This window comes from Bradyrhizobium sp. BR 1432 (assembly GCF_051547705.1).
Taxonomy (GTDB): Bacteria; Pseudomonadota; Alphaproteobacteria; order Rhizobiales; family Xanthobacteraceae; genus Bradyrhizobium; species Bradyrhizobium zhanjiangense.
Map to the genome: position 1 here is coordinate 4,302,572 of NZ_JBPUGF010000003.1, position 115,343 is coordinate 4,417,914.

87 protein-coding genes, 1 other RNA gene and 21 pseudogenes (2 of these 109 running past the window's edge) are annotated in these 115,343 nt (G+C 65.0%); 71 read left to right on the forward strand and 38 right to left on the reverse strand.

Translation table 11 applies throughout. The features are described from left to right. From ACSKB8_RS20685 to ACSKB8_RS20725, 9 genes and pseudogenes are all read right to left on the reverse strand, one after another. Positions 1-600: pseudogene (locus ACSKB8_RS20685) on the reverse strand (PQQ-dependent sugar dehydrogenase); it reaches 703 nt to the left of the window's first position. Positions 601-742: 142 nt separating this feature from the next. After that, positions 743-952 (reverse strand): hypothetical protein, encoded by a 210-nt coding sequence (locus tag ACSKB8_RS20690; protein WP_438106034.1) that lies wholly within the window; start codon positions 950-952, stop codon positions 743-745. 242 nt (positions 953-1,194) lie between these two features. Beyond that, a complete protein-coding gene (locus ACSKB8_RS20695; protein ID WP_438106036.1) occupies positions 1,195-1,821 on the reverse strand; it encodes a methyltransferase family protein in 627 nt (208 codons plus the stop codon). 27 nt (positions 1,822-1,848) lie between these two features. Further along, a complete protein-coding gene (locus ACSKB8_RS20700; RefSeq protein ID WP_438106038.1) occupies positions 1,849-2,880 on the reverse strand; it encodes an NAD-dependent epimerase/dehydratase family protein in 1,032 nt (343 codons plus the stop codon). Between the two features lie 30 nt (positions 2,881-2,910). Then, positions 2,911-3,429, reverse strand: a complete 519-nt coding sequence (locus ACSKB8_RS20705; RefSeq protein WP_438110600.1) for a DUF962 domain-containing protein — start codon at positions 3,427-3,429, stop codon at positions 2,911-2,913. Positions 3,430-3,603: 174 nt separating this feature from the next. After that, positions 3,604-4,272 carry an OmpA family protein gene (locus ACSKB8_RS20710; protein ID WP_438106040.1) on the reverse strand — a complete coding sequence of 223 codons (669 nt, stop codon included), beginning with the start codon at positions 4,270-4,272 and terminating at the stop codon, positions 3,604-3,606. After that, complete coding sequence (locus tag ACSKB8_RS20715) at positions 4,272-4,688, reverse strand: hypothetical protein (protein ID WP_091879108.1); 417 nt, start codon at positions 4,686-4,688, stop codon at positions 4,272-4,274. The genes ACSKB8_RS20710 and ACSKB8_RS20715 overlap by 1 nt, the downstream gene beginning before the upstream one ends. A gap of 89 nt (positions 4,689-4,777) precedes the next feature. Then, positions 4,778-5,068 (reverse strand): type II toxin-antitoxin system HicB family antitoxin, encoded by a 291-nt coding sequence (locus ACSKB8_RS20720; protein WP_370989356.1) that lies wholly within the window; start codon positions 5,066-5,068, stop codon positions 4,778-4,780. Positions 5,069-5,072: 4 nt separating this feature from the next. Further along, the gene (locus tag ACSKB8_RS20725) at positions 5,073-7,631 is read right to left on the reverse strand and encodes an ATP-dependent helicase (protein WP_438106042.1); all 2,559 of its coding nucleotides are present in this window, start codon (positions 7,629-7,631) and stop codon (positions 5,073-5,075) included. Positions 7,632-7,867: 236 nt separating this feature from the next. Here ACSKB8_RS20725 and ACSKB8_RS20730 point away from each other — a divergent pair, with 236 nt between their 5' ends. Continuing rightward, positions 7,868-8,041 carry a DUF1328 domain-containing protein gene (locus tag ACSKB8_RS20730; protein ID WP_438106044.1) on the forward strand — a complete coding sequence of 58 codons (174 nt, stop codon included), beginning with the start codon at positions 7,868-7,870 and terminating at the stop codon, positions 8,039-8,041. A gap of 159 nt (positions 8,042-8,200) precedes the next feature. Here the strand turns inward: ACSKB8_RS20730 and ACSKB8_RS20735 are convergent, their stop codons facing one another. Then, on the reverse strand, positions 8,201-8,707 hold the full coding sequence (locus ACSKB8_RS20735; RefSeq protein ID WP_438106046.1) for a thioesterase family protein: 507 nt from the start codon (positions 8,705-8,707) through the stop codon (positions 8,201-8,203). A gap of 86 nt (positions 8,708-8,793) precedes the next feature. On the opposite strand from ACSKB8_RS20735, the gene ACSKB8_RS20740 reads away from it, so the two are divergent. From ACSKB8_RS20740 to ACSKB8_RS20750, 3 genes are all read left to right on the forward strand, one after another. Further along, positions 8,794-10,218, forward strand: coding sequence for an FAD-binding oxidoreductase (locus ACSKB8_RS20740; RefSeq protein WP_438106048.1), 1,425 nt, complete (start codon positions 8,794-8,796; stop codon positions 10,216-10,218). Between the two features lie 102 nt (positions 10,219-10,320). Continuing rightward, positions 10,321-11,613 (forward strand): Spy/CpxP family protein refolding chaperone, encoded by a 1,293-nt coding sequence (locus tag ACSKB8_RS20745; protein ID WP_438106050.1) that lies wholly within the window; start codon positions 10,321-10,323, stop codon positions 11,611-11,613. 34 nt (positions 11,614-11,647) lie between these two features. Further along, positions 11,648-12,013, forward strand: a complete 366-nt coding sequence (locus ACSKB8_RS20750; protein WP_438106052.1) for a hypothetical protein — start codon at positions 11,648-11,650, stop codon at positions 12,011-12,013. Between the two features lie 50 nt (positions 12,014-12,063). Here the strand turns inward: ACSKB8_RS20750 and ACSKB8_RS20755 are convergent. After that, positions 12,064-13,487: pseudogene (locus tag ACSKB8_RS20755) on the reverse strand (caspase family protein). Between ACSKB8_RS20755 and ACSKB8_RS20760 the strand changes: the two are divergent. Then, positions 13,431-13,607, forward strand: coding sequence for a hypothetical protein (locus tag ACSKB8_RS20760; RefSeq protein ID WP_438110901.1), 177 nt, complete (start codon positions 13,431-13,433; stop codon positions 13,605-13,607). The pseudogene ACSKB8_RS20755 and the gene ACSKB8_RS20760 sit on opposite strands and share 57 nt — an antisense overlap. A gap of 84 nt (positions 13,608-13,691) precedes the next feature. Here ACSKB8_RS20760 and ACSKB8_RS20765 read toward each other — a convergent pair whose 3' ends face one another. Beyond that, complete coding sequence (locus ACSKB8_RS20765) at positions 13,692-14,612, reverse strand: LysR family transcriptional regulator (protein ID WP_438106053.1); 921 nt, start codon at positions 14,610-14,612, stop codon at positions 13,692-13,694. A 96-nt stretch (positions 14,613-14,708) separates the two neighbouring features. Here ACSKB8_RS20765 and ACSKB8_RS20770 point away from each other — a divergent pair. Together ACSKB8_RS20770 and ACSKB8_RS20775 are read left to right on the forward strand one after the other, a co-directional pair. Next, a pseudogene (locus tag ACSKB8_RS20770) lies at positions 14,709-15,151 on the forward strand (DoxX family protein). Between the two features lie 165 nt (positions 15,152-15,316). Continuing rightward, positions 15,317-16,295: pseudogene (locus ACSKB8_RS20775) on the forward strand (hydroxyacid dehydrogenase). Between the two features lie 6 nt (positions 16,296-16,301). Here the strand turns inward: ACSKB8_RS20775 and ACSKB8_RS20780 are convergent. Next, positions 16,302-17,468 (reverse strand): ABC transporter substrate-binding protein, encoded by a 1,167-nt coding sequence (locus tag ACSKB8_RS20780; RefSeq protein WP_438106055.1) that lies wholly within the window; start codon positions 17,466-17,468, stop codon positions 16,302-16,304. 330 nt (positions 17,469-17,798) lie between these two features. On the opposite strand from ACSKB8_RS20780, the pseudogene ACSKB8_RS20785 reads away from it, so the two are divergent. The 3 genes and pseudogenes from ACSKB8_RS20785 to ACSKB8_RS20795 all read left to right on the forward strand — a co-directional run bounded on the left by ACSKB8_RS20785 (position 17,799) and on the right by ACSKB8_RS20795 (position 24,372). Next, a pseudogene (locus ACSKB8_RS20785) lies at positions 17,799-20,190 on the forward strand (bifunctional diguanylate cyclase/phosphodiesterase). A gap of 138 nt (positions 20,191-20,328) precedes the next feature. Then, a complete protein-coding gene (locus tag ACSKB8_RS20790; protein ID WP_438106057.1) occupies positions 20,329-21,627 on the forward strand; it encodes an MFS transporter in 1,299 nt (432 codons plus the stop codon). Between the two features lie 159 nt (positions 21,628-21,786). Beyond that, complete coding sequence (locus ACSKB8_RS20795; protein WP_438106059.1) at positions 21,787-24,372, forward strand: EAL domain-containing protein; 2,586 nt, start codon at positions 21,787-21,789, stop codon at positions 24,370-24,372. Positions 24,373-24,402: 30 nt separating this feature from the next. On the opposite strand, the gene ACSKB8_RS20800 is transcribed toward ACSKB8_RS20795, so the two are convergent. After that, positions 24,403-25,206, reverse strand: coding sequence for an isocitrate lyase/PEP mutase family protein (locus ACSKB8_RS20800; protein WP_438106061.1), 804 nt, complete (start codon positions 25,204-25,206; stop codon positions 24,403-24,405). Between the two features lie 27 nt (positions 25,207-25,233). Continuing rightward, positions 25,234-26,130, reverse strand: a complete 897-nt coding sequence (locus ACSKB8_RS20805; protein ID WP_438106063.1) for an alpha/beta fold hydrolase — start codon at positions 26,128-26,130, stop codon at positions 25,234-25,236. A gap of 101 nt (positions 26,131-26,231) precedes the next feature. Here ACSKB8_RS20805 and ACSKB8_RS20810 point away from each other — a divergent pair, with 101 nt between their 5' ends. Beyond that, the gene (locus ACSKB8_RS20810; RefSeq protein ID WP_438106064.1) at positions 26,232-26,741 is read left to right on the forward strand and encodes a MarR family winged helix-turn-helix transcriptional regulator; all 510 of its coding nucleotides are present in this window, start codon (positions 26,232-26,234) and stop codon (positions 26,739-26,741) included. 239 nt (positions 26,742-26,980) lie between these two features. Continuing rightward, on the forward strand, positions 26,981-27,820 hold the full coding sequence (locus tag ACSKB8_RS20815) for a Crp/Fnr family transcriptional regulator (RefSeq protein WP_438110601.1): 840 nt from the start codon (positions 26,981-26,983) through the stop codon (positions 27,818-27,820). An 80-nt stretch (positions 27,821-27,900) separates the two neighbouring features. Here the strand turns inward: ACSKB8_RS20815 and ACSKB8_RS20820 are convergent. Then, a pseudogene (locus ACSKB8_RS20820) lies at positions 27,901-28,513 on the reverse strand (TetR/AcrR family transcriptional regulator). 128 nt (positions 28,514-28,641) lie between these two features. Here ACSKB8_RS20820 and ACSKB8_RS20825 point away from each other — a divergent pair. The 4 genes and pseudogenes from ACSKB8_RS20825 to ACSKB8_RS20840 all read left to right on the forward strand — a co-directional run bounded on the left by ACSKB8_RS20825 (position 28,642) and on the right by ACSKB8_RS20840 (position 35,408). Continuing rightward, positions 28,642-29,874 carry a cytochrome P450 gene (locus ACSKB8_RS20825; RefSeq protein ID WP_438106065.1) on the forward strand — a complete coding sequence of 411 codons (1,233 nt, stop codon included), beginning with the start codon at positions 28,642-28,644 and terminating at the stop codon, positions 29,872-29,874. Between the two features lie 142 nt (positions 29,875-30,016). Further along, positions 30,017-33,656 (forward strand): annotated as a pseudogene (locus ACSKB8_RS20830) (AsmA family protein). 362 nt (positions 33,657-34,018) lie between these two features. Beyond that, positions 34,019-35,137 carry a DUF2336 domain-containing protein gene (locus tag ACSKB8_RS20835; RefSeq protein ID WP_176945292.1) on the forward strand — a complete coding sequence of 373 codons (1,119 nt, stop codon included), beginning with the start codon at positions 34,019-34,021 and terminating at the stop codon, positions 35,135-35,137. A gap of 31 nt (positions 35,138-35,168) precedes the next feature. After that, a complete protein-coding gene (locus tag ACSKB8_RS20840) occupies positions 35,169-35,408 on the forward strand; it encodes a hypothetical protein (protein WP_130220842.1) in 240 nt (79 codons plus the stop codon). A 517-nt stretch (positions 35,409-35,925) separates the two neighbouring features. Here ACSKB8_RS20840 and cax read toward each other — a convergent pair. The 3 genes from cax to ACSKB8_RS20855 form a co-directional block, all read right to left on the reverse strand. Beyond that, positions 35,926-37,029 (reverse strand): calcium/proton exchanger, encoded by a 1,104-nt coding sequence (gene cax, locus ACSKB8_RS20845; RefSeq protein WP_438106068.1) that lies wholly within the window; start codon positions 37,027-37,029, stop codon positions 35,926-35,928. Between the two features lie 127 nt (positions 37,030-37,156). Next, on the reverse strand, positions 37,157-37,438 hold the full coding sequence (locus tag ACSKB8_RS20850) for a hypothetical protein (RefSeq protein ID WP_128937720.1): 282 nt from the start codon (positions 37,436-37,438) through the stop codon (positions 37,157-37,159). Between the two features lie 301 nt (positions 37,439-37,739). Then, entirely contained in the window at positions 37,740-38,129 is a 390-nt protein-coding gene (locus tag ACSKB8_RS20855) for a DoxX family protein (RefSeq protein WP_438106070.1), read from the reverse strand. A 153-nt stretch (positions 38,130-38,282) separates the two neighbouring features. Between ACSKB8_RS20855 and ACSKB8_RS20860 the strand changes: the two genes are divergently transcribed. Continuing rightward, positions 38,283-38,663 (forward strand): winged helix-turn-helix transcriptional regulator, encoded by a 381-nt coding sequence (locus ACSKB8_RS20860; RefSeq protein WP_438106071.1) that lies wholly within the window; start codon positions 38,283-38,285, stop codon positions 38,661-38,663. Positions 38,664-38,862: 199 nt separating this feature from the next. On the opposite strand, the pseudogene feoB reads toward ACSKB8_RS20860, so the two are convergent. The 7 genes and pseudogenes from feoB to ssrA form a co-directional block, all read right to left on the reverse strand. Next, a pseudogene (gene feoB, locus ACSKB8_RS20865) lies at positions 38,863-40,735 on the reverse strand (ferrous iron transporter B). Between the two features lie 26 nt (positions 40,736-40,761). After that, positions 40,762-41,034: pseudogene (locus tag ACSKB8_RS20870) on the reverse strand (FeoA family protein); the annotation flags it as partial. A gap of 115 nt (positions 41,035-41,149) precedes the next feature. After that, complete coding sequence (locus tag ACSKB8_RS20875; protein WP_084805126.1) at positions 41,150-41,401, reverse strand: ribbon-helix-helix domain-containing protein; 252 nt, start codon at positions 41,399-41,401, stop codon at positions 41,150-41,152. Next, positions 41,398-41,586, reverse strand: coding sequence for a DUF4169 family protein (locus tag ACSKB8_RS20880; protein ID WP_091879047.1), 189 nt, complete (start codon positions 41,584-41,586; stop codon positions 41,398-41,400). The genes ACSKB8_RS20875 and ACSKB8_RS20880 overlap by 4 nt, the downstream gene beginning before the upstream one ends. 277 nt (positions 41,587-41,863) lie before the next feature. After that, entirely contained in the window at positions 41,864-43,297 is a 1,434-nt protein-coding gene (fumC, locus tag ACSKB8_RS20885; protein WP_438106074.1) for a class II fumarate hydratase, read from the reverse strand. A 90-nt stretch (positions 43,298-43,387) separates the two neighbouring features. Beyond that, entirely contained in the window at positions 43,388-43,906 is a 519-nt protein-coding gene (locus ACSKB8_RS20890) for an SspB family protein (RefSeq protein WP_438106075.1), read from the reverse strand. A gap of 116 nt (positions 43,907-44,022) precedes the next feature. Beyond that, positions 44,023-44,388: a transfer-messenger RNA gene (gene ssrA, locus ACSKB8_RS20895) on the reverse strand. Positions 44,389-44,500: 112 nt separating this feature from the next. On the opposite strand from ssrA, the pseudogene ACSKB8_RS20900 reads away from it, so the two are divergent. The 11 genes and pseudogenes from ACSKB8_RS20900 to ACSKB8_RS20950 all read left to right on the forward strand — a co-directional run. Then, positions 44,501-44,787: pseudogene (locus tag ACSKB8_RS20900) on the forward strand (chromate transporter); the annotation flags it as partial. Positions 44,788-44,882: 95 nt separating this feature from the next. Next, on the forward strand, positions 44,883-45,644 hold the full coding sequence (locus ACSKB8_RS20905; RefSeq protein ID WP_438106077.1) for a tripartite tricarboxylate transporter TctB family protein: 762 nt from the start codon (positions 44,883-44,885) through the stop codon (positions 45,642-45,644). A gap of 7 nt (positions 45,645-45,651) precedes the next feature. Beyond that, positions 45,652-47,167, forward strand: a pseudogene (locus ACSKB8_RS20910) (tripartite tricarboxylate transporter permease). Between the two features lie 138 nt (positions 47,168-47,305). After that, the gene (locus tag ACSKB8_RS20915; protein WP_438106079.1) at positions 47,306-48,286 is read left to right on the forward strand and encodes a tripartite tricarboxylate transporter substrate binding protein BugD; all 981 of its coding nucleotides are present in this window, start codon (positions 47,306-47,308) and stop codon (positions 48,284-48,286) included. Positions 48,287-48,455: 169 nt separating this feature from the next. After that, positions 48,456-49,250, forward strand: coding sequence for a thymidylate synthase (locus ACSKB8_RS20920; RefSeq protein ID WP_438106081.1), 795 nt, complete (start codon positions 48,456-48,458; stop codon positions 49,248-49,250). Between the two features lie 6 nt (positions 49,251-49,256). Further along, on the forward strand, positions 49,257-49,742 hold the full coding sequence (locus ACSKB8_RS20925) for an N-acetyltransferase family protein (RefSeq protein WP_438106083.1): 486 nt from the start codon (positions 49,257-49,259) through the stop codon (positions 49,740-49,742). Then, a complete protein-coding gene (locus ACSKB8_RS20930; protein WP_370990877.1) occupies positions 49,742-50,251 on the forward strand; it encodes a dihydrofolate reductase in 510 nt (169 codons plus the stop codon). Before ACSKB8_RS20925 ends, ACSKB8_RS20930 begins: the two co-directional genes overlap by 1 nt. Positions 50,252-50,404: 153 nt before the next feature. Further along, positions 50,405-51,541, forward strand: coding sequence for an FtsH protease activity modulator HflK (hflK, locus tag ACSKB8_RS20935; RefSeq protein ID WP_438106085.1), 1,137 nt, complete (start codon positions 50,405-50,407; stop codon positions 51,539-51,541). Further along, positions 51,538-52,434 (forward strand): protease modulator HflC, encoded by an 897-nt coding sequence (gene hflC, locus ACSKB8_RS20940; RefSeq protein ID WP_438106086.1) that lies wholly within the window; start codon positions 51,538-51,540, stop codon positions 52,432-52,434. The genes hflK and hflC overlap by 4 nt, the downstream gene beginning before the upstream one ends. 71 nt (positions 52,435-52,505) lie before the next feature. Next, complete coding sequence (locus ACSKB8_RS20945; RefSeq protein WP_027560516.1) at positions 52,506-52,712, forward strand: DUF2065 domain-containing protein; 207 nt, start codon at positions 52,506-52,508, stop codon at positions 52,710-52,712. A 144-nt stretch (positions 52,713-52,856) separates the two neighbouring features. Further along, a complete protein-coding gene (locus ACSKB8_RS20950) occupies positions 52,857-54,362 on the forward strand; it encodes a Do family serine endopeptidase (protein WP_128935963.1) in 1,506 nt (501 codons plus the stop codon). A gap of 139 nt (positions 54,363-54,501) precedes the next feature. Here the strand turns inward: ACSKB8_RS20950 and serB are convergent. Continuing rightward, positions 54,502-55,407, reverse strand: a pseudogene (serB, locus tag ACSKB8_RS20955) (phosphoserine phosphatase SerB). Positions 55,408-55,418: 11 nt separating this feature from the next. Here serB and miaA point away from each other — a divergent pair. From miaA to ACSKB8_RS21000, 9 genes and pseudogenes are all read left to right on the forward strand, one after another. After that, positions 55,419-56,366, forward strand: a complete 948-nt coding sequence (gene miaA / locus ACSKB8_RS20960; RefSeq protein WP_438106088.1) for a tRNA (adenosine(37)-N6)-dimethylallyltransferase MiaA — start codon at positions 55,419-55,421, stop codon at positions 56,364-56,366. Between the two features lie 328 nt (positions 56,367-56,694). Then, on the forward strand, positions 56,695-58,470 hold the full coding sequence (locus tag ACSKB8_RS20965) for an acetolactate synthase 3 large subunit (RefSeq protein ID WP_438106090.1): 1,776 nt from the start codon (positions 56,695-56,697) through the stop codon (positions 58,468-58,470). Between the two features lie 143 nt (positions 58,471-58,613). Then, positions 58,614-59,156, forward strand: a complete 543-nt coding sequence (gene ilvN / locus ACSKB8_RS20970; RefSeq protein ID WP_091878999.1) for an acetolactate synthase small subunit — start codon at positions 58,614-58,616, stop codon at positions 59,154-59,156. 3 nt (positions 59,157-59,159) lie between these two features. Continuing rightward, positions 59,160-59,855 (forward strand): class I SAM-dependent methyltransferase, encoded by a 696-nt coding sequence (locus ACSKB8_RS20975; RefSeq protein WP_370990882.1) that lies wholly within the window; start codon positions 59,160-59,162, stop codon positions 59,853-59,855. Between the two features lie 48 nt (positions 59,856-59,903). Next, entirely contained in the window at positions 59,904-60,794 is an 891-nt protein-coding gene (locus ACSKB8_RS20980; RefSeq protein WP_438106093.1) for an EamA family transporter, read from the forward strand. A 7-nt stretch (positions 60,795-60,801) separates the two neighbouring features. Beyond that, positions 60,802-61,405, forward strand: a pseudogene (locus ACSKB8_RS20985) (LysE family translocator). Between the two features lie 133 nt (positions 61,406-61,538). Beyond that, positions 61,539-62,558 carry a ketol-acid reductoisomerase gene (ilvC, locus tag ACSKB8_RS20990; protein ID WP_035700280.1) on the forward strand — a complete coding sequence of 340 codons (1,020 nt, stop codon included), beginning with the start codon at positions 61,539-61,541 and terminating at the stop codon, positions 62,556-62,558. A gap of 503 nt (positions 62,559-63,061) precedes the next feature. Beyond that, positions 63,062-63,913 carry an SDR family oxidoreductase gene (locus tag ACSKB8_RS20995; RefSeq protein ID WP_438106095.1) on the forward strand — a complete coding sequence of 284 codons (852 nt, stop codon included), beginning with the start codon at positions 63,062-63,064 and terminating at the stop codon, positions 63,911-63,913. A 261-nt stretch (positions 63,914-64,174) separates the two neighbouring features. Then, positions 64,175-65,887 (forward strand): sulfatase-like hydrolase/transferase, encoded by a 1,713-nt coding sequence (locus ACSKB8_RS21000; protein WP_438106097.1) that lies wholly within the window; start codon positions 64,175-64,177, stop codon positions 65,885-65,887. A 109-nt stretch (positions 65,888-65,996) separates the two neighbouring features. Here the strand turns inward: ACSKB8_RS21000 and ACSKB8_RS21005 are convergent, their stop codons facing one another. Together ACSKB8_RS21005 and ACSKB8_RS21010 are read right to left on the reverse strand one after the other, a co-directional pair. Continuing rightward, a complete protein-coding gene (locus ACSKB8_RS21005; protein WP_438106099.1) occupies positions 65,997-67,556 on the reverse strand; it encodes a glycine betaine ABC transporter substrate-binding protein in 1,560 nt (519 codons plus the stop codon). Then, positions 67,553-68,335, reverse strand: coding sequence for an ATP-binding cassette domain-containing protein (locus ACSKB8_RS21010; protein ID WP_438110603.1), 783 nt, complete (start codon positions 68,333-68,335; stop codon positions 67,553-67,555). Before ACSKB8_RS21010 ends, ACSKB8_RS21005 begins: the two co-directional genes overlap by 4 nt. Before the next feature lie 279 nt (positions 68,336-68,614). Between ACSKB8_RS21010 and ACSKB8_RS21015 the strand changes: the two genes are divergently transcribed. Further along, a complete protein-coding gene (locus ACSKB8_RS21015; protein ID WP_091878976.1) occupies positions 68,615-69,433 on the forward strand; it encodes an ABC transporter ATP-binding protein in 819 nt (272 codons plus the stop codon). Continuing rightward, positions 69,433-70,220 (forward strand): annotated as a pseudogene (locus ACSKB8_RS21020) (ABC transporter permease). Before ACSKB8_RS21015 ends, ACSKB8_RS21020 begins: the two are co-directional and overlap by 1 nt. Before the next feature lie 174 nt (positions 70,221-70,394). On the opposite strand, the gene ACSKB8_RS21025 reads toward ACSKB8_RS21020, so the two are convergent. Continuing rightward, positions 70,395-70,844 (reverse strand): cupin domain-containing protein, encoded by a 450-nt coding sequence (locus ACSKB8_RS21025; protein ID WP_438106102.1) that lies wholly within the window; start codon positions 70,842-70,844, stop codon positions 70,395-70,397. Positions 70,845-70,982: 138 nt separating this feature from the next. Here ACSKB8_RS21025 and ACSKB8_RS21030 point away from each other — a divergent pair, with 138 nt between their 5' ends. From ACSKB8_RS21030 to ACSKB8_RS21120, 19 genes and pseudogenes are all read left to right on the forward strand, one after another. After that, positions 70,983-72,008: an ABC transporter substrate-binding protein gene (locus ACSKB8_RS21030; RefSeq protein ID WP_438106104.1), complete on the forward strand. Its 1,026-nt coding sequence runs from the start codon at positions 70,983-70,985 to the stop codon at positions 72,006-72,008. A gap of 29 nt (positions 72,009-72,037) precedes the next feature. Then, a complete protein-coding gene (locus ACSKB8_RS21035) occupies positions 72,038-72,742 on the forward strand; it encodes an NUDIX hydrolase (protein ID WP_438106106.1) in 705 nt (234 codons plus the stop codon). 95 nt (positions 72,743-72,837) lie between these two features. After that, positions 72,838-74,160: an ABC transporter substrate-binding protein gene (locus ACSKB8_RS21040; RefSeq protein WP_438106107.1), complete on the forward strand. Its 1,323-nt coding sequence runs from the start codon at positions 72,838-72,840 to the stop codon at positions 74,158-74,160. A 15-nt stretch (positions 74,161-74,175) separates the two neighbouring features. Next, complete coding sequence (locus ACSKB8_RS21045; protein ID WP_128935945.1) at positions 74,176-74,943, forward strand: ABC transporter ATP-binding protein; 768 nt, start codon at positions 74,176-74,178, stop codon at positions 74,941-74,943. Between the two features lie 3 nt (positions 74,944-74,946). Further along, positions 74,947-75,651: an ABC transporter ATP-binding protein gene (locus tag ACSKB8_RS21050; protein ID WP_438106109.1), complete on the forward strand. Its 705-nt coding sequence runs from the start codon at positions 74,947-74,949 to the stop codon at positions 75,649-75,651. A 6-nt stretch (positions 75,652-75,657) separates the two neighbouring features. Further along, positions 75,658-76,539, forward strand: a complete 882-nt coding sequence (locus ACSKB8_RS21055; protein ID WP_370987522.1) for a branched-chain amino acid ABC transporter permease — start codon at positions 75,658-75,660, stop codon at positions 76,537-76,539. Further along, positions 76,536-77,547: pseudogene (locus tag ACSKB8_RS21060) on the forward strand (branched-chain amino acid ABC transporter permease). Before ACSKB8_RS21055 ends, ACSKB8_RS21060 begins: the two are co-directional and overlap by 4 nt. Further along, positions 77,516-78,446: pseudogene (locus ACSKB8_RS21065) on the forward strand (polyphosphate kinase 2 family protein). The pseudogenes ACSKB8_RS21060 and ACSKB8_RS21065 overlap by 32 nt, the downstream one beginning before the upstream one ends. Continuing rightward, positions 78,443-79,480 carry a patatin-like phospholipase family protein gene (locus ACSKB8_RS21070; protein WP_438106111.1) on the forward strand — a complete coding sequence of 346 codons (1,038 nt, stop codon included), beginning with the start codon at positions 78,443-78,445 and terminating at the stop codon, positions 79,478-79,480. Before ACSKB8_RS21065 ends, ACSKB8_RS21070 begins: the two are co-directional and overlap by 4 nt. Positions 79,481-80,476: 996 nt before the next feature. Beyond that, complete coding sequence (locus ACSKB8_RS21075) at positions 80,477-82,810, forward strand: mechanosensitive ion channel domain-containing protein (RefSeq protein WP_438106113.1); 2,334 nt, start codon at positions 80,477-80,479, stop codon at positions 82,808-82,810. Positions 82,811-82,911: 101 nt separating this feature from the next. After that, a pseudogene (locus ACSKB8_RS21080) lies at positions 82,912-83,911 on the forward strand (tripartite tricarboxylate transporter substrate-binding protein). A gap of 226 nt (positions 83,912-84,137) precedes the next feature. Continuing rightward, complete coding sequence (locus tag ACSKB8_RS21085) at positions 84,138-85,712, forward strand: NAD-dependent malic enzyme (RefSeq protein ID WP_438110605.1); 1,575 nt, start codon at positions 84,138-84,140, stop codon at positions 85,710-85,712. A 350-nt stretch (positions 85,713-86,062) separates the two neighbouring features. Beyond that, a complete protein-coding gene (locus ACSKB8_RS21090) occupies positions 86,063-86,455 on the forward strand; it encodes a BlaI/MecI/CopY family transcriptional regulator (RefSeq protein ID WP_091878929.1) in 393 nt (130 codons plus the stop codon). Further along, the gene (locus tag ACSKB8_RS21095; protein ID WP_438106116.1) at positions 86,452-88,971 is read left to right on the forward strand and encodes a M56 family metallopeptidase; all 2,520 of its coding nucleotides are present in this window, start codon (positions 86,452-86,454) and stop codon (positions 88,969-88,971) included. The genes ACSKB8_RS21090 and ACSKB8_RS21095 overlap by 4 nt, the downstream gene beginning before the upstream one ends. A 170-nt stretch (positions 88,972-89,141) precedes the next feature. Then, positions 89,142-90,593: a DUF1800 domain-containing protein gene (locus tag ACSKB8_RS21100; RefSeq protein WP_438106118.1), complete on the forward strand. Its 1,452-nt coding sequence runs from the start codon at positions 89,142-89,144 to the stop codon at positions 90,591-90,593. Between the two features lie 2 nt (positions 90,594-90,595). Next, complete coding sequence (locus ACSKB8_RS21105) at positions 90,596-91,846, forward strand: DUF1501 domain-containing protein (RefSeq protein WP_438106119.1); 1,251 nt, start codon at positions 90,596-90,598, stop codon at positions 91,844-91,846. 353 nt (positions 91,847-92,199) lie between these two features. After that, positions 92,200-93,192, forward strand: coding sequence for a serine hydrolase domain-containing protein (locus ACSKB8_RS21110; RefSeq protein ID WP_438106121.1), 993 nt, complete (start codon positions 92,200-92,202; stop codon positions 93,190-93,192). A gap of 168 nt (positions 93,193-93,360) precedes the next feature. Beyond that, on the forward strand, positions 93,361-93,891 hold the full coding sequence (locus tag ACSKB8_RS21115) for a septal ring lytic transglycosylase RlpA family protein (protein WP_438106123.1): 531 nt from the start codon (positions 93,361-93,363) through the stop codon (positions 93,889-93,891). 90 nt (positions 93,892-93,981) lie between these two features. Next, positions 93,982-94,137, forward strand: coding sequence for a hypothetical protein (locus ACSKB8_RS21120; protein WP_164934324.1), 156 nt, complete (start codon positions 93,982-93,984; stop codon positions 94,135-94,137). A 69-nt stretch (positions 94,138-94,206) separates the two neighbouring features. Here ACSKB8_RS21120 and ACSKB8_RS21125 read toward each other — a convergent pair whose 3' ends face one another. The 3 genes from ACSKB8_RS21125 to ACSKB8_RS21135 all read right to left on the reverse strand — a co-directional run bounded on the left by ACSKB8_RS21125 (position 94,207) and on the right by ACSKB8_RS21135 (position 97,690). Then, complete coding sequence (locus ACSKB8_RS21125; RefSeq protein WP_091878914.1) at positions 94,207-94,512, reverse strand: hypothetical protein; 306 nt, start codon at positions 94,510-94,512, stop codon at positions 94,207-94,209. A gap of 85 nt (positions 94,513-94,597) precedes the next feature. Beyond that, positions 94,598-94,870, reverse strand: coding sequence for a hypothetical protein (locus tag ACSKB8_RS21130; protein WP_128937565.1), 273 nt, complete (start codon positions 94,868-94,870; stop codon positions 94,598-94,600). Positions 94,871-95,005: 135 nt separating this feature from the next. After that, on the reverse strand, positions 95,006-97,690 hold the full coding sequence (locus ACSKB8_RS21135) for a flavin-containing monooxygenase (protein WP_438106125.1): 2,685 nt from the start codon (positions 97,688-97,690) through the stop codon (positions 95,006-95,008). Positions 97,691-97,879: 189 nt separating this feature from the next. Between ACSKB8_RS21135 and ACSKB8_RS21140 the strand changes: the two genes are divergently transcribed. Both ACSKB8_RS21140 and ACSKB8_RS21145 read left to right on the forward strand, forming a co-directional pair. Next, the gene (locus tag ACSKB8_RS21140; RefSeq protein WP_370987533.1) at positions 97,880-98,128 is read left to right on the forward strand and encodes a hypothetical protein; all 249 of its coding nucleotides are present in this window, start codon (positions 97,880-97,882) and stop codon (positions 98,126-98,128) included. Positions 98,129-98,457: 329 nt separating this feature from the next. Beyond that, positions 98,458-99,930 (forward strand): carboxylesterase/lipase family protein, encoded by a 1,473-nt coding sequence (locus ACSKB8_RS21145; RefSeq protein ID WP_438106127.1) that lies wholly within the window; start codon positions 98,458-98,460, stop codon positions 99,928-99,930. 6 nt (positions 99,931-99,936) lie between these two features. Here ACSKB8_RS21145 and ACSKB8_RS21150 read toward each other — a convergent pair whose 3' ends face one another. Beyond that, complete coding sequence (locus tag ACSKB8_RS21150) at positions 99,937-100,116, reverse strand: hypothetical protein (protein ID WP_027572935.1); 180 nt, start codon at positions 100,114-100,116, stop codon at positions 99,937-99,939. A gap of 154 nt (positions 100,117-100,270) precedes the next feature. Here ACSKB8_RS21150 and ACSKB8_RS21155 point away from each other — a divergent pair, with 154 nt between their 5' ends. Further along, positions 100,271-101,068, forward strand: a complete 798-nt coding sequence (locus ACSKB8_RS21155; protein WP_370987535.1) for a DODA-type extradiol aromatic ring-opening family dioxygenase — start codon at positions 100,271-100,273, stop codon at positions 101,066-101,068. A 158-nt stretch (positions 101,069-101,226) separates the two neighbouring features. Here ACSKB8_RS21155 and ACSKB8_RS21160 read toward each other — a convergent pair whose 3' ends face one another. The 3 genes and pseudogenes from ACSKB8_RS21160 to glgC all read right to left on the reverse strand — a co-directional run bounded on the left by ACSKB8_RS21160 (position 101,227) and on the right by glgC (position 104,338). Continuing rightward, a complete protein-coding gene (locus tag ACSKB8_RS21160) occupies positions 101,227-101,475 on the reverse strand; it encodes a SemiSWEET transporter (RefSeq protein WP_438106130.1) in 249 nt (82 codons plus the stop codon). 145 nt (positions 101,476-101,620) lie between these two features. Further along, positions 101,621-103,079, reverse strand: a pseudogene (gene glgA, locus ACSKB8_RS21165) (glycogen synthase GlgA). After that, positions 103,076-104,338 carry a glucose-1-phosphate adenylyltransferase gene (gene glgC, locus ACSKB8_RS21170; RefSeq protein WP_438106132.1) on the reverse strand — a complete coding sequence of 421 codons (1,263 nt, stop codon included), beginning with the start codon at positions 104,336-104,338 and terminating at the stop codon, positions 103,076-103,078. Before glgC ends, glgA begins: the two are co-directional and overlap by 4 nt. A gap of 380 nt (positions 104,339-104,718) precedes the next feature. On the opposite strand from glgC, the gene ACSKB8_RS21175 reads away from it, so the two are divergent. Then, on the forward strand, positions 104,719-105,141 hold the full coding sequence (locus ACSKB8_RS21175; protein WP_091878885.1) for a hypothetical protein: 423 nt from the start codon (positions 104,719-104,721) through the stop codon (positions 105,139-105,141). A 123-nt stretch (positions 105,142-105,264) separates the two neighbouring features. Here ACSKB8_RS21175 and ACSKB8_RS21180 read toward each other — a convergent pair whose 3' ends face one another. Beyond that, complete coding sequence (locus tag ACSKB8_RS21180) at positions 105,265-106,245, reverse strand: ABC transporter substrate-binding protein (RefSeq protein ID WP_438106134.1); 981 nt, start codon at positions 106,243-106,245, stop codon at positions 105,265-105,267. 474 nt (positions 106,246-106,719) lie between these two features. Between ACSKB8_RS21180 and ACSKB8_RS21185 the strand changes: the two are divergent. The 9 genes and pseudogenes from ACSKB8_RS21185 to ACSKB8_RS21225 form a co-directional block, all read left to right on the forward strand. Continuing rightward, positions 106,720-107,822: pseudogene (locus tag ACSKB8_RS21185) on the forward strand (ABC transporter substrate-binding protein). Continuing rightward, positions 107,800-108,821, forward strand: a pseudogene (locus tag ACSKB8_RS21190) (ABC transporter permease). Before ACSKB8_RS21185 ends, ACSKB8_RS21190 begins: the two co-directional pseudogenes overlap by 23 nt. Continuing rightward, positions 108,815-109,607, forward strand: a pseudogene (locus ACSKB8_RS21195) (ABC transporter ATP-binding protein). The pseudogenes ACSKB8_RS21190 and ACSKB8_RS21195 overlap by 7 nt, the downstream one beginning before the upstream one ends. Further along, a complete protein-coding gene (locus tag ACSKB8_RS21200; RefSeq protein ID WP_438106136.1) occupies positions 109,601-110,773 on the forward strand; it encodes an acyl-CoA dehydrogenase family protein in 1,173 nt (390 codons plus the stop codon). Before ACSKB8_RS21195 ends, ACSKB8_RS21200 begins: the two are co-directional and overlap by 7 nt. 30 nt (positions 110,774-110,803) lie before the next feature. Beyond that, entirely contained in the window at positions 110,804-111,904 is a 1,101-nt protein-coding gene (locus ACSKB8_RS21205) for an LLM class flavin-dependent oxidoreductase (protein ID WP_438106138.1), read from the forward strand. Then, the gene (locus ACSKB8_RS21210; protein ID WP_438106140.1) at positions 111,901-112,839 is read left to right on the forward strand and encodes an ABC transporter substrate-binding protein; all 939 of its coding nucleotides are present in this window, start codon (positions 111,901-111,903) and stop codon (positions 112,837-112,839) included. The genes ACSKB8_RS21205 and ACSKB8_RS21210 overlap by 4 nt, the downstream gene beginning before the upstream one ends. A 379-nt stretch (positions 112,840-113,218) precedes the next feature. After that, positions 113,219-114,064 carry a CmcJ/NvfI family oxidoreductase gene (locus tag ACSKB8_RS21215; RefSeq protein WP_438106142.1) on the forward strand — a complete coding sequence of 282 codons (846 nt, stop codon included), beginning with the start codon at positions 113,219-113,221 and terminating at the stop codon, positions 114,062-114,064. A 102-nt stretch (positions 114,065-114,166) separates the two neighbouring features. Continuing rightward, positions 114,167-114,481 carry a septal ring lytic transglycosylase RlpA family protein gene (locus ACSKB8_RS21220; protein WP_438106144.1) on the forward strand — a complete coding sequence of 105 codons (315 nt, stop codon included), beginning with the start codon at positions 114,167-114,169 and terminating at the stop codon, positions 114,479-114,481. Positions 114,482-114,529: 48 nt separating this feature from the next. Beyond that, positions 114,530-115,343, forward strand: partial view of a Gfo/Idh/MocA family protein gene (locus tag ACSKB8_RS21225; RefSeq protein ID WP_438106146.1) — the 5' portion only. Its footprint extends 356 nt past the window's final position; the window shows 814 of its 1,170 coding nt (coding positions 1-814); the start codon lies at positions 114,530-114,532; its stop codon lies beyond the right edge, outside the window.

The window sequence follows — 115,343 nt, forward strand, 5'->3', positions numbered from 1 at the left end:
GCCGCCCGGCTTGAACGTCGTGAGCCGCTTGCCCGGCGCAGTGATGCGGTCGGCATTGGCGACGTAGGGGAAGGCCATCACGCCATCGGTGTTGCCGACATAGAAGGTGTCGCCGACCAGCGCCATGCCGAACGGCTGGCTGAGGTTTTCCATGAAGGCGCCGCGAACCTCCGCGACGCCGTCGCCGTCCTTGTCGCGCAGAAGCGTGATGCGGTTGGCGGAAACGCCGAGCGCCGCGGCGCGCCGCATCGTCGCCTGCATCGCATAGTGAAACACGGTGCGCGGGGGACCTGCGACCTGCGTCGCTTCCGCGATCAGCACGTCGCCATTGGGCAGCACCTCGATCCAGCGCGGATGATCGAGCCCGGTCGCGAACGCATTGACCTTGAGCCCGGGGGCGACGGTCGGCTTCTGGCCCTCGCTCCAGCCGCGCGCAGTCGGCATCTTCAGCGTCGGGATCGCGCCTTGCGGCTTCGCCTCGGGGATCGCAGGGGTCTCTCCCCAGGCGGGTGCCGGCTCGGTGCCCGACAGCTTGCGCCATTGCAGCGCGATGCCGCCGAGGAGCGCAACGAACTGCGCAAAGATGCTTGAAAACGTCATGAGAAGCCCCTGTGTGCGCGCGCATCCAACTGGTTGACGGGGCAGACGTCAACCTGTGCGGCATGCCGCCGGGGCCTATTCCCTTGGAATGGCAGCCGATCGAATTTGCATGGGACGAACGCCGACGGGCTGTGCGCGGAGATCAGCGGCCGATTTGCCGCTCGAGCCGCCGTGCCGCGCGAACATCACCGAAGTGATGGATGTTCGGTCTGAGCGCGGCCTCCTTGGACAGGAGGTGATAGACCCGCGCCACCGTGCGCTGCTTCCGCTTCGGCCATCCGGGTGGCAACGCCCGCGCCTTGCGGACGGCAGCAATCGCGTGCTCGCGAAAATAATCGTAGGCATCCGACATGGCTCGATGCTCTGCGGGTGGTGCAGGTTCGAGGCGTAACGGGGGGCAGGGAGCGGCGGTTCCCGGCGAGGCGTACTGCCTCCACAACGTCGTCCTGGCGAAAGCCAGGACCCATACCGCGGAATCGTATCGGTTGTGGCGCGGTGGGAGTACCGGACGACGACTCTCCGCCAAACTCCTCCCTGGGGTAATGGGTCCTGGCTTTCGCCAGGACGACGTCGGAGGGTGTGGCGGCCTCTTCGTCACCGCGGCGACAGGAACGGGATGATCATTGGCACGCGGCGGCAATAGGCGCCGTAGGCGTCTTCGCCGAGTTCCTTGGACAAGAACACTTCTTCCATCCGCCCCTTCTGCCACATGCCGAGCGAGATCAGGATGGCACCGAGGATCGCGGTCACGGTGCCGACCGCGATGCCGGTCGCGAGCATGCCCGCGATCAGGCCGGTGTAGATCGGGTGGCGCACGATGCCGTAGGGACCCGTATCGATGACGCGATGGTCTTCCTTGTGGGTGATGGTGTTGGACCAGAATTTGCCGAGATGCAGCCGTCCCCACCAGGTGAAGGAGATGCCGGCGAGCACGATCAGGGCCGTGATGTAGACGCCGGTGTTGCTGAACACCCAGAGCGGCTTCTCGTTCAGCACTTCGGCTGTCCACGGCGTGAACAGGATGCCACCGACCAGGATCGGGATGCGATAGCGGCCGGACTCCAGCGTCATCACCTGCTTCTGGGTGCGGCCCTGCCAGAACGAGGCTCCGACCCAACTGACGAGCCAGGCGAGCCAGATCAGGGCGAGCAGTTGCGTCGGCCAGGTCGTGGTCCAACCACCCCAGGCGACAGAGAGAAGCTTGCTGAAATCGAAGGACATGAAGGTTCTTTGCGTTGGGCGGAGCGCTCAGCTCGCGCGCGAGGAGAGCGCGTGATGCTCGATGGCGCCGGAGGCGGGCAGGCCGCCGCGGGCGAGAAGGTGGGTGATGGTTTCGCGCAGGACCGGCTCGATCGGACGCGGCGAATAGCCGAGCTCGGTGCGGGCCTTGCCGATCGAGAGATCGCTCGCGGCCAGCGCGATGCGCACGCCCTCGGCGGTGCCGTTCGGCGGCCGGCGCGTGACGTGATCAGCGATGTATTCAAGCATGATCGCGGAGAGCTCGGCGATCCTGCCGGGCACGACGACCGGAAACTGCCGGCGGCCGCTCATCGCCGACATCATGCGCAGGATGTTGCCGAGCGGGACGCAGTCGCCGCCGAGAATGTAGCGGTGGCCGATGCGGCCACGCTCCATGGTCAGCACGAGGCCCATGGCGACGTCGCGGACGTCGACGAGGTTGACCAGGAAGTTGAGATGCGGCTGCACCTTCTTCTGGAGGAAGTACCACAGCATCGCGGTCGGCGGCGTCAGATTGTGGTCGGCTGCGCCGATCGGCATGGTCGGCGTGCCGATCACGAGCGGATAGCCGCTAGCCGCGGCCTTCGCGGCGCAATGCTCGGCGAGCGACTTCGAGCGCGTATAGGCGCCGGGCATCGCAGCGGCCGGCTGCAGTGCCTCCTCGGCGGGAACACCGTTGAGCTCGGAATAGGGGAACAGGATCGATTCGGTTGAGCAGTGCAGGAAGCGCGACACGCCGCGCTTCATCGCGGCCGCGAGCACGATCTCGGTGCCGCGGCAATTGACCTCGTGAAAGTCCTGCTTGTTGGCGGCCCACATGCCGGGCAGGCCGGCGAGGTGATAGATCTGATCGACGCCGGCCAGCGCGGCATCGACCGCATCGCGGTCCAGCACCGAGCCATGGGCATATTCAACATCCGCGTTCGCCGCGGCCGGCGCACGAACATCGAGAACACGCACCCGCTGCCCACGGGCGCGGAGCGCTTCTACGAGATGATGTCCGATGAAGCCGCTGCCACCGGTAACCAGTACGAGAGCCATGAAGACGGTTTGCTGTTTCGCTTCTGGAAGTTATCGAGTCGAAAGGGAATTGGTCGGAAGAGGCCCCAGAATCGCGGCAAGGTCGCGACGGAAGCCCAGTGCAATGAATAATTTTGCCATCACGAACATCGGCCCAAGCAAAAGATGCGAAGGAAAAGTGAACAACGAGGCCTCGCGCCCCTCAAAAACCTTGTGGCCGATGGTCTGCGCGGCGAGGCCGAGCACGACCATCGTGGCGAAAATCGCCCACATCGCCACTATGCTGACTTGCGCCGCGATGGCGGTCGCAATCGAAAACAGCACAATGGAGACGGCCAGAATGCCGAGCCCGAGCCCCAGATCGAGCAGCAGCCAGTAAATCAGAACCGGCAGCGCCAGGATCACCGCGAGGCTGACATCGAATCCGAACAGCGGCAGCTTGACCAGTGTCAACGGCATGACAGCGCCGGTGAACAGCAGGAGGATGCCGACCACATGCATCGCCGTGTTCCGGGGATCGCGATGGTACTCGACGTAGACGGCAAGTTGGCGCTGAAAAAAGCCACCCATTTCGGTCTCATGCAGCACGGGGTCGGGGGAAGGGGCGAACAGAGGCTATAGCACCTGATAGGGCGGTGCACAAACTGGCGCTATTGTCGCGCGAGACCGCGCTGTTGCGCTGTGAGACAGATCACAAAATGGCTAGAACTTCAAAGGGTTCCGTCAGCGCGAAGCCGCGTTCGCTCAGCGTTTCTTGGCGGGCTTTTTCGCCGCAGGCGCAGGTGCCGCAGTCGGACGCGCAGGCTCCTCCGGCAGCTTGGCATAGGTCAGGATCTGCAACTGGCCGTTGACGGCCGAAGTCGGCTTGGCCCGGTCGAGAAACTGCTCCTCGCCGAGGCCGATCGGATGCAGCCGCTTGGTCGAGATCTTGAACGTGTTCACCAGCACGTCGCGGATCGCGTCCGCGCGGCGCTGGCTCAGGATCGCATTGGCCTCGCGCGTCTTCGAATTGGATTCGACATGGCCGACGATCAGGAAGGTGTAGGGCAGCAGCGAGGAATGCACCAGCGCATCCGCAATGCGGCCGACGGTCTGGTAGGATGCCGGCTGGATGATCGGCGTGTCTGCGTCGAACTGGATCTGTGCGTTGAAGGCGGGCAGCTTGGCGAGGTCAGGCGCGATCAGCGGCCGATTCACCGGACCGGGATCGTTCTTGATCCTGGCCTTGGCGCGCTCCATCACCTGCTGCTTCAGCGCGGGAAGGTCGACCTCGGCGGCTTCCTCGAAATGGTTGAGCTTGCCGACGATGTCGTCGCGGGTCGGCGCCGCCGTCTGCGCGCGGGCGGCGCCCGCGAGCAGGGCGAAGCCCAGCGCGATGCCTAGTCCGGCGGTGGAGCGCCCCTTCGCGCGCATCAGCGATACCCCGCGTCGTCGACGGCCTTCAGGCAGTTGTTGCTGATGCCCTTGGGCGTCGAGACCAGGCAGGGGATCGATTTGCTGGTCTCCTTGGTCGAGCCGCCGCAGACCTTGACGATTTCGCGCTGGCAGGCGTTCGCCACCGTGACGCGCGCGGCGACGCGCTTCTGGATGGCGTCGAAGACGCCGAGATAGTCGCTCTGGCATTGCGGGGACAGCACGTCGCGGTTGCGCGACAGGCACTCCTTCAGCCGGGTCGAATCCGGATTGACGCCGCGGCAATTGGCGACGATTTCCGCACCGCAGCTCGCCGCCAGCTTTCCGATCGAATCGCCAAAGCTCATGGTCTCCGCCGCCGCAAGCGACGGCATCCCCAATACAAGTACGATCAATGTGATGGAGCCCCGGACCATGGGTTGCATCTGATACGGGGAAGTTCGCGATGGTCAAGGCCTGTTCGGACCAGAACTGTCGAGAGTCCGGCCAGTGCGGCGAACAGTCCTCACTCCGTGGTATCCGCGCGGGCGGGAAATTCGATCCGGGCGACCATGTGGTTCCTGAGATCGTCGGCAAATTCCGGATCGGCCTCGAGCTCAGCCAGCGTTCGCGGCGGAGGAAGCTGCCGGCCGCCCTCGATCAGGTCCTGCGCATAGAGCGCGAGCGCCTCGGGCGCATTCTCCAGGGCCTCGTCGACGTCGTCGCCACCGGAAATACAGCCGGGCAGGTCCGGAAACCAGACGCCGACGGCATCGTCCGGGCCGGCATCCTCGATGATGGCGATGTAGTGAGGCATGGCCTCACGCCCGCTGCACAAAACTGTCCACGACCTTCTTCTCGCCGGCCTTGTCGAAGGCGATGGTGAGCTTGTTGCCGTCGATCTTGGTGACGCGGCCATAGCCGAATTTCTGGTGGAAGACGCGGTCTTCCAGCGAGAATTCCGAGGTCGTGCCGGTCGACTTGGCGACCAGCTCGCCCTCGATGGTGAGGGGACCGCGGCGGCGCGAGGAGAAGCTGCCGAAATCGGGCGAGGACGAAGAGGAGAACGAGGTGGCCTCTTCCTCGAAACCGCCGCGGTTGCGGTTGGCCTGCGCCCGCTGCCAGCCCGGCGTCGAATAGCTGGAGCCGAATGCCTCCATGTCGTCGAAGCGGGAGGCGCCGTAGCCGCCGGTGCCGCCCCAGGCCGAGCCGCCCTTGGATTCCGTGATCTCGACATTGGCCGTCGGCAATTCGTCGAGGAAGCGCGAGGGGATCGTGGTCGACCAGGTGCCATGGATCCGGCGGTTGGTCGCAAAATAGATTTTCGCGCGGCGTCGGGCGCGCGTGAGACCGACATGGCCGAGCCGGCGCTCTTCTTCCAGCCCGGCGCGGCCTTGCTCATCCAGCGTGCGCTGGCTCGGGAACAGGCCTTCCTCCCAGCCCGGCAAGAACACGTTGTCGAATTCGAGTCCCTTGGCCGAATGCAGCGTCATCAGCGACACCGCGTCGTCCTCAGCGCCGCCGTCGCGGTCCATCACCAGCGAGATGTGCTCGAGGAATCCCTGCAGGTTCTCGAACTCCTCCATCGAGCGCACGAGTTCTTTCAGGTTCTCCAGTCGGCCCGCGGCGTCGGCCGAACGGTCCTTCTGCCACATCTCGGTGTATCCGCTCTCGTCGAGCACGATCTGGGCGAGGTCGGTATGCGTGGTGACTTCGCGCTGGGCACGCCAGCGGTCGAACTGCGTGATGAGATCGCGAAGCGACCCGCGCGCCTTCGGCTTCAGCTCGTCGGTCTCGACCACCGCGCGTGCCGCTTCGAACAGCGGGATGCGGCGCTTGCGCGCGTGGTCGTGCAGCATCTGCACGGTGGCGTCGCCAAGGCCGCGCTTGGGCGTGTTGACGATGCGCTCGAAGGCGAGATCGTCGGCGGGTGAATTGATGACGCGCAGATAGGCGAGCGCGTCGCGGATTTCGGCGCGCTCATAGAAGCGCGGGCCGCCGATGACGCGATAGGGCAGGCCGAGCGTGACAAAGCGGTCTTCGAACTCGCGCATCTGGTAGGAGGCGCGCACCAGGATCGCGATCTCGTTGAGCTTCTCGCCCTGGCGCTGGAACTGCTCGATCTCCTCGCCGATGCCGCGCGCTTCCTCTTCGGAATCCCACGAGCCCGTCACCGTGACCTTCTCGCCGTCCTGGTCCTCGGTGCGCAGCGTCTTGCCGAGCCGGCCTTCATTATGCGCGATCAAATGCGAGGCGGCGGCGAGGATGTGGCCGGTCGAGCGGTAATTGCGCTCGAGGCGAATGACCTTGGCACCCGGGAAATCGTGCTCGAAGCGCAGGATGTTGTCGACCTCGGCGCCGCGCCAGCCATAGATCGACTGGTCGTCGTCGCCGACGCAGCAGATGTTTTTGGTTTTCTCCCTCTCCCCGTCCTTCACGGGGAGAGGGCTGGGGTGAGGGGCTCTCTCCGCGAGCGATATCTCTGGTTGGTCCTGTACCCCCTCACCCGGATCGCCTAAAGGTGATCCGACCTCTCCCCGCAAGCGGGGAGAGGTGAAGGAAGACGGCGCCTGCGACAGCAGTCGCAGCCACAGATACTGCGCGACGTTGGTGTCTTGGTACTCGTCGACCAGGATGAATTTGAAGCGCTGCTGGTACTGCCGCAGGATGTCCGGATGCTCGCGGAAGATGCGGATGTTCTCCAGCAGCAGATCGCCGAAATCGGCGGCGTTCAATATCTTCAGCCGCTCCTGGTAGCTCGCATAGAGCTTGCCGCCCTTGCCGTTGGCGAACATCGCGGCCTCGCCCGACGGCACCTGCGACGGCATCAGGCCGCGGTTCTTCCAACCGTCGATCAGCCCGGCCAGCATGCGTGCCGGCCAGCGCTTGTCGTCGATGTTCTCGGCCTGGAGCAACTGCTTGAGCAGCCGGACCTGATCGTCGACGTCGAGCACGGTGAAGTTCGACTTGAGCTGCGCCAGCTCGGCATGGACGCGCAGGATGCGGCCGCCGATGGAGTGGAAGGTGCCGAGCCACGGCATGCCCTCGACGGCATGGCCCAGCATCTGGCCGAGCCGGTGCTTCATCTCGCGCGCGGCCTTGTTGGTGAAGGTCACCGACAGGATCTCGGCGGGGCGGGCGCGGCCCTGGCTCAGGATGTGGGCGATGCGCGTGGTCAGGACGCGCGTCTTGCCGGTGCCGGCGCCGGCCAGCACCAGGACCGGACCGTCCAGCGTCTCCACCGCCTCGCGCTGCTCCGGATTGAGCCCGGAGAGATACTTCGGGCCCACCGAGGCGCGCGCACGCGCGGCGATGCCGCCGGCTGCGGGCTGGTGGTCGGGAACGCCTGTGATCTTGCTCGGCTCGGTCATGCGAATCATTGGCCCCACGATGGCACCGCGGGGTGACGGAAGGGAGCCTTCTTAACAGGGATTGGTCCATATATGGGGCGCCGGTACAGGGTTTTCCACGTGCGCGGCCGCTCGATTTGTTCCTGCGAAGGCAGCGAATTTCGCTCTTGCGTGGGCCGGAACCATCGTTCTCGCGTCGAGATTGTCTGGGCAGGTGGCGCGGCAGCCGCGCTGGACGCAGACAGACATCAAGACGAGGGTTGACCATGCTTGGCTGGGTTGTGACGTTTCTGATTATCGCACTGATCGCCGGTATCCTGGGCTTCGGCGGCATCGCCGGCGCCTCGATCGAGATCGCCAAGATCATCTTCTTCATCGCGGTCGTCCTGTTCCTGGTCTCGGCCGTGGTCGGCTTGGCGCGCGGCCGCAACAGGGTATAGCGGCGACGTTACCTCTCCCGTAGGGAGAGGTCGGATCGCATCGTGAGATGCGATCCGGGTGAGGGGTTGCGCTCTCAGCTATTGCTGCGGCCCCTCACCCGGATTGCTGCGCAATCCGACCTCTCCCCGCTGGGGAGAGGTGAACCACAGCACCTGAACTTATCGCTTCGAGGGCATCGCCACGCTCCTGCCGATGCCCTCGGGTCGGGCTACCGCGCTGTGGGCCTTTGTGACCGCAGCGATGCGCTCGCGGATATCAGGCGGAAACGGCGCAACGCGCCGCGCATTCATGTCCATGTGCAGCGACATGTTCTCGGACGTGGCCGACAGCCAGCCCTCGGTCGCGTGACGCATCTCCTCAAAGGTGTGCAGCCGCTTGTCGTCGGCCTCCAGCAGCCAGACGAAGATCTGCACGGGATCGCCGAGGTGGATCTCGCGCAAATAGCGCACATGGCATTCGGCGGTGAAGCTCGAGCCGCCTCGCTCCTTCATGTAGGCCGGCCCCATCCCGAGCTCGAGCCAGAGCTGGTCGATCGCCCGGTCGAACATCACGTTGTAATAGGCCATGTTGAGATGGCCGTTGTAGTCGATCCATTGCGGCTCGATCTGCATGATCGAGGCGCGGAATGGCTGCGCTTGGGGCGCTGAGGCGGTAGTCTCCGGCATATGTCCTTCCCTAGCCATGCGTCCGGTCCCTTGACTTGACCGGTTTTATGTCCTTTGCCACGGTTCTTCTCTCGGGAGGAATGTCCGTGGGCACGACCATCACCAATAATCCGCCGCGGCCGGAGCCGAAAGCCCTCGCAAGTGCGCTGGAACAGCTTGCCGCACGCTTCGGCAACCGCCTCATCACCTCGCAGGCCGTTCGCGAACAGCACGGCCATACCACGACATGGATCGTCAACCAGCCGCCCGACGGCGTGGTGATGGCGCAGGAGACCGCCGACATCCAGGACGTGGTGCGGATCTGCGCCAAGAATCGCGTGCCCGTCATTCCCTTCGGCACCGGCACCTCGCTCGAGGGCCAGGTCAACGCGCCCGCCGGCGGCATCTCGATCGACCTGCGCGACATGAACAAAGTGCTCGCCGTGCATGCCGAGGATCTCGACTGCGTGATCCAGCCCGGCGTCACCCGCAAGGCGCTCAACGAGCATCTGCGCGACCAGGGCCTGTTCTTCCCGATCGATCCCGGCGCGGACGCTTCGCTCGGCGGCATGGCTTCGACCCGCGCTTCCGGCACCAATGCGGTGCGCTACGGCACCATGCGCGAGAGCGTGCTGGCGCTGAAAGTCGTGCGCGGCGACGGCGAGATCATCACCACAGGCACGCGTGCCAAGAAATCATCCGCCGGCTACGACCTCACCCATCTGTTCGTCGGCGCCGAAGGCACGCTCGGCATCATCTCGGAATTGACCATTCGCCTGCGCGGCATCCCCGAGACCATCGCGGCCGGCGCGGTGTCATTCGAAACCGTGCACGGCGCCTGTCAGGCGGTGATCCTGGCGATCCAGACCGGCATTCCCGTGGCGCGCATCGAGCTGCTCAATGCTGCGCAGGTCAAGGCCTGCAATGCCTATTCCAAGCTGACGCTGCCGGAGACGCCGCTGCTGCTGATGGAATTCCACGGCAGCGAGATCGAGGTCGCCGAACAGTCCAAGGCCTTTGGCGAAATCGCGAAGGAGTGCGGCGGCGGCGATTTCTCCTGGACCACCAAGCCGGAGGACCGCACCAAACTATGGCAGGCTCGGCACGACGCCTATTGGTCGGTCAAGGCGCTACGTCCCGGCGACAGCATCGGCGTGGTCGCAACCGACGTCTGCGTGCCGATCTCGCGTCTCGCCGACTGCGTCAGCGAGACCGAGGAGGATCTCAAGCGCCTCAACCTGTTGTCGCCGATCGTCGGCCATGTCGGCGACGGCAATTTCCACTGCTCGCTGGTCTGCGACGTCAATGATCCCGGCGAGATGGCGCGCGGCGAGGAGTTCATGCATCGCCTGGTCGAGCGTGCGCAGGCGATGGACGGCACCTGCACCGGCGAGCACGGCATCGGCCAGGGCAAGCAGAAATATCTCAAGGCCGAGCTCGGCCCCGAAGCGCTGGATGCGATGCGGGCGCTGAAAAAGGCGCTCGATCCGCTCAATATCTTCAACCCCGGCAAGATCGTGCCGGAGGCCTAGGGCCTGCGCAGCCGGGGACCGGGAACTTTCGGCAGCGTTGCCGGTTCCAATTCCCGCCAAGTTCCGATGCCTCAATGGCAGGGCTTTGCGCGGGAGGGTGTGATGATGCGACCGGTCGTCGGAATTGCCGCGGTGGCGTTTGCCTGCATGCTGGCAGGCTCGGCTCTGGCCAAGGGCGGCGGCGGTCACGGCGGTGGCCATGGAGGCGGGCATGGCGGCGGCCACCACGGCGGCGGCCATTTCCGCGGCCATGGCGGTGGGCACGCGCACGGCGGCGGGCATCATCGCGGGATGCGGTTCACCACCGGCGCCCGGCATGGCGGCCCGAATTTCGGTCAGATTCGCAATGCGGCGCTACGGCCAGCGAACTTCCGCAATGCCCTGAACTCCAGCGCATTCCGGAGCGGCCGGCTGATCAGCAATCCGGCGGCGCGTGCGCAGCTCGCCGCCGCAGCCGCACTCGCGGGCTGGAGCGGCGCAAGCAGCGGATGGTGGCAACATGCGGGTGGCGGCTATGGCTGGGTCGGACCGCTGTTCTGGCCGTTCGCCTACAATGATCTCTACGACTACACGATCTGGGGCGACGGCCTCGGCTTCTGGGGCTACGGCTATCCGGACATCTATGCCGGCATTTTCGGTCCCTACGGTTATGATCGGTTGTCCGCCTATCTGCCGCAGCAACCACAGGGACGACGGCGGGCGCGTAGCGCGCCGCTCGATCAGCTCTGCGGCAGCGACCGCCGTGCAATCGTCGGTCTGCCCATCGATCAGATTGCAGCCGCGGTGCAGCCGAGCGATGCGCAAGGCGCCGATCTTGATGCGCTCGGCAATGCCTCGATTGACGCTGCGGCGCTGATCCGCACATCCTGTCCGACGCAGGCCGCAGCGACGGCGCCCGGCCGGCTCGCGGCGATGCAGCAGCGTGTCGAGGCCATGCAGAAGGCCGTCGATCTGGTCCAGCCTGCGCTCGACAAGTTCTATGGTTCGCTGACCGACGAGCAGAAGGCACGCTTCAACGCGCTGGCTGACGACCAGCGGCGCGCGACCGCATCGAACAATGCGAGCGGATCGTCGGTGCAGAGTTGCAGCGCGTCCGCCGCGTTCGATTGGCCCGGCGCCACGATCGAGGAGAGGATTCATCCGAACGATACCCAGCGTGCGGCGCTCCAGGTGCTCCAGGATACCAGCGCCAAGGTCAGTGCATCGCTCAAGGCGGCCTGCGAGCCCAATGAGGTGATGACACCGCCGGCACGCATGGCCACAATCCGCAAGCGCCTCGACGTGATGCTGGATGGCATCAAGTCGGTGCGTGCGGCGCTCGATGATTTCTACGCGACGCTGAATGACGAACAGAAGGCGCAGTTCGAGGCGATCGGCCCGCGCCGCATGTCGTGAACGCCGCAAGCAATCGAAGACCAGGGGTGGGGCAATGAAGTGGTTCGCAAGGCCGGCACCGGCTGACATCTGGGACGAGCCGATCCAGGGGCCGATCGGCGACATCGAAGCAGCCGACCGAATTCGCAATATCTGCCAGGCTGCGCGGGCGATCGCCGAAGCCGCCGGAGGTTCAGCGCAGACTAGCACGCGTGGGCGCTATGAACGCGCGGCCCGCGTCGCGATGGAAATCGCGATGAAGATCTCCGACGATTTGATGCGCGACGACGCTGTCCGTCGCATTGTCGATCTCTGCATGAAAGCCGACGATATCAAGACTGCGCAGATACTCTCGCGCGCGATCCAGGCTGGCTGGATCCGGGAGGCCGTCCAGCAGGATTATCCGGTGCTGTCGCAGTAGATCCGGCTCGTGCCATTGCCGAGCCGGATTTCTGTTTGTGCCGGACCGGCTTAATATCTGCGGTCGTCGCCGCGATAGTGATCTCCGCCGCGGCCGCCCATTCCCATGCCGATCCCGATTCCGATGCCGATGCCCTGCATCACCGCGCCGGGCGGCGGACCGGGGGGCGGCGCGCGCTCGTAGACCACTTCCTCGGGCGGAGGAGCAGGCCGGCGCTTCGGCGGCGTCTCGACCACCTTGCGCTTCGGCGGCGTGTCGTCGACGCGCTTCTTGATGATGGGCGCGACGCTCGGATTGACCGGCGTTGCCGGTGCCGATGGCGTCGAGCACGGGCAGGTCGGCGCCATCGCGACGGCGACCGGGGCAGGGGACGCTGCGGCGGCAACGGGCAGGCCATAGTTGCGGTTCTGGACGCGGAGCAGCAGCCTGCGCGCGGTCGCGGCGAGATCGCTGTTGTCCCAGTTCGTAAGATAAGCTTCGAACGAGGCGCGGGTGTTGATCGAGACCGCGCGCTCCCAGGCCAGCATCTGCCGCCGCCGCGCCAGCACGGTGCGCAGGCGCGGCGTGCGGGCGTCCTGTGCGTAGAGCTCGATATAGGCCTGATCAGGCCGGCACCGTGTCCTCAGTGATCACGAGCTCATAGGCGACCTTGGCAGGCTTGCCCTGCAAATCCTTGTGCCAATCCTCGACGCTGCGCGTGGCACTGGCGAGCGCCATCGAATCTGCGCCTGGAAGGGAGGACGGCTGGCCGCTGCTCTCGCCGAAGAACTTGAAGTCGGTGGTCAGCGACGAGCTTTCCCAGGGGATCTGCCGCCCGTCGGTCGATTGCGCCACCGCGACGCGGATGCGCTTGAACACCTCCTCGATCGGCAGATTGGGCTGCTTGGCGATGGTCAGCGCGGCCGTGGTGTAGGGGCTGTCGATGCCGTTGCCGTCCTCGGCTTCGGCGCCGGGTGAGGTCGAATAGGAGATGAAGGACCCGGGCGCGCCGGCCTTGGTATCGACGATCGCAAGCCCATGGCCGGCGCCGCTGAGCGCGGGGAACGGATTGTTGCGGCAGGCATCGAGCATGAAGATGCGCGCCCGCGTCGGCAGCGCGCCGAGCGTGTTGAGCAGGTCGTTCAGCCGCACGCCCTGGAGCGGAATGTCGGCCTCGCGCTTGGGGTCGAGATCGATGGGCACCAGATAGTTCTCGCCGTCGATCTGCAGGCCATGGCCGGCATAGAACACCAAAGCGACGGTATCGGCACCGCTGGCGCCAACCTTGCCGGCGAAATCCGAGATCGCCGCGCGCATCTCGTTCTGCGCCAGATTGGCCGCCGTGGTGACGGTGAAGCCGGCATTGCCGAGCAGCTCCGTCATGCCCTTGGCGTCGTTGGCGGCGTTGGGCAGTTCCGGCACCGTACCGATAGGCGGATTGGCCGATCACGAGCGCGAGCCGCGCTTCGGCGGCGGCGTCGCTCGGCGTCATCACCTGTGCGAGCGCAAGAAAACCGGATGCAAGCAGCAAATTGGAAAAGGCTGGACGGCGCATGGTGTCACCTCCATCGGCAATGCGCACGATGATGGCACCTTTTCTAAGTCCCTGCCATGACACTGTATGTGCGCTGGCTCACGTTGGGCGTGCGACAAATCGGGCAGTGGGTCTGCCGGAGCTGGCGCGTCCGGCCGTGCGCCGTCATGGCAGTCCGCGATCCCAGGGTGTCACAGGCGCAAAGCGCGCGGCGAGAAAGTCGATGAAGGCGCGCACCTTGGCCGGCGGGCGGCGGTCGGGCAGGTAGACCGCATGCACTGCGGAAGTCTGGATCTCCGGCTGGTCGAGCGCGAGTGCGACGAGCGCGCCTGAGCGCAGATCGTCGGCGATGATGAAGGTGGGTTGTCGCGCGAGACCAAGGCCGGCCAGCGTCGCCGCGCGCAGCGCATCGCCGTTGTTGGCACGCAAGGTGCCGCTGACCTGGACGCGAATCTCGCCCTCGACGCCGAACAGCCATTCCGCCGCGCTCGCCTGCTGCGAGAGCGTGTAGCCGAGGCAATTATGTCCGGCGAGGTCGGCGACGGTGCGCGGCGTGCCGTGCTTGGCAAGATAGGAAGGTGCGGCACAGACCACGAGGCGGTTCGGCGCGAGCTTTCGGGCCACCATGCTGGAGTCGCGCAAGCTGCCGATGCGGATCGCGAGGTCCCAACCTTCCTCGGCGAGGTCGACGATGCGGTCGTTGAGACCGAGCTCGACGGTGACCTCGGTATGGGCTGCCGAAAACTCCGCGATCAGCGGCGCAATCTGCCTTGTGCCGAACACGACGGGGACGTTGACGCGCGGCAGCCCGCGCGGCTCGACGCGTTCGCGTGCAATCGCGGCGTCGGCGGCCTCCATGTCGGCGAGAATGCGCTCGGCAAATTCAAGATAGCTCCGTCCGGCCTCGGTGATGGAGAGCCGCCGCGTGGTGCGGTGGAACAGTTTTGTGCCGAGCCGCGCCTCCAGCGAGGCGACATGCTTGGTCGCCATGGTCTGCGACAGGCCCATGGCCCGGGCCGCGCCGGAGAGGCTGCCGACTGCAGCGACCTTGGCGAAGACCTCCAGGCTGGTCAGGCGGTCGAGCAAACCTATCTCACTCTGTTGGTGTGAGGTATATTTCGAAAATAGCAGATTATCATCGATATGAGAATAGATCATGTTGCGCCGCAAAGGAGACCTGCCATGATCAATTCCCGTACCGCCCCTTACGCCGCGCTGGTGCTGCGCGTGACCCTGGGCGCGCTGTTCCTCGCCCATGCCAGCCTGAAGCTTTTTGTGTTCACCCCGGCTGGCACCGCAAAGTTCTTCGGCAGCCTCGGCTTCCCGCCCGAGCTCGCCTATCTCATCATGACCGTGGAAGTCCTCAGCGGCGTCGCGCTGATCCTCGGCGTCTGGACCCGCTATGCGGCGCTGGCCGGAATCCCGATCCTGCTCGGCGCGATCTTCTCGGTGCACGGCGCGGCTGGCTTCTTCTTCACCAATCCGAAGGGCGGCTGGGAATTCCCGCCTTCTGGGCGATCGCGCTCGCGGCGCAGGCCCTGCTCGGCGACGGCGCCTACGCGCTGCGTCCCTCGCGTGACGTCGAAGCGGCGGGCGGCCAACTCAGCGGCGCGCATTCGCGCTGACATCGGCCATCGTTGAAACGCGGGAGCTGCGGGATCACGATCCCGCAGCTCTTTTTGTTGCGCGGGTTATCTGGGCCGGTTGATGCTATGTCTGCTCGTCATCGCCTTCGTGCCGTGGCTCTCGACCGCGCTGCCGCGCGTTCGGCTATTGAAGGAGTCTTGCCCTTGAAAGTCCTGCTGGCCCACACGCCGGAGATGCGGCGGAACTATTACGGCGATCGCAGCCTGAACGGCCTGCGCGCGGCCGCCGAGGTGATCCTGCACGAGGGCGAGGAGCCGCTGGACGCAGCCGGCCTCGTGCGTGCGGCCAAGGATGCCGACATCATCGTCGCCGACCGCATGACCGAGGGGCGCGGCGAAATCTTTGCGCAGCTGCCGGGCCTGCGGGCCTTCGTCCGCTGCGCCGTCGACATCCGCAACGTGAATGTCGAGGCGGCCTCAGAGGCCGGCGTGCTGCGTGACTCGTGCCGGCCCCGGCTTCGTGCAGGCGGTGGCCGAGCTCGCGCTCGGCTTCATGGTCGATCTCTCCCGCGGCGTCTCGCGGACCACGGCCGACTACCAGGCCGGCCGCAAGCCGGAGGCGCGGATGGGCCGCCAGCTCGCCGGCAGCCGGATCGGCATCATCGGCTATGGCAGCATCGGGCGCTACCTCGCCGAGTTGGCGAAGGTGCTGCGCATGGAGGTGCTGGTCGCCGATCCCTTCGCGACCGTCAGCGACGGCGCGATCCGGCAGGTCTCTCTCGACGAACTCCTCGCCGCGTCGGATTATGTCGTCTGCCTTGCGGTCGCCAACGAGCAGACCGAGAACTTGATTGGGGAAGCAGCACTGGCGCGGATGCAGAAGCACGCCGTCTTCATCAATCTCTCGCGCGGCAATCTCGTCGACGAGGCAGCACTCGCTCGGGCATTGCTTGAGCATCGCATCGCCGGCGCGGCCATGGATGTCGGTCGCGCGCCCGACCAAATGCCGACACCGGAGCTCGCAAAGCTGCCGAACGTGATCGCCACGCCGCATGTCGGCGGCTTGACCCCGCAGGCGATCGAATATCAGTCGCTGGAAACGGTGCGTCAGGTCGAGGCGATCGTGAAGGGGGAGATCCCGCAAGGCGCCGTCAACGCCGACCGCTGGACGCGGCGGCCTTGATCCGCGCTAAAGCCGATCCACGGCCTTGAACGACCCGTCCTTCTGAATCACCGTCAGATATACCTTCGGCGGCGCGTCGATCATGCGCGTGCCGACGGTGACGATGCTGCCGCTGATCTCGAAGCGGCCGACGTCGTTGATGGCGCGCAAGAGGCTCGCGCGCGTCGGGTTCGGTCCGGCCGCTTCCAGCGCGGCGGCCGCGAGGCGGCCGGAGAGATAGCCTTCGAGCGACACGAAATCGGGCGTCAGCGCCGGGTCGAATGCTGTCTGGGCCGCCTGGTAGTCGGCGACGAGCCGCAAGGAGCGATCCCAGGGAGATGGCACGACCTGCGAGACGATGACGCCTTCGCCCTCGGGGCCGAGCTCCTTCGCGAGCGCATTGGCGCCGACGAAGGAGATGTTGACGAAGGTCGGACGAGCGCCGCTGCGGTGAGCGAGCTTGATGAACTCGGCACAGGGACCATAGGTCCCGACCATGACAATGGCTTCGGGGTCCGCGCGCTTGATCATGCGCCAGGCCTGAGCAACCGCGCGGGTGTTGCGCTCGAAGGTGCCTTCGGCGGCGAGCTCGAGGCCGCGTCTGGCGAGCGCGCGCTTCACGCCGGTCAGACCGTCACGGCCGAAGGAATCATCCTGATAGAAGATGCCAATGCGGGTGAACTTGCGATCCTCGGTGAGGTGCTTGATCCAGGCTTCGGCTTCCGCGCCGTAGCTCGCGCGGATGTTGACGACGTTTGCAAGTTCGAGATCGCGCAGGAATTCGGCGCCGGTGAACGGGCCGATGAAGGGCACGTTCCTGGCGCTGGTGATGGGAATCGTCGCCATCGCAGTCGGCGTGCCCACCGCGCCGATCAGCGCGAACACCTTGTCGTCCTCGATCAGCCGCAGCGTCTGCGCCACCGAGCGGTCGGGGTCGTAGCCGTCGTCGCGGCTGATCAATTGCAGCTTGCGGCCGTGCACGCCGCCTTTGGCGTTGATCTCGGTGAACGCCGCGACGATGCCTTGCCGCATGCGCTGTCCGAGCGCGGAAGAGGGACCCTCGAGCGCGGCGGCCTGGCCGAACAGGATCGCATCCGCGCTGACGCCGGCCTCGTCGGCTTTGGCCGCGAGCATGGTTGCGGCCAAAAGCGCGATGGTCAGGACGACGCATGGCGCCGATCGAAATCGATACATCGGGGAGGTCTTGCCGGATGAACGGAGAAGCTCCGCGAAGCATTATCCCGGCAGCCTGAATAGCTCGCTAATTGGGCGATGTACCGGCGGACCGTAGTACTCCGGGTAAAACCGGCAAGTTACTTCCACAATGCCGCGCCATTGGCGCACTTCATTAACTAAGCCACGCAATGCACAACGGCTCGGTTCCGAAATTGTGCAGTTCTTAACCGCGTCCTTGTTCCGATAGTGGTTCCGGACCCTCAACCAGAGGTTCGGTGCGTCGCGAAGAGGGGACGGGGCGGTTTCAGGATGGGCGACCGCGATCAGAACGATCAGGATCGGAAACGCATGACCGGACGGTGGCGTGCCGCGCCGCTGCTCGGGCTGTATCGTCCGGCGCTCGTCGCGGTCGGCGTCGGTGTCTTGTTCTCGCTGGTCGGCGCGGCCGCCGTGGCGCGATGGGAGGACCGCGTTAACAAGATCGAGTTCGAGAACGCGGCCGAAACCGAAGCGATCGTCATGCAGAACGGCATGAACGAGTATATCTCCAGGCTCGTCGCGCTGCGCACGCTGTTCGAATCGACCAACGAGGAAATCACCCGCAGCGAATTCGAGACCTTCAGCGCCCGGCTGTTCGAGCGCCATCCCGGCATGCTTCGCATCGCCTGGCTGCCGCGCGTCAACCGCAAGGAGCGCACCGACTACGAGGCTGCGGCGATCACCGACGGCGTGTCCGGCTATCGCATCAAGGCGCTCCAGGACAAAGGCTTTGTGACCGCACCGCAGAGCGACGAGTATTTTCCGGTGTTCTACTCGACCCAGCCGAAGACGTCTTCGGTCTACGGCATGGACTATTCGACGGTGCCGGAGCGCCGCGCAGTCCTGGAACGCGCGCGCGACAACGATCGGTTGGCTGCCATTCGCACCCGCCTCTACGAGCCGAAGGAGGGCGGCCAGCTGCCCGACGTCCTCGTCGCCATTCCCGTCTACGCCAAGGGAACCTCGCGCGAGACCGTCGCGGACCGCCGCCGCAATCTCGCCGGCTTCGTCGTCGGCATCTTCGACCTGCCGCTGCTGATCCAGACCATTCGCGTGACGACCGGAGCAAGCCCCGCCGTCAGCGTGAATGTCTATCCGCCCTTCACGGGGCAGATCGTCAGCCTGGAGCAAACGCAGCCGGATTATTCGTCGGCTGCAAAGGCGCCACGGTCGATTCGCGATGTCGAACGCACCCTGCACTGGTCGGGCACTCTCAAGATCGGCGATACCGATTGGCAGGTGCGCGCCATGCCGTCAGCGGGCGGTTCACTGGAGACGTCCTACGATCGCGCCGCCGCAGTCCTCATCGTCGGCATGCTGTTGACGCTGTCGCTGTCGACCTATCTCATGCTCGCCAGCCGCAATTCACGCCGGCTGTCGCTTGCGAACCGGCGGGTGCTCGAGCTCGCCCAGACCGACATCCTGACCGGCCTGCCGAACCGCGCCTTCTTCCTCGCCCGGCTCGACGAGCTCGATGGCCGGTTGAAGAACGATGGCCCCAACTTCTCCATTCTGATGCTCGACCTCGACCGCTTCAAGAACGTCAACGATTCCCTCGGCCATGGTGCCGGCGATGCGCTGCTGCGCCAGGTGGCGCAGCGGCTGAAATCCGCAGTGCGCGCCAATGACGTGCTGGCGCGGCTCGGCGGCGACGAATTCGCCATCATCCAGGAGCGGTGTCAGGATCAGCGCGCCTGCTCGACCGAATTGGCGGGACGGATCGCCAAGCTGGTGGCCGAACCCTTCCTGCTGCCAGGGCATCGCGTCGAGATCGGCACCAGCATCGGCATCGCGATCGCGCCCGATCACGGCAGCGATCAGGAACAGCTGTTGAAGAAAGCGGACCTCGCGCTCTACCGCTCGAAATCGGCGGGCCGCAACTGCTTTACCATCTATGACGAGGCGATGTCGGCCGAGCTCGAGGCGCGCAACACGCTGGAAGGCGACTTGCGCGACGCCATCGCGCAGTGTCAGCTCGAGGTGCACTACCAGCCGTTCGTCGATGCCCTCAGCGGCGTGCGGCGCGGCTTCGAGGCGCTGGTGCGCTGGCGGCATCCGACGCGCGGACTGATCCCGCCGGACCAGTTCATTTCGCTCGCCGAGGAGACCGGACTGATCGTGCCGCTCGGCGAATTCGTGCTGCGCCGCGCCTGCGCTGACGCCGCCAACTGGCCGCCCGATCTGATGGTTGCCGTCAACCTGTCGCCGATCCAGTTCAAGGAGGCGGAGCTGTTCGAGATGATCTCGGCGGCGCTCGCAGAATTCCGGTCTGCCGCCGCAGCGGCTGGAAATCGAGATCACGGAATCCGTGCTGCTGGAGCGCGGCACCGAGAACCACGCCTTCATGGAGCGGCTGAAGCATCTCGGCATCGAGCTCGCGCTCGACGATTTCGGCACCGGCTATTCCTCGCTCAGCTATCTGACTGCGTTCCCGTTCGACAAGATCAAGATCGACAAGTCGTTCATTCGCAACCTCACGAATCAGCCGCGCAGCTCCGCCATCATCTCCTCGATCGTGACGCTGGCGCGCGGGCTGGACATGTCGGTCACCGCGGAAGGCGTCGAGACCCGCGAGGAGTTCGAGCGGCTGAAGGCGCTCGGCGTCAATTTTGCGCAAGGCTATCTGTTCGGCCGTCCGCAGCCGATCGAGCGGATCCTGTTCGACGCGCCCGCCAAGCGCTCACGGCGCGACGCCGCCTGAGCGCGCGCCTCGAAGGATGGACGCAGGGCCGCTCTCAAATGCGACCGCGCTGTCGCTCAGCGGGCATGCATGAAAAGCGCTTGACCCGGATTTCACGAGATGGTCCGAAGGACCGTCCAGGGATGAAATAAAAATAACATGCGGCTTCCATTCTTCTACGGCTGGGTCGTGGTCGCCGTGACCTTCGTCACCATGGCCATTGGCGTCAACGCGCGCACCGCCTTTTCATTGTTCTTTCCGCCCATCATCTCCGAATTCGGCTGGGAGCGCGGCATCACCGCGGGCGCCTTCTCCTTCGGCTTCGTGGCCTCGGGCGTGGTCAGCCCGCTGATCGGCCGCCTGATGGACCGCGCCGGCCCGCGCGCGGTGATGGAGCTCGGTGTGGTGCTGATGGGTGGAGGCCTGCTGCTCGCACCGCTCACGAGCTCGCCCTGGCATCTCTATGTCACCATCGGCGTCATGGTCGGCGCCGGCTCAGTGTGTCTCGGTTATTCCGGCCAGTCGCTGTTCCTGCCGAACTGGTTCATCCGCAAACGCGGCTTCGCCATCGGCATCGCGTTTGCCGGCGTCGGCATCGGCTCGGTGACGTTGCTGCCATGGGTGCAGCACATGATCGAGCAGACCGGCTGGCGCACCGCCTGCACCGCGATGGGACTGCTCGTCGTGATCGTGCTGGCGCCGATCAATCTGCTGCTGCGCAAGCGTCCGCAGGACATCGGCCTTCAGCCGGATGGCGATGCTGCTCCGGCCGCGGGAGCGGCAAAGCCCGTCTCCAACGTCGTCGATCCCGTCTGGGCCCACACCGAATGGACGCTGAAGCGCGCCGTCGCAACTGCACGATTCTGGTGGATCGCGCTCGGCTATTTCTGCGGCCTGTACATCTGGTACGCGGTGCAGGTGCACCAGACCAAGTTCCTGCTCGACATCGGTTTCAGCCCTGGCGTCGCGGTGTGGGCGCTCGGCATCGTCAGCCTGCTCGGTATTCCCGGCCAGATTCTGCTCGGCCATGTCTCCGACCGGATCGGGCGGGAATGGGTGTGGGCGATCAGCTGTGCGGGTTTTGCAATCTGCTTCGCGGCGCTGATGGCGCTGAAGTTCCAGCCGTCATTGTGGCTGGTCTACATCATGGTGTTCACGCAAGGCGCGCTCGGCTACGGCCTCACTTCGATCATGGGCGCGGTGGTGTTCGAAATTTTTCAGGGCAGGCACCAGGGCAGCATTTTTGGCACGATCATGCTGGCCGCGCTGGCGGGCGGTGCCGCCGGTCCGTGGGTGACCGGCTTTCTCTACGATCGCGCCGGCGACTACACGCTCGCCTTCGGAATCGCTATGATCGTGAGCGGATTGTCGGCGCTTTCGATCTGGCAGGCCGCGCCGCGCAAGGTGCGGGCCGTGGCCGGCCGGCTGCACGAGCTTCAGAGCGAAACAGGTGCATGACAGGTTCCTCATGCACCGCATTGCCGTCGTCTCCTTGGCGGAACGTTAAGCACGTCGCGTCTTGGTGGGACGCGACCGGATGCAAAAAAGATATTGCACACTATCGGAGCGCTAGCGTCGGTTGATTGCCGCACCTTGCGATGCCCTCCGGTTCCAACGATGTCTGCCTCCGATTGCCTAGTGACCGAAATGCCGGACGTACTATTGGCTGCGCTCGAACGCGCCGACGATGCCATCATCATCGTCGACAGCGCGCGTCGCATCACGCATTTCAACGCCGGTGCGGAGCGGATCTGGAAGCTTGCGCGCGCTGAGGTGCTCGGCCGCGACGCCGAACTGCTCACTCTCAAATGCCTGCACGCCGACCCGATCGCGGAGTTCCGCGACGAGATCAGCCTCACGCGGCATGACGGCAGCCGGATCAGGACCGCCATCTCGCTTTCGTCCGTTGCAAACGGCGGCGTGACTCATCACGTCGTGTTCGCGCGCGACGTCACCACTGAAGCGGAACGCCGCGCGCGCATCGCGCTGCTCGACACCGTCTCGGATCAGACCAACCGCGCCGTGCTCATTACCGACACCGAGCTCGACATCCGCTACACCAATGCGGCGTTCACGTCGTTGTTCGGCTATTCCGCCGCGGAAGCTGAGGGGCGGCGCGCAACCGACCTGCTGGCCGGCCGTCACACCAACCGCAAGGCGCTGACGAGGATCGGACGGCGCCTCATCAGGGGCGGTCCGGGCGGTGAAGTCGAGGTCCTGATCTACACCAAGGACGGCGAGGAGATCTGGGTGGGCGCCCGGATTGACGCCTTTCGCGACAGGAAGGGCCGGGTCAAGCACATCTTCGCGCTGCTTGAGGACATCACCGAGACCAAGCAGCTGCGCTCGCTCCAGCAACTCATCATGGGCGCGCTCGCCGACGAGGTGCCGATCGGCGAGATCGCCGACCGGCTCTGCCGCCGCGTCGAGCAGATTGCGCCCGACGTCGTCTGTTCGCTGCTTCACGTCGATGCCGCCGGCCTGATCCATCCGCTCGGCGGCCGAAGCCTGCCCGACGATTATTCCCGCGCGCTGGACGGCGTGGCCATCGGCCCCGACGTCGGCTCCTGCGGCACCGCCGCCTTCTATGGCGAACCGGTGCTGGCGACCGATCTCGAGACCGATCCGCGCTGGCAGCCCTACAAGGCGATGCCGCTCGCGATCGGCCTGCGGGCCTGCTGGTCGACCCCGGTGAAGGCCAAGGACGGCCGCGTCATAGCGACCTTCGCCTTCTATTATCGGGAGCCCCGCGCGCCGAGCAACTGGCACCGGCGCATCGTCGAGGCCTGCGTCAATCTCGGCGCCTTCGCGATCGAGCGCAAGGAGGCGCGCGCCGAGATCGCGCGGCTCGCCTATCACGACATCCTCACCGGGCTGCCGAACCGCGCGCAGCTGCGGCACCTGATCACCACCGCGATCGACGCCTGCCCGACCGGCAGCCACGTCGCGCTCGCCTTCCTCGACGTCGATCACTTCAAGGACGTCAACGACACGCTCGGTCATGCCGCCGGCGACGAGCTGCTGGTCCAGCTCGCGCAGCGGCTGCGCGAGCTGATCGGGCCCGAAGACATGCTGGGACGGCTCGGCGGCGACGAATTCGTCATCCTGCTGCCGCAACGCAATGCCGAGAGCGCCGAGCGCGTCGCGGCCGGCATCACCGAAGCGCTCGCCGCGCCCTTAAAGCTTGGATCGAAGCTGATGCCGATGTCGGCCAGCATCGGCATCAGCCTCTATCCCGATCTTGCCACCGACATCGATACTTTGATGCAGCAGGCTGATGCCGCCATGTACATGGCCAAGCAGGCCGGGCGCTCGACCCATCGCATCTTCAGCGCCGAGATGAACCTACTTGCCGAGCAGCGGCTGGCGCTGATCGCAGCGCTGCGCCGCGCCATCGCCGAAGGCGCGCTGAGCCTCAGCTATCAGCCGCAGATCCGCAGCTCCGACGGCTCCATCCACGGCGTCGAGGCGCTGGCGCGCTGGCACGATGCCGTGCTCGGCGACATCTCGCCGGCAAAGTTCATTCCGCTTGCCGAGGAGTGCGGCCTGATCGAGCAGATCGGCCTGTGGTCGGTGCGCGAGGCCTGCCGGCAGCTGGCGAGCTGGCGCCGCGCCGGGCTCAACATTCCCAGTGTGTCGGTGAACCTGTCGCCGATCAATTTCCGCCACGTCACGCTGGCTGCGCGGCTCAAGGACATCCTCGCCGAATACGAGCTGCCGCCAGATGCCTTGATGCTCGAGATCACCGAAGGTGCGTTCATGCAGGACGGCGCTGCCGCGCTGGAGACGATGAATGCGATCCGCGAGCTCGGCGTCGGGCTCGCGGTCGATGATTTCGGCACCGGCTATTCCAGCCTCAGCCGGCTCGTGCATCTGCCGATCCGCGAATTGAAGATCGACCGCAGTTTCATGCGCGACATCGAGAACGACGCTGGCGCGCTCGCCATCGCCACCGCGGTGGTGCGCGTAGGCCAAGGCCTCGGCATGACCGTCGTCGCCGAGGGCGTCGAGACCGAGGGCCAGCGCAGGACGCTGGCCGAACTCGGCTGCGACGTCGTGCAAGGCTTCCTCTACGCCCCCGCGCTCCCCCCCGTCGCCTTCGAGCGCTGGGTTATCGAGCACTGCGCCGAGCAGGCGAGGGCGATGCTCGGCCGATTCGACAGCGCGTCGGCGGACCGCGGCGCGGCGAAGCGGTCGGCGTAGGGCGCTGCTTTGGGCCGGTAATGTCCGGGCTCAGGCATTCGGTTGCAGGAACGTGCCGTATTGCTTGCTCGCGGCGACCGAGGCCGCGGCCTGTCCAATGATGCGCATCGCCGCCATCATGGGCCACGGCCCAAGACTCACCCGCCGAACGCCGACTCGAGCAAGATCCCGGATTTCGGGAACACCTTGCGTCACCATGATATTGACCGGCAAGGGTGTGAGTTGGACGAGCTTCTCGATGTAGGCGAGGTCGGTGAGGCCGGGTACGAAAATCCCGTCAGCGCCGGCCTCGGCATAGACCTTCGCGCGCTTGGCCGCTTCATTCAGGCATTCATCCGGCGATCCTGATTTCAGCAGGAACGGGTCGGTTCTCGCGTTGATGAAGAGATGAATTCCCAATTCTTGCGCCACATCCCGCACCGCCTTGATCTTCGCTGCATGCCGTTCGGGACTGACGAGTTGCCGCTTTCCGCCCGATAGTCCGTCTTCGATGTTGATGCCGACGGCGCCGGCTTTCACCACCTCGCTCGCCGACTTCGCGGCGGCCTCCGGGCTGTCGCCATATCCTGCCTCCAGATCGATCGAGACCGGGACCGACACGGACGCGGTGATCCGCGACACCAGACCGGTGACCACATCGAGCGGGACATTTTCTCCGTCCGCATACCCGAGCGCAGACGCGACCGCCCCGCTGCTGGTCGCTATGGCCGGAGAGGTCTTTGCGATCGCTTTGGCGGTGGCGGCATCCCAGGCGTTGAACAGGACGAGCGGATCGCCCTTCCTGTGAAGCTCGCGAAACGTCTCGGCGTATTGCTGCTGTGTCTTGGCGTCCATCGTGCTCACTCCAATGAAAATGTGCATTCAGTCGGGTGCGTGCGTCCTGAACCAGTCCATGATCAGGCCGGTGACTTCGGCCTCTCGCTCGAGGTGTGGGAAGTGGCCAACATCGGGCAGGACAATCCGCTGGTGCGGCCCCTTGAAGAGCGGCTCCTCCTTCAGCGAGTACCTCGCTGTCGGATCGTTGCTGCCATAGATCGTCAGCGTCGGCGTATGCATCTCGTTGATCGGCAGCCGGCCGGCACGTCCTGCATCGGTCAGGCCCCCGTAATATTTGAGCGCCGCCGCCATGGTGCCGGGAGAGCTGAGCGTCTGCTTGATCGAACGGAGATGCTCGACATCATTGAATGTCGGTGACCACAGCTTCCAGAGGTAATCGACGAAGGGGAGTCCCTCGATGTTCACCGCCGACTCGGCGCCGGGCATCTGGAAGAAATAGACATGAAAGACGGATCGGACGAGGTCCGGATCCCTCCTGATGCTTGAAAATGTGATCGGGTGTGCGGTGTTCATGACCACGGCGGCTTTGATCGCCGACGGCGCCGTGGCCAGTGCCTGAAAGGTCGAAGTGCCGCCCCAATCCATGCCGACGACCCGTGCTTGTCCGTCGTCGCTCAGCGCCGCGATGAGCGCTTCGAGATCCTGACCGAGCGCGATGGGATCGAACACTCCGTCGGCGGGGATCTCGGTCGGCGCATAGCCCCGCAAGAACGGCGAGACGGCCCGATAGCCCGCATCCGCGAAGACCTGCAATTGCTTCCGATAGGACCAGGCGTTGTCGGGAAAGCCATGCATGAACATGACGAGCGGTCCGCTCCCCTGTTCGAGATAGGCGAACCGCAGGCCATTGGCGTGCACGTGTTTCAGGACGGGGTCACTGCCGGTGTTCGGCTTTGCAGCTTCGGTGGCTCGGGCATTCATCGCCATCCTCCATGTCATCGTCTGCGCTTGACCAAATATGTGCGTAGCGCACATGTTTGGTCAAGTTGTTTTTTGTGCGCAGCGCACATATTGTTCGGTTCATGGAAACCGGAATCGCGAATTTACTGGGAGCGCTTTCGCTCGCCGTCATGGATCGTATCGAGCAGGGCGCGCGCGAGGTCATAGGCCGCGGCGGCGAGACGCCCGCGGCACTCGTCGTCATCGGCTACGGCCAGGGCATGACCAACGACAAGCTCCGGCGGATCCTTGGCCTGTCGCATTCCGGAACCGTACGCTTGGTGGACCGTCTGGTTTCGGATCGGCTGGTCGAACGCAGGCCGGGAAAGGACGGCCGCGAGATCGCCCTGTACCTGACGGCCACGGGCGCGGCGGCCCGGAATGATCTGATGGCGTCCCGGATTTCGGCCGTTGCGTCACTCCTAGACGTGTTGTCGCCGGCTGAAACCAAACGGCTGGGAACGCTGATCCATGACCTGCTGGCAAGGCAGGACACCTCCGAGCTGGACCGCTTTACGATCTGCCGCAGGTGCGACGACAGGGTGTGCACCAATTGCCCGTTGCCGACGAACAAGAGCAAGCGCGACCGCTAGCGCAAGGCGCTGCACCTGGCGGCCGCGAGCTGAAGCCTACTTCGCGGGCACCTCGCTGGTGGCAACGATCGTAAATAGTATGATGTATGCAAGATGCTATTTCGCGGCGAGGAATGCAGTCAGCTCTCCGCAATTATCCGCGCTTGATCTCGCCTGATGGCTCTGTTTGGATGAGTTTGGTCGGGGCAGTCGCATTTCGGATAATCATGGTGGATGAAATCAACGGATACCGTCGGTCATTGAATGCTCGTTCGCGGGAAAGCATCGCGACCGTCCACCGCACTGGCACCGGGAATCGGCTGCTGGCGGCGTTGCCGCCTGCGGATCTCGCTCTGCTGACGCCCTACTTCCAGAAGGTCTCGTTCGAAGCCGATGCCGTCCTGGTGCGGTCGGGCGATGAACTCGACCCGGTTTATTTTCCCCATAGCGGCGCAATCGCCTTCATGCTCGACATGCCGGACGGGCAATCGGTCGCAACCACCTTGATGGGACGGGAAGGGGCTTTGGCCTCGTTTTCCGTGCTCGGCCCGGCGCTTTCATCCGTGACCGCGATTGCTCGCATGGCCGGCACGGCGTCGCTGATCTCCGCCGCCAAATTCAGGGCTGCCTATGCACAAAGCGCGGCCATCAGGAATGTCGTGCAGGTCCACGCCCGCGCGCTGTTATTGCAGCTCCAGCACGTCGCCGCTTGCAACGCGCTGCACCGGGTGGATGGCCGCTTGGCACGGTGGCTCCTGCAACTTCACGACCGCGTTCCCGACGACCCTCTTCCGGTGACCCAGGAGGCGCTCGCGCAATTGCTCGGGGTGCGGCGCACGACCGTGACTCTGACGATGAACAAGCTACGCGAGGCCGGCGCCGTCCCATCCGACCGGCGCGGGCTGATCAAAATCGATCGTGCTCGGCTCGAGAAGGTCGCATGCGATTGTTATGCGCTCATGCAGCACAACATCGATCGAATGTATTGCCAGGAATTGTCGGTGCCGCAGCCTGCCCATCCGCCGTTCCGGCAAAGCGCCTTCGTCGCCTCCGACGGAGCGGGTGGTGAATCCAGAGCCGTTTCGCGGGCGGGAAAATAGAGAGCAGGGCCTGGAATCGCGCTTGGCAGTGCTCGACTGCACGCCAGCGACGAATTGGCATTGCAACTCTCCAGCCGCTTTCAGCCCGCCGCCAACCCCGTTCTCCGTCGCAAATCCGTGATCGCGCGCAGAAAGCTGTCGGCCGGCGTCGTCTCGGGATCGATCAGCCGGTGCAGGCGAAAACCGTCTTCGAGCGCGAGCACGACGGAGGCCATCCAGGGCGGGTTCAGAGCTGTCATTCCGCCCGTTGCTCTTCAACGTCGCCTCGACGATGTCGGCGATCAGCTTGCGCCGCGCGCGGAGGCGTTCTGCAAGTTCCGGGCGGCGCTTCTCGGCGCGGGCGACGAACAGGATCATCTCCATGTGCAGCAGCGGCGAGCGGCCGAGCGGATCCTGTCTGCTGCGGTCCATCGTCTTCAGTGCCGCGATGAAATCGTCGAGATTGTCGTGCTGCGCGAGGATGTCGAGGTTGCGGCGGATCGACTGCTCGACATGGTCCTCGAGCATGGCGATGATCAATTCGTCCTTGCTCCTGAAGTTGGAATAGAACGCGCCGCGGGTGAAGCCCGCCGCGGCCGCGATCGCCTCGATGCTGGCGCCGCCGATGCCGTCTTCCTCGAACACGCGCGCGGCCGCCTCGAACAGCCTGTCGCGCGTATCGTCCCTGGTCGGCCTGGTTCTCACCCTTGACATCCCGGCAGCTTAGGGCAGATGCAACTCGATACAACAATGTATCGAGTTGAAAATTCCAAGGGATGGTTACGCCGGGCTGTCGGGCAGCCTTGCGTATTCGTGTCATGCGGCAACCGATTGAGGTCACCATGAACGAGCAAGTGCAAGGCGCGAACGGCGATCCGTTGTTCAACCCGCTGTCGCCGGACTTCATCCGCGATCCCTATCCGCATTACGACCGGCTGCGCACGATGGATCCGATCCATGTGACGCCGTTCGGCCAGTTCGTCACCAGCCGCCACGCCGATGTCAGCCTCGTGCTGCGCGACAGGCGTTTCGGCAAGGATTTCGTCGAGCGCTCCAAGCGCCGCTATAGCGAAAAGATCATGGACGAGCCGGTGTTCCGCAGCATGAGCCACTGGATGCTGCAGGCCGATCCGCCCGACCACACCCGCCTGCGCGGCCTGGTCGTGAAAGCCTTCACCGCCCGCCGCGTCGAGGACATGCGGCCGCGCATCCAGGAGATCGTCGACCAGACCATCGACGCCGTGATCGATCGCGGCCACATGGACCTGATCGAGGATTTCGCCTTCCGCCTGCCCGTCACCATCATCTGCGACATGCTCGGCATCCCCGAGGAGCACCGCGAGACCTTCTACAAGAGCTCGCGCGACGGCGGGCGGCTGCTCGACCCGGTGCCGCTCTCGCCCGAGGAGATCAGCCAGGGCAACGCCGGCAACCTGATGGCGCAGATGTATTTCCAGCAGCTGTTCGAGCTGCGCCGCCGCAGTCCCGGCGACGATCTCATCACCCAGCTCGTGCAGGCCGAGGAGGACGGCAACAAGCTCACCAATGAGGAGCTGACCGCCAACATCATCCTCTTGTTCGGCGCCGGCCACGAGACCACCGTCAATCTGATCGGCAACGGCCTCCTGGCGCTCCACCGCAATCCGGACCAGCTTGCGCTGCTGAAGGCGCGGCCCGAGCTGATGGTGGGCGCGATCGAGGAATTTTTGCGCTACGATTCCTCGGTGCAGATGACCGGGCGCGTCGCGCTGGAGGACATCGACGATCTCGGCGGCTTGAAGATCCCCAAGGGCGAGACCGTGCTCTGCCTGCTCGGCTCGGCCAACCGCGATCCGGCGGTCTATCCTGACCGGCCCGACCGGCTGGATGTCACCCGCCAGAATGTGAAGCCGCTGTCGTTCGGCGGCGGCATCCATTTCTGCCTGGGGGCCCAATTGGCGCGCATCGAGGCCGAGATCGCCATCGCGACGCTGCTCCGCCGGCTGCCGGATTTGCGCATCGACGACGTCGTAAACCCGCAGTGGCGGCCGACCTTCGTGCTGCGCGGCCTGACGCGGCTGCCGGCGAGCTGGTGAGGGCGCTCAGCGTTAACCTCCGTGCGCAACAGTCGCTGTGACTTCGCCACACTTCCCCCTATATAAGGGGCTGTTCCGGCCCGCCTGAAGCCTTCCCAGGGCAAGGTCTGGTCCGGGCGCCGTTTTGGCCGAGGGGAGACCCGTGCAGACGACGCTGCTCGGATTGGCGATTGCCTTCATCATTGCGCTTTTGGCCGCGCTGATCGGGCCTTACTTCATCGACTGGAACCAGTTCAGGCCCCAGTTCGAGGCGGAGGCCAGCCGGATCATCGGCGTGCCGGTGCGGGTGGCGGGCGCGCTCGACGCGCGGCTGTTGCCGGCGCCGACGCTGCGGCTGCGTTCGGTCACCTTCGGTGGCAACAACGATCTCGGCCGGCTGCGCGCCGACAAGCTCGACGTCGAGTTCAGCCTGGGCCCCCTCATGCGCGGTGAATGGCGTGCCACCGAGCTTTCGGTCGGCGGCATGGCGGTCGATCTCGGCCTGGACGCGCGCGGGCGGGTCGATTTGCCGTCCACTGCGAGCGGCGCCTTCAATCTCGCATCGCTCGCCATCGAGCGGCTCAATCTCACCGGCCGCATCGCCCTGCACGATGCCGCCAGCCGCTCGACGCTGGAGCTGAGCGACATCGCCTTTTCCGGCGACGTGCGCTCGCTCGCGGGCTCGGTGCGCGGCGACGGCCGTTTCACCGCAAATGGGGTGCGCTACCCATTCCGCATCTCCTCCGGCCTGACCGCCGACGGCAACGCCACGCGTCTCCACCTCAACGTCGATCCCGGCGAGCGTGCCATCCTCGCGGATCTCGAAGGCGTGCTCGCCTTCGACAACCGCTTGCCGAAATTCGACGGCGCGCTGACGTTCGCGGTGCCCGCGACAAAGAAAGCGGGCGAGGCGGGGCCGATGCCCTGGAAGCTCACGACCAAGCTCAAGGCAGATCCGGCCGGCGCCAAATTCGACCAGATCGAGGCCAGCTACGGCACGGACGACGCCGCGCTGAAGCTCGGCGGCGTCGGCGACCTCAAGTTCGGTGCCTCGCCGCTGGCTGCGCGCGGTGCTCTCGGCGCGGCAGGTCGATGCCGACAAGCTGACGGCCAAGGATGCTGCCAAGGATGCTGCCAAGGACGATGCCGATCCGCAGCGCGTCCTGCCGGCGCTGCGCGCAGGGCTGGCCGCGATCCCGCAGGCGCCGATCCCGGCGCAGATCGAATTCAACTCCGACCAGATCATGCTCGGCGGCCGTCCGCTCCAGAACATCAGCGCCGAGCTTCAGACCGACGGACGGTCCTGGACCTTCCAGCGGCTCGAGCTGCGTGCGCCGGGCATGACGCAGCTCTCGCTCAACGGCGCAGCTCCCGGCGCCGACAGCTTTAGCGGCCGCCTCAGTGTCGAGTTGTCCGATCCTGACACGCTGGTGGCCTGGCTTCAGGGCCGCAGCGAGGTCAACCGCCGCAGCACGCGGCCGCTGCGCCTTGCGGGCGACGTGACGATTGCCGCCAACCATCTCGCCATCGACAGGCTGAAGGCCGAGATCGAGGGCGGCGCGGTGGAGGGCCGCATTGCCTTCGTCCAGACCGGCGCCAGCAAGGGCTCGCGGATCGACGCCGAGCTCAAGGCCGACCGTCTCGACCTCGACGCCGCCGCAAGTTTTGTGCGCGCGCTTGCCGGGCCGCAGGGCGAATGGCCGGAGGAGGCGAAGCTCTCGCTCGATATCGGCCGCGCCACCTCCGCCGGCCAGGAGCTGCGGCCGTTCGCGGCAAAGCTCGGCTACGGCCCGGCGTCGCTGTCGCTGGAGCAGTTGCGGTTCGGCCAGGCCAGCGGCGTGACCACGGAGGCGAACGGCAGTTTTGATCGCAAGAATGCCACCGGCAAGCTCGCCCTGAAGTCATCAGCGAATTCGCTGCGCGAGCTGACCGCGCTGATCGAGCCATTTGCGCCCGCGGTGCGTGCGCGCTTCGATGCCATCCCGGCATTGCCCGGCGCGACGCGCCTGAAGCTCGACCTCAGCCTCGACAAGAACGCCGAGCATGCCGATCGCAGCAATGCCCGCGTTGTGTTCGATCTCGATGCGCCGCAGCTCAAGGCGACCGCGACGCTGGCCGCGCAGACGCCGGTGGCCGCCGTCAGCGGCATCGACATCGACCGCCTGCGCAACAGCGACTTCACGCTCGATTCGAAAGTATCGACGCCGCAGGCCGGCGCGCTGTTGGCCCTGCTCGGTCTCGATCGCATCGTGGCCGCAGGTGAGGGCGCTTCGCAGTTCGAAGGCAAGCTGACTGGCACCTGGCAGAAGCCGCTGCAATTGAGTGCAAAGCTCAGCGGCGGCGGGCTGGACGCGGATGCGCAAGGCAATTTTGACTGGTCGGCATCCAAGGGCAGTGCGAACCTGCGCGCGCGCAATGCCAATCTGGCGCCGCTGTTCGGAACCAGCTCCGCCGGCAAATCAGCGCAGAGCGTCAGCCTGTCCGCGCGCGTCGGCCTGTCCGGCAATCGGCTGATCTTCGACGATCTCGACAGCACCGTTTCAGGCTCGCATCTGCGCGGTCATCTTGCGGTGACGCTGGATCAGGAAAGGAGTGTCGATGGCGAGGTGGGCCTCGATTTGCTCGATCTTGCGCCGACGCTCGCGATGGCGATCGGAGCGGCCGGACATGATGCCGGCGAGCCGCTGAATGCGGGGCTCATCGGTGGCTGGCGCGGCCGCATCGCCTTCCAGGCGCTGCGCGGAACGCTGCCTGGCGGCATCGAGCTGCGCCCCTTCGCGGGCACGATCCGCGGCGACGGCCAGTCGCTCGCGCTCGATGCGCTCAAGGGCGGCATCGGCGGCGGCGAGATGTCGGCAAGTCTCGATGCGCGCGATGGCGCCAATGGCCTGGCGTTGAATGCGCGCATCGATCTCAGCAATGTCGATGCGGCGACGCTGCGCTACCGCGACCTCGCGCTGCCCAAGGGACGCGCCTCGGTGCAGATGGCGCTGACCAGCCAGGGCCGCAGCGTCTCGGCGCTGACCGGCGCGCTCGCCGGCAACGGCACCGTGACGCTCGACTCCGCCGAGATTGCCGGTCTCAATCCCCGCGCGTTCGAGATCGCCATCCGCGCCAGCGACGGCGGCCAGGTTAGCGACGACAACAGGCTACGGCAGCTGGTCGAGCCCGCGCTGTCGGCAGGCCCGATCGCGGTGGCCTCGGCGCAGATCCCGTTCACGATCCGCGATGGGCGCCTGCGCGTCGGCGCGACGCCGCTGGAAGCGAAGAACGCCCGCGCCATCGTCTCCGGCGGCTACGACATTCCCGCCGACCAGGCCGACATTCGCGCCAGCCTGACGCCGATCATGAACGGGCTCTCCGGTGCCCCGCCTGAGATCCAGCTGTTCGCGGCAGGCCCGCCCGACAAGCTGAGCCGCACCGTCGATCTCGCGCCGCTGTCCTCGTGGCTCGCGGTGCGCACGATCGACCGCGAGACCCGCCGGCTCGACGCGATCGAGCGTGGAGAGCCGCCGCCCGCCACCGCCGCACTGCCGACGCTGGTCTCTCCCGATGCCGCGCCGGAGCAGGCGCCGGCCAATGTGCCGCTGCCGGGGCCGGATCCGCGCCGCGCGCCGGCAAGGTCAAAGGGACCACCGATGCCGAAAGCCCCGCACGCCGCCCCCGCCGCGCCGAGCCCGCCGCTCGCAAGCCAGCAGCTTGCCCCGTTGCCGCCGCCGATCGACGTGAAGCCCGCCCCGGGCCCGCCGCCCGCCAAGCCCAAGCCGAAACCGCCGCTGGTGCTGACGCCGCAGAATCCGTGAGACGATGCTCGCCGCAGGCTCGGTCTTCACCTCTCCCCAGCGGGGAGAGGTCGGATTGCGCCTGGCGATGCGAAGCATCGTCCAGTGCAATCCGGGTGAGGGGCCGCAGCATTCGGTGAGACTATAACCCCTCACCCGGATCGCATCTTTCGATGCGATCCGACCTCTCCCTCCGGGAGAGGTGAAGCGAGACCTTCCGCGCCGGTAAACCGATTCCCGCGCATTTGAATGAATTTTGGTCGGCAAAACTGATTTGCCGATTTTACTGAATTCTCGCGTTTGATCTCTAGCGTCGGTCCTGAGGAATTCGCCGTCCTGCCAGCACTGACAGGACGGATCCGCCAAGAACTGGGGTTATCGAGATGAACGGGGCGAAGACGCTTCTACAGGATCTGGACGACGCGATCGCGCGCGGCACCGACGAAAGCCGGGCGAAGGCATTGTGGCATGCGACCGACATCCTGATCACCGGCCGCTACAGCGATGACGAGATCAGCACGTTCGGCGAGGTCATCGGGCGGCTCGCCGACGAAATCGAGGTCGCCGCGCGGGTGCAGCTCTCGGAGGTGATGTCGGCGTGCGACCACGCCCCGTTCAACGTCATCGCAAAGCTCGCGCTCGACGACGAGATCGAGGTCGCCGGTCCCATTCTGCGCGATTCCACGCGTATCGACGAGAAGATGCTGGTCGAGAGCGCCATGACCAAGGGCCAGGCGCATCTGCTCGCGATCGCCCAGCGCCAGTCGATCGGCGAGGCCGTGACCGACGTGCTGGTCAAGCGCGGCAACCAGGAGGTCGTGACCTCAGTTGCGAAAAACGAGGGCGCGCGCTTCTCCGGCTCAGGCCTGTTGCACATGGTGCGCCGCGCCGAGGGCGACTCGATCCTCGCCGAGCAGCTCGGCCTGCGCAAGGACGTGCCGCGCCACATCTTCCAGCAGCTGATCGCGAAGGCCTCGGAGGACGTTCGCCGCCGCCTCGAGACCGAGCGGCCCGAGATGATGGCGCAGATCCAGAGCTCGGTGACCGAGGTCACCGGCGACCTTCAGTCCAAGTTCGGTCCGTCCTCGCGCAGCTATTTCGTCGCCAAGCGCGTGGTGACGACGCAGTACCGCCAGGGCAACCTCAACCAGGATTCGATCTCGAACTATGCGCGCCAGCACCGCTTCGACGAGGTGCAGATCGGCCTGTCGCTGCTGTCGGCGCTGCCGGTCGACGTGATCGAGCGCGCGCTAATGGACCGCAACCGCGAGATGATCCTGGTGCTGTGCAAGGCGCTCGATTTCTCCTGGGACACGACCATGTCGCTGCTGTTCCTCGGCGCCAAGGATCATCTGATCACGGCGCGCGAGCTCCAGGACAATGAGCGCGAGTACGGCCGCCTCAAGATCGAGACCTCGCGCAGCATCTTGAAGTTCTACCAGTCGCGCAAGAACAGCGCGGGTGCCGATGCGGGCCGTCAGCCCGAGCTCCAAGTTCACTGACAGGTACACTGAGGACAAGGGAGTATCTGCAATGTTGCCTCAATTCGGCACCGCGGTCCGCAAGAAGATCAACAAGGCGCCGGCCGCCGATCTTGGCGGCGGTGCGCCGGACAAGGCGTCGGTCGACGTCGCCTGGCTCGTGCTGGAAGCCGCCAACGACCTCGGCGACCACGCCGCGATCGAAGCCTGCCGCCGCGTCATCGACGCCGAGCTGAACGGCACGGTGGCCGGCAGCGCGGATGTCGATCTCGTGCTGGGCTATTTCAGGTAAGGCTCGACCGTCGCGTCCGTAGCGGCTGCTTCCACGCCGTCATTGCGAGCGCAGCGAAGCAATCCAGAATCTTCCCGCAGCGGCAGTCTGGATTGCTTCGCGGAGCCCGTCATCGGGCCGCGCTGCGCGCGGACCCGTTGGCTCGCAATGCTTGATCCTGGACATGGTCGATCATAGCGGAGCGTAGCAGCCGCTGGATTGCGCCGGGGCCGTCGACCCAATCAAACGCGGCGTTCTGTCGAGTGAGGTGACGGCATCATGTATGTTTCCCGATAGGGAAACGAGACCGGAGGCCGCTTCGTGCCGCCTCCCTTTGATTGTCCTGGCAATCTCTCGACGATGCCATCATGCCGGTGTTTTGCCCCGACGGGTCAACCGGCTCGCAGCCGGTCGCGCGTTAGTCGCCAGGGGGCGACGACGGCGTCCTACACTCCGTTGCCAGGCTGTTTCCGCGGAGATGGTCTTCATTGCTTCGTTGCAAGGACTCCTCGCAATGATGGGTGGAAGCGGCCGTAGCCTAGACCGGGCCGTGCGAGCCGGGTGGGACCATGTAGAGCGTCATCGCGAAGATCGCGTAGATGCAGAGCAGGAGCGCACCGACGAACCAGGCCGATTGTCCGCCGTTGGTGATGAAGCTCGTCACCACGGCGGCGATCATGACCATGGTCACGGCTCCCGGCCAGAATTGAAGGTCCATGGGCTGCGGGCCGACGAAATAGCTCAGCAGCACGAGAACGGGTGCGACGAACAAGGCGATCTGGGATGCGCTTCCGAGCGCGATGCTCACGCTCATGTCGAGCCGGTTCCGGCGTGCCGCGGAAAACGCCACGGCCATTTCGGCCGCAGCGCCGACCAGGGCAACCACGATGAATCCGACGAATGCGGGGGTCATGCCGAGCGTTTCCGCAGCCTTCTGCACCGACTCGACGAAAATCTCGCTCACGAGCGCAACCAGCACCGTGACAATCCCCAGTGTCGGAACGGCGACCGCAACCGGTAGCGCCGGGCCGCCGCTCTCGCCATGGTCGCTGCTCGCAAACAGCTCCTTGTGCGTCTTCAGCGAGAACAGCAGGCTGAGACCGTAGGCCGCAATCAGCAGGACCGCCAAGGCGACGCTCAAGCGCCGCACCGTCGCCTCGTGTCCGGGAAAGTTGAGGTCGGCGACGGCCGAAGGGGATAGCAGGGCGATCGTGGCCATCAGCAGCAGCGCGGAATGAAGCCTGCCGCCCGCCCGGTTGTACTCCTGCACGCGATGCCTCAGTCCGCCCAGAAACAGCGATGCGCCCAGCATGAAGAGCGAGTTGGTCACGATCGCACCCGCGATCGAGGCTTTGACCAGCATGTATTGCCCGGCCTGCAACGCCGTGACGGCGATGATGAGCTCCGTGAGATTGCCAAGCGTGGCATTCAACAACCCGCCGACTGCATCACCGGTCTTCTCGGCCACGGCCTCCGTTGCGTGGCTGAGCAGGCTCGCGAGCGGCACGATGGCAATCACGGCCAGCACGAACAGCAGCGTATGCGCGTCCGGCATGACGTGCTCGAGCGCGATCACCACCGGCACGACGACCAGCATCCACAGAAGCGGGCTGTGCCGGATTTCCTTGAGCAGCGAATGCATGGTCCGTCCTTCGCGGTCAGGCCTCGACGCTGCCGCCGCAGATGGGTCCGGTATTGATCTGGCTCAACGACCTGCGGGCCCTCGAACCAGCGCGAGGTTCGTCGATCCGACGAGCCTCGCACGCGTCTCAATAGCAGGGCGGATAGGGGTAATATCCACAAGCCCGGCGATAGCCATAGGCACCATAGGCTGCAGCTCCGGCCGCTGCTGCACCATAGTAGGCGCGCCGATGGACCCTGCGATTGACGCCAGCAACGCTTCCGGGCGTGAGCGGGCGTCCGACGCGGGCCTCGGCGGTGTCAACGGACACGGCGAGCGCATCCACCGGCGAGGTGCGGAACGACAGAGGCGCTGCCGTGAACAGCGCGGCGGTGACGAACAGTCCGATCAGCTTGGCATGTCCAGTCATGTGCTCTCTCCCTTTGCAGGACGAGGAGAAAGCGTGACAGGCCGATGAGGTGGACCATTGACCGAGATCAATGCGGTCGTAGTTCCGAGGGGATCGCAAGCATCGCGCCGAGGCCGCATCTTGCCTTTCTTTCCACGATGCCATCATGCCGGTGTTTTGCCCGACGGGTCAATCGGCCCGCGCTCGCAGCTGGGATGGAGCGCAAGCGTAATCCGGGAATCCATCCGCGTTGAAGATCCCGGATTGCGCCATTGGGGGCGGCGCGTCGCACCGACCCGTTGGCGCCATTCGGGCTACAATGTCAGAACATCGTCGCCTGCACGTAAGGCGAGGGAACGTCACGCGCGGCGTTCTGCATGACGAACGAGGTGGTCAACAGGACACGGCCCACCACGGCGGGCACTGCACCGCTCGGCTTTCGGGCTCCGACATAAGCGAGGCCGGCCAGCAGCAGGTGATAGAAGATGCCGGCATAGGCGAGATCGCTGAGTGCGACGCTCACGCGCAGCAGGATCGCAGCCGGAGCCAACACTTTCACGACGATCATGAATGGCACGAGATAGGCCGGATAGCCGAGCTCCCCGAGGACCTGCCGGACCCGGACTCCTTTGGTGAGGTACGTGTAGGCAGAAATCAGATACAGCACGCACAGTAGCGCCGTGCTGATCCAGTAGGTGTAAATTGCAGCCATAAGGTCTCGTTGATCGCCGTTGCCGCGGCAATCTCTCCATCGTCTCGTTGGTTTCGCGTGGATGCGCAACCTTCATCGGCGCGCCTGCATCACGTATCGAAAATGCTGAGCAAGACTGAATTTCGCAAGTAGGATGAATAATCCGCAGCAAGTATGGAAAACCAGACCATGGCCGATGAAGCGCTCAACATGCACGAGGAGATGCGGCGCGCATTCGCATTGCTCTCGGGCAAGTGGAAGCTGGAAATCATGTGGCTGCTCAACCGGCGGATTTATCGCTTTGGGGAGCTGCGCAAGGCGATCCCCGGCATCACGCAGCACATGCTGACGGCGCAGCTCCGCGAGCTCGAAGCGGACGGCCTGGTGTCGCGCACCGTGTTCGCGGAAGTGCCGCTCCGGGTCGAATACGAGATCACCGAAAAGGCGCGCGGGCTCGGTCCGACGATGGAGGCGCTGACGGCGTGGTGGACCAAGTATGGAAAGAGCGTGCCGGCAAAGCCGGGCGGGCGCGGGCGCAAAGCCAGGCGCGGTTGAACTGTGCGCGGAGGCGCCGACGCGGGCCGACGATGCCATCATGCCGGTGTTTTGCCCGACGGGTCAACTGATTTTCCGAATTTCGACCAGTTGCCCCATCTACGGTCGGATGATTTTTGCCCGCGCGTAAGCCATTGATTTCACGACCCCCTCTACTGTGCATGGGGTTGTTTTCGCAGTTTTTGTTTTGGGAGGGGCTTTAGCCCGCCCCTAGCGCGACCGAGACATTGTAGGTCACGAGGCTCGCCGCATAGGCCAGCACCAGCATGTAGGTGAAGGTCACGGCCATCCAGGCCCAGCTTCCGGTCTCGCGCCGGATCACCGCCAGCGTCGAGGCGCATTGCGGGGCGAAGATGTACCAGGCCAGCATCGACAGGGCGGTCGCGAGCGACCATTTCGTCGCCAGCACCTGGCCGATCTGCTCGGCCGCCTCCTTGCCGCCCTCGATCGCATAGACGGTGCCGAGCGCTGCGACCGCGACCTCGCGCGCCGCCATGCCGGGGATCAGCGCGACCGCGATCTGCCAGTTGAAGCCGACGGGCGCGAGCAGCGGCGCGAGCGCCTTGCCGATCATCGCCGCCAGGCTGAAGTCGATCGCAGGCTCGGTGGCGCCCACCGGCGGCTGCGGAAACGAGGCCAGGAACCAGATCAGCACCATCATCGAGAAGATCGTGGTGCCGGCGCGCTGCAAGAACATCTTGGCGCGGGTGTAGATGCCGATCGCGATCGATTTCAGCCGCGGCATCTTGTAGTCCGGCAGCTCCAGCATGAACGGCGCCGGCGCATAGTCGCGCAGCATGAAGAATTTGATCAGGAACGAGACCACAAGCGCGCTGGTGATGCCGGCCGCATAGAGGCCGAACATCACGAGGCCTTGCAGGTTGATGAAGCCCCAGACGTCCCTGGCCGGAATGAAGGCGGAGATGATCAGCGTGTAGACCGGAATACGCGCCGAGCAGGTCATCAGCGGCGCGATCAGGATCGTGGTCAGTCGGTCGCGCTTGTCGTCGATGACGCGCGTTGCCATGATGCCGGGAATGGCGCAGGCAAAGCTCGACAACAGCGGAATGAAGGCGCGGCCGTGCAGGCCGGCGCCGCCCATGATGCGGTCCATCAGGAACGCGGCGCGCGCCATGTAACCGAAATCTTCCAAGAGCAGGATGAACAGGAAGATGATGATGATCTGCGGCAGGAACACGATGACGCTGCCGACGCCCGAGATGACGCCGTTCTGAAGGAAGCTCTGGAGCAGGCCGGCGGGGAGGGTGTTGTGCACGAGCTCGCCCAGCGCGTTCGAAGCCGGAGTTGAGCAGCTCCATCAGCGGCTGCGCCCAGGCGAACACCGCCTGGAACATCACGAACAGGATCAGCGCGAGCACGATGAGGCCGCCGACGGGATGCAGCACGATCGCGTCGATCCGGGCGGTCCAGGTGTCGGGGCTAGCAGGCAGGCTGACGCAATCGGTAATGATGCGGTCGGCCTCGCGCTGGGTGGCGCGCAACTCGGAGACGCTGAGCGCGCGCCAGTTGTTCTCCTGCGGTTCGGCGGCGAGTTTTGCCGCAATCTCGTCGGTCAGAGCCAGCAGATCGGCCGTGCCGCCCTTGCGCACCGCGATCGAGGTGACCACGGGCACGCCGAGCTCCTTGGCGAGCCGCTCCACGTCCACATCGATGCCGCGACGCGTCGCGATGTCGAACATGTTGAGCACGAGGATCATCGGCCGTCCCGTGCGCTTGAGTTCGAGCAGCAGGCGGATGGTCAGGCGCAGATTGGTCGAGTCGGCCACGCACAGCACGAGATCGGGCACCGTCTCGCCGGAGGCCTTGCCGAGCACGAAGTCGCGGGTGATCTCCTCGTCCGGGCTGCGGCCGCGCAGCGAATAGGTGCCGGGAAGGTCGACCACGGAGACCTGGCGGCCGAGCGGGGTGACGAAGAAGCCTTCCTTGCGCTCGACGGTGACGCCCGGATAGTTCGCGACCTTCTGCCGGCTGCCGGTCAGGGCATTGAACAGCGAGGTCTTGCCGCTGTTTGGCGTGCCCACCAAGGCGAGATGCAGCAGGGGCAATTCCATGGGAGAAAATATCCGGCCGCTATCCAAGCGACGATGATGGCCATGGCTTCGCGACGACGGACCGCGATGGTGATGTTGTCGACCCGCACGGCGATCGGGTCGCGTCCGACAAGCCCCTCATGCAGGACCTCCACCTGGGCGCCCTCGACGAAGCCGAGCTCGATCAGCCGGCTCTCGAGCTCGATGTCCGAGAGCGCCGAGCCGGCCTCGCGGGCGGACAGATGCTGGATGACGCCGGTATAGCCACGCTGGGCCAGACCCAGCGGCATGTGCGGGCGCATGTCATTGGTGTCGGTCATGCCCTGTATTTTCAATGCAGGGCATTGAGGTCAAGCGCGCTCGCCCGCCGAAGCTGCACCTTAGAGTGATTTTAAAGTGCAGATCGCGGGGCGCTCCGGGAAAGCGCTCCGGCGGCTACTGGGCCGGGACCTTTTCCGGCTGGACGGCCATGGCGCGGCTCTTGAAGTAGTCCAGGACGAACAGGCGGATCGCCGAGGACAAATTGCCCTGCTGGCGGGCGCCGTCGATCTCGCCGACGAGCTCGGACAGCGTCATGTTGCGCAGGCCCGAGATCTCCTTCATGCCGTTCCAGAACGCCTCTTCCAGGCTGACGCTGGTCTTGTGGCCGGCGACGACGATCGATCGTTTCACGACGGGCGACTTCATGGCTGCTCCTCGCGATCGATCCGGTGCTGGTCCAGATGCTCCTTCGCCTGGTCCGCCCGCTTCTCCGCCGCCGACCGCTCCGCCTTCGTGCGACCGAACTTCGCCCGGTTGGCGTCCGCCTGCTTCGCCGAGGCTTCCCGCTCGGCGCGCTTCCTGAAACGATTCAGGTTGATGACGTTCCCCATGCCGTGTCTCCATCACCCGATCCTCTCTGCGCCGGATGAAACATTCAGAAACAGGGCGCCGCATTGCGCCCCAAAAGACTTGATCGCCATTAGCTCGTCCTCGTCAATCGGCCCCTCGGGCCATCAAACGATGAATTAGCCCCGTCAAGGGCAGAGGGGCTGCGTAACACGCCGCCCCGCCGCAACATTGACGGTAATCAAATCCCGCGATCAAAGCCCTATATTTCTGCGGGTCCGGCGTCCGTATCACTACGGATGGCTATCGGAATTCGGAATTTTATCCCGGACTGGTCATCTTCTCGGGGCGTACCAGGCGGTCGAATTCATCCGCCGAGACGAAGCCGAGTCGCAGCGCCTCTTCCTTCAGCGTGGTTCCGTTGGCATGCGCCGTCTTGGCCACCTTGGCCGCATTGTCATAGCCGATTTTGGGCGCGAGCGCCGTCACCAGCATCAGCGAGCGCTGCATCAGCTCCTTGATGCGCTTCTCGTCGGCGCGGATGCCGCTGACGCAATGTTCGGTGAAGGAGCGCGCAGCGTCCGCCATCAGGCGGATCGAGTGCAGCATGTTGTAGGCCAGCACGGGCTTGAAGACGTTGAGCTCGAAATGGCCCTGGCTGCCGGCGACCGTGATCGCAGTGTGATTGCCGAACACCTGGCAGCACACCATGGTCATCGCCTCGCATTGGGTCGGATTGACCTTGCCCGGCATGATCGAGGAGCCCGGCTCGTTCTCCGGCAGGATCAGTTCGCCTAGCCCTGAGCGCGGGCCGGATCCGAGCAGGCGGATGTCGTTGGCGATCTTGAACAGGCCCGTCGCGACCGAATTGATGGCGCCGTGCGCCAGCACATAGGCATCGTTCGAGGCCAGCGCCTCGAATTTGTTGGCGGCGCTGGTGAAGGGAAGCTTCGTGATCCCGGCAACGTGCTTAGCGAACAGTTTTGCAAAGCGCGGCTTCGAGTTGAGGCCGGTGCCGACGGCGGTGCCGCCCTGCGCCAGCGGATAAAGCTCCTTCACCGCGCCCTTGAGGCGGGTGATGCCGCTCTCGACCTGCGCGGCATAGCCGGAAAACTCCTGGCCGAGCGTCAGCGGCGTCGCGTCCTGGGTGTGGGTGCGGCCGATCTTCACGATTTTGGCGAACTCCTTCTCCTTCTTACGCAGCGCGCGGAGCAGCTCACCGAGTGCAGGAACGAGATCGGCAGTGATGCGGCTCGCCGCCGCGACATGCATCGCCGTGGGAAAAGAGTCGTTCGACGACTGGCTCATGTTGACGTGATCGTTGGGATGCACCGGCTTCTTGGCGCCGAGCTCGCCGCCGAGCAGCTCGTTGGCGCGGTTGGCGATGACCTCGTTGAGGTTCATGTTGGTCTGGGTGCCCGAGCCGGTCTGCCACACCACCAGCGGGAAATGATCGTCGAGGCTGCCGTCGATCACCTCGCGCGCGGCGCGGATGATGGCATTGGCGCGGCGCTGGTCAAGCAGGCCGAGCTCGCGGTTGGACTGTGCCGCGGCGAGCTTGATGATGCCGAGGGCATGCACGAGCGAGATCGGCATGCGATCCGTCCCGATGCGGAAATTCTGCCGCGAGCGCTCGGTCTGCGCCCCCCAATAGCGGTCGGCTGCGACCTCGATCGGACCAAAACTGTCGGTCTCGGTGCGGGTGGCGGGGCGGTCGGTCTTCGAGCGAGCAGTTTCGGCCATGAGCACATCCATTCCGCCGCGCGAAATGCCGCGCGGGCCTCTTGATATGCTCTTCTATATAGGGAGTCTGGCCGTGAGCGACGGGGGCGGGCCCAACCTAGATCATTTCTTGCGGAAACGATCGAGCCGCACGACTTCGGCGCCGCCCTGGTTCGGGGCCGCCGGCTCCTCCGCGCTTTCCGCCGGCTCAGCGGCAGACGCGGGGACCGCGACGGCCGACGGTGCGGGTGCTGCCGGCAAACTCTCGGGCGCCACCTCGGCGACGTCGGAGGTGTCGAACTGGAGACCGAATTTCACGGACGGATCGAGGAAGCTCTTGATGGCGCTGAAGGGCACCACCAGCCGCTCCGGAATGCCGCCGAAGGACAGGCCGACCTCGAAACGGTCCTCGAGCACGGTCAGATCCCAGAACTGGTGCTGGAGGATGATCGTCATCTCTTCCGGATATTGCGCGAGCAATCGCGACGACAGCTTCACGCCCTCGGCCCTCGACACGAAGGTGATGAAGAAATGGTGCTCACCCGGCAGGCCATGGGCTGCGGCATCGGTCAGCACCTTGCGCAGCACGCCGCGCAGCGCGTCGCGGGCCAGCACATCGTATCGGATATGATCGGTCGCCATGGTGGTCCTGTTGCATCCCCGAAGCCGGACCCTGCCGGTCCGACTCGCCAAGCCGCAATAGTACCGCGCCTGACGGATCAGCAGGAGTCCCCGCCGTGGAAGAAATCAAAAAGCAAAGTGGAGGCTTCTGTTGCCAGGTGCCTCCGAACCCCGCCTAGCGGAGCTTAACCCGCTAGGACTTTAGAGTGGTCTTTCAAACTGCGTTACGCAGCCTGAGCAACCGGAGCAAAGTTGTCGTTGGCAACTATTGCAGTAGCCCGATAACGGCGGAACAATACCGGGAAAAAGTACGCCCTTTACGCCCTCGTCGATCCTATTTCGCCCCCGCCAAAGCCCGCTTCTAGGCCTGCCCGTGGGTGGGCTTTGGTGGAGGCGCCGGGTACCGCCCCGGGTCCGAATGGTTTATTGCGACGACCGTTTATTTCCATAGCCGGCGAACCGGCATCCCCAATATAGGGCGCAAAGCTTTCGAAAAACAGGGGTTTCGAGCGGATTGGCTGCGGTTCCCTTTGGATAGGTTCCGGCCCGTCTTGGCCGTGCCGCGACCCTCGTTCCAAGCGCCTGACATGTCCCCGGATTCAGCACCCGAGCCGCGGCGCCGCGGCGGCGGTGCCCGAGATGCACCGCATGGCGGTCGAGTTGCATCACTGGATGAGCGACAAGCCGTTCACTGACGCCTATGCGATCGCGCAGCTCTCGCCCGCTCCGAACGTGCTTATCGTGACGTTAATCGGCTACGGCGGCGAGTGCCCTGCGACCGATGGCACAATTGCTGCACTGCTCCTGACTGTGATGGTTACGGTGATCGCATCGGTTTCGCGCATAATCCACTCTGGTTCCTGCAGGCTGGGGGTTTGTTGGGTTTTGCTGGCATTGTGTGATGAAAATCGCTAGGCAGTGATCCGGGCGGGGTATCCAGTTCCAGCCGATTTAGAACAACAGTGCTCGTGACTTACGGGTCGCGGAGGAGACAGGCATGGCCGACACGATGGGCCACTCAGCGACAGCCACTCGAAACACAAAGCTGGCGCTCGGTTTTTGTCTGCTGGCGATTGCGCCGCAGATTTTCGAATTGATCTGGTCGATCGGGACGATCTTCGGCTGGGGCACCGGCCGCGGCCCGGCGACGGTCGTCACCGGCCACGCGACGGCGCTGCTCGCCGGAGCGCCCAGCGCGATCTTCGGGTCGCTCGGTGGCGGTGCCAAGAAGGTGTCGTCCGAGGTGCTGCTGGCACTGATCTATTCCTATCCGCTGTTTGTGGTGGCGCTCCTCACGCTGTTCATGACGATCCGGTCGGCGCAGGACTATGTCGGCGGCATCGTCCTGATGGCGGTCGCCCTGTTCGCGCTGTGGGCGTCGAGTGATTTGCAGGGCATGCGGGGCTTCTCCTTCGGCGCGGGGACCGCGCCGCGCATGTTCGGCGGCCTGCTGGTCGCCTTGTCCGCCGGCATCGCCCTGACGGGCCTCCTGACGGAGGGAGCCCCGCTTTCCCATTACTCCTGGCGGGGACCGCTGTTTGTGGTGGCGGCGATCCTCTTCTTTGCGCTGGCGATCCGGCCCCTCGGCCTCGTGGTCACGGCCTTCCTAAGCTTCATGATCGCGGCGACCGGATCGAACGAGACGCGCTGGCTTGAAGCGGCGATCGTCGGCGCCTGCCTGACAGTTGGTTGCGCGATCCTGTTTCCATACGTGCTCGGGCTACCGATGCCGATGTTTCCGCGTTTCCTGATTCAGTGAGGGCGTGATGGATATCTTTGCCAACCTCGCTCACGGCTTCGCCGTCGCGTTCTCTCCGATCAACCTCCTGATGTGCCTGATCGGCGCCCTGGTCGGGACGCTGGTCGGCGTGCTCCCGGGCATCGGCACCATCGCAACGGTCGCGATGCTGCTGCCGATCACCTTTGGATTGCCGCCAGTCGGCGCGCTGATCATGCTCGCCGGCATCTATTACGGCGCCCAGTACGGCGGCTCGACCACGTCGATCCTGGTCAACATACCCGGTGAGGCGACATCGGTCGTCACCGCCATCGACGGCCACCAGATGGCGAGGCAAGGCCGCGCCGGCCCGGCGCTGGCGATCGCCGCGATCGGCTCGTTCTTCGCCGGCTGCGTCGCGACCGTCTTGATTGCCGTCCTCGGCGCGCCGCTCACGAAACTCGCGCTGGCGTTCGGCCCGGCCGAATATTTCTCGCTGATGGTACTCGGCCTGATCTTCGCGGTGGTGCTGGCCAAGGGCTCGGTGCTGAAGGCGATCGCAATGATCGTATTCGGTCTGTTGCTCTCGATGGTCGGCTCGGACATCGAGACCGGCGCCTCGCGCATGGCCTTCAACATTCCGGAACTCGCCGACGGCCTCGGCTTTGCGACGGTGGCGATGGGCGTATTCGGCTTTGCCGAGATCATCCGCAATCTCGACGCCGGCGCCGAGATGAGCCGCGATCTCGTGCAGCAGAAGATTACAGGTCTGATGCCGACCAGGAAGGATCTGGTCGAACTCGACGCCCGCGATCCTGCGCGGCACCGTGCTCGGCTCGATCCTCGGCATCCTGCCCGGCGGCGGTGCGACCATCGCATCATTCGGGGCCTATACGCTCGAGAAGAAGCTCGCCAAGAATCCGTCGCGGTTCGGTCGCGGCGCGATCGAAGGCGTGGCCGGGCCGGAGAGTGCCAACAACGCCGCCGCGCAGACCTCCTTCATCCCGCTGCTCACCCTCGGCATCCCGCCGAACGCGGTGATGGCGCTGATGGTGGGCGCGATGACCATCCACGGCATCGTGCCGGGTCCGCAGGTGATGCAGAAGCAGCCGGATCTCGTCTGGGGCATGATCGCCTCGATGTGGATCGGCAATCTGATGCTGATCATCATCAACCTGCCGCTGGTCGGAATCTGGGTCCGGCTGCTGCGCGTGCCGTACCGGCTGATGTTCCCCTCGATCGTGATCTTCTGCGCGATCGGCATCTATTCGGTGAACAACGCGCCGGTCGACGTCATCCTCGCGGGTGTGTTCGGCCTCGTCGGTTACTGGCTGATCAAGCACGATTTCGAGCCGGCGCCGCTGCTGCTCGGCATGGTGCTGGGACCGCTGATGGAAGAGAATCTGCGCCGTGCGCTGCTGATCTCACGCGGCGACTGGAGCGTGTTCCTGACGCGTCCGTTGTCGGCAGTGCTGCTCGCGGTCGCGGCGACACTCCTTGTCCTTACGGTGCTGCCGGTCTTGCGCGCCAAGCGCGATGAGGTGTTCACCGAGTCCGAGAACTGAGGCGTTGCGCCCTGCGTCGGCGCCGCGCCCTGCGTCGGCGCGCCGCATTCGGAAGTCGAATCGACTTGTGTGACGGCTTCGTGAAATGAAAATGCCGGCCTTGTGGCCGGCATTTTGTTTGTTTCCCGGGAGATCGAGATGACTGTCATTCGCGCGCTTGCGGGCGCATGTGCCGCGGCGTTTGCATCGTTGTGCGTCCTTGCCGCACCGGCTGAGGCGCAGACCTTTCCGACGCGCAGCATCACCATGATCGTGCCGTTTGCGGCCGGCGGACCGACCGACGTCGTCGCCCGCATCGTCACCGCGCACATGGCGCAGACGCTGGGGCAGAGCATCATCATCGAGAACGTGGTCGGCGCCGGCGGCACCACCGCCACAACGCGCGCCGCGCGTGCGGCCAATGACGGCTATACGCTCATCACCGGACATATGGGCACGCATGCCGCCTCCGTGCCGCTCTATCCGAAACTCGCCTATCATCCCGAGAAGGACTTCGAGCCGGTCGCGCTGCTCGCGGGCACGCCGATCCTGATCCTGGCGCGCAAGGATTTTCCGCCGAAGGACCTCAAGGAGTTCGTCACCTATGTGAAGGCGAATGTGGAGAAGGTGAATGCCGCGCATGCCGGCGTCGGCTCGGTCTCGCACGCCTCATGCGAGCTTCTGCACTCCATCCTCGACATCAAACCGGTCGGTGTGCCCTTCAATGGCACGGGTCCCGCGATGAACGCGCTGGTGGCGGGACAGGTCGACTACATGTGCGACCAGATCGTCAACGCCGTCCCGCAGATCAATGCCGGCACCATCAAGGCCTATGCGATCGCAACAGCGGAGCGCAATCCGTCGCTGCCGAACGTGCCGACGACGGCGGAAGCCGGCCTGCCGGCATTCCAGGCCCAGGCCTGGAATGCGATGTTCGCACCGAAGGGAACCTCGCCGGCGGTCGTGGCGAGCCTGAACGCCGCCGCCATCAAGGCGCTCGACGACGAGACCGTGCGCAAGCGCCTGCTCGAGCTCGGCAGCGTCATTCCGGGCCCTAAGGACCGTACGCCGGAGGCGCTGGCGGCCCTCGTCAAGAACGAGATCGCGAAGTGGAGCCCGGTGCTCAAGCCGGCAACTTAGCCAGCAGTATCAAGCTGATAGGTGAGGGGCGGAATGCCGAGTTCCGCACCTTGTCGTTTGCGCCGGGAACGCTCACTTTTCCGGGTATAATCGACGCGGCAGCGAATCGCCGCTGTCGCAGCGCAGAGGCGGCCGTTAAGTTTCCCGCCTCCCCAAAGGCTCACGACACATGCACCAGTATCAGGACCTGCTCGAGCGGATTCTTTCAGACGGCGCCGAGAAGACCGATCGGACCGGCACCGGCACGCTGTCGGTGTTCGGCCACCAGATGCGCTTCAATCTGTCCGCCGGCTTTCCGATGCTGACCACCAAGCGGCTGCCGCTGAAGGCGATCGTGCATGAGCTGCTCTGGTTCCTGAAGGGCGACACCAATATCAAATATCTGCGCGACAACGGCGTCACCATCTGGGACGAATGGGCCGATGCCAATGGCGATCTCGGCCCGGTCTACGGCCATCAGTGGCGCTCCTGGCCCGCGCCTGATGGCCGCAGCATCGACCAGATCGCGAACGTCGTCGACATGATCAAGCGCAATCCGGACTCGCGCCGCCTGATCGTCTCGGCCTGGAATCCGGCCGAGGTCGACAAGATGGCGCTGCCGCCGTGCCACTGCCTGTTCCAGTTCTACGTCGCCAATGGCAGGCTGTCGTGCCAGCTCTATCAGCGCTCGGCCGACGTGTTCCTCGGCGTGCCCTTCAATATCGCCTCCTATTCACTGCTGACCATGATGGTCGCGCAAGTCACTGGGCTGAAGCCGGGCGACTTCGTGCATTCGTTCGGCGATACCCATCTCTATTCCAACCATCTGGAGCAAGCCAAGCTCCAGCTCACCCGCGCGCCGCGCGCGCTGCCGGTGGTGCGGATCAATCCCGAGGTGAAGGACATCTTCTCCTTCCGCTTCGAGGATTTCGAGCTCGTCGGCTATGATCCGCATCCGCACATCAAGGCGGAAGTTGCGGTCTAGCGTCCTATGTCGCTCAACATCCGCCGCGTGCGACCGGGAGAAGCCGGGCTCGTTCTTTCCTTCATCCGCGAGCTCGCCGAATACGAGAAGCTTTCGCACGAGGTCGAGGCGACCGAGGCTGACATCGCGGACGCGCTGTTCGGCGACAGGCCGCAACTCTATTGCGCGATCGCCGAGTGGAACGGCGAGTCGGTCGGTTTTGCGGTGTGGTTTGCGAACTTCTCCACTTTCAGCGGCCGGCACGGCATCTATCTCGAAGACCTCTATGTGCGACCGTCGCATCGGGGCAGGGGCCTCGGCAAGGCGCTGCTGGTCTATCTCGCGAAGGAATGCGTCGATAACGGCTGGTCGCGCCTGCAATGGGCGGTGCTCGACTGGAACGCGCCGTCGATCGCGTTCTACAAATCGCTCGGTGCCGTCATGATGGACGACTGGACGCTGTGTCGCGTCACCGGGCCGGCGCTGACACGGCTTGCCGGGAGCGCGTCCTGATGGAGATCGTCTTCGTTGTCGCAATCGCCGAGAACGGAATCATCGGCGCAGGCAACGCGATCCCGTGGCGCTTGAAATCCGACATGGCGCGCTTCAAGGCGCTCACGATCGGCAAGCCTGTGATCATGGGTCGCAAGACCTTCGAATCCCTGCGCCGTCCGCTGCCGGGCCGCACCAACATCGTGATCACGCGCGATGCGGGTTATCGCGCTATCGGGGCCATCGTCACGACATCGGCGGCGGATGCAAACGAGGTTGCGCGGGGCGACGCCCTGCGGCGTTCGGTCGCCGAGATCGCGGTGATCGGCGGCGCCGAGATCTATCGGCAGTTGCTCGATCGCGCCGATCGGCTCGAAATCACTGAAGTGCATGCGCGGCCTGAAGGCGACACGCATTTCGACATCGACAAGGCGGAGTGGGATGAGGTGGCACGCATCCGTCATCCTGCCGGCCCCGACGACAGCGCCGACTTCTCCTATGTGACATATCGTCGGCGGGCGGGCCATTAACCGCATTCGCCAATGTTTACATTGACTTTTTCGTGCCCGAGCATAGCTCGGAAGACAGTCAGGGCTGCGTTGTAAGGGACCTGCCTGTCCCCTATAAAGCCGGACCGGACAAGCGGGCGGGGGTCATTTCCACCCTGCCGAGGAGAGCGTCGTATGCCGTGGAAGAATCAGGGCGGTGGCCCGTGGGGCTCGGGTCCAAAGGGACCATGGGGCTCAGGCCCGCAACCGGTCGGGCCGAGGCCGCCGGATCTGGAAGACCTTCTGCGACGCGGCCAGGACCGCCTCCAGCAGATCATGCCCGGCGGCTATTTCTCCGGCCTCGGCATCACGCTGATCATCCTGCTCATCGTCGCGTTCTGGCTGCTATCGGGCTTTTTCCGCGTGCAGTCCGAAGAGCTCGGCGTCGTGCTCCGCTTCGGCAAGCACGTCCGCACGGTGCAGCCGGGCCTGAATTACCATCTGCCCTATCCGATCGAGACAGTACTGCTGCCCAAGGCGCTACGCGTCAACACTATCTCCATCGGCATGACGCTGATCGACGATCCGGCGCGGCGCGGCCGCTCCATACGTGACGTCCCGGAAGAGAGCCTGATGCTGACCGGCGACGAAAACATCGTTGACGTCGACTTCACCGTGCTCTGGCGCATCAAGCCGGATGGCGTCGGCGACTTCCTCTTCAACATCCAGAATCCCGAAGGCACCGTGAAGGCAGTCGCCGAGAGCGCGATGCGCGAGGTGATTGGCCGCTCGCAGATCCAGCCGATCCTGACCGGCGCGCGCAATGTCACCGAACAGGGCGTGCAGGAGCTGATCCAGAAGACCCTCGACAGCTATGGCGCGGGCATTCTCATCACCCAGGTCCAGATGCAGAAGGTCGATCCGCCGGCGCAGGTGATCGACGCCTTCCGCGACGTGCAGGCTGCGCGCGCCAATCTCGAGCAGCTGCAAAACGAGGCGCAGACCTACGCCAACCAGGTGGTCCCGCAGGCGCGCGGACGGGCGGCCAAGATCCTCCAGGACGCCGAAGGCTACAAGGAGCAGGCGGTCGCCGAGGCCAAGGGCCAGAGCGCGCGCTTCCTGAAAGTGTACGACGAATACAAGAAGGCGCCCGACGTGACGCGAGAACGGATTTATCTGGAGACGATGGAGCGCGTGCTCGGCGGCGCCGATAAGCTCGTCTATGACGGTGGCCCCTCGGGCCAAGGCGTCGTGCCCTATCTGCCGCTTCCCGAACTGGCGCCCAAGCGGGCACCTATGACCGGTCCGCAGTCGAGCGGAGGCAGCCGATGAGGTCTCCGGTTACAGGTTTCGTCTCGCTGCTCGGGCTGCTTCTGATCCTGATCGTGGCCTACATGTCGCTGTTCACGGTGCAGCAGACCGAGCAGACCATCGTGCTCCAGTTCGGCAAGCCTGTCGACGTCGTCACCGTGCCCGGCCTGCATTTCAAGGCGCCGTGGAATTCGGTGATCAACATCGACAAGCGGATCCTCGACCTGGAGAACCCGTCGCAGGAAGCGATCGCCTCCGACCAGAAGCGGCTGGTGGTCGATGCCTTCGCGCGCTACCGCATCAAGGACGCGCTGCGCTTCTATCAGAGTGTCGGCTCGATCCAGGCTGCCAACATTCAGCTGACCACGCTCCTGAACGCGGCGCTGCGCCGCGTGCTCGGCGAGGTTAGCTTCATCAACGTGGTGCGCGACGACCGCGAAAAGCTGATGCTGCGTATCCGCGATCAGCTCGACCGCGAGGCCGATGGCTACGGCATTCAGGTCGTCGATGTCCGGATCCGCCGCGCCGACCTGCCCGAGCAGAACAGCCAGGCGGTCTACCAGCGCATGAAAACCGAGCGTGAGCGCGAGGCCGCCGAGTTCCGTGCACAGGGTGGCCAGAAGGCTCAGGAGATCAAGTCCAAGGCAGACCGCGAGGCGACCGTCATCGTCGCAGAAGCCAATTCGCAGGCTGAGCAGACCCGCGGTGCGGGCGATGCAGAGCGCAACCGCCTGTTTGCGGAAGCCTACAGCAAGGACGCCGACTTCTTCGCCTTCTACCGGTCGATGACGGCCTATGAGAACGGGTTGCGTTCGAACGACACCCGCTTCCTGTTGCGGCCGGACTCGGATTTCTTCCGGTACTTCGGTAGCCCGTCCGGCAAGACGGCGACCGAGACGCCGGCAAAGCCGTAAGCTAGACAAGGGCGGCCGGTCTGGCCGCCCTTTGTCCAGACAAGAACAGCATAACGGGAGGTTCCATTCCGATGAGGTCCATTGCGTTCGCCGACTTCCTCATCGGCCTAGGCATCCTGTTCGTGCTCGAAGGCTTGATGTTCGCGGCAAGTCCCAACTGGATGCGCAAGGCCATGAAGAGCGCCATCGCCACGCCGGACAACATCCTGCGGGCGGTCGGGATCGGTTCGGCCGTGGCCGGCCTGATCCTGATCTGGGTAATGCGGCGCCCGGTTTAGGCGTCATGCCAACGTCAAAGTGAAGGCGAACGACTGGTTTTCGCCGTATTATCGGGGTGTTGAGACCCGTTAAGCTCTGCGCTTGCGCCGTCCCCCCGTTCGAGCGCAGTCTGGCGCCGAACCCCCTATTCTCTGGAGATCACAATGACCGCTGCCACCATTGCCCCGTCCCGCTTGCGCCATTGGGTGCGAACTGGGCTGGCCGCGCTCGCCATCGGTGCCTTCGGCGCATTCGGCACGCCGGCTCATGCGCGTGGACCGGACGGCATCGCCGACGTCGCCGAGAAGGTGATCGACGCGGTCGTCAACATCTCCACGTCGCAGACCGTCGATGCCAAGGGCGGCGGCAGCAACACCATGCCGCAACTGCCGCCCGGCTCGCCATTCGAGGAGTTCTTCGACGACTTCTTCAAGAACCGCAGGGGTCCCGGCGGTGGCAGCAAAGGCGGTGACAACAACCCGCCGCGCAAGACCAATTCGCTCGGCTCCGGTTTCATCATCGACACATCAGGCGTGGTCGTCACCAACAACCACGTCATTGCCGATGCCGACGAGATCCACGTCATTCTCAACGATGGAACCAAGATCAAGGCCGAACTGGTCGGCGTCGACAAGAAGACCGACCTCGCCGTGCTCAAGATCAAGCCGCCGAAGCCGTTGGTCGCGGTGAAGTTCGGCGACTCCGACAAGCTGCGCCTCGGCGACTGGGTGGTCGCGATCGGCAACCCCTTCAGTCTCGGTGGCACGGTGACGGCCGGTATCGTCTCGGCCAAGAACCGCGACATCTCCTCAGGGCCATATGACAGCTACATCCAGACCGACGCCTCCATCAACCGCGGCAATTCCGGCGGCCCGCTGTTCAACCTCGACGGTGACGTCATCGGCGTCAACACGCTGATCATCTCGCCCTCCGGCGGCTCCATCGGCATCGGCTTCGCCGTGCCGTCGAAGACCGTCGTGGGCGTCGTCGACCAGCTCCGGCAGTTCGGCGAGCTGCGCCGCGGCTGGTTAGGGGTGCGCATCCAGAGCGTCACCGACGAGATCGCCGAGAGCCTCAGCATCAAGCCCGCGCGTGGCGCGCTGATCGCCGGCGTCGACGACAAGGGCCCGGCCAAGCCCGCCGGCATCGAGCCCGGCGACGTCGTCGTCAAGTTCGACGGCAAGGACGTCAAGGACCCGAAGGACCTGTCCCGCGTCGTCGCCGACACGGCGGTCGGCAAGGAGGTCGACGTGATCATCATCCGCAAGGGTCAGGAGCAGACCAAGAAGGTCACGCTCGGCCGCCTCCAGGATCCCGAGAAGGTTCAGGCCGCGGTGAAGACCGACGAACCCGCGCCCGAGAAGCCGGTAACGCAGAAGGCGCTCGGTCTCGATCTGGCGACGCTGAGCAAGGATCTGCGCACGCGCTACAAGATCAAGGACACCGTCAAGGGCGTGGTCGTCACCAGTGTCGACGCCAATTCCGACGCCGCCGAGAAGCGGCTGTCCGCCGGTGACGTCATCGTCGAGGTGGCGCAGGAGGCGGTGTCGAGCGGCGCCGAGATCCAGAAGCGGGTCGACCAGCTCAAGAAGGACGGCAAGAAGTCAGTGCTGCTGCTCGTCTCCAATGCCGACGGCGAGCTGCGCTTCGTGGCGCTGAGCGTGCAGTAGGAGATGCTTAGTCCCACGCTCACTGTCATGCCCCGCGAAGGCGGGGCATCCCGTACGCCGCGGCCTCTCCGTATCCTCGCATGGTCTCTGGAATACTGGATCACCCGTTTTCGCGGGTGATGACAGCTGAGAGGAGGCTCTAAGCCTCCACGAACTCCTCGCGCCGATATCCCTGCGCATAGAGCAGCGCGGTGAGATCGCCGTGATCGATCCGCGCCGCCGCAGCAGCCAGCCACCGCCGGCTTGGCATGATACGCCACGCCCAGCCCGGCCGCCTGGATCATCCCGAGGTCATTGGCGCCGTCGCCGACCACGACCGACTCGAGGTCGTCGAGATCGAACGATTCCATCAGATCCACCAGCGTCGCGAGTTTCGCGGCGCGGCCCAAGATCGGTTGCTTCACCTCGCCGGTGAACTTGCCGTCGCGCACCACGAGCTCGTTGGCGCGGTTTTCCTGGAAGCCGAGCTTGGCGGCGACCGCGGTCGTGAACAGCGTGAACCCGCCCGAGACGAGGCAGGTGTAGGCGCCGTGCGCGCGCATGGTCGCGACCAGCTCACGGCCGCCTGGGGTCAGCGTGATGCGCTTGGCCAGCACCTCGTCGACCGCGCTGGCGGGCAGATCCTTGAGCAGCGCAACGCGCTCGCGCAGCGCCGGCTCGAACTCGATCTCGCCGCGCATCGCGCGTTCGGTGATGGCGGCCACATGCGCCTTCACCCCGACGAAGTCGGCGAGCTCGTCGATGCATTCCTGGCCGATCATGGTGGAATCCATGTCGGCGAGAAAAGCTTCTTGCGCCGGAAGCCGACTGGCTGCACGACGATGTCGATGGGCAGGTCGCCGCGAAGCTCGCGGAGCCGCTGCTCGATGGCGTGGCGGTCGCCTTCGAGGTTACTGTCGGCGCCGAAGGGAATGTCGACCGCAACCCCGTCGAACAGCCAGTGCGCGGGAGCTGCCTTTGGCAGCACGGCGCGGGCGCCGTCGACGATGGTAGAGTCGAGCGCAGGATTGTCGGGATTGCAGATCAGCGTGGCGACGAGAGACATTTGAGGTTTTCGTGAGCGAGGGGCAAGTCAGCGGAGGGCATGTTGGCAAGGCCGTGCTTATCGCAGGCCCGACCGCCAGCGGCAAGTCGGCGCTGGCGCTCGAGCTTGCGCTCGCCACCGGCGGTGTCGTCATCAACGCCGATTCCATGCAGGTCTACCGCGACCTGCGCATCATCACGGCACGGCCGACAGGGGCGGATGAGGCGCTCGTGCCGCATCGTCTCTACGGCCACGTCGATGCGGCCGTGAATTTCTCGGCTGGTGCCTGGGTGAGCGACGCGGCGAAGGTGCTGGAAGCGGCGACGGCCGATGGCCGCCTGCCGATCTTCATCGGCGGCACCGGGCTCTATTTCAAGGCACTGACGGCGGGCCTTTCCGTGGTGCCGCCAATTCCCGCTGAGGTGCGCGAGGACGTGCGCGCGCGGCTGGAACGGAACGGCGTCGAGGCGCTGCACGCGGAACTCGCACACCGCGATCCGCGCGCGGCCGAACGATCGAATCTGCGCGACCGCACCCGGATCGCGCGCGCGCTCGAAGTGGTCGAGGCGACCGGCCGTTCGCTGCTCGACTGGCACGGCGAGGGCCAGCCGCCGTTGCTGCCGAAGGATAGTTTTCGCGCGGTGTTTCTCGCCCCCGAGCGCGACGAGCTCTATGCCCGCATCGATGCCCGCTTCGATGCCATGCTAGGCGCCGGCGCGCTGAGGGAGGTCGAGCGGCTCGCCGCCAGACACCTCGATCCGCTGCTGCCGGCCATGAAGGCCCATGGCGTGCCGGCGCTGATCCGGCATCTGCGCGGCGAGCTCAGCCTGGACGAAGCAGCCACAATCGGCCGTGCCGACACCCGCCATTACGCCAAGCGCCAGTTCACCTGGTTCCGGCACCAATTGCCCGAGTTCGAATGGGTCAAGCCGGAGGAGGCGAGGGGATGGCTCGCGGCGGCGACTGCGGACGCCGACTGACGTGCTTTTGTGCCCGGTTCCCGAATTTACCTCTCGCCGAACCCCGGGAACCCCGCTACACTGCCAAAATCGCGCGGGAACGGCCGCATTGCCTTGACATCCAGGCTTTGGCCGCTATGTTTCGCGCAACCTTTGGGAAGCCGGGCGCCTGCCATGCGTAACATTATTACCAAACTCCTTATCGCCGTCGTACCCAGGCACACCGCCGGGGGTGGCGAGCTGCCATCCACAAGACAGGCGGTGTGCGTGGGCCCTCTTCGGGGCCTTTTTTATTTCCCGAACCCGACACGAACGAAGCCGCTGACAACAGCGCATCCGGAGCAAGCCAATGAGCGACAAGAGCCACGATCCGAACCAGATGACCGGCGCCGCGATGATCGTCCGCGCGCTCATCGATCACGGCGTGACCGACATTTTCGGCTATCCCGGCGGCGCGGTGCTTCCGATCTATGACGAGATCTTCCAGCAGAGCGAGGTCCAGCACATCCTGGTCCGCCATGAGCAGGGCGCGGGCCACGCCGCCGAGGGTTATGCGCGCTCGACCGGTAAGCCGGGCGTCGCCCTGGTGACTTCCGGCCCCGGCGCCACCAACATGGTGACGCCGCTGACCGACGCATTGATGGACTCGATCCCGCTGGTCTGCATCTCCGGCCAGGTGCCGACGCATCTGATCGGCAACGATGCCTTCCAGGAATGCGACACCGTCGGCATCACGCGCCCCTGCACCAAGCACAATTGGCTGGTGCGCGACGTCAACGATCTCGCCAAGGTGCTGCACGAGGCGTTCTACGTCGCGACCTCCGGCCGGCCGGGCCCGGTGCTGGTCGACGTTCCCAAGGACGTGCAGTTCGCGACCGGCACCTATCATCCGCCGCGCAAGTCCGACGTGCATCGTTCCTATGCGCCGCGCGTGAAGGGCGATGCGACGCAGATCCGCAAGGCGGTGGCGCTGCTCGCGAACGCCAAGCGCCCGGTGATCTACAGCGGCGGCGGCGTCATCAATTCCGGCCCCGAGGCGACCAAGCTCTTGCGCGAGCTGGTCGAGGTCACCGGCTTCCCGATCACCTCCACGCTGATGGGCTTGGGTGCATATCCGGCTTCGGGCAAGAACTGGCTCGGCATGCTCGGCATGCACGGCACTTACGAAGCCAACATGACCATGCATGATTGCGACGTCATGCTGTGCGTCGGCGCGCGCTTCGACGACCGCATCACCGGCCGCGTCGACGCGTTCTCGCCAGGCTCGAAGAAGATCCACATCGATATCGACCCGTCCTCGATCAACAAGAACATCCGCGTCGACGTGCCGATCATCGGCGATTGCGGCAACATCCTCGGCGACATCCTCCAGGTGTTCAAGGCGGAGGCGAGGAAGCCCGACATCAAGTCGTGGTGGCAGCAGATCGCGCAGTGGCGTGCCCGCAACTCGCTCTACTACAAGAAGAGCAACGACGTCATCCTGCCGCAGCACGCGATCCAGAGCCTGTTCGAGCTGACGCGTGGCAAGGATACCTACATCACGACCGAGGTCGGCCAGCATCAGATGTGGGCGGCGCAGTTCTACGGCTTCGAGGAGCCGCATCGCTGGATGACGTCGGGCGGTCTCGGCACCATGGGCTACGGCCTGCCGGCGGCGATCGGTGTGCAGGTGGCCCATCCCGACAGCCTCGTCATCGACATCGCGGGTGATGCCTCGGTGCAGATGACGATGCAGGAGATGTCGACGGCAGTGCAGTACGAGCTGCCGATCAAGATCTTCATCCTGAACAACCAGTATATGGGCATGGTGCGGCAGTGGCAGCAGCTGCTGCATGGCAACCGCCTGTCGCATTCCTATTCGGAGGCGCTGCCGGATTTCGTCAAGCTCGCCGAAGCCTATGGCGGCGTCGGCCTCCAGGTGCACAAGCCCGCCGATCTCGAGGGTGCCATCAAGGAGATGATCGCGGTCAAGCGCCCGGTGCTGTTCGACTGCCGCGTCGCCGCGCTGGAAAACTGCTTCCCGATGATCCCCTCCGGCAAGGCGCATAACGAGATGCTGTTGCCTGAGCAGGCCAACGACGAGGCTACCGCGAAGGCATTCGCCGCCGGCAAGGCGCTGGTGTGAGCGCGATGATCACAAGCTCCGCTGTCATCGCCCGGCTCGACCGGGCGATCCAGTACGCCGCGGCCTGCGTGAAAAATCCCGGCCGGTGAACGCTGAATGCCCGCCTTCGCAGGGCGTGACGAGAGACATTTGAGGGGACGACAATGAACCAGCCGGCATCTGCCTACTTCATCGAGGACCGCCACGATCCCAACGAGACGCACACGCTCGCGGTGCTCGTGCAGAACGAGCCGGGCGTGCTCGCGCGCGTCATCGGCCTGTTCTCGGGCCGCGGCTACAACATCGAAAGTCTCACGGTCTCGGAGACCGAGGCCCAGAAGCATCTGTCGCGCATCACCATCGTCACCACCGGCACGCCGATGGTGATCGAGCAGATCAAGCACCAGCTCGATCGCATGATCCCGGTCTACCGCGTCGTCGACATGACCCAGACCAAGCGCTCGATCGAGCGCGAGCTTGCCATGGTGAAGGTGCGCGGGCAGGGCGAGCACCGCGTCGAGGCGCTCAGGCTGGCGGATGCGTTCCGCGCCCGTGTGATCGATGCAACCACCGAGAGCTTTGTGTTCGAGATCACAGGCAACACTGAAAAGATCAACCAATATATCGACCTTATGCGTCCGCTCGGCCTCGTCGAGGTGTCGCGCACCGGCGTTGCCGCGATTGGTCGCGGGCCTGAAGGGATGTGAACCATGCTGGCGCGCGACTGGTACTATAACGAGCGGAACCGGATGGGGATCGAGCCCGCGGTGGCGTCGATCTATGACAACCATGACGATGCCGATCTGCGGGCGCGCGCCGCGCTGAAAATGCTCGGGGTCCAGCGCGGCTGGCGCATCGCCGACATCGGCTGCGGCAACGGCGTGCTCGCGACCGAAGGGGCGCTGATAGGTGCAGAGGTCGATGCCATCGATATCTCGCCCGCGATGCTGGCGCTCGCCGAAATCTATGCACGTGACCGCAAGGCGCCGGTCCGCACCCAGTCGGCCGGCCTGCTGAGCTTCTCCTACCGGCCGGAATCCTACGATTTGATCGTCAGCGAGTTCACGCTGCATCATCTGCCGGACTTCTGGAAGGCAGTGGCGATATCGCGGATCTATCGCGCGCTGAAGCCGGGCGCGAGCTTCTACCTGCGCGACATCGTCTACGCTTCGATGCCGGATGCGATCGAGCGCGATGTCGAGCAATGGGCGGACTTCCAGATCAAGAACCACGACTTTTCGCGCGAAGGCGTGGTCACGCACATGCGCGACGAATATTCCACCTTCGGCTGGGTGATGGAGCGGATGCTGACCGACGTCGGCTTCACGCTGATCTCGGCCGATTATCACGCCCCCATGCACGGCACTTATCTGCTGAGGAAACCGAAAGCCGGCGAGCAAGGCTAGACAGAAAAAGCAACAGGGCTGCACGATAGTGCAGAACCGGGAACAACAATGAAGCCGGCTGACATCCTCATCGCCATCCTGGTGGCGATCATCTGGGGGCTTGCCTTCGTGGCGAGCCGGATCACGCTCGACGAACTGTCACCGGAGTTGATGACGGCGCTACGCTTCACCATCGCTGCGGTCCCATGCCTGTTCATTCGCAAGCCGAAGATTGCCTGGTCGCTCCTGATCGCGATCAGCTTCACGCTGTTTCTCGGCCAGTTCCTGTCCCAGGCCTATGGTATCGCCCATGGCGTGCCGGTGGGGCTGACCAGTGTCGTCGTGCAGAGCCAGGCGCTCTTCACCATCGGCTTTGCCGCGCTCGCATTCGGCGAGCGGCCGACGCCGATGCAGGCACTCGGCACCGGCATTGCTGCGATCGGTCTTCTGATGATCTGCGGCACTGTCGGCTATGATTTCAGCGCTGCTGCGTTTGCGGTGCTGATGATCTCGCCAGTCAGCTTTGCCGTCGGCAATCTCTTGCTGCGTGGCGCCCGCGGCGTGCCCATGTTCGACCTGTTCGCGTGGTTATGTCTCGCCTCGGCGATACCGCTGTTCGCGCTGGCGCTTATCGCCAACCGCCCGGCGTCGACCTGGACATCGCTGACCCACATCTCGCTGACGTCGGCGCTCTGCATGCTGGCGCTTGGCGGCGTCTCGACAAGCATCGCCTATTGGCTGTGGGGTCGGCTACTGCGCGACTATCCAGCCGCCCAAGTGGTGCCGTTCGCGCTGCTGGTGCCGTTCGTGGGATCGGCGGCCTCCAGCGTCGTGTTCGGCGAGCGGTTCGGACCCCTAAGGCTCGCCGGCATGCTGACCGTGATCGGCGGTATCGCGGTGATGGTGCTGGCGAAGCGGCCCAAGGCGTTGCCTGAAGAGCCGCTGCCCAAAGTCGCGTGAGGTGAGCATGTCCCAATCACTGTTCTATGCCTTTCTCATCTTCATGGTCGTGATGTACTTCACGCCCGGGCCGAACAACATCATGCTGCTGTCCTCGGGCCTGACCTACGGCTTCCGGCGCACCATCCCCCACATCGTCGGGATCGTCATCGGCTTTGCCTTCATGGTGGCCGCGGTCGGCCTCGGGCTCGGCACCGTGTTTCTGGCCTATCCGATCCTCCAGACCATCCTGAAATATGCCGGTGCGGCCTACCTGATCTATCTCGCCGCCGCGATCGCCATGTCCGGCCCGACCAAGCCGGACAAGGGGGGCGGCCGCGGCCCGATGACCTTCTGGGGCGCGGCGATGTTCCAATGGATCAACGCCAAAGGCTGGGTGATTGTGATCGGCACCATTACCGCCTACGCGGCGATCGCCCAATTCCCGCTCAACATCGCAATCCAGACCGTGATCAGCCTGCTCGTCGGCGCGGTTTCGACCGTGGTCTGGGCTCTGTTCGGCTCCGCATTGCGGCCGGTCCTGACCTCAGAGCGGCTGGTCCGCGCCTTCAATATCCTGATGGCGGTGCTGGCTGCTCGCTTCCCTCTACCCCGTCTTCATGGATGCATGATGCCGCAGATTTCCATGCAGAAACGGGTTTCCCAGGGGCCCTAAAATGCTCTAGACAGCCCCCGAAATCCGTCAATTCACCTTCGAAAGACCTGACCATCGGCCGATTCCGGCCCCGAACGAGGAAACGAACTATGCGTGTTTATTACGATCGCGACGCCGACCTGAACCTGATCAAGGGCAAGAAGGTCGCCATCGTCGGCTATGGCAGCCAGGGCCACGCCCATGCGCTCAACCTGAAGGACTCCGGCGTCAAGGAGGTGGCGATTGCGCTGCGCAAGGGTTCGGCATCGGCCAAGAAGGCGGAGAACGCCGGCTTCAAGGTGATGGAAGTCGCCGAAGCCGCCAAATGGGCCGACCTCGTCATGATGCTGACCCCGGACGAGCTCCAGGGCGACATCTACCGCGAGCACCTGCACGACAACATGAAGAAGGGCGCCGCCCTCGTGTTCGCGCATGGCCTCAACGTCCACTTCAACCTGCTCGACCCGCGCGCCGACCTCGACGTGCTGATGATCGCGCCGAAGGGCCCCGGCCACACCGTGCGCTCGGAGTATCAGCGCGGCGGCGGTGTGCCCTGCCTGATCGCGATCGCCAAGGATGTCTCGGGCAACGCCCATGACCTCGGCCTGTCCTATGCGTCCGCCATCGGCGGCGGCCGCGCCGGCATCATCGAAACCACCTTCAAGGAAGAGTGCGAGACCGACCTGTTCGGCGAGCAGGTGGTGCTCTGCGGCGGCCTGGTCGAGCTGATCAAGGGCGGCTACGAGACCCTGGTCGAAGCCGGCTACGCCCCGGAGATGGCCTATTTCGAGTGCCTGCACGAAGTGAAGCTGATCGTCGACCTGATCTATGAAGGCGGCATCGCCAACATGAACTACTCCATCTCCAACACCGCCGAGTACGGCGAGTATGTCACCGGTCCGCGCATCATCACCGACGAGACCAAGAAGGAGATGCGGAAGGTTCTCGCCGACATCCAGGGCGGCAAGTTCGCCCGCGACTGGATGCTCGAGAACAAGGTCAACCAGACCTCGTTCAAGGCGACCCGCGCCAAGCTCGCCGCGCACCCGATCGAAGAAGTCGGCGCGAAACTCCGCGACATGATGCCCTGGATCAAGAAGGGCGCGCTGGTCGATAAGAGCAAGAACTAAGCCGATTATACCCCGGACGCAGCGCAGCACTCTGGTGATGCGCTGCTGATCCGGGTCCAATGCGGCCTCTGGGTCCCGGCTCTGGGCTTCGCTTCGCTGCGCTTGTCCGGGACACGAGCGAACACAACTTTCGCTCGCCAAACCAAATCTTAAGCCCTTCGCGATTAGGGTCGAGCGAGATCGCGGACAGCGGTCTCGCTCTTTCCTCCTCGCGCGAAGCATTGCTGCTTCATTCAAATTCTTCGCGAGCTGACGCGCTGCTTGAGCGACAAGAACTGACGCTTAAACCACATTCTTGGTCTCGCGTCGTTTTTCAAGGCTTCTTAGAACTTCCTGATCGTCAAAATCGCTGCATCGTCAGAGCCAAGGATTTGGCTCTTCATCCCTCTTTTTAACGCGCCTTCGACTCATGGCGCACCTGCTGCGCGGACTTCCGAGCTGGGCGGCATTGCGCCCCGGCACCTTCCTCCTACATGATTGCGGGAACTCGAGGGGAGGGGACCATGCGATCTGTCGTCGTCACCGGCGCATCCACCGGCATTGGCTGGGCAGTTGCGAAATTTCTGATCGGGCGTGGCTATCGCGTGTTCGGCAGTGTCCGCAAGCAGGCCGACGCCGACCGGCTCAAGAGTGAGTTCGGCACCAATTTCACGCCATTGCTGTTCGACGTCACCGACGAGGCAGCAGTCCTCGCTGCTGCGCGAAAAGTTCGCGAGGCGCTGGGCGGCGAGACGCTGGCGGGGCTCGTCAACAATGCAGGCATCGCGGTCGCCGGCCCCGTGCTCGAATTGTCGCTCGACGATTTCCGCCGCCAGATGGACGTCAACGTCATCGGTCCGGTCATCGCAACGCAGGCGTTCGGGCCGCTGCTCGGCGCAGACGCCGCGCTGAAGGGGCCGAAGGGCCGGATCGTGATGATCAGCTCGGTCGCCGGCAAGAACGGCAATCCGCTGGCGGCACCTTACAGCACCTCCAAGCATGCCATCGAAGGCCTGTCGGAGAGTTTGCGCCGCGAACTGATGCTGTTCGGCATCGACGTCATCATCGTCGCGCCCGGCGCGGTGAAGACGCCGATCTGGAGCAAGGCCGAAGAGATCGACCTCTCCGTCTACCAGAACTCGCCCTATCTGCCGGCACTTAACAAGGCGATGGCGTTCATGATGGACATCGGCGCCAAGGGCCTGCCCGCCGAGCGTATCGCCGAAGTGGTGTTCGAGGCGCTGACGGCGGCAAGCCCAAAGGTGCGTTACCAGATCACGCCGGATCCGCTCCGCCATCTGATCGGCGCCATGCTGCCGAAACGGACGCTGGACCGCATCATCGCCAAGCGCCTCGGGCTGCTGCCGCAGGGGTGACCGACGTTCAGCTCGCCTCGGCCGTCCATCCTACGCCAAGCCCTGACGTTGCGAGGAGCGGCCTGCCGGGCCTGCGGCCCACGTCTCCCGCTAACAATAAGCGAAAGTCGGATCGCCGGACGCGTTGCCTGTCATTGACTGTTCCATTACAGTTTTATGACACGGCGCAGGCTTCCGGCTGCGCCGGGCGCCGCTAGCCGTCTTGAGGCCGGCCAGACCGCTTTGGCATCACCGCGCCGGACCAGAAGTTGCGTGTCGTCGATGGCGTCCGCGCCCAATCCAGGTCCTTCTGCCACGACCGCCGTGCTGGCGAGCGTCGCCGCGCTCGGCATCTGGCGGCTGCTCGCGGTCACAGCGCCCCATTTCGCAGCGATCGCGCTGATGTACGAGACCGAGACCGATTTCGGCTCGCGCCTCTCCTTCGCGCTGGCCTGGGGCATCCTCAATTTCTTCTGGATCACGCTGCTGCGGCGGCCGGCCCTATCGGGCGCGCTGTCGCTGACCATGGTCGTCGTGCTGGTGCTGCTGTCCCGGCTCAAGCACGACGTCGTGCAGATGACGGTCAACTTCATCGACCTGATGATGATCGACCGCGACACCGTCGCATTCCTGTTCACGATCTTCCCGAATTTGCGCTGGTCGGTGATCCTGGCCGGCCTCGTCACGCTGCCGCTGATGTATGCGCTGTGGTGGCTCGATCCGTTCCGCATCCGCCGTCTGCCGGCGTTCACCTGCAAGCTCGCCTGCCTTGCCGCGCTGGTCGGCTATTCGCTCTATCATCCTGATGAAGCCTGGCGCGGCTATTACGACGACGGCTATCTCTCGAAATTCTTCCGCTCCGGCGTCACCGCGGTCGCCGATTTCGTGCAGTACGGTTTCATGGAATCCGCCGCCGCGACCAACGAGCGGCTCAACGTGCCGCTGGTCGATGAGTGCCACCCTGCGGGTCGCCGGCCCAACATCATCATGATCCACGATGAATTGAGCTTCGACATCCGCGCCGCGCAGGGCATCAAGGTGCCGCCGCGCTACGGTGACCACTTCAAGTCCTGGGACGGCAAGCAGCGCACGTTCCTGGCCGAGAGCAATGGCGGGCCGAGCTGGTTCACCGAATACAACGTGCTTGCGGGGCTCTCCTCGCGTTCGTTCGGCCGCTTCGCCTATTTCGTGACGCGCATCGCCTCGAACCGCGTCGAGCGCGGCCTGCCGTTGGCGCTGCGCCGTTGCGGCTACGACACGATGTCGCTGTATCCCGCCCATGGCGGCTTCATGGGCGCGCGCAGCTTCCAGATCACGACCGGCATCGAACGCTTCCTCGACTCGAAGGATCTCGGCGCCAAGGACGTCGAGCCGGACTCCTTCTTCTACGACAAGGCGCTTCAGCTGATGGGGCAACAGCCGCCGAACAAGCCGCTGTTCACCTTCATCTATCTCGGTGCCAATCATTTCCCCTGGGAGACGCGCTTCCGCCCCGATCTGATGCCGAACTGGCGCGCGCCCGGCAACGTGCCGTCGATTGACGAATATCTGCGCCGCCAGGCGATGAGCGCCGAGCAGTACAGGACTTTCGTCGCCGGCCTGAAGAAGAATTTTCCCGGCGAGCCTTTCCTGATCGTGCGCTACGGAGATCACCAGCCGGAATTTGCGCCGAACCTGCTCGAGCCCGGGCTCGACGAGGGCGCTCTCGGCAAGAAGCTCGACGCTTACGATCCGCGTCTCTACGCAACCTATTACGCGATCGACGCCGTCAATTTCGAGCCGGTGAAGAGCGACGCCGTGATGGACACGATCGACGGCCCGTATCTGCCGCTGGTGATCCAGGAGGCCGCCGGCATCCCGCTCGATCCGTCCTTCGCCGAGCAGAAGGCGATCATGCTCCGCTGCAAGGGCATCTTCTACGGCTGCAAGGACGGCGCCGAGGCGCGGCGGCTGAACCGGCTGCTGATCAACGCGGGGATAATCCGGGGCCTGTAGCGCTGATCGCTGGTGGGCAAAGCGAAGCGTGCCCACCATCTTGTCGCGCGTGTCCAAAGACGGTGGGCACGGCGCTTACGCGCCTTTGCCCACCCTACGAAATCCCGTCCTACCGCCCGCCCACCTTCTCCCACAGCCACTTCGCCACCGCATCGGGCGATGAATTCGCATCGTTGCCGCTGGCGCGCAAATTGGCTTCGCGCATGGTCGCGATGTCGATCCTGCCGAGAAGCGGTTTGAGCGCCGCCTGTAGCCGCTCATCGCTGGCGCGCTTCGGCGCGAGCAACAGGATCGCGTCGTAGGGCGGGATCGCGTGCCTGGGATCATCGAGCGCGACGAGATCGTATTTCGCGATCAGGCCGTCGCTGGTGTAGCCGGCGATCACGTCGACCTCGCCGCTGGCGACCGCGGCATACATGAAGTCCGGCTGCATCTGACGTTGGGCGCGGAAGGTAAGGCCGTAGGCCTTTTGCAGCGCGGCCCATTCGGGGCGCGAGAAGAACTCGTAGTCGCCGGCAATCGACATCGTCGATGTGTGCGCGGCGAGATCGGCGATGCTGCGGATGCCAAGCACCTCGGCGCGCCTTCTCGGCATCACCAACGCATAGGCATTCTCGAATCCGAGCTCGCCGAGCAAGGTGATGTTCTCTTTTGCGAGGGCTGTCTTCAGCTCTGCGAGCAGCTCCGCGCGCGGCTTGATGTCGGTGCGATGCAACTGGTTGGCCCAGAGCGTACCGGAATAGTCGACATAGAGATCGATGTCCCCGGCCTTCAGTGCCTCGAAGATCACGCTGGAGCCGAGGCCGGATCGCGCGGTGGCGGAAAGTCCGGCCGCCTGGAGGCGGTCCCTGAGCAGCGCCGACAGCACATATTGCTCGGCGAAGGTCTTGGCGCCGACCACATAGCTCTGCGACGAGCGTCCCAGCGTCGGCACCAGCGTGGCAGCGACAAGTGCGGCGAGCCCGATCGCGCCGAGCCCGGCGCGCATGCGCCTGCGTTGGCGCAGACCGGTCTCGATCAGGCCGAGCAGCTGATCGACGGCAAGCGCGAGCAGGGCCGAGGCCAGGCAGCCGAACAGCACGAACACCCAGTTCTGGGTCTGAAGCCCGGCGAAGATGTAATTGCCGAGGCTGGTCTGCCCGATCGGCGTCGACAGCGTCGCCGTGCCGATCACCCACACCGCGGCGGTGCGGATGCCCGCCATCATCACCGGCAGCGCCAGCGGCAGTTCGACCATGACCAGCGACTGCCGTGCGGTCATTCCGACACCCTTGGCGGCTTCGAGCAGCGCCGGATCGATGCCGTTGAGACCGGTGATGCCATTGCGCAGCACCGGCAACATCGAATAGAGCGCGAGCGCCAGCATCGCCGGGAGGAAGCCGAAAGCGGAGAAGGAGACGCCGAACCAGGCGAGCGTGACGGAAGCCGCCAGCAGCAGCAGCGGATAGAACAGCGCAAGCAGCGCCAGCCCAGGCACGGTCTGCACGATGCTGGCGAACGCGAGCAGCATGCCGCGCGGCGCCGGGCGATTGCGTGTCAGGATGGCCAGTGGCAGGCTGACGGCGAGACCGAGCGCGAGCGCGGCAAGGCTTACCCGCACATGGTTGCCGAGATAGTCGGGCAAATGCGACAGCGCCTCGCCCCAGCGCGGGTCGGTGAAGAAGCTCATGCCCCACCGCCCTGCGGCAACAGCGCATTCAATCGCTCGACCTGGCGCCGGGGCGTGCGCAACAGCTCCAGCACATAGGCGTCGCCACTCTTTGACAGCTCTGCCGGCGTGCCCTGGGCCAGCAGCGTTCCAGCGCGCATCACCGCAATGCGGTCGGCCAGCAAAATCGCCTCTGTCATGTCATGCGTGATCATCACGGTGGTCAGGCCGAGCTTGCGGTGCAGGTCGCGAAAATCCTCGCCGAGCGCATCGCGGGTGAGGGGATCGAGCGCGCCGAACGGCTCATCCATCAGCATGATGTGGGGCTTTGCCGCGAGCGCCCGCGCCACGCCGACGCGCTGGCGCTGGCCACCCGAGAGCTCTTCCGGCAGCCGGTCGCGATGTCCGGCACGGTCGAGCTGCACGAGCTCCAGCAGTTCGTCGACACGCGCGGCGATGTCCGTCGCCGACGCGCCCAGCAGTCTTGGCGTGATCCCGATATTGTCGGCAACGCTCAGATGCGGAAACAGCCCACCGGCCTGGAACACGTAGCCGATCCGCCGCCGCAGCGCGACCGGATCGACATTTCGCACGTCCTCGCCCTCGATCGTGATCGTGCCGCCATCCGCCTCGATCAGCCGGTTGGCGAGCCGCAGCAGGGTGGTCTTGCCGGAGCCCGAGCCGCCGACGATGGCCACAAATTCGCCTTCGGCGATGTCGAGCGATACATCGTCGACGGCCTTGAGCGGGCCGAAGCTCTTGGTGACATGCGCATAGCTGATCATCGGCCTGGAGGGCATCACGGGTGGGCTCGCTCTTCTCTCACCCTCCCCTGGAGGGGGAGGGTCGATCGCGCGCAGCGCGAGCGGGGTGGGGTGATCTCTCCACTCGGGCACTGTTCTTCGCAGAGAGACATTCACCCCACCCCGTCTCACATTTCGCTGCGCTTATGTGAGCCGACCCTCCCCCTCCAGGGAGGGTAAGAGCACGGCAAGACCCCATGCGTAGCACGCTTGGCGCCTTGATTGAACTTGGCCGCGCGAGCGGCTAAGGCATCGGTCCAGGTTTGGAGGAAGCACATGACGACGCCCACGGCGGTGGCGCTGGAAGATGCCAAGGTCGCGTTCCGCCTCGGGGACGGCCGGGTCTATACGGCGGTTGAGAAAGCCCATCTCGCGGTGGCGCAGGGCGAGTTCGTCGCCATTGTCGGCCCGACCGGCTGCGGGAAATCCACGCTGCTCAACGTTGCCGCCGGGCTGCTCAAGCCCGCAGCCGGCAGCGTCAGGATATTCGACCAGCCGCTCGCGGGGCTGAACCGGGATGCCGGCTACCTGTTCCAGGCCGACGCGCTGTTCCCGTGGAAGACCGCCCTCGACAACGTCGCCATCGGGCTCGAGATCAAGGGCACGCCGCGCTCCGAAGCGCTGCCGCGGGCGCAGCAATGGCTGACCTCCGTCGGCCTCGGCGCCTTCGCGAACCGCTATCCGCACATGCTCTCGGGCGGCCAGCGCAAGCGCGTGGCGCTGGCGCAGGTGCTGATCCGCGATCCAAAAATCCTGCTGATGGACGAGCCGTTCGGGCCGCTCGATGCGCAGACGCGCCAGGTCATGGGCAACCTGCTGCTCGACCTCTGGAACGCCGACCGCAAGGCGGTTCTGTTCGTCACCCACGACCTCGAAGAGGCGATCGCACTCGCCGACCGCGTCGTGATCATGTCGGCGGGGCCGTCCTCGCGCATCATCGGCGACTGGCGCGTCAGCTTGCCGCGCCCGCGCGATATTTTCGAGGTGCGGCTCGACAAGGAGTTTCACTCACTGCATCGCGAGATCTGGAGCGTGCTGAAGGACGAGGTGATGAAGGGTTACGAGCAGTCCACGCACGCGAAGGAAGCGGTCTGATGTCGCGCCCGACGCTGCTTGCGCTGCAAGTTCTGGTCGCGGTCGTCTGCATTGTGCTGTGGCAAGTGCTGTCGACCGTCCCCGTGTTCGGCAAGACCTGCTGCCGCCGTTTTTCTTCTCCAACCCGTTCGACGTGTTCAACCAGATCGTGAAGTGGTTCGCGTCCGGCGTGATCTGGAAGCATCTCGGCATTACGCTCGCGGAATTGATCCTGGCGTTCTTGATCGGATCGCTCGGCGGCGTGCTGGTCGGCTTCTGGTTTGCGCGCCAGCCGCTGGTTGCGGCCGTGTTCGACCCTTACGTCAAAATGGTCAACGCGCTGCCGCGCGTGGTGCTGGCGCCGATCTTCGCGCTGTGGCTCGGCCTCGGCATCTGGTCCAAGGTCGCGCTCGGCGTGACGCTGGTGTTCTTCATCGTCTTCTTCAACGTCTATCAGGGCGTGAAGGAAGTCAGTCGCACCGTGCTCGACAACGGCCGCATGCTCGGCATGAGTGAGCGGCAGCTGATGCAGCACGTCTATTGGCCCTCGGCGCTGTCCTGGATGTTCTCCTCGCTGCACACCTCGGTCGGCTTCGCCGTGGTCGGTGCGGTCGTCGGCGAATATCTGGGATCGGCGGCTGGGCTCGGCTATCTCATTCAGCAGGCCGAAGGCATCTTCGACGTCGCCGGCGTGTTCGCCGGCATGTTCGTGCTGTCGGCCTTCGTCATCCTGATCGACTTTGGGGTGACGCTGGTGGAGCGGCGGCTGTTGGTGTGGCGGCCGACGGCGTCGGACGGGCGGGGATAGCAGTAAGAAAATTAGTTTCTGATTGCGAGCCACATCCAAGGTGCGCTCCCTCCCCCGCCTGCGGGGAGGGTTGGGGAGAGGGTGTCTCCACTTGCGAGAGCCCCCAAGAGGAGAGAACCCTCACCCGCGCCTTCGGCGCGACCTCTCCCGCAAGCGGGAGAGGTGAAGACAAGCTCAATCCAGCAGCTTGGTGTCGTCGGGCGCCTGCGGTGGCGTCTTGATCGCGATCGCCTTGACCTGGCCGCTGATCGGCTTGGTGCCGCCATGCGGCGTGCCCTTCGGGATGATTACGAGGTCACCGGGCTTCACCGTCACCTCCTTGTCGCCGAGCCAGATCGTCCCGGTGCCATCCAGGATGTACTGGATCTCGTTGGTGTTGGGATGCAGGTGCTTGGGCACGTTGCCGACCTGGATCGAGATGGTGGCACCGTCCGCGCTCGCGAACATTTTGGAGCGGAAGCCGACGGCGTTGGCGGGACCGAGCGCGTCGCCTTCCATCTCGCCGGTATGGATGATCTGCGCGGTGATGTTTTCAGCGGCGAGCGCAGGCCGGAGCAGGTGGGTGGCGCCGCATCCGGCGGCAAAGGCGGCGGCGATCGACAGCCCGGCAGCAAGGCGATTCATGGATGATCCTCCCCATCGAGAATTGTTCTTGTTTGGGCATGCTATTGCGCCGAAAGGCCGATGGCCAGCCCACATAGGCGGTGCTTCTCAAGCCAGCCCCGCTGCTCGATGGTGCCGCCGGCCGAACGGAGGAAACCAATGAAGAACACGATTGCCAGGCTCGCCGGCGCGCTGCTCGCGCTGACGCTCACCACCTCGCTTGCCGCGGCGCAAAGCAAGGTCACCATCGCGGTCGGCGGCGGCTCTTGCCTGTGCTATCTGCCCACCGTGCTGGCCAAGCAGCTCGGCGAGTACGAGAAGGCCGGCGTCAATGTCGAGCTGGTCGACCTCAAGGGCGGCTCGGACGCGCTGAAGGCCGTGCTCGGCGGCAGCGCCGACGTGGTCTCCGGTTATTTCGACCATTGCGTCAATCTCGCTGCCAAGAAGCAGGAGCTTCAGGCCTTCGTGGTCTATGACCGCTATCCCGGCCTCGTTCTGGTGGTCGCGCCATCGCGCACCAACGACATCAAGTCGGTGAAGGACCTTGCCGGCAAGAAGGTCGGCGTGAGTGCGCCCGGCTCCTCGACCGACTTCTTCCTCAAATACATGCTCAAGAAGAACGGCCTCGATCCCGCCGGCACCGCCGTGATCGGCGTCGGCCTCGGCGCCACCGCGGTCGCCGCCATGGAGCAGGGCCAGATCGACGCGGCCGTGATGCTCGATCCTTCCGTCACCGTGCTGCAGGGCAGCCACAAGGATCTGCGCATCCTTTCGGACACCCGCACCCAGAAGGACACGCTCGAGACGTTCGGCGGCGAATATCCGGGCGGCGCGCTGTACTCGACGGCGGCCTGGGTCAACGGCCACGCGAAGGAGACGCAGGCGCTCACCAACGCGATCCTGGCGACGCTGACCTGGATCCACTCGCACTCGCCCGAGGAGATCATGGCGAAGATGCCGGAGGAGGCGGTCGGCAAGAACAAGGACCTCGATCTCGCCGCGCTGAAGAACACGATCCCGATGTTCTCCGAAACCGGCAAGATGGACCCGAAGGGCGCCGACGCCGTGCTTGCGGTGTTCAGCGTCGGTTCGCCCGAAGTGGCGAACGCCAAGATCGACGTCAGCAAGACCTTTACCAACAAATTCGTCGATCAGGCCAAGAAGACGACGGGGAATGTCAAATAGCTGACGCGAAGGCGAAGTAGTCAGGCGTCATGACGTCACCGGTCATTCATCGCGTTGCGACGCTTGATCTTGCGGTGCGGCCGATCGTGTGGCCGTTCGCGGAGGAGCGCCGCGCCGAGATCGCGGCGCATTTCGCCGAGAAGCAGCGCGAGCGGCCGAAGATCTGGAACGGCCGCGTCCTGCTCGGGCGCGATGCCGTGTTCACGGACGGCCATCTCGCCGCGACTTATTTCGAGACCGATTTCGCCAGCTTCCTCGCCTGGCGCGACTGGGGCTTTCCTGATCCGGCCGTGTTCAACGGCTTTGGCATGGGCGCGCTGCGCACCTCCGACGGCGCCTTCGTGATGGGCGAGATGGCGCACCACACCGCCAATGCCGGCCGCATCTATTTCCCGTCGGGAACGCCCGACCTCGACGACATCAGGGCTGGCGCCCTCGATATACCCGGCAGCGTCGTCCGCGAGATCGCGGAGGAGACCGGCCTCACCGTGGCCGACTATGCCGCGGAGGCAGACTGGCACTGCGTGGTCTCCGGCCGTGCGATTGCGATGATTCAGGTCCTCAACCTGGATATGCCGGGCGAGGTGGCCCGCGCCCGGATCGAAGCCAATCTGGCGCGCGAGGTCGAGCCCGAACTGTCGGCTATCCATCTCGTGCGCGGAATGAGCGATCTCACGCCGACCATGCCGCGATTTGTCACGGCCTTTATTGCGGAGCAGTTCGCCTCTCGCTGACGCGCGAGGCTTGACATCGCTTCGCTCACCCCATGTGATGGGCGAAAAAGCAAGATCAACAAGAATGCGATGCACAATCGTCCAGGGAGGTTTTGATGCGCCTGCGCATGGCTGCCCGTTTGGTACGTGGGCTGTTGGTCGCGATATCAGCGACGGGCTTGGCGGTGTCCGCCCAGGCCCAAGATCAAGCCAAAGAGAAAAAGATCAAGATCGGCGTCGTCTTTGATTTGACCGGACCTCTCGCGGGCGGCGGGTCCGAGCTGAACTATGTCGGCGCAAAGATCATCCTCGATCATTTCGCCAAGACCGGTGTCGAGGGTTACAAGATCGAGGCCGTCTACGCCGACGCGCAAAGCAAGCCTGACATCGCCATCAACGAATCCGTCCGCCTGCTCGAGCAGGAGAAGGTCGACATGGTGCTCGGCTTCTTCTCCTCGGCGCAATGCGTGCCGGTCGCGGCCCGTGTCGAGCAGCTCAAGAAATTCATGTGGATCACGACTTGCATCTCGTCGGCCGTGTTCAACGAGAAGGGCTACAAATATGTGTTCCGCCCGCAAGCGAGCGGCGACCAGTTCGGCATGATGACGATGGATTTCATCGCGCAGAACGCCAAGGAGAAGTTCGGCAAGGAGCCGAAGGACCTGCGCGTCGCCATCATCCACGAGGACGGCGCCTATGGCGTCGACGTCTCCAAGGGCAATGAGGCCGGTGCGAAGAAGGCCGGCTTCAATGTCGTGCTGAAGGAAGGTTACTCGGCGACCGCGCCTGATCTCTCCGCGCTGGTGACCAAGCTGAAGCGCGCCAAGCCCGATGTCATCTTCCACACCGGCTACAACCCCGACATCACGCTGCTGCTGCGCCAGGCCCGCGAGCAGGGATTGAAGTTCGGCGCGCTGATGGGACATGGCGCCGGCTACGGCGTCTACGAGAAGCTGAAGGAAGGCATGGGCGCAGACGCCGCCTACATCTTCAACGCCGATCCGATCTCGATCTGGCTCGCCAACCAGAAGACCATCGATCCGAAGCTGCCGCCCGTCATCAAGATGGTCGGCGAGGAGTTCGACAGGATCAAGCCGGGAGTCGCGATCCGCTCGGCCCATGTCGGCATCGGCGCGTCCAACACGTATTTATTCATGAGCGACGTGCTGCCGCGCGCGATCAAGAAGTATGGCGGTGTCGATCCCGACGCGCTGCGCAAGGCGGCGCTCGACACCGACATTCCCGAGGGCGGCACCATGCTCGGCTTCGGCGTGAAGTTCTACGGTGAGGGCACGCCGATGGCCGGGCAGAACGAACGCTCCTTTCCCGTCGTGATCCAGTACATCGACGACAAGTCCTCTGTGGTATGGCCCAAGAGCCAGGCGCAGCGCGAGGCGGTGCTGCCGCTGCCGAAAGGCACCACCTACAGCAACCAGTAGCGGCGGAGTGCTTCGGTGTTGGAAGTCAGCGGGCTGGTGAAGCGGTTTGGCGGCTTCACGGCCGTCAACAACGTCTCGTTCAGGGTCGACCAGGGCGAGATCCTCGGCCTGATCGGCCCCAACGGTTCGGGCAAGAGCACGATCTTCAACATGCTCTCCGGCACGCTGGTGCCGAGCTCCGGATCGATCCTGTTCGCCGGGCATGAGATCGCAGGTCTTGCGCCGCACCGGATCATCAACCGCGGCATCGGCCGCACCTTCCAGATTCCGCGGCCCTTCCGTCGCCTCACCATCTTCGAGAATGTCGCGCTCGCCGGCTTCTACGGCCAGGGCCGCCACAGTCGCGTCAAGGCCGAGGAAGCGGCCGAGCGGTCGCTGGCGATGGTCGGCCTGCCGACCGATCGCCATGCCAGTGTCGATGGCCTTGGCGCAGCCGGCTTGAAGAAGCTCGAGCTTGCGAAGGCGCTCGCCACCGCGCCGAAGCTGTTGCTGGCGGACGAAAGCCTCGGCGGCCTCGACGAGGCCGAGATGGATCAGGCCGCCGACATGCTGCGCAACATCCGCGACGAGCTCGGTATCACCATCATCTGGGTCGAGCACATCATGGGCGTGCTGATGCGCGTCGTCGATCGCGTCATGGTGCTCGATCACGGCGAGAAGATATCGGAGGGACTGCCCAGCGCGGTTGCCGGAGACCCACGGGTGATCGAGGTCTATCTCGGCACCGATGCCGAGACCACGCAGGCCGCGGCCGCCGAGGCGCGCCGCCGCGCGGGAGGTTAGCCGATGCTGGAGCTCCGCGGCGTCAATGCCGGCTATGGCACGTTCCAGGCGCTGTTCGATGTCAATCTCGACGTCAAGGCCGGCGAGGCCGTCGGCGTCATCGGGCCCAACGGCGCCGGCAAGACCACCTTGATGCGCATCATCTCCGGCCTGATCCGGCCGTCGCGCGGCTCGATCAAAATGGAAAGCATCGACGTCGTGGCGACGCCGGCGCACAAGATCGTCAGCCTCGGCATTGCGCATGTGCCGGAGAACCGCCGGTTGTTTCCGCAGCTTTCGGTCGACGACAATCTCAAGATGGGCGCCTTCATCAAGGAGGCGCGCGCCCACTATGCCGAGCGGCTCGACGTCGTGTTCGACCTGTTTCCGCGCCTGAAGGAGCGACGCCACCAGATGGCCGGCACCATGTCCGGCGGCGAGCAGCAGATGTGCGCGATCGGCCGCGCGATGATGTCCAATCCGAAACTCCTGCTGCTCGACGAGCCGTCGGCAGGCCTCGCGCCGGTCGTGGTGCAGCAGGTGTTCGAGCTGGTGAAGCGGATCCGCGCCAGCGGCCTGACCGTGCTGATCGTCGAGCAGAACGTGCAGCAGGTGCTGAAAGTGGTCGACCGAGCCTATCTGATCGAGGCGGGCACGATCCGCGCCTCCGGCACCTCGGCCGAGATGCTGGCGAGCGACACGGTCAAGGAAGCGTATCTCGGGGTGTGAGGGGGCATGCAGGCATTTCTGGACGTCTTCGATATTTATCTGCTGGAGGCCGTGATCAACGGCATCCTGCTCGGCGGCGTGCTGGCGTTGCTCGCGCTCGGCCTCAACCTGATCTTCGGCGTCATCGACGTGACCTGGATCTGCTATGCCGAGCTCGTGATGATCGGCATGTACGCCATGTATTTCATGGTGCAGTACTACGGGGTCAGCTATTTCATCGCCGCTCCCTTGACCGTCCTGCTGGTCGCGCTCCTCGGGGCGGCGCTGCACTACCTCGTGATCGCGCCGCTGCTCACGGCACCGCCGATCAATCAGTTGCTCGCGACCGGCGGTGTGCTGTTCGTGCTGCAGAGCTTTGCCACCGTCGCCTTCGGCATCGACTTCCGCAACCTCGGCATCCGCCTGCCGGTGCTCGCCTTCGGCGACATGAATTTCAGCTACGCACGGCTGCTGTCGTTCGTGGCGGCACTGGTCGGCATGGTCGCGGTCTATCTGTTCATGACGCGAACCTTCACCGGCACCGCGATCCGCGCCATCTCGCAGGACCGGCAGATCATGGCGCTGATGGGCGTCGACGCCAAGCGGATCTATCTCATCACGTCCGCACTCGGCGGTGCGCTGGCCGGGCTCGCGGCCTGCCTCCTGGTGCTGCAATATGACGTGCATCCCTTCGTCGGCCTCTCCTTCGGGCCGATCACCTTCCTGATCTGCGTGCTCGGCGGCTTAGGCAACTTCATCGGCGGCTTCATCGCCTCGTTCCTGTTCGCCGAGATCATCTCGCTCGGCGGCCTGTTCTCCGACCTGGAATGGGGCTATGTGCTCGCCTTCGCCTTCTTCATCGTCATGATGTTCATCCGGCCCGCGGGCCTCCTGGCGAGGCGCCGATGATGGGGCAGGGGCGGATTGCAGCTTGGGGGATAGGGCTGGCGGCGCTGGTCGCGCTGCCCTTCGTCTATCGCGATCCTTATCATCTGCACATCCTGGTACTGATCCTGATCTGGTCGTTCGCCTACACGTCCTGGTCGATGATGGGGCGGTTCGGCCTGGTCTCGCTCGGGCACGGCGGCTTCATGGGGATCGGCGCCTACGTCACCGCGCTCTTGTGGAATCACCTCGGCCTCTCGCCATGGATCGGCATTCCCGTCAGCATGATCGCGGCCGGGGCGCTGGCGCTGATCGTCGGCTATCCCTGCTTTCGTTTCCGCATCACCGGGCATTATTTCGTGCTCGTGACGCTGGCGCTGTCAGGCATCGTGCTCCAAGTCATCACCGCGACGCGCGACTATACCGGCGGCTCGCTCGGCTACACGCCGAACCGTGCGTCCGGCAACAAGCTGCTGGCGCTGCAATTCGACGACAAGACCACCTGGTATCTGATCGCACTTGCGATTTGGCTTTTCGGCATCGTGGTCTGGCACTGGGTCGACCGCAGCATGGCTCGCCATGCGCTGGAGGCGATCTCGGAGGACGAGGACGCCGCGGCCGCGGCCGGTGTCGACGTCACCGCCGAGAAGCTGAAGATCACGCTGCTCAGCGCGCTGATGACGGCGCTCGCCGGCGCGATCTACTGCCAGTACCAGATGTTCATCACGCCCGACACCGTCAGCGGCATCGCGGTGTCGCTGCAGATGGTGTTCGCGGCCATCGTCGGCGGCCTGTTCGTCTCGCTCGGCCCGACCGTCGGCGCCATCATCACCATCCTGCTCGCGGAGAGCTTGCGCATCGGCTTCGGCACCAAGGCGGTCGGCTGGGACAATCTCGTCTATGGCGTGCTGCTCGTGCTTTTCATCATATTTCTTCCCAAGGGCATTCTTGGTAGCGTGCTCGACAGATTGAAGCCGCAACGCAAGGTGTCCTCGAACTCATGAGCAAGAAGCCGTCCAAGTCGATCGCTGACCAGCTCGACCGTTACATCACGCCGTTCCGTTACGACGGATCCGGCAAGTTTCACCTCAAGGACCACAAGACCGACGAGAAGGGCGATCTCGACAAGGAGACGGCGCAGGAGATCCTCGATGCCAACAAGAAGCGGCTGATCGCGTTTCAGGAGAAGCTCTACGCGCAGGACCGCTGGTCGCTCCTGATCGTACTCCAGGCCATGGACGCCGGCGGCAAGGACAGTGCGATCAAAGCGATCTTCGAGGGCATCAATCCGCAGGGCTGCGAGGTCCGTGCCTTCAAGGCGCCGAACAGCAAGGAGCTCGACCACGACTTCCTCTGGCGCCACGTCGTCGCTCTGCCGGAGCGCGGCCATATCGGCATCTTCAACCGCTCCCATTACGAGGAATGCCTGGTGACGCGGGTGCATCCGGAGATCCTCGCCAAGGAGAAGCTGCCGGCAAAGCTCGTCACGAAGAACATCTGGAAGGAGCGGTTCGAGGACATCTCCGCCTTCGAGCGCTATCTCGGCCGCAACGGCACCGTGGTGCTGAAGTTCTTCCTCAACGTCTCCAGGGAGGAGCAGCGCCTGCGCTTCCTCGAACCGGCTGGAAGAGCCGGCCAAGCAGTGGAAGTTCTCGATGGATGACATCAAGGAGCGCGCGCTGTGGCCGCGCTACCAGGCGGTCTATCAGGACATCGTCCGCCACACGTCGACACCTCATGCGCCGTGGTACGTCGTGCCCGCCGACCACAAATGGTTCGCGCGCGTCGTGATCGGCTCCGTGATCAATGCTGCGCTCGAAAAGCTGGACCTGCGCTTTCCGCGTGCTGACAGGGCCTCGTTGCAGGAATTCGAGCAAGTGCGCAAGGCGCTGGAGAAAGAGGGGACGGGAGGCAGGAAGCGGGCAAAGTGACAGCCAACGGGACCGCGAACCGCAAGAACGTCAACTTCGCGCTGCAGGGCGGCGGCGCGCACGGCGCCTTCGTCTGGGGCGTGCTCGACCAGGTGCTCGAGGATGGCCGGCTCGCGATCGAGGCGATCAGCGCCACCAGCGCCGGCGCGATGAATGCGGTGGCGATGGCCTCCGGCATGGCGAACGGAGGCGCGGAGGCGGCGCGGCAGAGCCTGCACGCATTCTGGTACGAAGTGTCGCGCATGGACTTGGCGTACGATTTGCTCTCGCCGCTGAACCAGTGGATCCAGGCCCTGAAGCTGCCGCCGGAATATCATCCGGTCCACGCCTTCATCCACACGCTGACGCACACGCTGCCGCCGAACCTGCTCAATCCCTTCAACTTCAATCCGCTCCGCGCGCTGCTGCAGCGCGTGATCGATTTCGACCGGCTCAACTCTTCGCCCGAGGCGCCAGAGCTGTTTCTCAATGCCACCAACGTCCGCACCGGCAAGATCAAGGTGTTCCAGAGTCCGTTTCTCAGCGCGGAAACCGTGCTCGCCTCGGCCTGCCTGCCACCCTATTTTCAGGCCGTCGAGATCGACGGCGAGCATTATTGGGATGGCGGCTATCTCGGCAATCCCGCGATCTTTCCGCTGATCTACCGCAAGGGCAGTCACGACGTTATCATCGTGCAGGTCACGGCGATCCGGCGCGACGAGCTGCCGACCAGCGCGGCCGATGTCCTCCACCGCATCAACGAGATCAGCTTCAATTCGTCCTTGATGCGCGAGATGCGCGCGATCGCCTTCGCCACGCGGTTGATCGACGACGGCGAGCTCGACAGCGACAGGCATAGCCGCATGTACATGCACTGGATCGGCAACGACCTGCTGATGTCGCAGCTCGGTACGGCCACGCAATTCCACCCGGACTGGAGCCTGTTGTGTCGCCTGCGCGACGAGGGCCGCGAGGCGGCGCGAAGCTGGCTGGCGCGAAACTTCGACCGGGTCGGAAAGTCCTCGACGGTCGACCTGACAGACATGTTTCTCTAGGCGGCGCGAGCCGGCCATGGATAATAATTGCGAAAACAACCCCATGCACAGTAGTCGGGGATAGCGGAATCAATGGCTTGCCGGCCACGTCGTGCTTGTGCGGATTTTACGAAATTGGTTTGACGCGTCGGGCAAAACAGGCGCATAATGTCACTATGCCCCGTCCAGGGAACTCGCGCGTTCAAATGTGATCCTTCAGGTCATCGATCCTGCTTGACAGTTTTGTGTCTCGGGAGGAGCATCGCAGAGGTCGCAAACAAGCGACGCGCAACGTCCACCTCATGAGCAAGGGGAGGTCTATGACACCACCTCCGCAAATCCAGCCGCTAAGTGCGATGGAGCTCGTTCGGACTATCGCATAGCGGCGAAAACCGCGAACGGCACGCCGGGTCAAGGTTTAGCGGGCTGCATCAGTGAGGCAAAGCCCCTACCTTCCCGGCGCTGTAATTTGCATCACGTCGATCATTGGCTGGCCATGCCGAGGCCGCCACGACGAACGCATTAAAGTTCTGCCTTGTCCCTCCTCCCTCCTTGCCGTCATTCCGGGCCGACGCCCGGAATGACGCTGGGCTATCGCTCGTGGCACTTTAGGCGGCCTGCGCGCGCGCCTCTTCCTTCGAGATGCTTGCTCCGCAAGCTTCTCAGGATGAGGCTAAGCGGCAGCGGTGCTCGTTGAAACTGTTACCGCGCATTCAGTCCTCATCCTGAGGTGGCCGCATAAAGCGGGCGTCTCGAAGGATGGCCACAGGGAAACCGCCCTCAAAAACAACTGCTCTGCGGAACGGCGGGAGCGCGCTCAGCGTTCTCAAGCCGTCTCGCTGCGTTGAGCCTATGCCGTCTCTAATCCTGCATGGCCAAATGCCAAGAGAATGTCGCCTCAAAGGCCAACTTCCGACACAGGTCCGAGGCGAATAACGGTCATCCGACATGACGCATGTGCTTCGGTGGTGACGGTCCCGGCACCGCCAGCGCATTCATTTTTTTCAGGGAATCCGCGTGTCGCACAAGCTTGCCCCGGCGCTCCTCGCCGCTCTCTTCCTCGCGATCTCATCTCTCTGCGGCGCCCGCGCCGAGACGCCGGCCGCGAGCAGTGCGGCCGCGCTGTCGCCTGACGAGGCCAAGCGTGCGCTGGAGACGCTTCAGGACGACAGGAAGCGTGCGCAGATGATCGATACGCTGCGCGCGATCGCGAATGCGTCCGGTCAGCAGCAGCCTGCACCCGCCGCGCCCGAGCATAAATCGCCGATCCCGCTCTCGGCCGACGGTCTCGGTGCACAGCTCCTGCTCACGGTGTCGGAGGAGATCGGTGCGATCTCGAGCGAGATCGCCAGCATGGCGCGGACGCTCACGCATTTTCCGGCGTTCTATTACTGGATCATGCGGACCGCGAACGATCCCGCCGCCTACAATCTTCTGATCGAGATCGCCTGGAAGCTGGCGCTGGTGCTCGGTTGCGCCCTTGCGGCTGAATGGGTGATGTTCCGCCTGATCCGGCGTCCAGTCGCGTTCCTGGAAGAACGCGTGCCGCAGACCGCGCGCCTGCCGGCACAGGCGCTGCCGATTGCCGATCCGCCGTCATCGGTGGCCGATGTCACCCCTGCACCCGAACTGAACAAGCGCCACCACAGTCTGGCGCGGGTCTGGCAGGTTCTGCTGCGGCTGCCCTTCGTGCTGGGACGCCTCGTGCTCGAACTGCTGCCGGTGGTCGTCTTGGTGGGCATCGCCACGGCGCTGCTCGGGACCGAGATCGGCGAGCCCACGACAGTTCGCCTCGTGATCCTCGCTGTCATCAACGCCTATGCGTTCTCCCGCGGACTAATCTGCGTGATCCGGGCGCTGGCGGGACCGTTCGGCCTGTTTCCGGTTCGGGCCGAGACCGCAGCCTATATCGAGATCTGGGCGCGCCGCATCGTCGGCGTCGGTGTATCCGGCATCGCCTTTGCCAATGTGGCGCTGCTGCTCGGCCTGCATCGTGCCGGTTACGCTGCGCTGCTGCGCATGGTGATGCTGATCGTGCACCTCTTCATCGTCGTCATCATCTTGCAATGCCGCCGCCAGGTCGCCGAAGCCATCCGCGCGCCGGCCGATCGGCAGGGCATCGCGGCCCGTCTGCGCAACCGCATCGCCGGCGGCTGGCACTATCTTGCCATCGCGCTCGATCTCGCGCTGTGGGCCGTGTGGGCGCTCAACATCCGCAACGGCTATTCGCTGCTCTTGCAGTATTTCGTCGGGACGGTCGTGGTGGCACTGATCACCCGCGTCGCCATCATGCTGACGCTGAGCCTGATCGACCGCGGCTTCCGTATCAAGCCGGAGATCCTCCAGCGCTTTCCCGGTCTCGAGATCCGCGCCAACCGCTATCTGCCGCTGCTGCGCAAGATCGTATCTGGCGTGATCGCCTTCATCGGCTTCGTGGCGGTGCTAGAAGTCTGGGGCGTGGACGCGATCGTCTGGTTCTATGGCGGCCAGATCGGCAGCCGGCTGATCTCGGCCTTGGTGACGATCGGGCTCGCCGTGTTCATCGCGGCCGCGATCTGGGAAGCCAGCAACGCGCTGCTGGACCGCCAGATCAATGCGCTGTCCCGGGACGGCCATTATGCCCGCGCCGCTCGCTTACGCACCTTCCAACCGATGCTGCGGACGGCGCTGCTCTGCCTGATCGCCACCGTCGTCGGCCTTACCGCGCTGAGCGAGATCGGCGTCAATGTCGCCCCGCTGCTCGCGGGCGCCGGCATCGTCGGCATTGCCATCGGCTTCGGTTCGCAGAAGCTGGTGCAGGACCTCATCACGGGTCTGTTCCTGCTCCTGGAGAACACGGTGCAGGTCGGCGACAATGTCAGCGTCTCAGGGCTGTCAGGCGTGGTGGAGAACGTCTCGATCCGCACCATCCGCCTGCGCGCCGGCGATGGCGCCGTGCACATCGTGCCGTTCAGCGCGGTCACGACCATCACCAATGCCAGCCGCGGCGCCGGCAACGCCTCCGTCAGCGTCAACGTCGCCTACAAGGAAGATACCGACCGCGCCGGCCAGATCCTCAAGGACATCGTGGAGGAGATGCGCCGCGAGCCGGAATTCCGTGCATTGATCCGCGGTGACCTCGAGCTCTGGGGCATCGACAAGGTCGATGGCGCAATGGTGTCGATCGTCGGCCAGATCCGCTGCACCGAGGCCGGCCGCTGGCCGGTCCAGCGCGAATTCAACCGCCGCATGAAGCTGCGCTTCCAGCAGAGCGGCATCGAGGTCGCCTCCGCCACCCAGACCATCTTGATGCAGATCGCGCCACCAGCCGACGGCGCCGCCAATCTGACGCCAAGGCGGGCGGCCGGATAGCGGCCCGATCATCTTCCGGCTTGCCTCCGCTCGCCCGGCAGCGTTCACTCAGGCATCAGCCCGCTGACAATATGCGGGCGACAAAAGGGTGGGGGAGACCGATGCGGGGGGTGTGGGCCGGATTGCGCGGCGGTGCGATCGTCGTGTGCACGCTGATTGGATGTGCGGCCTGGCCCGCGCCAGGCAGCGCCCAGCCGTTTCCGTCGCGTCCCATCACCTTCGTGGTGCCATTCGCGGCGGGCGGTCCGACCGATACGCTGGCGCGGATCCTGTCGGAGCGCATCGCTGCCGAGCTGCACACGACGATCGTGGTCGAGAACGTTGCCGGCGCCTCCGGCAGCATTGCCGGTACCCGCGTTGCCCGCGCCGCACCCGACGGCACCACGATCACCATCGGCCATTGGGGCACGCATGTGCTGAACGGCGCGATCCTCAAGCTGCCCTACGATGTGGTTGACGACTTCGAGCCGGTCGCGATGATCGCGATGGGAACGCAACTCATCGTCGGCAGAAAGTCGCTCGAGGCCAGCAATCTCAAGGAGCTGATCGCGTGGCTGAAAGCCAATCCCGGCAAGGCCACCGCGGGGACCGCCGGTGCGGGCACGGGCGCCCATGTCGCCGGCGTGTTCTTCAAGGGCAAGACCGGCACCGACTTCCAGTTCGTGCCCTATCGCGGCGCCGGGCCTGCCATGATCGATCTCGTCGCCGGGCAGATCGACATCATGTTCGACCAGGCGTCGAACTCGCTGGCGCATGTCAAGAACGGTGCGATCAAGGCGTTCGCGGTGACCTCGCCGACAAGGCTCGCCTCTGCCCCTGACATCCCGACCGTCGACGAGGCGGGTCTGCCCGGGCTCTATATTTCCTACTGGCACGGCATCTGGGCACCGAAGACCACGCCGAAGGAGATCGTCACCAAGCTCAATGCGGCCATCGTCACCGTGCTTGCCGACCCCTCCGTCAAGCAGCGCTTTGCCGAACTGGGGCAGGAGATTCCGCCACTGGCGCAGCAGACGCCCCGCAGCGCTCGCGGCCTTCCAGAAGGCCGAGACCGAGAAATGGTGGCCGGTCGTGAAGGCCGCCGACATCAAGGTTGAGTAGATTTGAAGCGTTAACTCCTGCTGTTTTTGCGACAATCTCGCTGCGGTGCGAGATCACAATCGATGCCTCAGTCCCAACGTCCTTGATCTCCGGGGAGCGCTGGCCGACAATGACCGCGGTTCAATAAGAAACTCCTTGGGGGAATTCGTGAATAGACCCGCTCGTGTCGCTGCCCAAGCGACATCATCCGATCAATCGCAAGGCATGACGCTGGCCGCGCGATCCTCTGCTCAATAAGGGCACCGCCTTCACGGGATCCGAGCGCGAGGCGCTGGGCCTGCGCGGCCTGCTGCCGCCTTGCGTGCTGACGATGGAGACGCAAGCTCAGCGCGTGCTGACCAATCTGCGCACACTGCCGACGGACCTGGAGAAATACGTCGCGCTAAACGCGCTGCATGACCGCAACGAAGCGCTGTTCTTCCGCGTCGTCGTCGACAATATCGACGAGATTCAACCGATCATCTACACCCCGACCGTCGGGCTCGCCTGCCAGAAATTTGGTTTGATCTTCCAGCGGCCGCGCGGCATGTTCATCTCCTCGCGCGATCGCGGCAAGATCGCCGAGATCCTGAAGAACTGGCCCTATCCGGCCAGGCTGATCGTCGTGACCGACGGCGAGCGCATCCTCGGCCTGGGCGATCTCGGCGCCAACGGCATGGGGATTCCGGTCGGCAAGCTCTCGCTCTATTCGGCCTGCGCCGGCGTGCATCCCGAGCTGTGCCTGCCGATCGTGCTCGACGTCGGCACCAACAACGAAGAGCTCTTGAACGACCCCTATTATCTTGGCCTGCGCGAGCGACGGCTGACCGGCGAGGCCTATGACAGCTTCGTCGACGAATTCATGCAGGCCGCGCGCAAGACCTTTCCGGGCGTCCTGATCCAGTTCGAGGATTTCGCCAACCATTCGGCGTTCAAGCTGCTGCACAAATACCGGGATGAAGCCTGCGTCTTCAACGACGACATCCAGGGCACCGCGGCGGTGGCGCTTGCCGGCCTGTTCTCGGCTCTGCGCGTCTCCGGCGGCAAGCTGAGGGATCAGCGCATCCTGTTCCTCGGCGCGGGCGAGGCGGCGACCGGCATCGCCGATCTCGTGGTCTCCGCCATGATGGCGGAGGGGTTGGCGGAGGCCGAAGCGCTCCGGCGCAACTGGCTGGTGGATTCCCGTGGCCTCGTCGTCGGCGGCCGCGATGGCCTGTCCGGCCACAAGCGGCGCTATGCCCACACAGACCAGGCGCCGATCGCCGATTTCCTCACCGCGATCAAGACGCTGAAACCGACGGCGATCATCGGCGTTGCCGCGGTCGGCGGCGCCTTCACGCCCGAGGTGCTCAAGGCGATGGCCGAGCTCAACGAGCAGCCGATCGTATTCGCGCTCTCCAATCCGACCTCGAAGGCCGAGTGCTCGGCGGAGGATGCCTACCGCTACACCGAGGGCCGCGCGCTGTTTGCCTGCGGCAGTCCGTATGATCCGGTGACGCTCAGCGGCCGCACCTTCGTGCCGCGCCAGGGCAACAATTCCTACATCTTCCCCGGCGTCGGCCTCGGCGTCATCGCCAGCCGCTCGCGCCTCGTCACGGACGAAATGTTCATGGCGGCGGCCCACACGCTCGCCGATTGCGTCGGCAAGGAGGACCTCGCGCAGGGTAGCCTCTATCCGGCGCTGCCACGCATCCGCGAGGTCTCGGTCCGCATCGCCGCCGCCGTCGCAGACGTCGCCTTTCAGCGCGGCCTCGCCGACGGACCCGCGCCCAACGACGTGAAGACCCTGGTCCAGTCGCAGATGTACGAGCCGCATTACTGAAGCTTACAACTCAATCTGAATTCGCTGAGATAGCCCTCACCCCACCCTCTCCCCGTAAGAACGGGGAGAGGGTGCGAGAGAGATTGCCTCCTTAACCTCTCCCCGCTCTTCAGCGGGAGAGGTCGGATTGCCCCGGCGATGCGCAGCATCGTCCGGCGCGATCCGGGTGAGGGGCAAGGCACACTGCCAACCCACGTCGGAGATAGATCCGACTCCAGACGTGTCTCTTCCCAACCGCCATTAGGTCAGCACGGCGATACCATTTCAGGTGGAATCGCCGTTGCGCGGCGCGGCCGCATATGCGACGATCTGTAGCGTTACAAGAAAACTCTATCCGCAAGGTAAGTGCCATGGACGATCGTTTGCCCGAACTGGGGGACCTCGAGCGCGAGGTCATGCAATTGGTTTGGGCCCATGGTCCCGTCACGGCCGAAATCGTGCGTGAGCGTCTGTCGCGGCGTCTGAAGGAATCCACGGTCCGCACGGTGCTGCGTCGGCTGGAAGAAAAGGGCTATGCCAACCACACCGTGGACGGTCGCACTTACGTCTACCACGCCGCCGAACCACGCGCGCGTGTGGCGGCCAAGGCGGTGCAGCGCATCGTCGACTGGTTCTGCAACGGTTCAATTGAAGAAGTTCTCGTCGGCATGGTGGACAACAAGATGCTCGACCAGCAGCAGCTGCGCACGCTGGCCGACCAGGTGGCCAAGGCGAAGAAGGCGAGGGGAGTGAAGAAAGAATGATCGCAACTCTGGCTGAGGCGGCGCTGCGCTCCTTCGTGCTGGGAGGCATCGTCTGGTTCGGTCTCACCCTGTTTCGCGTGCGCAATCCGCACGTCCACATGACGGCGTGGGTCGTCGTGCTGCTGGCGTCGCTGGCGATGCCCTTCGTGATGCATTGGCCGACGCTCACGATCACCCGGCCGCCTGTGCCGATGCCGGCGCCGGACGATTTTCTGCCGGCTGACCTTTCGATGCTGGAGCTGCCGCAGCCGTCGCTGCCGGTCGCATCAGGCGCGGCGATCGTTCCGCCGGCCGGAAGCGGGCTCTCGATCAATTGGTGGCTGGTGGCCACCATCATCTATGCCGGCGTCACCGCTTGCCTGCTGTTGCGGCTGATGATCGGCCTCTGCCTGACCTGGCGCATGGCACGGGCGGCGGCGCCGATGAAGGGTACGGAGCTGATCGCTGCCGACGTCCGCATCAGCCGTGACGTCGGCGGTCCCGTCACCTTCGGCTCGACCATTCTGGTGCCGCCGCAATTCGCCGGCTGGGATGCGAAGAAGCGCCTCGCCGTGCTCGCGCATGAAGGCGCGCATGTCGCCAATCGCGATTTCTACGTCCTGCTGCTGGCCTCGCTCAATCGCGCGGTGTTCTGGTTCAGCCCGTTCTCGTGGTGGCAGCTGGCGCGTCTCGCCGAGCTCGCCGAGATCATCAGCGATGCCCGGGCGATCGAGGTGATCGAAGACCGGCTGTCCTATGCGGAGATTCTGCTCGACTTTGCCAGCACCGTAAGACCGCGCCCGGTCGAGCTCGCGATGGCGCGAGCCTCGACCGTGCGCGCCCGCGTCGAGCGCATCATCGCGGCCGCCGCGATGCCGGTGGCTGTCGGCTGGCGCAAGCGATTGTGGATCGCGGCCGCGATCGTCCCCGCCGTGATCGTGTCCGCCGGCATGATCGCCTATCGCACGCCGGACGTCGCGCCGGTCAGCGCCGATCTCGGCGATGTCCCGGACCAGCATTACCGCCCCTTCGTCAATTTCTATGCCATGGGCCCGGCCTCGGTCTTCGCCATCTTCCGCGAGGGCGACGAGCTCTACGGCCAGCTCACCGGGCAGCGCAGATTGCGTCTGACGGTCGGCAGTGATGGTACGGCATCCTACCCGGCTTCATCCGGCGAGATCACGTTCCCGATCGAAGCGGAGCGTCGCTCCTCCGAGCTAATGCTGCGCATGAACGGTCGCGACGTGCGCGCGCTTCGCGTCGCGGAGATGCCGGCGGCGGCAACTGGACCCGCGCCGCTCGATCAATATGTCGGCTGGTACAGGGTTGCACCGAACCGCGTTCTCACCGTGCGCCGCGACGGCGATCGGCTTCAGGTGCAGGAAACCGTGCAGGGCCGGGCGGCACTTCTCGCGGAAGGCGCCGATGTCTTCTCGATCCATGGCGACAACCTCCTGATCTTCCTGCGCGACGAAGAAGCCAGGGTCTCGCGCGTGCTGGTCCAGAATGCGGTGTTTGGTGCCCGACTCGCGCCGCGGATCGATGCGGCCGTGGCGCAGGCGATCGAGGCCGACTTCGCGCGCCGTGTTGCGGAGGTGCCGGACCGTTTCCGCGAGCAGGTCCCCGTTGCAGGCGGCAAGGAGATGATCCTGCGCGGGATCGAGGACTTACGCCGCGGCACCCCGAAGTATGATCGCATGAGCGCGCCGCTGGCTGCGAAGATCCACCGTCAGCTCAACGAGACGCAGGCGACGTTCGTGGCGCTTGGCGCCCTCGAGTCGATCTTCTTCCGCGGCGTCGGCCCCGGCGGCTACGACATCTTTGGCGCGAAATTCGAGAACGGCACCGCGGAATTCCGCCTGCTGCTCGAGCCCGACGGCAAGGTCGGCGACGTGCTGTTCCGGGCCGACGGCAATGACGAGCTCGGCGGTATCGTCTCCTGCGCGGAAGAGGCGAGCGTGCGCGGTCGCGCCGGCACCTCGCCGATCCGGATCATGGTCTATAATGAGATGGGCGAGGACATCCAGATCGCCAATCTCGACGCCGACGGCAATCGCAGGACGCAGAGCGTGGTCAGGCCCAATATGTCCTGGGCTTCCACGACCACCGTGAACAATCCCTGGGTGATTGCCGACAAGTCCGGACGATGCCTCGAGATCCTGGTGCCGGGCCGGCAGACGCGCTTCCACAATGTCGAAGCGATGAGCCTCGGTGCGCGTCCGGGGCGCGCTGCGCGCCGCGCCGTTCCGATTGCCAATGGCGAGGAGATGCTGCGCCGCTACATCGAGGGCGTCGGCAAGGGGCAGCCAGACTACGACCGGATGACGTCGGAGGTGGCCGACATCACGCGTCAACAGCTTCCGTTCGATCAGGCGATCCTGGCGCGGCTCGGCGCGCTGCGTGCGGTCTCCTTCCGCGGCGTCACAGCGCTCGACAGCGACATCTATGTCGCCCAGTTCGCCAATGGGTCGGCGGAATGGCGCATCGGCGTCAGGAACGGCACGATCACCAAGATCGCGTTGGGGCCGAATTTCTAGAGACGACAGGAGCTGCCGGTCTGGCAGACCGGCAGCTCCCGATCAAATGACGGCGAGCGTTCAATCTCGGCTTGTGGCCCTCTGCCGTGAATGCTACGGTTTGTAGCATTACAAGCCGTAGCCTCGTGCCATGCGCTATAGCGCAGGCTCGAAAGAATTGGGCGTCCGCCATGAGCAATTCTGTAAAGGCAGAGGTCGTTCTGGCGCTCCATCGCTTCGGGATGGGGCCGCGGCCGGGGTCGATCGCTGCCGTCGGCACCGACCCGCGCGGCGCGCTGATCGCCGAGCTCGAGCAGCCGCTGGTGCTGAGTGCGGCGGCCAGCCTTCCCACAAGTGCAAAGGCCTATCGCACCGTCGCCGATGCCAATGCGCGGCGAACCGCGCGTGCCAAGCAGGCGCAGCAGCAGGCCAAGAAGCCGCAGATGGCTGCGGCGCCCGTCATGTCCGAAGATCAAGCACAGGGACAGCGGCAGGAGAAGGACGCCGCCGAGATGGCGGCGAAACAGGCGGCCGACGCCATTCCCGATCCCGGACGTCCGATCTATTTGCAGGAAGCCAAGCTGCGCACGGAAGCTGCACTTGCCGCCGACATCGGCTTTGCCGAGCGGCTGGTGTGGTTCTGGTCCAACCATTTCTGCGTCTCGGCCAACCGGATCCAGAGCATGTCCGGCGCCTATGAGCGCGAAGCCGTTCGCGCCCACGCGCTCGGCCGTTTCGTCGACCTGCTCCAGGCCGTCGAAGGTCATCCGGCAATGTTGTTCTATCTCGACAATCTGGAGTCGATGGGTGCCAACTCGACGGCCGGCATCAACCGCAACCGCGGCCTCAACGAGAATTTTGCGCGCGAGATCATGGAGCTGCATACGCTCGGTGTGCGCACCGGCTATACCCAGGAGGACGTCATCAGCTTCGCCAACGTGCTGACCGGCTGGACGCTGGTGCCGCCAGGCGCCGACCCCCAGCATGGCGGCGAGTTCACCTTCAATCCACGTCTGCACGAGCCCGGCGGCCAGACCGTGCTCGGCAAGCGCTATGAGCAGGACGACGTCGAGCAGGGCCGCGCCGTGCTGCGCGACCTCGCCGCGCATCCGGCGACCGCAACCCATGTCGCGACCAAGCTCGCACGGCATTTCGTCGCCGACGAGCCGCCGCCAGCACTCGTCGAGCAAATGGCAAAGATGTTTCGCGACACCGACGGCGATCTCAAGCAGGTCGCGATCGCGATGGTGTCGTCGGACGAGGCCTGGCGCGGGCCGCCGTCAAAACTGAAACGTCCCGGCGAATGGGTGATCGGCATGGTGCGCGCGACCGGCATCATGGTCGTCGATCCCGTGCGCTTCACCGGAGGCCAGGAGCTGCTCGGCGAGGCGCTGTGGCGTCCGCCGGCGCCAAAAGGCTATCCGGACGACGAGGCAAGCTGGATCGACGGCGTCGGCCGGCGGCTCGACGTCGCCAACAATTTTGCCGAGCGCATCACCGGCATGACCGATCCGCAAGCCATCATCGAGGACGTCTTCGCATCGCAGATCGCGCCCGAGGTGAAGCAGGCGGTCGGTCGCGCCGAGAGCCGGCAGCAGGCGCTGGCGCTCTTGTTCATGTCGGCGGATTTTCAGAGGAGGTGAGCATGGGCTTTGTCGATCATTTGCCCACGCGGCGCGAGCTTCTGGTCGGCTCCGGTGCGCTGTTCGCATGGAGCCAGATGCCGCGGATTGCGCGCGCCGAAGGACGCGATCCGCGCCTGCTCGTCATCGTCCTGCGCGGCGCGCTCGATGGCCTCGGTGCCGTCGCGCCGGTCGGCGATCCCGATTGGCTAGGCTTGCGCGGCGATCGCGCGCTGGTGCTGGATGGCAAGCCGCCGGCGCTGCCGCTCGATTCGTTCTTCGCGCTCAATCCGGCTATGCCGAACCTGCACCGGCTCTATCGAAGCGGCAAGGCCGCGATCGTCCATGCCGCTGCGACGCCCTATCGCGAGCGTTCGCATTTCGACGGCCAGGACGTGCTGGAGAGCGGGCTCGTCAAGCCCGGCATGACCAGCTCGGGATGGCTCAACCGCGCGCTGCTCGCACTGGAGTCAGGCGGCCGCGTCGATCCGCGCGGCAGCCGCGCGCTCGGCATTGGCTCCGTCACCCCGCTCGTCGTGCGCGGCTTAGCGCCCGTCATGACGTGGGTGCCGCAGAAGCTGCTGCCGGCGAGCGAGGATACGCAGAACCGCCTGCTCGATCTCTATCAGCACACCGATCCGAAGCTCGCGACCGTGCTCCAGGCGCGGATGAAGCTCGCTTCACTCGGCGGCGCGCCTGGCGCGGGCGATCCGATGTCAGACGATCCGACGCTGGCGCCTCCGGGCATCGCGCGCGTGCGCGCCTACTTCGCCGAGGCCGCCGGCACCGCCGCGCGCTATCTCGCCAAGCCCGACGGTCCGCGCGTCGGTGCGATGGGCTTTGTCGGCTGGGATACGCATATCGCCGAAGGCGCGGCCTCGGGCCAGCTCTACAATCTGCTCGGCGCACTCGACGGCGCCTTCGCGGCGATCGAGAGCAACATGGGTGAGGCGTGGCGAGAGACGGTCGTCGCCGTCGTCACCGAGTTCGGGCGCACCGCGCGCATCAATGGCACGCAAGGCACGGATCACGGCACCGGCACGGTCGCCTTCCTGATCGGCGGCGCGCTCACCGGCGGCCGCGTGATCGCGGACTGGCCGGGGCTGAAGCCAACGCAGCTGTTCGAGGATCGCGACCTCAAGCCGACAACGGATCTACGCGCCGTGCTGAAGGGCCTGCTGAGGGATCACCTGCGCCTCGAGGAGAAGGTTCTCGCCGAGGCGGTCTTCCCCGGCAGCGCCGACGTCAAGCCGATGGGAGGCCTCGTGGCCTGAAAGCGCGATGTGCACGCTGACGCAACAAGAACTCGATTTTCTTGCCAGCTTGAAGACGAGCTGGCGAAGGCTCTATTGGCGTGAGTTCGCGCGTATTCTCAGGGAGGGTGCGGAGTCCAGCGAGGCCCGCGCCGACATTTGCCCCGTCTCGCAAAGAGTGTGAACGAGAAGCTCGGATGAGACGGCGCCGGTTCATTTCACTTCTCGGAGGAGCCGCACTGGCGCCTTTCTCCGCGCTGCCAGTGGATGCGGACCCATCGGGCGCCTGCGGTGTTCCGCTTGCGCGAGACGATGGCTGGCCGGTCCGTCCCGTCGATGACAATGGACTCGTCAATAGGGACGCGCTGTGCGAGATGGCTGATCGGCTCGCATCAAACGATACCAATATTCATGCCGTGCTGGTCGTTCGCAACGGCAAGCTGGCGTTCGAGCGATACTTCAAGGGAGCCGACGAAATACCCGGCCACATTTACGGCCGCCGGGTGGAAACCGTCGCCTTTGATGCTGACACGCTGCATGACATGAAGTCAGTTTCGAAGAGCGTCGCGTCCCTCGCAGTCGGAATCGCGATCGATCGCGGGTTGATACGCAGCGTCGACGAACCGATCTGGAGCTTCTTCCCCGAGCTGGCCGACCTGCGCTCCCCTGAAAAGGACCGCTTCCGGCTGGCGCACGTGCTCACCATGTCGATGGGCCTGGATTGGGTCGAGGCAACTCCGGCCACTGGAGATTTCAACAACGATGAGGCGCGAATGTGGATGGCTTGGGACCCATGTCGCTATGTCCTCAGTCGTCCAGTGACGTCCCCGCCAGGGCGCCAATTTTTCTACAACACCGGCGCGCTCATGTTGGTGTCGGCCATTTTCCGAAAGGCGACAGGACAGCCGCTCGACGAATTTGCGCGCGGAGCATTGTTCGAGCCCTTGGGCATAACCAGCGCGGAGTGGACGAGGTACAGAGGCTATACCGACGCTGGGGGCGGCTTGCGCCTACGGTCTCGCGATATGGCGAAAATCGGCCAGCTGGTTCTTGCGGGCGGTCGCTGGAACGACCGCCAGATCGTTTCCAAGGCATGGATCGACGCCTCGACGGCAGAGAAGATCAAAGGGACGGACGATCAATCCTACGGATATCTGTGGTGGCGGGGCCAAGCGAGGCTCAATCACGGGAAGGTCAACTGGATCGGCGCGCTTGGTCGCGGCGGGCAGTCGATCCGCATCGTCCCGGAGCTCGATCTCGTCGTCGCGGTGACCGCGGGTTACTATCGGGACTACAGCCCGCAAGCGTTTCGATTGCAATTCGGCGTATTCCGGGACGTGTTGCGCGCGATCCCGCCTCCGGCCTGAGCTGGGCCGCCGCCTCTGGGAGGCAGTCTCTGTCCCGATTCAGGACAGGCACTGTGGTGGAATCGTCACAGCTGGCGTGAAACGGCCGCGGCCCCAGGCCCGCTTTTGTTCCGACAAGGTTCTGCCCTCATTCCCCACCGAAAATCCGGCCGTTCGGAGGGGCGTACCATGTCTCGCATCACACGTGCCGAAACTGCCCGGATTTCCCTCGCAATCTCGTGCCGCCGGCCGGCCCGGCTGCTGCTCACCATTGCCGGCGCCGCCTCGCTCGCGGCCTGCGCGCAATCGCCGGTCGGCCGCCAGAAGGCCGATCTCGCCGCGACCGGCCGGCAGGCCGCGGTGGAGCGCCCGCACCGGGTGGCGGCGCTGCATCCACGGCCGATCAGCCGGTCGCGCGCCTCTGGCGGTGACGCAAAACAGACAGCTTCGCGCGGCGTTGCCAGCTTCTACTCGGACACGGAGACCGCGAGCGGGGAGAAGTTCGACAAGAACGAATTGACCGCGGCCCATCCCACCCTGCCGTTCGGCACCAAGCTCCGCGTCACCGATACCTCCTCCGGCCGCTTCGTCACCGTCAGGATCAACGATCGCGGGCCCTATGTCCGCGGCCGCGTGGTCGATATCTCCCCATCCGCGGCCGAGGCGCTCGGCATGGTCGACAAGGGCATCACCAATGTCCGGCTCGACGTCGTGCAATGAGCCTCAAGCCCATCGCAGCGCTTAACCGGCTGTTAGCTGCTCTGTCGCACCATGGCTGTCCAACAATTCGGGGCTTTGGGGAGGCGGCGCTTGAACACGATCCAGTATCTCGAAGATCAGGCCGCGCGCGCCGAGCGGCTGGCCAAACGGATCACGGATACGCTGACGATCGAAAAGCTGCTGACCTTCGCCGGCGAGCGCCGCCGCGAGATCGAGGTCATCGCCGGCAAGCACCGGCGCGCCTAACTCTGGCGAACCACGCGCTAAGCGCATCCGCCCTTGCTTCCCTATCTGCGCAATTGAGACAACGCCCGCTCAGCGGTGGCTCTCGACGAAGTCGCTGAGATAATCGGGCAGCTCGATGCCGTAAATCTCGCAGCGCGCACGAATCTCGCCGGCGACGTCGGTCGAGATGTCCTTCATCCAATGCTCGAGGGTATTGAACGAAATCACCTTGATCGGGTCGTTGAAGCATCCGGCGACAAGCTCGCCGATGGTGGCTTCGAGATCGCTGCGCTCGATGCGGATTTCGGTCGCCTCGTCGCGGCGATCGATCACCACGAAGAGGGTCTCGTCTGCGCCGTAGGGTACGATCGGTGATGATACGTCGGCGTCAAACATCTTGAGGCGCTCACGTCTTTGCTTCCGATCCCTGACAACGAGAAAAACGGGAAGAAGGTTCCTGCTCGCGTGCTTGTGAAGGCCGTCAGAGAAATTCTCGTAAGCGCGATAGCTCGATGACGTGCTCGGGCGAAAGGATTTCGGTGACGAGCGGTGGCTGCGCCACGGTGCGGATCTCGTAGAGGTGCCGGGTTGCCGCCGGCTTCTGCATGAAGGCCGAGATGCACTCGTCGAGCGTGCCTTCACTTACTTGATAGGAGTCTCTGTCCGGCCTTCGCTGGTTTGCCAGCGATGGCCATTTATGCAGCACCGCAAGCGCGCCGAAATCGACTTTTGAATCTCCGGCCACGTCCCCCATCATCCTGCCTCACGCAAAAGACGACCCCAGCACACGGGTTCGCGTGCCGGGGTCTACACACCTGTCGCTGCATCTCAATGCCACGAATGCCCAACGCGGCAGCCGGGAAAAGGTTCCCGGCGGCCTTGTGCCGCTTCAGCTCGCGGCGGCCGCGATTTTGTGCCCCGGGCTGTCTTGGCCCAGGCTGCTCTCGCCGCGGCTGACCTCAGGAAGCCCGGCGAAGCGCCGCAAGGCCCCGGCCATCTGCGCCCGGCCGGGCACGCCGGTGATCACCACGTCCACCATCGCAAAGGACGAGTGGAAATGGCCGCGCGCACGGAGCTGCTCGACCGGGACGCCGGCGGCGGCCATCGCCTCGGCATAGGCGACGCCCTCGTCGCGTAACGGATCGAACTCGCAGGTGACGACGAAGGCCGGTGGCAGGCCGGCGACCTTGCCGCGGAGTGGCGAGACGCGCGGGTCGGTGCGGTCGGCCGGCGAGCAATAGAGGTCCCAGAACCAGTACATCAGCGAGCGCGTCAGGAAGTAGCCGGTCGCATTGTCGTTGTAGGACGGACGATCGAAGGTGCAGTCGGTGACCGGGCAGACCAGGAGCTGGCCGGCGATGTCAGGCCCGCCGCGGTCGCGCGCGAGCTGGCAGGTGACGGCGGCGATGTTGCCGCCGGCGCTCCAGCCTGCGACCAGCACCGGGCCCGGCGTGCCGCCGAGCTCGCCGGCGTGCTCGGCGATCCAACGCGTCGCCGCATAGCCGTCCTCGGCCGCGGTGGGGAAGCGGTACTCCGGCGCATGGCGATAGCCAACGCTGACGAAGATCATGCCGGTCCGCCGCACCATGTCGCGGCAGAGCGGCTCGTCCGACTGTTCGTCGCCGAGCACCCAGCCGCCGCCGTGGAAATAGACCACGATCGGATGCGGTCCTGCTGTTGCGGGCTTGTAGACGCGGTAAGGCAGCGCGCCGTCGGTAACTGGCAGGGTGCCGTCGACGATGTCGCCGATCGGCCGTCCCGCAGGCCGGCCCTTGTTGAACTCGTTGACGAAGGCACGTGCGCCGAGCGCGCCCATCGACTCGATCGGCGGCAAGTTCAGCGACACGAGCAGGTTCAGCACCAGCCGCACGTCCGGCTGCAGGCGCACCACCTCGCCGTCATTGCATTGCGCGGCGGCGTTGGGGCCGGTGAGCCTGAAGCCGAGCATGCCGCGACTGACCACCTCGTCGCAGATGCTGCGATAGGGGCCGACGCCGCCGGTATAGGGCATCAGGCCCTGAACCTTGCCGGGCACGTTGGCGCCCGTGTACCAGGTGTTGGCGAGCCGGTGCAGCGTCAGCATCGAACAGTCGGCCATGTGCCGGCCCCAGGCGGCCTGCGCCGTCTCGGTCGGCTCGATCGTGTTGAAACCGGCATCGCGCAGCGCGGCAAGGCGATCGACGACCCAGTCGACATGCTGCTCGATCGACACCGCCATGTTCGAGAGCACCGACGGGCTGCCCGGGCCGGTGATCATGAAGAAGTTCGGGAAGCCCTCGACCGTGAGGCCGAGATAGGTCTGCGGTCCCTGCGCCCAGACGTCGGAGAGCGACCTGCCGCCCCGCCCGGTGATCGGATGCACGGCACGGATCGCGCCGGTCATGGCGTCGAAGCCGGTCGCGAACACGATGACGTCGAGATCGAAGCTGCGGCCGTTCGTGGAGATGCCGCTCGCGGTGATCGCCTTGATCGGCTCCTGGCGCAGATTGACCAGCGTGACGTTCGGCCGGTTGTAGGTGGCGTAGTAATTGGTGTCGAGGCAGGGGCGCTTGGCGCCGAACGGATGATCGTGCGGCGTCAGCGCCGCAGCGGTTTCGGGGTCGTTGACGGCGGCGCGGATCTTCTCGCGGATCAGGTCCTGGACGATCTTGTTGCCGTCGACATCGACGGCCTGGTCGGCCCAGAGCTGCGTCAGGATGTGGACGAGGTCGCCGGCTGCCCAGGCGCGTTCGAACCGCTCGCGACGCTCGGCATCGCTCAATTGCCAGCTCACGACGGTCTGCTGCGGGTAGGGGACGCCGGCCATCGACTGGCGCGCCTGCTCGCGATAGGCCGCGCGATCGCCTTGCAGCAGGCTCATGCGGTCTGCTGGCGCCGGACCATCGTGTGCAGGCAGCGCGAAATTCGGCGTGCGCTGGAACACGGTCAGATGCGCGGCCTGCTCGGCGATCAGCGGGATCGACTGGATGGCCGAGGAGCCCGTGCCGATCACGGCGACGCGTTTTCCCGCGAGATTGACGCCGTCATGCGGCCAGCGTCCGGTGAAATAGACCTCCCCTTTGAAGTCCTTGACGCCGTCGATCTCCGGCGGCTTGGGCGTCGAAAGGCAGCCGGTCGCCATGATGTAATGGCGGCAGAAGACCGGTGCGCCGTTGTCGGTGGTGAGCTGCCAGCGCTCGGTCGCCTCGTCCCATTTGGCTTCGGTCACCTTGGTGTTGAAGCGGATGTCGCGCCTGAGGTCATAGCGATCGGCGACGAAGCCGAGATAGCGCAGGATCTCGGGCTGGGTCGCGTATTTCTCCGACCAGGTCCAGGCGGTCTCGAGATCCGGATCGAAGGTGTAGCTGTAATCGATGGTCTGGATGTCGCAGCGCGCGCCGGGATAGCGGTTCCAGTACCAGGTGCCGCCGACGTCGCCGGCCTCATCGAGGGCGACCGCCTTGAAGCCGGCCTTGCGCAGGCGATGCAGGAGATAGAGCCCGGCAAATCCGGCGCCCACCACGGCGACGTCGACCTGCTGGGCTGTTCCGCTCGCCGCTTGGGATTCACGTGCGGCGACCATTGCGTCAGGCATGGCATTCCTCCCGTGTATTTGTTTTGCCGGCAGGCTATCGCTGCAGGTTCGGCTTGTCATCAGGACAAGTGCAATCTTCGGTAGTCGTTTGCGGCGGCATCGTGGCCGCGCGAAGGTTATGGCGATACACGCACCGCGATGCACAATCGCCGGGATTGTCCGGGCTAATCAGACCACATCCTTCTGTGTATGCTTGCGCTTACAAGCCACGCGTACCGACCGGGCGTCATGACAGAGTTGAGTGAGAGAACCAAAGCGAACATGGACGTCGTCCTGGAGGAGACGTGTCGTCAATTGCCACATGGCGGTGATCACGACAGCCGCAGATTCATCGCCGAGCGCCTGATCGAGGCGGCACAGTCGGGGCACTCCACGCTCGGTGAGCTCGGCATCGTCGCGCGCCGCGCGCTGGCGGAGCTCCTCGCCAAGGGTGGTTAGGTCGCAGGCGCGATTCAGCCAAGCGTCCGGCCGCGTCGAGGGCGCGCTCCCTCGCCCCGCGCTTGCCGACAGGGAAGATCCCATAACGGTTTGGCACGGCCGGAGCACGCGCCTCGTCCTTCAAGACGACCGCTCGTTGATACTGCTGCCATGCATTCCGTCCCCATCCTGAGGAGCCCGCCTACAGCGGGCGTCTCGAAGGATGCGCCGCAAGGGAATCGCTCTCAATGAAATTGTCCCCAATAGGCACGACTGCCGCGAGGCTTGCCTCACTGGCGGCCGCGGACGTAACCTGCCGCAACCGTTCCGCGCATCGAGATGCTTCGAAGATGCGATCCGTGCTCGCGCTTGTTGCGGCTTCCATTGTCCTGTGTGGCGCCGGCTTGGCCGCGGCCCAGCCGGTCGGACAGTTTCCATTTGCGCTGACGCGTGAAGGTCAGATGCTTGGCGCCGTCGAAGGCGAGGTGGCCTCCTTCAAGGGGCTGGCTTACGCGGCGGCGCCGGTCGGCGCACTGCGCTGGCGCCCGCCGCAGCCGACGGCCGAGAGTTCGGAGATGCACACCGCCTTCGACTACGGCGCGCCGTGCCTTCAACCGTCGCTGCCTGCCGCGCGCGAGGATTGCCTCACGCTGAACGTGTTTCGTCCCTTCGGGGTCGACGGTCCGCTGCCGGTGATGATGTTCATCCATGGCGGCGCCTTCGTCGCGGGCACCGCGAACGATGCGGTGTTCGACGGCGCCAGGCTTGCACAGGCCGGCCTCATCGTCGTCACCGTGAATTATCGCCTAGGTGTGCTCGGCTGGCTCACTCACCCGGCGCTGTCGGAGGGCGGCTCCGGCAATTACGGCCTGATGGACCAGATCGCGGCGCTGCATTGGGTGCACGACAATATCGCGGCGTTCGGCGGTGATCCAAACAACGTCACCCTGTTCGGCAACGGCGCGGGCGCGACATCGATCGCACTGCTGATGCTGTGCCGGCAGGCGCGCGGTCTATTCCAGAAAGCCATTCTGCAATCGGTGCCCGGCCGCGCAGCTCTGCGCGCGCCGCAGGAGGCGGAGGTCGTGAGCGCGTATTTCGCCGCGGGACTCGCTTCCGAGCTGGATTTGCGGGCAGTCCCGCCGGCGCGATTGCTGGCTGCCGAAGATCGCCTGCTGGCGAAGTTCGCGCGCGCCTTTGTGCCGGTCATGGATGGGAGCCTGGTGACGGAGGACATCGCTGCGGGATTCGCGTCGGGGCACGAAAGCCGCATTCCCCTCATCATCGGCTCGAATGACGACGAGACGCGTTTCGGCGATGAACTCGACGACCAGGACGACCTTGCATTGTCAGGCCGCACGGTCGATGGGCTGCGCGAGCTCTATCCCAACCTTTCCAAACCTTCGGAGCTGAAGGCTCGGTTCTATACCGACAAGGTCTTCTCCGAGCCGGTCAGACTGCTGGCACGTCTTCACGCCGCTACCGGCGCGCCGACCTTTCGCTATCGCTTTGGCTATGTGCCCGAGGCGCGGCGCGCAAATCCCGATCGTGGGCATGGACGCGAGTTGCAGTTCATCTTCGGTGCGGAAGGCGTGCCCGGTGCAGGAATCTTCTCGCGAGGCGATCGCGAGGTCGCAAGCCGCATGCGCGGCTACTGGATCAATTTTGCAAGAAGCGGCGATCCCAATGGTCCCGGTTTGCCCCATTGGGACACGGCCGCAGAGCGTGATCGCCTGCTGCTGATCACCGACGACCGCACCGCGAGCGGAGACGACCCCTTCGCGGAGCGTCTCGATCGGATGGCAGGTGAGGGCAGGAAATGAGTTGGATTATGCCGCGAGCTCGACGCGCGGCGCCGGGCTCAGCCGGTCTTCTTCCAGATAGTCGATCGCACCGTCCTTCTCGACGGCGTAGAACTGCTGGCCTTCCCGCGACTTGAAGGCGGCGCGAACGACGCCGCGGCGGCCCTTGTCACTGTTGACGACGTCCCCCAGCGCAAACTTCCTCATCTTCCGTCCTCGTCTTCTGGCCGACTGCTTCGGCCACGCCGGGGATTTTGGAAGGCAAATCGTTAACGGCTTGCTAACCATGCTGGTTTGCCTATGCTCGCCGCTGATCGCGCGGGCAGCTCGCACGCGCCTGTTGCCAACGAGACACGAGCCCATGACGCGATTTCCGACCTTGTTCCTGTCGCATGGTGGCGGCCCCTGGCCGTTCATGGAGGACAGGCGGGTGCAGTACGCGAAGACCGCCGCGGAGTTCGGCCGGTTGCCGCAGCTGTTGCCGGAAAGGCCGAAGGCCGTGCTCGTCATCACCGGACATTGGGAGGCCGACGCCTTCACCGTGTCGACCTCGGCGCATCCGCCGATGGTGTACGACTATTACGGTTTCCCCGAGCATACCTATCACCTCAAATATCCGGCGCCGGGCCAGCCCGCGCTTGCCGCAGAGGTGAAGGCGCTGCTCGCGCGCGCCGGCCTCGATTGCCGGGAGGATCCCAATCAAGGCTTTGACCACGGCACCTTCGTGCCGCTCGGCCTGATGTATCCGAATGCGGACATGCCGATCGTGCTGCTATCGCTGAAGTCGAGCTATGACGCGGCCGAGCACATCAGGGTCGGGCAGGCGATCGCACCGCTGCGCGACGAAGGCGTTCTGATCGTCGGCAGCGGGCTCACCTATCACAACATGCGCGGCTTCAATCGACCGGAGTCCAAGCCGGTCTCGTACGACTTCGAGGCCTATCTGAACGAGGCCATCAGCAATCCGGATGCGGCCCGCCGCAACGCGATGCTGGTCGACTGGGAGAACGCACCCAGCGCGCGTCTTGCGCATCCGCGCGAGGACCATCTGCTGCCGCTGATGGTCGCAGCCGGCGCCGCCGGCAGCGATTTCGGCCGTCGCGTCTTCGTCGACGAGGTCGCGGGCGTGGCGATGGCATCGTATGTGTTTGGCGGTTGACTTTATCCCTCTCCCCGCTTGCGGGGAGAGGGTCGGCGTGAGGGGGAATCTCCGCGAGCGAGGTGAGAGTTGGATTCGTGGAGAGTCCCCTCACCCGGAATCCGCGCTGCGCGCGAATTCCGACCTCTCCCCGCAAGCGGGGAGAGGTGAAGGGCAGCTCACCCGTATTTCAGCTTCATGAACAGGATGCCGCCGGCGAGCAGCATGGTGATGGCGTTGGCGGCGACCAGCGGGGCGTCGCCAGAGAGCAGGCCGTAGAGGAGCCACAGCGCCAAGCCCAGCACCATGACCAGGAACATGCCGAGCGAGATGTCGCGCGCCGAGCGCGTTTTCCAGACCTTGATGAATTGCGGCGCGTAGGCGACGGTGGTGCAGGTGGCGGCGGCAAAGCCGAGCAGCTTGATCACGAGGGGTCCATGCCCGGCTCTATAGCATCGGATTCGATGCCGGTCACGCCTGGAGCCTTTTCCGTTCCGACGAAATCGGAACGGGGCTCTACATTCCAGTTCTGACGCGTTTTCTTCACGCGAACCGGTATCTACTTCGCTCGCTCTATGCCCGGCGGGCCGCCATGAGGTCGCGGTAGAGTGCGGCATAGTCGCCGGCGCGGTTGCGCCAGGAGACGTCGGTCGCAAGGCCGCTTCGTTGCAGCCGCCGCCAGGTCAGCTTGTCGTGGAAGGTGGTGTTGGCCTTGCGCAGCGTGCCGGCGAGGGCGTCTGCTGTCACGGGGCCGAACTTGAAGCCGGTGGCATCGTGGCCGGACGCATCTGCCTCGCCGATGTCGACGATGGTATCCTCGAGGCCGCCGACACGTGACACGATCGGGACGGCGCCATAGCGCAGCGCGCAGAGCTGGGTCAGGCCGCATGGCTCGAAGCGCGACGGCACGATCAGCGCGTCCGAGCCGGCCTGGATCAGATGCGCCAAGATCTCGTCGTAGCCGATCACGACTCCGATCCGGCCGCGATTGGCGCGTGCGGCGGCCTGGTAACCGTCCTGGAGATCGCGATCGCCGCTGCCGAGCAGCGCGAGCTGCATGCCTTGGTCCAAAATGGTCGGAATGGCCTCGAGCAGGAGATCGAGGCCCTTCTGCCAGGACAGGCGGCTGATGACGCCGAGCAATGGCGCCTCGTCCGAGGAATCCAGATTGAACTGCTGCTGAAGTGCCGCCTTGTTCGCGGCCCGGAACGTGAGATCTTCCGCGCCGAAGCGGTAGGCGATGTGCGGATCGGTTTGCGGATTCCACACGGAGATGTCGATGCCGTTGAGGATGCCGCTGAGCACGCCCGCGCGTGCGCGCAGCAAGCCGCCGAGCCCCATGCCGCCTTCGTCGCTTTCGAATCTCTTGCGCGTAGGTCGGCGACACCGTGGTGATGCGATCGGCGAATTGCAAGCCGGCTTTCAGGAAGCTGATGCCGCCGAAATATTCGATTTCGTTGACGTTGAGGGAGTGCCAGGGCAGGCCGATCGCACCGATCAGCTCAGGGGCAAACTTGCCCTGATAGGCCATGTTGTGAATGGTCATCACGGTGCCGGGCCGCGGCCGGTTGTCATAGTGCAGATAGGCCGGCGCGAGCCCCGCCTGCCAGTCGTGGGCGTGCACGATGTCGGGCACGAAGGCAGGCACGAGGCCGTGACCGATATCGGCGGCGACGCGCGAGAGCGCGGCGAAGCGCACGCCATTGTCCGGCCAGTCGACGCCATCGCTGGTGACGTAGGGGTTACCGGGCCGCGCGTAGAGATGCGGCACGTCGAGCACGAACAGATCGAGGCCGTCGTGCGAGCCGGCGAGCAGCCGGCCCGGCCCGCCGAAATAGTTTGGCCAGCGCCGGATTTCCTCGGCGCCGGCGAGCATCCGCGTCACGTCGGGATAGCCGGGCATCAGGGTGCGCATCTCGACGCCATGCGCCTTCAGTGCAACCGGCAGCGCGCCGGCGACATCCGCGAGGCCGCCGGTCTTGACGATGGGATAGACTTCAGAAGCGACCGCGAGGACGCGAACAGGCGTCATGTATTGAGCCTGTCGATCATCGGCTGGGTGATCAGCGAGATGCCCTGTTCGGTGGTGCGGAAGCGCTTGGCGTCGAACTCGGGATCTTCGCCGACGACGAGGCCCTCGGGGATGTCGACGCCGCGGTCGATCACGACGTTCTTCAGGCGAGCGCCGCGGCCGACATTGACATAGGGCATGATCACGGCGTTCTCGACATTGGCGTAGGAGTTGACCCGCACGCCGGTGAACAGCAGCGAGCGGCGCAGCGCGGCGCCGGAGATGATGCAGCCGCCCGAGACCAGCGAGCTCACGGCCTGGCCGCGCCGGCTCTCCTCGTCGTGGACGAATTTGGCGGGCGGCGTGATCTCCGCATAGGACCAGATCGGCCACGCGCGGTCAAACAGATCGAGTTCCGGCACGACATCGGTGAGATCGACATTGGCGGACCAATAGGCGTCGACGGTGCCGACGTCGCGCCAATAGGCGCCGTTGTGGCTGCTGGAGCGCACGCAGGAGGTCGAGAACTGGTGTGCGAACGCGCGGCCGTTCTTGACGAGGTATGGAATGATATCCCTGCCGAAATCATGGTTCGAGTTCGAGTCCTCGGCGTCGCGCTTGAGCTGGTCGAACAGGAATTTCGCGTTGAAGACGTAGATGCCCATGCTGGCGAGCGAGACGTCCGGCTTGCCGGGCATCGGCGGCGGATCTTTCGGCTTCTCCAGGAACGAATGGATCCAGCCTTTCTCGTCGATATGCATGATGCCGAAGCCCGATGATTCCGCGCGCGGCATCTCGAGGCAACCCACCGTGACGTCGGCGCCGCTCTCGACATGCTCGCGCAGCATCACCTCGTAGTCCATCTTATAGATGTGGTCGCCGGCCAGCACCACGATGAAGCGGCAGGCGTGGGATTCGATGATGTCGATGTTCTGGTAGACGGCGTCCGCCGTGCCGACATACCACATGTTCTCGGAGACGCGCTGGCTGGCCGGGAGGATGTCAAAACTCTCGTTTCGCTCCGGGCGGAAGAAGTTCCAGCCCATCTGAAGGTGCCGGATCAGGCTGTGCGCCTTATATTGGGTCGCGACCGCGATACGGCGGATGCCCGAGTTCACCGCGTTCGACAGCGCGAAGTCGATGATGCGGGACTTGCCGCCAAAATAGACCGCCGGCTTGGCGCGCCGGTCGGTCAGCTCCAAAAGCCGGCTGCCGCGTCCACCAGCGAGGACGAACGCCAGCGCTTGGCGGGCAAGCGGTTCATTACCGACGGCACTCATGTCATCCTCCCACACTCTGGCATGCCGGGGCTTTTTGTCGCGAGAAGCCCCGCGGTCCCGCGCCCATTGGAACCGATAGTAACGGTACGAATAGTAAATCGGGAAGTGGGTTGTTGGTTGCGCGCAACGGGAAGCTTAATGCTTTGCCTTAATGTCTTTGCCGTGGCCGAAGGGCTACAGCGTCGCGCCGCTGTCACATCGGGCGGAGCAGATCGTTGGGCCTTGCGTGCCGGTGGCCATTTCGCAACGAGGCGTGAACGGGACTTGTGCGCCGCACGCAAAGTCCGGGCTTTGACTTGGCGCTTTGACTTGGCGCAAGGATGTCCGATCATGGTGTTGCGATCCTTTTCCAAGCGAAACGTCAGACAGGGAGTAAGACGATGAGGATCTGGACAACGGCAATTGCCTGTTCGCTGGCCGGCGTGGTCATGGCCGGCCAAATCGAACAGGCTGCGGCGGGTCCGATGCCGACCAACGTCGCGACCATGAAGGCCGCGGCCGGTGATGATGTCACGCAGGTGCATTGGCGCGGCGGCGGCTGGGGATGGGGCCTCGGTGGCCTCGCGGCCGGCGCGATCATCGGCGGCGCCATCGCCAGCGGCGCGCCTTACGGCTATGGCTATTATGGCGGCCCGTATTACGGCGGCTATGGATATCCGGGATACGGCTATGGTTATGCGCCGGCCTATTACGGCTACGGGCCGGCCTACGCCTATCCGCGTTACTATGGCTATCGCCGGTACTATCGGCCTTATTATGGCTATCGGCCGTATCCGCGTCCGTACTACCGCGCCTATTGGTGATTTCACGCGGCTAGAGCGAAAGCCACACGATCAGGCTCATGCAGGCCAAATGCGCGAGCACGATCGCGGCGAGATGCAGCGGGCCGGGCTTGAGGCGAAAGCCGCGCATCTCGCCGTTTTCGTTTAGTTCGATCCTGCGGCCGCGGCGGTGAAGCTGCGGTCGACGGCTTTGCCGACGTCGAGCTTCTTCGGCAGGATGCCGTAGCGCGTCGAACGGTCGGAGGCTTCCTGCACCTCCTTCACGACGTTCTCGTCGATCACGATCGGGCTGGTGCGCTGCGCGGTGTAGGCCGACAGCAGCACGTCTTCCGGCAGCTTGGTCAGCTCGGCCGTGTTCTTGGCATATTCGGCCAGGTGATCAAGCGACCATAGCCGTGCCTTGTTCAGCCGCTGCACCAGATCCTGCACCGCCGCGCGCTTGGTAGCGATGGCGTTGTCGGAGGCGACGATGAAGGTGATGGTTGGCGTCAGGCCCTCGCCGTCGGCGACCACGCGGGCCTTGTCCTTCAGCGTCGCGAACGAAACGTAGGGCTCCCACACCGCCCATGCATCGATCGAGCCGGCGAGCAGCGCGATCTTGGCGTCGACCGGCCCGAGCGGCGCGAAGGTCGCATCGTCCAGCTTGATCTCTGCCTTCTCCAGCGTGGCGTCGATCAGGAACTGTCCCCAGCCGCCGCGCGTGCCGGCCAGGCGTCTGCCCTTGAGGTCGGCGGCCGACTTGATCGGCGAATCCTGGCGCACCAGGATGGCCTGCGTCTTCGCGTCCGACCTCGTGCCGCCGATCGCCTTGATCGGCGCGCCCGCCGCGTAGACCGACAGGAATGAGAGATCACCGGTATAGCCAACGTCGAGCGCACCGGCGTTGAGCGCTTCCAGGATCGGCGCGGCCGCGGGGAATTCCGACCACTCGATCTTGTAGGGCAGGTCTTTCGCGTAACCGGAGATTTCGAGCAGCGAACGGTTGCCGCCCTTCTGGTCGCCGACGCGCAGCACGACTGGGTCCGTGGCAAAGGCCGCGGCAGTCGTCGACAAGGTGATGGCGGCAGCGAACAGCGATACCGCGAGTCGGCGGGTGATGGAATGGTCGTGGGAGTTGATGCTCATATGGCCTGTCTTGTTGCTTGGCTCACGACGCGTGAGCGAACGATGCAGCGAGACGATCAAGTCTATGACCGCGCGGTGCGCCGTCAATGAAATGGCCATTCCTATTGCAGATGAGTCAGGCAATGACGTTTTAGTAGAGTGCTGCTTTCGAGAACGTGTCGTGTGCGCAGCCGAAATTGCGCAGGAATGAACCAGGAGCGGGACGCGCGGAGCGCTCTGCCAACTGATGCATTCGCGAAAATCCTTTCATCGTTCGCGCGCATGCCGATGGAGAGAATGACTTCGCCTCGCACAACATTCGAAATTCCATTTCATTGACGATGCGGCGCGTGCGCCGCATGATTTGCGCATCGCATCAACGCGGCGCGTGAAACGCCGACGCAACAATTTTCTCAACGCAGCTCCATACGGAACATGCGCAACGCCAGCCGTTGCGCGCATAGCGGAGCCGTGCCAGCGCAGGAGTGGGGACTGATGAGCAACGACGACAAGCGCGGTGGATCGAAGTCTCGATCGGCGCCATCTGCTCCGGGCGGGGTTGGCTGCGGCCTTCGCCGCGCCGCTCGGCGCGCTGGGCGCGCAGGCATTTGCGCCGCGCGGGATTGCGCCCGGCGTCGACTTCTCGGAGTTTCCGTTGTGCCGGACGGCTTCCGATGCGCCTGCGCTCACCGGCGCGCCGCGCAAGCTGAAACTGTCATGGAATGCCGGCGCGGTCTGCCTCGCACCGGTGCCGGTCGCGATCGAGCACGGCTTCTTCCAGAAGCACAATCTCGACGTCGAGCTCGTCAACTATTCCGGCTCGACCGACCAGCTGCTCGAGGCGATCGCGACAGGAAAGAGCGACGCCGGTCTCGGCATGGCGCTGCGCTGGCTGAAGCCGCTGGAGCAGGGGTTTGACGTCAAGATCGCCGCAGGCACCCATGGCGGCTGCATGCGGGTGCTGTCGCGTAGCGATTCCGGCGTCGCCAGGCTCGCCGATCTCAAGGGCAAGATCGTCGCGGTCGGCGATCTCGCCGGCCCCGACAAGAACTTCTTCTCGATCCAGCTCGCCAAGCTCGGCATCGATCCGGTCAAGGACGTCGACTGGCGCGCCTATCCCGGCAATTTGCTCAACGTCGCGGTGGAGAAGGCTGAGGTGCAGGCCTTCCTGTCCTCCGATCCGCTCGCCTATCTCTGGCTCAAGGATACTCAATACAAGGAAGTCGCTTCCAATCTCGACGGCGAGTATCGCGAAAAGAGCTGCTGCATCCTCGGCCTGCGCGGCAGCCTGGTGCGCGAGGAGCCGCAGGTCGCCCGCGCCATCACGCAGGCGCTGCTCGATGCCGCGATGTTCACCGCGCAGAATGCGACGGTTGCGGCAAAATCGTTCCAGCCCTACGCGCCGAAGGCGGCCACGCTCGCCGACATCGAGGGCATGGTGCGCTACCACACCCACCATCATCATCCGGTCGGCGACGTGCTCAAGCGCGAGCTCAAGGCCTATGCCGAACGATCTGAAGAGCGTGCAGGTTTTCAAGCCGAGCACCGATACGGCCAAATTCGCGGAGCGCATCTATGTCGACGTATTCGCTGTCTGACGGCCTCGCCTCCGGCGCGCCGCGGCTCTCGCGCGCGCCACTGCTTGCGACCTGGATCAGAGAGTCGGGCGTCGGCGTGCTCGCAAGCATTGCCTGGATCGCCTTCGGCCTGTCCTGCCTGTGGTGGGAGGATGTCGGCGACTGGTCGCGCACGCATTCGCTCGGCATTGCGGCCTTCATCGTCGCCGCGGTCGCCTTGTTCGGAACGGTCGGTGCCGATTATCTCGGCTCCGCAGGGCGGGGTTTGCGCAAGCGCGCGCCCTGGCTCGTGGCGCTCGGCGCCTTCCTGACGATTTGGGAAGTCGCCACTGCAAAGTTCGCCTGGGTGCCGCTGCCGTTCTTTCCGCCGCCGCAGGCGATCATCGAGGTCTATACCGATGATCTGCCAAAACTGCTCGACAGCGTCTTTGCCTCGGTTAAGCTTCAGCTCGGCGGCTATTTGATCGGTGCCACGGTCGGTTTCCTGACCGGTGTCTCGATCGGCTGGTCGCGCGCCGTCGGTTATTGGGTGCATCCGGTGCTGCGCTTCATCGGTCCGTTGCCCGCGACCGCGTGGCTGCCGATCGCCTTCTTCACGTTCCCGTCGAGCTGGAGCGCTTCGACCTTCCTGATTGCGCTAGCGACCGGCTTTCCAGTCACCGTGTTGACCTGGTCCGGCGTCGCGAGCGTCAGCAACGCCTATTACGACGTCGCGCGGACCCTGGGCGCAAAGCCGTCCTTCCTGGTGCTGAAGGTCGCGATCCCGGCGGCGCTGCCGCACGTGTTCGTCGGCCTGTTCATGGGGCTCGGCTCGTCGTTTGCGGTGCTCGTCGTGGCCGAGATGATCGGCGTCAAGGCAGGGCTCGGCTGGTACCTGCAATGGGCGCAGGGCTGGGCCGCCTATGCCAACATGTATGCGGCGCTGATCGTGATGTCGCTGCTCTGCTCCGGCGCGATCACGCTGCTGTTTCGATCCGCGACCGCCTGCTGGTCTGGCAGAAGGGGACCGTGAAATGGTAGCTCTGGCTGAAGCGATCGCGCATCCGGCCGCCGGCGCCGCGCTCGACATCGAGCAGGTCAGCCACGCCTTCGATATCGATGGCGCCGAGCTGCCTGTGCTCAGCGACGTCAGCATCTCTGTCGAGCCGGGCGAATTCGTCGCGCTGCTCGGCCCATCCGGTTGCGGCAAGTCGACCTTGCTGCGGCTGGTCGCCGGTCTCGATAAGCCGAAGGCGGGCAGGTTGCGGGAAGACGAGGATCGCATCAGAAGTCCGCATCCCTCGCGCGTCGTCGTGTTCCAGGATCCGACCCTGTTTCCCTGGCGGTCGGTCTGGGACAACGTCGCCCTGGGCCTCGAGGCCCAGGGCATTTTGAAGAGCCAGCGTCACCGCGTCGACGCCGCGCTCGATCTCGTTGGCCTCTCGTCGTTCCGCAACGCCTATCCGCACCAGCTCTCCGGCGGCATGGCGCAGCGCGTCGCGCTGGCGCGCGCGCTGGTCAACGATCCCAAGATCCTGATCCTCGACGAGCCGCTGGGCAAACTCGAACTCGCTGACCCGCATCACCATGCAGGCCGAGCTCGTCTCGCTCTGGCAGCGCAAGGGATTCACCACGCTACTGGTGACGCACGATGCGGAGGAAGCCCTGGTGCTCGCCAACCGCGTCATCGTGTTCAGCGATCGCCCGGCACGGGTCAAGGCCGACATCCGCGTCGACCGACCCTATCCACGCCATCGCGGCGATCCCTATCTGGCTGATCTGCGTCGCCAGATTCTTGGCCTGCTGGGGCTGGATGCCACATGGTGACCTCTATAGCGAAAGGGCGCACGGCCCCTAGCGAGCCCGACTACATCGCGCGCGCCGAGGCGCTGGCGACGAGCTTTGCCACGCGCGCGGCCGAGCATGACCGCAATGGCAGCTTCCCCTTCGAGAATTTCCGCGAGCTCTCCGAGGCGGGCCTGTTGTCGCTGGCGGTGCCGGCAGTACATGGCGGTGCTGGAGCGGGTGCACGATACGCCGCGCGCGTGATCGGCATCATCGGCAAGGCCGATCCGTCGACGGCGCTGGTGCTGTCGATGCACTATATCAATCATCTCGTCATGGCGCGCAGCCCGACCTGGCCGGCGCGGCTGTCGCGCAAGCTCGCGCGCGAGAGCGTCGAAGGCCTTGCGCTCGTCAACGCGCTGCGGGTCGAGCCGGAGCTCGGCTCGCCCGCGCGCGGCGGCCTGCCGGCGACGATCGCGCGGCGCACCGAGACCGGCTGGCGCCTCTCCGGCCACAAGATCTATTCGACGGGATCGCCGATCCTGAAATGGTACCTGGTCTGGGCGCGGACGGACGAAGCCGAGCCGCGCGTCGGACAGTTCCTGGTGCCGGCAGGCCTGCCGGGCACGCGTATCGTCGAGACCTGGGACCATCACGGCCTGCGCGCCAGCGGCAGCCACGATGTCGTCTTCGAGGATGTCGTGATCCCGCTCGATGCCGAGGTCGATGTCCGCAAGCCGGCGGACTGGCGTACGTTTGACGTCACGCAGGCGACCGTCCACACCGTCTTCGTCGCTGCGATCTATTACGGCGTTGCCCGCGCCGCGCGCGACTGGCTGATCACGTTCCTGAAACAGCGCGCTCCCGCGAGCCTCGGTGCGCCGCTCGCGACCTTGCCGCGCGCGCAGGAGATCCTCGGGGCCATCGAGGCGCGGCTCGCGGTCAATGCGCGGCTGATCGAGTTTTTCGCGCGCGATTTCGATGACGGCGTCCAGCTCTCCGCGAGCGAATCCGATGTCATCAAGCTCACCGTGACCAACAACGCCGTCGCCGTGGTCGAGGACGCGCTGTCGCTGACTGGCAATCACGGTCTGTCCCGCGCCAATCCGCTGGAGCGGCACTATCGCGACGTCCTGTGCGGGCGCGTGCACACGCCGCAAGACGATTCCACGCGCATCGGCCTCGGCCGCGCCGCATTGGGCCTCTAGCTTTTCCGGAAAACAATCAGGGAGACGACCATGTCGATCGAGTTCATCGGCTTCATCAGCAACAACAATTCGTCGGAAACCGTCGTCCGCGAGGGGCCGGTGCTCAACCCCACCCACATCGAGACGGTGGCGAAGGCGCATGAGAATGCCGGCTTCGATCGCGCGCTGCTGGCGTTTCATTCGACCACGCCCGACGCGCTCCAAGTCGCGCAGCACGTCCTCAACCACACTGACCGCCTCAACGTGCTGATCGCGCAGCGGCCCGGCTTCACCGCGCCGACGCTGCTGGCGCGGCAGCTCGCGGCGCTCGACCAGTTCTCCCGCGGACGCGTCGCGCTCCACGTCATCACCGGCGGCAACGCCACCGAGCTGCGGCAGGACGGCAACACGCTCGACGACAAGGACGAGCGCTATGCCCGCACCTCCGAATTCCTCGACGTGCTCAAGCTGGAATGGACCAGCGACAAGCCGTTCACCTACAAAGGCAAATACTATCAGGTCGAGAACGCCTTCTCGCAGGTGAAGCCGTATCGTCCCGAAGGGATCCGCATCTATTTCGGCGGCGCTTCCGATGCGGCGATCGACGTCGCCGGCAAGCACGCCGACACCTTCGCGCTGTGGGGTGAATCCTATGCGCAGGTGCGCGACGTCACCTCCCGCGTCCACAACGCGGCGGTCCGGCAGGGGCGGCCGACGCCGCGCTTCAGCCTGTCGGTGCGGCCGATCATTGCGCCGACCGAGAAGCAGGCCTGGGAGAAGGCGGAGGACATTCTGGCGCGCGCGACCGCGCTTCAGGACAAGACCGGCTACCGCAAGCCTGCCGACGGCCACGCCACGGCCGGCGCGCGGCGTCTGCTCGCGCTCGCCGACCAGGGCAGCCGCATCGACAAGCGGCTCTGGACCGAGATCGCAAAGCTCACCGGCGCCAACAGCAACACCACCGCGCTGGTCGGTACGCCCGAGCAGGTCGCCGAAGTCTTTGGCGACTATTACGACCTCGGCATCACCCATTTCCTGATCCGTGGCTTCGATCCGCTGATCGACACCATCGAGTACGGCCGCGAGCTGATCCCGCTGACACGCAAGCTGATCGCCGAGCGTCGGGCCGTTCGCGGCGAGGCCGCGGAATGATCCGTCTGATGTTGGCCGGCGCGCTGCTGTTCGGCTCGTTCGAGCTGGCGGCGGCGCAAACCACCCTGCGTGTCGGCGACCAGAAAGGCAATGCGCAGGCCGTGATGGAAGCGGCCGGCGTGCTCAAGGATGTTCCCTACAAGATCGAGTGGAAGGAGTTTCCGGCGGCAGCTCCACTGCTGGAAGCGCTCAGCGCCGGTGCGATCGAAACCGGTCTCGTCGGGGATGCGCCCTTCACCTTCGCCGCAGCCTCCGGCGCGCCGGTGAAGGCGATTGCCGCCATCAGGCAGACGCGCGAGGGGCTCGCGATCCTCGTGCCCCAGAACTCCCCGATCAAAAGCTTTGCCGATCTGCGGGCTAAGAAGATCGCAACCGGTCGCGGCTCGATCGGCCATCAATTGATCCTCGCCGCGCTCGAGAAGAACGGCTGGAGTGCGAGCGACGTGCAGATCGCGTTCCTTGCGCCTTCAGATGCCAAGATCGCCTACATGCAAGGCTCCGTCGACGCTTGGTCGACCTGGGAGCCCTATGTCAGCCAGGAGGAGGTGCTCTTTAGGTCGCGCCGCATCATCACCTCGGAAGGTCTGACACCGGGGCTGAGCTTCCAGGTGGCGCGGCCCGATGCCATCCGCGACAAGCGCGCGGAGCTGACCGACTTCATCCGACGCCTCACCGCGGCGCGGGCGTGGTCGCTGAACAACATCGATAGCTATGCCGCGACCTGGGGCAGGTTGATGAACATCCCGACCGCCGTGCCACAGAACTGGCTCTCGCGCGCAAAGATCCGCCTCGCGCCGATCGACGACGCCGTGGTCGCGGACGAGCAGAGCACGATCGACCTCTATTTTCGCTGGGGCCTGATCAAGCGGAAGCTGGACGCCGCGGAGATCGTGGACCGTTCGTTCGCCGATGCAATCGCGAAGGCGGGATTGTAGGGGCTCTACTTGCAGGGCAGTTCACCCTCCCCTGGAGGGGGAGGGTCGGCTCACGTTGAGCGCAGCGAAATGTGAGACGGGGTGGGGTGAAGGTCTCTCCACGTCTAACAGTGTTTCTCGTGGAGGGATCACCCCACCCCGCTCGCGCTGCGCGCGATCGACCCTCCCCCTCCAGGGGAGGGTAAGAGGAAGAAGCTTTCACGAGCGCTTCAAGGACTCGTGAGGAAAGGAGGAGGTTTCCAGCGCAATCGCCTTGCTCGACACATTCCTTCTGCATTTCGCGCCGACGACAACACCCCCATTGCTATTTGCTCCACCTCCCTTGCGCCACTCCGCGTCCCGCCAAAATCAATCCAACGACCACATCGGGAGACCGGCCATGGGCCTGCAAGAAACAAAAATCGAATCGCTTCCCTTCGTCACTGCCGAACTCAACTATCTCGCACCGACATCAGCCAAGCCGCGCACCTACGCCTTCGATTCGCCCCCGGGCGAGCCGAAGAGCACGGCGCTTGCCGAGCCGCATCAGGTCCCGATCTTTGACGCGCGGCTGATTGCGCAGAATTTCTCGCTCGATCGCGAAGGCTTTGCGCTGGTGCGCCATCCGACGCAGGTGAAGGATTTTTACAACGCCGAGGAAATTCGCGCCGTCTACTATCCCGCCGTCGAGGCGTTCCTGCGGGCGACGCTGAAGGCCGATCGTGTCGTCATCTTCGATCATACCGTGCGCAAGCGCGTCGAAGGCGCCGCCGACATTCGTGGTGGCGGCCCGCGCCAGCCGGCGACGCGCGTGCATGTCGACCAGACCGCCGTCTCCGGCGCCAATCGCGTGCGCGAGCACCTGCCTGACGAAGCCGAAGAGTTGCTGAAGGGGCGCGTGCAGGTGATCGATCTGTGGCGGCCGATCCGCGGCCCCTTGCGCGATTCACCGCTGGCGATGGCCGACGGCACGACGGTTGCGCCCGACGATCTCGTCGCCTCCGATTTGATTTATCCCAACCGTCGCGGCGAGACCTATTCGGTGAAGTACAATCCGAACCACCGCTGGTTCTATTTCCCCGAGATGACGCCGGACGAGGCGCTGCTGCTCAAGTGTTATGACTCCGCAACCGACGGCCGCACGCGGTTCGGGCCGCACACGGCCTTCGTCGATCCGACCACACCGCGAGATGCCGCCCCGCGCGAGAGCATCGAGGTGCGCACGTTGGTGTTTCACAATCGGTAACAAAGTGTGATGGCACTGACGGGCACCGCCCGGCAGTCTTTTGGGAACCTCAGGGAACAAAGCGACGTTTGCAGCGCCGGGCAGGGTAACCGGGAGGGTGCCGTGCAAGCGCAGACGACGCTATTGATATCTCTTGCCAGCTTTTTGCTTTTTGCCTTTTCCGTTGCCCACGCCGAAAGCGGGCTTGCTTCGTACTACGGATATGGAAAGGCCGGTAAAGGTGGCGATCTCACATGCGCGCACCGGACGCGTCCTTTCGGCACCGTGCTGAGGGTGTCCTACAGCGGACGAACGATTCAGTGCCGCGTCAACGATCGCGGCCCGTTCATCCGCGGCCGCATCGTCGATCTCTCCGTGCCCGCCGCCCGCGCACTGGGCATGATGAGCGCCGGCGTGGTGCGGGTCTCGGTGGATTAGGCCGGCAAGCGGGCTATAGTGCCACCCAAAGCAAGGGGTGAGGGCGCTATGGCCAGGATCAGAGTGGGACTCGTCGGCTGCGGCTTCGTGTCGGAGCTGCACATGTATGCGTTCCGGCGCGTCTATGGCGTGGACGTCGAGGTTGCGGCGGTGGCTGCGCGCGGCGATGACGTGATCGAGTTCGCGACCCGCCACAACATCCCGCGCGTCTATCGCAGCTTCGCGGAGGTGATCGCGGACCGCGAGCTCGATGTCATCGACATCTGTACCCCGCCCAACCTTCACGCCGAGATGATCGTCGCCGGCATGCAGGCGGGCAAGCACGTCATCTGCGAAAAGCCGTTTGCGGGCTATTTCGGCCGCGAGGGCGATGCGCGGCCGATCGGTAAGCATGTGCCGAAGGCGCTGATGTACGAGCGCGTGCTGGAGGAGATGGACGCGACGCGGGCCGCGATCGAGCGTAGCGGAAAATTGTTCATGTATGCCGAGGACTGGATCTACGCGCCCGCGGTGACCAAGACCGCGGAGATCATCAAGGCGACGAAAGACAAGATCCTGTTCATGAAGGGCGAGGAGAGCCATTCCGGCTCGCACGCCGCGCATGCCGCGCAATGGGCGATGACGGGCGGCGGCTCGCTGATCCGCATGGGCTGTCACCCACTTTCCGCCGTGCTTTATCTGAAGCAGGTGGAGGCCAAGGCGCGTGGCGAGACCATCCGCGTCGCCAGCGTCACTTGCGATGTCGGCAACGTTACCGCTGGCCTCAAGACCGAAGAACGCACCTACATCAAGACCAATCCCGTCGATGTCGAGGATTGGGGCACGCTAACGGCGACCTTCTCCGACGGCACCAAGGCAACCG

Bases quoted from the DNA above. Each gene is read 5' to 3' on its own strand.
- ACSKB8_RS21150 (WP_027572935.1), bottom strand. From the start codon at position 100,116: ATGAGGAAGTTTGCGCTGGGGGACGTCGTCAACAGTGACAAGGGCCGC.
- ACSKB8_RS21175 (WP_091878885.1), top strand. From the start codon at position 104,719: ATGAGGATCTGGACAACGGCAATTGCCTGTTCGCTGGCCGGCGTGGTC.
- ACSKB8_RS21155 (WP_370987535.1), top strand. From the start codon at position 100,271: ATGACGCGATTTCCGACCTTGTTCCTGTCGCATGGTGGCGGCCCCTGG.
- ACSKB8_RS21125 (WP_091878914.1), bottom strand. From the start codon at position 94,512: ATGTTTGACGCCGACGTATCATCACCGATCGTACCCTACGGCGCAGAC.
- glgC (WP_438106132.1), bottom strand. From the start codon at position 104,338: ATGAGTGCCGTCGGTAATGAACCGCTTGCCCGCCAAGCGCTGGCGTTC.
- ACSKB8_RS21000 (WP_438106097.1), top strand. From the start codon at position 64,175: ATGGCGTCCGCGCCCAATCCAGGTCCTTCTGCCACGACCGCCGTGCTG.
- ACSKB8_RS20780 (WP_438106055.1), bottom strand. From the start codon at position 17,468: ATGTATCGATTTCGATCGGCGCCATGCGTCGTCCTGACCATCGCGCTT.
- ACSKB8_RS20975 (WP_370990882.1), top strand. From the start codon at position 59,160: ATGCTGGCGCGCGACTGGTACTATAACGAGCGGAACCGGATGGGGATC.
- ACSKB8_RS20840 (WP_130220842.1), top strand. From the start codon at position 35,169: ATGTTGCCTCAATTCGGCACCGCGGTCCGCAAGAAGATCAACAAGGCG.
- ACSKB8_RS20725 (WP_438106042.1), bottom strand. From the start codon at position 7,631: ATGATTCGCATGACCGAGCCGAGCAAGATCACAGGCGTTCCCGACCAC.
- ACSKB8_RS20925 (WP_438106083.1), top strand. From the start codon at position 49,257: ATGTCGCTCAACATCCGCCGCGTGCGACCGGGAGAAGCCGGGCTCGTT.
- ACSKB8_RS21100 (WP_438106118.1), top strand. From the start codon at position 89,142: ATGAGCAATTCTGTAAAGGCAGAGGTCGTTCTGGCGCTCCATCGCTTC.
- ACSKB8_RS21200 (WP_438106136.1), top strand. From the start codon at position 109,601: ATGGTGACCTCTATAGCGAAAGGGCGCACGGCCCCTAGCGAGCCCGAC.
- ACSKB8_RS20810 (WP_438106064.1), top strand. From the start codon at position 26,232: ATGGAAACCGGAATCGCGAATTTACTGGGAGCGCTTTCGCTCGCCGTC.
- ACSKB8_RS20860 (WP_438106071.1), top strand. From the start codon at position 38,283: ATGGAAAACCAGACCATGGCCGATGAAGCGCTCAACATGCACGAGGAG.
- ACSKB8_RS20950 (WP_128935963.1), top strand. From the start codon at position 52,857: ATGACCGCTGCCACCATTGCCCCGTCCCGCTTGCGCCATTGGGTGCGA.
- ACSKB8_RS20915 (WP_438106079.1), top strand. From the start codon at position 47,306: ATGACTGTCATTCGCGCGCTTGCGGGCGCATGTGCCGCGGCGTTTGCA.
- ACSKB8_RS20735 (WP_438106046.1), bottom strand. From the start codon at position 8,707: ATGCCGGAGACTACCGCCTCAGCGCCCCAAGCGCAGCCATTCCGCGCC.
- ACSKB8_RS21180 (WP_438106134.1), bottom strand. From the start codon at position 106,245: ATGAGCATCAACTCCCACGACCATTCCATCACCCGCCGACTCGCGGTA.
- ACSKB8_RS20790 (WP_438106057.1), top strand. From the start codon at position 20,329: ATGCGGCTTCCATTCTTCTACGGCTGGGTCGTGGTCGCCGTGACCTTC.
- ACSKB8_RS21140 (WP_370987533.1), top strand. From the start codon at position 97,880: ATGCTTGCGCTTACAAGCCACGCGTACCGACCGGGCGTCATGACAGAG.
- ACSKB8_RS21110 (WP_438106121.1), top strand. From the start codon at position 92,200: ATGGCTGATCGGCTCGCATCAAACGATACCAATATTCATGCCGTGCTG.
- ACSKB8_RS21015 (WP_091878976.1), top strand. From the start codon at position 68,615: ATGACGACGCCCACGGCGGTGGCGCTGGAAGATGCCAAGGTCGCGTTC.
- ACSKB8_RS21210 (WP_438106140.1), top strand. From the start codon at position 111,901: ATGATCCGTCTGATGTTGGCCGGCGCGCTGCTGTTCGGCTCGTTCGAG.
- ACSKB8_RS21130 (WP_128937565.1), bottom strand. From the start codon at position 94,870: ATGGGGGACGTGGCCGGAGATTCAAAAGTCGATTTCGGCGCGCTTGCG.
- ACSKB8_RS20995 (WP_438106095.1), top strand. From the start codon at position 63,062: ATGCGATCTGTCGTCGTCACCGGCGCATCCACCGGCATTGGCTGGGCA.
- ACSKB8_RS20835 (WP_176945292.1), top strand. From the start codon at position 34,019: ATGAACGGGGCGAAGACGCTTCTACAGGATCTGGACGACGCGATCGCG.
- fumC (WP_438106074.1), bottom strand. From the start codon at position 43,297: ATGGATGTGCTCATGGCCGAAACTGCTCGCTCGAAGACCGACCGCCCC.
- ACSKB8_RS21115 (WP_438106123.1), top strand. From the start codon at position 93,361: ATGTCTCGCATCACACGTGCCGAAACTGCCCGGATTTCCCTCGCAATC.
- ACSKB8_RS20875 (WP_084805126.1), bottom strand. From the start codon at position 41,401: ATGAAGTCGCCCGTCGTGAAACGATCGATCGTCGTCGCCGGCCACAAG.
- ACSKB8_RS20805 (WP_438106063.1), bottom strand. From the start codon at position 26,130: ATGAATGCCCGAGCCACCGAAGCTGCAAAGCCGAACACCGGCAGTGAC.
- ACSKB8_RS20905 (WP_438106077.1), top strand. From the start codon at position 44,883: ATGGCCGACACGATGGGCCACTCAGCGACAGCCACTCGAAACACAAAG.
- ACSKB8_RS20880 (WP_091879047.1), bottom strand. From the start codon at position 41,586: ATGGGGAACGTCATCAACCTGAATCGTTTCAGGAAGCGCGCCGAGCGG.
- ACSKB8_RS21090 (WP_091878929.1), top strand. From the start codon at position 86,063: ATGGACGATCGTTTGCCCGAACTGGGGGACCTCGAGCGCGAGGTCATG.
- ACSKB8_RS20850 (WP_128937720.1), bottom strand. From the start codon at position 37,438: ATGACTGGACATGCCAAGCTGATCGGACTGTTCGTCACCGCCGCGCTG.
- ACSKB8_RS20825 (WP_438106065.1), top strand. From the start codon at position 28,642: ATGAACGAGCAAGTGCAAGGCGCGAACGGCGATCCGTTGTTCAACCCG.
- ACSKB8_RS21010 (WP_438110603.1), bottom strand. From the start codon at position 68,335: ATGCCCTCCAGGCCGATGATCAGCTATGCGCATGTCACCAAGAGCTTC.
- ACSKB8_RS20690 (WP_438106034.1), bottom strand. From the start codon at position 952: ATGTCGGATGCCTACGATTATTTTCGCGAGCACGCGATTGCTGCCGTC.
- ACSKB8_RS20720 (WP_370989356.1), bottom strand. From the start codon at position 5,068: ATGCCTCACTACATCGCCATCATCGAGGATGCCGGCCCGGACGATGCC.
- ACSKB8_RS20890 (WP_438106075.1), bottom strand. From the start codon at position 43,906: ATGGCGACCGATCATATCCGATACGATGTGCTGGCCCGCGACGCGCTG.
- ACSKB8_RS21055 (WP_370987522.1), top strand. From the start codon at position 75,658: ATGCAGGCATTTCTGGACGTCTTCGATATTTATCTGCTGGAGGCCGTG.
- ACSKB8_RS21105 (WP_438106119.1), top strand. From the start codon at position 90,596: ATGGGCTTTGTCGATCATTTGCCCACGCGGCGCGAGCTTCTGGTCGGC.
- ACSKB8_RS21135 (WP_438106125.1), bottom strand. From the start codon at position 97,690: ATGCCTGACGCAATGGTCGCCGCACGTGAATCCCAAGCGGCGAGCGGA.
- ACSKB8_RS21040 (WP_438106107.1), top strand. From the start codon at position 72,838: ATGCGCCTGCGCATGGCTGCCCGTTTGGTACGTGGGCTGTTGGTCGCG.
- ACSKB8_RS20980 (WP_438106093.1), top strand. From the start codon at position 59,904: ATGAAGCCGGCTGACATCCTCATCGCCATCCTGGTGGCGATCATCTGG.
- ACSKB8_RS20715 (WP_091879108.1), bottom strand. From the start codon at position 4,688: ATGGTCCGGGGCTCCATCACATTGATCGTACTTGTATTGGGGATGCCG.
- ACSKB8_RS21005 (WP_438106099.1), bottom strand. From the start codon at position 67,556: ATGAGCTTCTTCACCGACCCGCGCTGGGGCGAGGCGCTGTCGCATTTG.
- ACSKB8_RS21095 (WP_438106116.1), top strand. From the start codon at position 86,452: ATGATCGCAACTCTGGCTGAGGCGGCGCTGCGCTCCTTCGTGCTGGGA.
- ACSKB8_RS20700 (WP_438106038.1), bottom strand. From the start codon at position 2,880: ATGGCTCTCGTACTGGTTACCGGTGGCAGCGGCTTCATCGGACATCAT.
- ACSKB8_RS20945 (WP_027560516.1), top strand. From the start codon at position 52,506: ATGAGGTCCATTGCGTTCGCCGACTTCCTCATCGGCCTAGGCATCCTG.
- ACSKB8_RS20800 (WP_438106061.1), bottom strand. From the start codon at position 25,206: ATGGACGCCAAGACACAGCAGCAATACGCCGAGACGTTTCGCGAGCTT.
- ACSKB8_RS21035 (WP_438106106.1), top strand. From the start codon at position 72,038: ATGACGTCACCGGTCATTCATCGCGTTGCGACGCTTGATCTTGCGGTG.
- ACSKB8_RS20855 (WP_438106070.1), bottom strand. From the start codon at position 38,129: ATGGCTGCAATTTACACCTACTGGATCAGCACGGCGCTACTGTGCGTG.
- ACSKB8_RS20930 (WP_370990877.1), top strand. From the start codon at position 49,742: ATGGAGATCGTCTTCGTTGTCGCAATCGCCGAGAACGGAATCATCGGC.
- hflK (WP_438106085.1), top strand. From the start codon at position 50,405: ATGCCGTGGAAGAATCAGGGCGGTGGCCCGTGGGGCTCGGGTCCAAAG.
- ACSKB8_RS21205 (WP_438106138.1), top strand. From the start codon at position 110,804: ATGTCGATCGAGTTCATCGGCTTCATCAGCAACAACAATTCGTCGGAA.
- ACSKB8_RS21145 (WP_438106127.1), top strand. From the start codon at position 98,458: ATGCGATCCGTGCTCGCGCTTGTTGCGGCTTCCATTGTCCTGTGTGGC.
- ACSKB8_RS21030 (WP_438106104.1), top strand. From the start codon at position 70,983: ATGAAGAACACGATTGCCAGGCTCGCCGGCGCGCTGCTCGCGCTGACG.
- ACSKB8_RS20965 (WP_438106090.1), top strand. From the start codon at position 56,695: ATGAGCGACAAGAGCCACGATCCGAACCAGATGACCGGCGCCGCGATG.
- ACSKB8_RS20695 (WP_438106036.1), bottom strand. From the start codon at position 1,821: ATGTCCTTCGATTTCAGCAAGCTTCTCTCTGTCGCCTGGGGTGGTTGG.
- ACSKB8_RS20705 (WP_438110600.1), bottom strand. From the start codon at position 3,429: ATGGGTGGCTTTTTTCAGCGCCAACTTGCCGTCTACGTCGAGTACCAT.
- ACSKB8_RS21050 (WP_438106109.1), top strand. From the start codon at position 74,947: ATGCTGGAGCTCCGCGGCGTCAATGCCGGCTATGGCACGTTCCAGGCG.
- ACSKB8_RS21025 (WP_438106102.1), bottom strand. From the start codon at position 70,844: ATGAATCGCCTTGCTGCCGGGCTGTCGATCGCCGCCGCCTTTGCCGCC.
- ACSKB8_RS20920 (WP_438106081.1), top strand. From the start codon at position 48,456: ATGCACCAGTATCAGGACCTGCTCGAGCGGATTCTTTCAGACGGCGCC.
- ACSKB8_RS20745 (WP_438106050.1), top strand. From the start codon at position 10,321: ATGATGCGACCGGTCGTCGGAATTGCCGCGGTGGCGTTTGCCTGCATG.
- ACSKB8_RS20730 (WP_438106044.1), top strand. From the start codon at position 7,868: ATGCTTGGCTGGGTTGTGACGTTTCTGATTATCGCACTGATCGCCGGT.
- ilvC (WP_035700280.1), top strand. From the start codon at position 61,539: ATGCGTGTTTATTACGATCGCGACGCCGACCTGAACCTGATCAAGGGC.
- hflC (WP_438106086.1), top strand. From the start codon at position 51,538: ATGAGGTCTCCGGTTACAGGTTTCGTCTCGCTGCTCGGGCTGCTTCTG.
- ACSKB8_RS21215 (WP_438106142.1), top strand. From the start codon at position 113,219: ATGGGCCTGCAAGAAACAAAAATCGAATCGCTTCCCTTCGTCACTGCC.
- cax (WP_438106068.1), bottom strand. From the start codon at position 37,029: ATGCATTCGCTGCTCAAGGAAATCCGGCACAGCCCGCTTCTGTGGATG.
- ACSKB8_RS20795 (WP_438106059.1), top strand. From the start codon at position 21,787: ATGTCTGCCTCCGATTGCCTAGTGACCGAAATGCCGGACGTACTATTG.
- ACSKB8_RS20710 (WP_438106040.1), bottom strand. From the start codon at position 4,272: ATGCGCGCGAAGGGGCGCTCCACCGCCGGACTAGGCATCGCGCTGGGC.
- ACSKB8_RS20750 (WP_438106052.1), top strand. From the start codon at position 11,648: ATGAAGTGGTTCGCAAGGCCGGCACCGGCTGACATCTGGGACGAGCCG.
- ilvN (WP_091878999.1), top strand. From the start codon at position 58,614: ATGAACCAGCCGGCATCTGCCTACTTCATCGAGGACCGCCACGATCCC.